Annotated in this window: 107 protein-coding genes, 2 tRNA genes and 2 pseudogenes (1 of these 111 running past the window's edge); 64 read left to right on the top strand and 47 right to left on the bottom strand. The window is 74.2% G+C overall.

What is annotated here, in order from left to right; all coding sequences use genetic code 11:
• Nucleotides 1-71 precede the first annotated feature (71 nt).
• The gene (locus ABZV78_RS03890; RefSeq protein WP_355635265.1) at nt 72-1,913 is read right to left on the bottom strand and encodes a M48 family metallopeptidase; all 1,842 of its coding nucleotides are present in this window, start codon (nt 1,911-1,913) and stop codon (nt 72-74) included.
• 217 nt (nt 1,914-2,130) lie between these two features.
• Between ABZV78_RS03890 and ABZV78_RS03895 the strand changes: the two genes are divergently transcribed.
• From ABZV78_RS03895 to ABZV78_RS03910, 4 genes are all read left to right on the top strand, one after another.
• Nucleotides 2,131-3,036, top strand: a complete 906-nt coding sequence (locus ABZV78_RS03895) for a DUF4034 domain-containing protein (RefSeq protein WP_355635266.1) — start codon at nt 2,131-2,133, stop codon at nt 3,034-3,036.
• Nucleotides 3,037-3,112: 76 nt separating this feature from the next.
• The gene (locus tag ABZV78_RS03900; protein ID WP_355635267.1) at nt 3,113-4,138 is read left to right on the top strand and encodes a prephenate dehydrogenase/arogenate dehydrogenase family protein; all 1,026 of its coding nucleotides are present in this window, start codon (nt 3,113-3,115) and stop codon (nt 4,136-4,138) included.
• Nucleotides 4,139-4,143: 5 nt separating this feature from the next.
• A complete protein-coding gene (locus tag ABZV78_RS03905; RefSeq protein ID WP_355635268.1) occupies nt 4,144-4,785 on the top strand; it encodes an SIMPL domain-containing protein in 642 nt (213 codons plus the stop codon).
• Nucleotides 4,785-5,432: a nucleoside/nucleotide kinase family protein gene (locus tag ABZV78_RS03910; protein ID WP_355635269.1), complete on the top strand. Its 648-nt coding sequence runs from the start codon at nt 4,785-4,787 to the stop codon at nt 5,430-5,432. Before ABZV78_RS03905 ends, ABZV78_RS03910 begins: the two co-directional genes overlap by 1 nt.
• A gap of 70 nt (nt 5,433-5,502) precedes the next feature.
• Here the strand turns inward: ABZV78_RS03910 and ABZV78_RS03915 are convergent, their stop codons facing one another.
• The gene (locus ABZV78_RS03915; protein ID WP_355635270.1) at nt 5,503-6,069 is read right to left on the bottom strand and encodes a sugar O-acetyltransferase; all 567 of its coding nucleotides are present in this window, start codon (nt 6,067-6,069) and stop codon (nt 5,503-5,505) included.
• An 83-nt stretch (nt 6,070-6,152) separates the two neighbouring features.
• Nucleotides 6,153-7,112, bottom strand: coding sequence for a 2,3,4,5-tetrahydropyridine-2,6-dicarboxylate N-succinyltransferase (gene dapD / locus ABZV78_RS03920; protein ID WP_355635271.1), 960 nt, complete (start codon nt 7,110-7,112; stop codon nt 6,153-6,155).
• Between the two features lie 24 nt (nt 7,113-7,136).
• Here dapD and dapE point away from each other — a divergent pair, with 24 nt between their 5' ends.
• Nucleotides 7,137-8,210 (top strand): succinyl-diaminopimelate desuccinylase, encoded by a 1,074-nt coding sequence (dapE, locus tag ABZV78_RS03925; RefSeq protein ID WP_355635272.1) that lies wholly within the window; start codon nt 7,137-7,139, stop codon nt 8,208-8,210.
• Between the two features lie 57 nt (nt 8,211-8,267).
• Here the strand turns inward: dapE and ABZV78_RS03930 are convergent, their stop codons facing one another.
• Nucleotides 8,268-8,429 (bottom strand): hypothetical protein, encoded by a 162-nt coding sequence (locus ABZV78_RS03930; RefSeq protein WP_355635273.1) that lies wholly within the window; start codon nt 8,427-8,429, stop codon nt 8,268-8,270.
• A gap of 155 nt (nt 8,430-8,584) precedes the next feature.
• Between ABZV78_RS03930 and ABZV78_RS03935 the strand changes: the two genes are divergently transcribed.
• The 6 genes from ABZV78_RS03935 to ABZV78_RS03960 all read left to right on the top strand — a co-directional run bounded on the left by ABZV78_RS03935 (nt 8,585) and on the right by ABZV78_RS03960 (nt 19,100).
• On the top strand, nt 8,585-9,451 hold the full coding sequence (locus ABZV78_RS03935) for a TIGR00730 family Rossman fold protein (protein ID WP_355635274.1): 867 nt from the start codon (nt 8,585-8,587) through the stop codon (nt 9,449-9,451).
• Nucleotides 9,451-9,996: a TIGR00730 family Rossman fold protein gene (locus tag ABZV78_RS03940; protein ID WP_355635275.1), complete on the top strand. Its 546-nt coding sequence runs from the start codon at nt 9,451-9,453 to the stop codon at nt 9,994-9,996. The genes ABZV78_RS03935 and ABZV78_RS03940 overlap by 1 nt, the downstream gene beginning before the upstream one ends.
• Before the next feature lie 155 nt (nt 9,997-10,151).
• Entirely contained in the window at nt 10,152-13,775 is a 3,624-nt protein-coding gene (locus tag ABZV78_RS03945; protein ID WP_355635354.1) for an ATP-dependent DNA helicase, read from the top strand.
• The gene (locus tag ABZV78_RS03950) at nt 13,772-17,221 is read left to right on the top strand and encodes a UvrD-helicase domain-containing protein (protein ID WP_355635276.1); all 3,450 of its coding nucleotides are present in this window, start codon (nt 13,772-13,774) and stop codon (nt 17,219-17,221) included. The genes ABZV78_RS03945 and ABZV78_RS03950 overlap by 4 nt, the downstream gene beginning before the upstream one ends.
• 201 nt (nt 17,222-17,422) lie before the next feature.
• The gene (locus tag ABZV78_RS03955) at nt 17,423-17,626 is read left to right on the top strand and encodes a cold-shock protein (protein WP_013288421.1); all 204 of its coding nucleotides are present in this window, start codon (nt 17,423-17,425) and stop codon (nt 17,624-17,626) included.
• Between the two features lie 211 nt (nt 17,627-17,837).
• Nucleotides 17,838-19,100, top strand: a complete 1,263-nt coding sequence (locus ABZV78_RS03960) for a DEAD/DEAH box helicase (RefSeq protein WP_355635277.1) — start codon at nt 17,838-17,840, stop codon at nt 19,098-19,100.
• Between the two features lie 121 nt (nt 19,101-19,221).
• Here ABZV78_RS03960 and ABZV78_RS03965 read toward each other — a convergent pair whose 3' ends face one another.
• The 4 genes from ABZV78_RS03965 to ABZV78_RS03980 are packed head-to-tail and all read right to left on the bottom strand — an operon-like array spanning nt 19,222 to nt 22,384.
• The gene (locus ABZV78_RS03965) at nt 19,222-19,665 is read right to left on the bottom strand and encodes an Rrf2 family transcriptional regulator (RefSeq protein ID WP_355635278.1); all 444 of its coding nucleotides are present in this window, start codon (nt 19,663-19,665) and stop codon (nt 19,222-19,224) included.
• Between the two features lie 4 nt (nt 19,666-19,669).
• Nucleotides 19,670-20,554, bottom strand: a complete 885-nt coding sequence (locus tag ABZV78_RS03970) for an ABC transporter permease subunit (RefSeq protein WP_355635279.1) — start codon at nt 20,552-20,554, stop codon at nt 19,670-19,672.
• On the bottom strand, nt 20,544-21,323 hold the full coding sequence (locus ABZV78_RS03975) for an ABC transporter ATP-binding protein (protein WP_355635280.1): 780 nt from the start codon (nt 21,321-21,323) through the stop codon (nt 20,544-20,546). The genes ABZV78_RS03970 and ABZV78_RS03975 overlap by 11 nt, the downstream gene beginning before the upstream one ends.
• Nucleotides 21,320-22,384 carry an ABC transporter substrate-binding protein gene (locus ABZV78_RS03980; protein ID WP_355635281.1) on the bottom strand — a complete coding sequence of 355 codons (1,065 nt, stop codon included), beginning with the start codon at nt 22,382-22,384 and terminating at the stop codon, nt 21,320-21,322. Before ABZV78_RS03980 ends, ABZV78_RS03975 begins: the two co-directional genes overlap by 4 nt.
• Before the next feature lie 229 nt (nt 22,385-22,613).
• Here ABZV78_RS03980 and ABZV78_RS03985 point away from each other — a divergent pair, with 229 nt between their 5' ends.
• From ABZV78_RS03985 to nudC, 3 genes are read left to right on the top strand one after another with little or no spacing between them, the layout of a single operon-like run.
• The gene (locus tag ABZV78_RS03985; RefSeq protein ID WP_355635282.1) at nt 22,614-23,924 is read left to right on the top strand and encodes a pitrilysin family protein; all 1,311 of its coding nucleotides are present in this window, start codon (nt 22,614-22,616) and stop codon (nt 23,922-23,924) included.
• Complete coding sequence (locus tag ABZV78_RS03990; RefSeq protein ID WP_355635283.1) at nt 23,921-25,258, top strand: pitrilysin family protein; 1,338 nt, start codon at nt 23,921-23,923, stop codon at nt 25,256-25,258. Before ABZV78_RS03985 ends, ABZV78_RS03990 begins: the two co-directional genes overlap by 4 nt.
• Nucleotides 25,255-26,202, top strand: a complete 948-nt coding sequence (gene nudC / locus ABZV78_RS03995; protein ID WP_355635284.1) for an NAD(+) diphosphatase — start codon at nt 25,255-25,257, stop codon at nt 26,200-26,202. The genes ABZV78_RS03990 and nudC overlap by 4 nt, the downstream gene beginning before the upstream one ends.
• Before the next feature lie 238 nt (nt 26,203-26,440).
• On the opposite strand, the gene ABZV78_RS04000 is transcribed toward nudC, so the two are convergent.
• From ABZV78_RS04000 to ABZV78_RS04010, 3 genes are all read right to left on the bottom strand, one after another.
• The gene (locus ABZV78_RS04000) at nt 26,441-26,710 is read right to left on the bottom strand and encodes a hypothetical protein (RefSeq protein ID WP_355635285.1); all 270 of its coding nucleotides are present in this window, start codon (nt 26,708-26,710) and stop codon (nt 26,441-26,443) included.
• A 210-nt stretch (nt 26,711-26,920) separates the two neighbouring features.
• Nucleotides 26,921-27,151 (bottom strand): DUF397 domain-containing protein, encoded by a 231-nt coding sequence (locus ABZV78_RS04005; protein WP_355635286.1) that lies wholly within the window; start codon nt 27,149-27,151, stop codon nt 26,921-26,923.
• Nucleotides 27,152-27,219: 68 nt separating this feature from the next.
• The gene (locus ABZV78_RS04010; RefSeq protein WP_355635287.1) at nt 27,220-28,200 is read right to left on the bottom strand and encodes a helix-turn-helix transcriptional regulator; all 981 of its coding nucleotides are present in this window, start codon (nt 28,198-28,200) and stop codon (nt 27,220-27,222) included.
• Between the two features lie 137 nt (nt 28,201-28,337).
• Between ABZV78_RS04010 and ABZV78_RS04015 the strand changes: the two genes are divergently transcribed.
• Entirely contained in the window at nt 28,338-29,603 is a 1,266-nt protein-coding gene (locus ABZV78_RS04015) for an MFS transporter (protein ID WP_355635288.1), read from the top strand.
• Between the two features lie 56 nt (nt 29,604-29,659).
• Here the strand turns inward: ABZV78_RS04015 and ABZV78_RS04020 are convergent, their stop codons facing one another.
• On the bottom strand, nt 29,660-29,902 hold the full coding sequence (locus ABZV78_RS04020; protein WP_212832488.1) for a mycoredoxin: 243 nt from the start codon (nt 29,900-29,902) through the stop codon (nt 29,660-29,662).
• 92 nt (nt 29,903-29,994) lie between these two features.
• On the opposite strand from ABZV78_RS04020, the gene ABZV78_RS04025 reads away from it, so the two are divergent.
• From ABZV78_RS04025 to ABZV78_RS04035, 3 genes are all read left to right on the top strand, one after another.
• Nucleotides 29,995-32,148, top strand: a complete 2,154-nt coding sequence (locus ABZV78_RS04025) for an ATP-dependent DNA helicase UvrD2 (protein WP_355635289.1) — start codon at nt 29,995-29,997, stop codon at nt 32,146-32,148.
• Nucleotides 32,149-32,279: 131 nt separating this feature from the next.
• Nucleotides 32,280-32,534 (top strand): hypothetical protein, encoded by a 255-nt coding sequence (locus tag ABZV78_RS04030; RefSeq protein ID WP_355635290.1) that lies wholly within the window; start codon nt 32,280-32,282, stop codon nt 32,532-32,534.
• A gap of 125 nt (nt 32,535-32,659) precedes the next feature.
• Complete coding sequence (locus ABZV78_RS04035) at nt 32,660-33,025, top strand: WhiB family transcriptional regulator (protein WP_091262418.1); 366 nt, start codon at nt 32,660-32,662, stop codon at nt 33,023-33,025.
• A 295-nt stretch (nt 33,026-33,320) separates the two neighbouring features.
• Here the strand turns inward: ABZV78_RS04035 and ABZV78_RS04040 are convergent, their stop codons facing one another.
• The 3 genes from ABZV78_RS04040 to ABZV78_RS04050 form a co-directional block, all read right to left on the bottom strand.
• A complete protein-coding gene (locus ABZV78_RS04040; protein ID WP_355635291.1) occupies nt 33,321-34,667 on the bottom strand; it encodes an AarF/ABC1/UbiB kinase family protein in 1,347 nt (448 codons plus the stop codon).
• Nucleotides 34,668-34,677: 10 nt separating this feature from the next.
• Nucleotides 34,678-35,778: a TOMM precursor leader peptide-binding protein gene (locus ABZV78_RS04045; protein ID WP_355635355.1), complete on the bottom strand. Its 1,101-nt coding sequence runs from the start codon at nt 35,776-35,778 to the stop codon at nt 34,678-34,680.
• Between the two features lie 193 nt (nt 35,779-35,971).
• Entirely contained in the window at nt 35,972-36,139 is a 168-nt protein-coding gene (locus tag ABZV78_RS04050) for a DUF5679 domain-containing protein (RefSeq protein ID WP_012014940.1), read from the bottom strand.
• A 479-nt stretch (nt 36,140-36,618) separates the two neighbouring features.
• On the opposite strand from ABZV78_RS04050, the gene ABZV78_RS04055 reads away from it, so the two are divergent.
• Both ABZV78_RS04055 and ABZV78_RS04060 read left to right on the top strand, forming a co-directional pair.
• Nucleotides 36,619-37,149 (top strand): M48 family metallopeptidase, encoded by a 531-nt coding sequence (locus tag ABZV78_RS04055; RefSeq protein ID WP_355635292.1) that lies wholly within the window; start codon nt 36,619-36,621, stop codon nt 37,147-37,149.
• A 194-nt stretch (nt 37,150-37,343) separates the two neighbouring features.
• Nucleotides 37,344-37,946, top strand: a complete 603-nt coding sequence (locus tag ABZV78_RS04060) for a hypothetical protein (protein WP_355635293.1) — start codon at nt 37,344-37,346, stop codon at nt 37,944-37,946.
• 147 nt (nt 37,947-38,093) lie between these two features.
• On the opposite strand, the gene ABZV78_RS04065 is transcribed toward ABZV78_RS04060, so the two are convergent.
• Entirely contained in the window at nt 38,094-39,296 is a 1,203-nt protein-coding gene (locus ABZV78_RS04065; RefSeq protein ID WP_355635356.1) for a zinc-dependent metalloprotease, read from the bottom strand.
• A gap of 184 nt (nt 39,297-39,480) precedes the next feature.
• Here ABZV78_RS04065 and ABZV78_RS04070 point away from each other — a divergent pair, with 184 nt between their 5' ends.
• The 7 genes and pseudogenes from ABZV78_RS04070 to ABZV78_RS04100 all read left to right on the top strand — a co-directional run bounded on the left by ABZV78_RS04070 (nt 39,481) and on the right by ABZV78_RS04100 (nt 45,405).
• Nucleotides 39,481-40,494 (top strand): PDZ domain-containing protein, encoded by a 1,014-nt coding sequence (locus ABZV78_RS04070; RefSeq protein ID WP_355635294.1) that lies wholly within the window; start codon nt 39,481-39,483, stop codon nt 40,492-40,494.
• A 123-nt stretch (nt 40,495-40,617) separates the two neighbouring features.
• Nucleotides 40,618-43,599: a UPF0182 family protein gene (locus ABZV78_RS04075; protein WP_355635295.1), complete on the top strand. Its 2,982-nt coding sequence runs from the start codon at nt 40,618-40,620 to the stop codon at nt 43,597-43,599.
• A 152-nt stretch (nt 43,600-43,751) separates the two neighbouring features.
• Nucleotides 43,752-44,127, top strand: a pseudogene (locus ABZV78_RS04080) (sigma factor-like helix-turn-helix DNA-binding protein); the annotation flags it as partial.
• Between the two features lie 284 nt (nt 44,128-44,411).
• Nucleotides 44,412-44,711 (top strand): hypothetical protein, encoded by a 300-nt coding sequence (locus tag ABZV78_RS04085; protein ID WP_355635296.1) that lies wholly within the window; start codon nt 44,412-44,414, stop codon nt 44,709-44,711.
• Nucleotides 44,712-44,761: 50 nt separating this feature from the next.
• Nucleotides 44,762-44,835: transfer RNA gene (locus ABZV78_RS04090), tRNA-Met, on the top strand.
• A gap of 137 nt (nt 44,836-44,972) precedes the next feature.
• Nucleotides 44,973-45,046 (top strand) — tRNA-Met (locus ABZV78_RS04095).
• Nucleotides 45,047-45,156: 110 nt separating this feature from the next.
• On the top strand, nt 45,157-45,405 hold the full coding sequence (locus ABZV78_RS04100; protein ID WP_151465371.1) for a hypothetical protein: 249 nt from the start codon (nt 45,157-45,159) through the stop codon (nt 45,403-45,405).
• 45 nt (nt 45,406-45,450) lie between these two features.
• On the opposite strand, the gene ABZV78_RS04105 is transcribed toward ABZV78_RS04100, so the two are convergent.
• A complete protein-coding gene (locus ABZV78_RS04105) occupies nt 45,451-46,770 on the bottom strand; it encodes an extracellular solute-binding protein (protein WP_355635297.1) in 1,320 nt (439 codons plus the stop codon).
• Between the two features lie 137 nt (nt 46,771-46,907).
• On the opposite strand from ABZV78_RS04105, the gene ABZV78_RS04110 reads away from it, so the two are divergent.
• Nucleotides 46,908-47,741, top strand: a complete 834-nt coding sequence (locus ABZV78_RS04110) for a phosphoribosylaminoimidazolesuccinocarboxamide synthase (RefSeq protein WP_355635298.1) — start codon at nt 46,908-46,910, stop codon at nt 47,739-47,741.
• 1 nt (nt 47,742) lies between these two features.
• Here the strand turns inward: ABZV78_RS04110 and glpK are convergent, their stop codons facing one another.
• Complete coding sequence (gene glpK, locus ABZV78_RS04115; protein WP_355635299.1) at nt 47,743-49,227, bottom strand: glycerol kinase GlpK; 1,485 nt, start codon at nt 49,225-49,227, stop codon at nt 47,743-47,745.
• A gap of 65 nt (nt 49,228-49,292) precedes the next feature.
• On the opposite strand from glpK, the gene ABZV78_RS04120 reads away from it, so the two are divergent.
• Nucleotides 49,293-50,231: a ribose-phosphate pyrophosphokinase gene (locus ABZV78_RS04120; protein WP_355635300.1), complete on the top strand. Its 939-nt coding sequence runs from the start codon at nt 49,293-49,295 to the stop codon at nt 50,229-50,231.
• Between the two features lie 22 nt (nt 50,232-50,253).
• Here the strand turns inward: ABZV78_RS04120 and ABZV78_RS04125 are convergent, their stop codons facing one another.
• The gene (locus tag ABZV78_RS04125; protein ID WP_355635301.1) at nt 50,254-50,718 is read right to left on the bottom strand and encodes an ATP-binding protein; all 465 of its coding nucleotides are present in this window, start codon (nt 50,716-50,718) and stop codon (nt 50,254-50,256) included.
• A gap of 115 nt (nt 50,719-50,833) precedes the next feature.
• Between ABZV78_RS04125 and ABZV78_RS04130 the strand changes: the two genes are divergently transcribed.
• Both ABZV78_RS04130 and ABZV78_RS04135 read left to right on the top strand, forming a co-directional pair.
• Nucleotides 50,834-51,958, top strand: coding sequence for a DUF5931 domain-containing protein (locus ABZV78_RS04130; RefSeq protein WP_355635302.1), 1,125 nt, complete (start codon nt 50,834-50,836; stop codon nt 51,956-51,958).
• Between the two features lie 11 nt (nt 51,959-51,969).
• Nucleotides 51,970-52,602: a response regulator transcription factor gene (locus ABZV78_RS04135; RefSeq protein WP_355635357.1), complete on the top strand. Its 633-nt coding sequence runs from the start codon at nt 51,970-51,972 to the stop codon at nt 52,600-52,602.
• Nucleotides 52,603-52,606: 4 nt separating this feature from the next.
• Here ABZV78_RS04135 and ABZV78_RS04140 read toward each other — a convergent pair whose 3' ends face one another.
• The 3 genes from ABZV78_RS04140 to ABZV78_RS04150 all read right to left on the bottom strand — a co-directional run bounded on the left by ABZV78_RS04140 (nt 52,607) and on the right by ABZV78_RS04150 (nt 55,047).
• Entirely contained in the window at nt 52,607-53,179 is a 573-nt protein-coding gene (locus ABZV78_RS04140; RefSeq protein ID WP_355635303.1) for a DUF5709 domain-containing protein, read from the bottom strand.
• Between the two features lie 81 nt (nt 53,180-53,260).
• Nucleotides 53,261-53,989 (bottom strand): ATP-binding protein, encoded by a 729-nt coding sequence (locus tag ABZV78_RS04145; protein ID WP_355635304.1) that lies wholly within the window; start codon nt 53,987-53,989, stop codon nt 53,261-53,263.
• A gap of 59 nt (nt 53,990-54,048) precedes the next feature.
• A complete protein-coding gene (locus ABZV78_RS04150) occupies nt 54,049-55,047 on the bottom strand; it encodes an SDR family oxidoreductase (RefSeq protein ID WP_355635305.1) in 999 nt (332 codons plus the stop codon).
• Between the two features lie 238 nt (nt 55,048-55,285).
• Here ABZV78_RS04150 and ABZV78_RS04155 point away from each other — a divergent pair, with 238 nt between their 5' ends.
• A complete protein-coding gene (locus ABZV78_RS04155) occupies nt 55,286-56,536 on the top strand; it encodes a glycosyltransferase (protein WP_355635306.1) in 1,251 nt (416 codons plus the stop codon).
• Nucleotide 56,537: 1 nt separating this feature from the next.
• Here the strand turns inward: ABZV78_RS04155 and ABZV78_RS04160 are convergent, their stop codons facing one another.
• The 4 genes from ABZV78_RS04160 to aroA form a co-directional block, all read right to left on the bottom strand.
• Nucleotides 56,538-57,404 (bottom strand): hypothetical protein, encoded by an 867-nt coding sequence (locus tag ABZV78_RS04160; RefSeq protein ID WP_355635358.1) that lies wholly within the window; start codon nt 57,402-57,404, stop codon nt 56,538-56,540.
• A gap of 60 nt (nt 57,405-57,464) precedes the next feature.
• Entirely contained in the window at nt 57,465-58,283 is an 819-nt protein-coding gene (gene hisN / locus ABZV78_RS04165) for a histidinol-phosphatase (protein ID WP_355635307.1), read from the bottom strand.
• A 60-nt stretch (nt 58,284-58,343) separates the two neighbouring features.
• Complete coding sequence (gene rsgA / locus ABZV78_RS04170) at nt 58,344-59,279, bottom strand: ribosome small subunit-dependent GTPase A (protein ID WP_355635359.1); 936 nt, start codon at nt 59,277-59,279, stop codon at nt 58,344-58,346.
• A 162-nt stretch (nt 59,280-59,441) separates the two neighbouring features.
• Complete coding sequence (gene aroA / locus ABZV78_RS04175; protein ID WP_355635308.1) at nt 59,442-60,743, bottom strand: 3-phosphoshikimate 1-carboxyvinyltransferase; 1,302 nt, start codon at nt 60,741-60,743, stop codon at nt 59,442-59,444.
• Nucleotides 60,744-60,845: 102 nt separating this feature from the next.
• Here aroA and ABZV78_RS04180 point away from each other — a divergent pair, with 102 nt between their 5' ends.
• From ABZV78_RS04180 to ABZV78_RS04210, 7 genes are all read left to right on the top strand, one after another.
• Nucleotides 60,846-61,553, top strand: coding sequence for an SOS response-associated peptidase (locus tag ABZV78_RS04180; protein WP_355635309.1), 708 nt, complete (start codon nt 60,846-60,848; stop codon nt 61,551-61,553).
• Between the two features lie 210 nt (nt 61,554-61,763).
• Nucleotides 61,764-62,156, top strand: a complete 393-nt coding sequence (locus ABZV78_RS04185; protein ID WP_355635310.1) for a WhiB family transcriptional regulator — start codon at nt 61,764-61,766, stop codon at nt 62,154-62,156.
• Nucleotides 62,157-62,258: 102 nt separating this feature from the next.
• Nucleotides 62,259-62,876 carry an alpha/beta family hydrolase gene (locus ABZV78_RS04190; protein ID WP_355635311.1) on the top strand — a complete coding sequence of 206 codons (618 nt, stop codon included), beginning with the start codon at nt 62,259-62,261 and terminating at the stop codon, nt 62,874-62,876.
• Between the two features lie 248 nt (nt 62,877-63,124).
• Entirely contained in the window at nt 63,125-63,931 is an 807-nt protein-coding gene (locus ABZV78_RS04195; protein WP_355635312.1) for a sigma-70 family RNA polymerase sigma factor, read from the top strand.
• Between the two features lie 2 nt (nt 63,932-63,933).
• Entirely contained in the window at nt 63,934-64,221 is a 288-nt protein-coding gene (gene rsrA, locus ABZV78_RS04200) for a mycothiol system anti-sigma-R factor (protein WP_355635313.1), read from the top strand.
• Between the two features lie 397 nt (nt 64,222-64,618).
• Nucleotides 64,619-64,840, top strand: coding sequence for a biotin/lipoyl-binding carrier protein (locus tag ABZV78_RS04205; protein ID WP_355635360.1), 222 nt, complete (start codon nt 64,619-64,621; stop codon nt 64,838-64,840).
• Entirely contained in the window at nt 64,837-65,349 is a 513-nt protein-coding gene (locus tag ABZV78_RS04210) for a GNAT family N-acetyltransferase (protein ID WP_355635314.1), read from the top strand. Before ABZV78_RS04205 ends, ABZV78_RS04210 begins: the two co-directional genes overlap by 4 nt.
• On the opposite strand, the pseudogene ABZV78_RS04215 reads toward ABZV78_RS04210, so the two are convergent.
• Nucleotides 65,247-65,952: pseudogene (locus ABZV78_RS04215) on the bottom strand (TetR/AcrR family transcriptional regulator). The gene ABZV78_RS04210 and the pseudogene ABZV78_RS04215 sit on opposite strands and share 103 nt — an antisense overlap.
• A 113-nt stretch (nt 65,953-66,065) precedes the next feature.
• Between ABZV78_RS04215 and ABZV78_RS04220 the strand changes: the two are divergent.
• Nucleotides 66,066-67,652: an MDR family MFS transporter gene (locus tag ABZV78_RS04220; protein WP_355635315.1), complete on the top strand. Its 1,587-nt coding sequence runs from the start codon at nt 66,066-66,068 to the stop codon at nt 67,650-67,652.
• A 60-nt stretch (nt 67,653-67,712) separates the two neighbouring features.
• On the opposite strand, the gene ABZV78_RS04225 is transcribed toward ABZV78_RS04220, so the two are convergent.
• On the bottom strand, nt 67,713-69,536 hold the full coding sequence (locus ABZV78_RS04225) for a tetratricopeptide repeat protein (protein ID WP_355635316.1): 1,824 nt from the start codon (nt 69,534-69,536) through the stop codon (nt 67,713-67,715).
• Between the two features lie 185 nt (nt 69,537-69,721).
• On the opposite strand from ABZV78_RS04225, the gene ABZV78_RS04230 reads away from it, so the two are divergent.
• Nucleotides 69,722-70,753, top strand: coding sequence for an SIS domain-containing protein (locus ABZV78_RS04230; protein WP_355635361.1), 1,032 nt, complete (start codon nt 69,722-69,724; stop codon nt 70,751-70,753).
• A gap of 25 nt (nt 70,754-70,778) precedes the next feature.
• A complete protein-coding gene (locus tag ABZV78_RS04235) occupies nt 70,779-72,326 on the top strand; it encodes a histidine kinase N-terminal domain-containing protein (protein WP_355635317.1) in 1,548 nt (515 codons plus the stop codon).
• Between the two features lie 29 nt (nt 72,327-72,355).
• Here the strand turns inward: ABZV78_RS04235 and ABZV78_RS04240 are convergent, their stop codons facing one another.
• Nucleotides 72,356-73,852: a glycosyltransferase family 39 protein gene (locus ABZV78_RS04240; RefSeq protein WP_355635318.1), complete on the bottom strand. Its 1,497-nt coding sequence runs from the start codon at nt 73,850-73,852 to the stop codon at nt 72,356-72,358.
• A 70-nt stretch (nt 73,853-73,922) separates the two neighbouring features.
• On the opposite strand from ABZV78_RS04240, the gene ABZV78_RS04245 reads away from it, so the two are divergent.
• From ABZV78_RS04245 to ABZV78_RS04265, 5 genes are all read left to right on the top strand, one after another.
• Nucleotides 73,923-74,111, top strand: a complete 189-nt coding sequence (locus ABZV78_RS04245; protein ID WP_355635319.1) for a hypothetical protein — start codon at nt 73,923-73,925, stop codon at nt 74,109-74,111.
• Nucleotides 74,112-74,241: 130 nt separating this feature from the next.
• Nucleotides 74,242-75,954, top strand: a complete 1,713-nt coding sequence (locus tag ABZV78_RS04250; RefSeq protein WP_355635320.1) for a nitrite/sulfite reductase — start codon at nt 74,242-74,244, stop codon at nt 75,952-75,954.
• A complete protein-coding gene (locus ABZV78_RS04255) occupies nt 75,951-76,109 on the top strand; it encodes an IS1 family transposase (protein WP_146167879.1) in 159 nt (52 codons plus the stop codon). Before ABZV78_RS04250 ends, ABZV78_RS04255 begins: the two co-directional genes overlap by 4 nt.
• On the top strand, nt 76,106-76,870 hold the full coding sequence (locus tag ABZV78_RS04260) for a phosphoadenylyl-sulfate reductase (protein WP_355635321.1): 765 nt from the start codon (nt 76,106-76,108) through the stop codon (nt 76,868-76,870). Before ABZV78_RS04255 ends, ABZV78_RS04260 begins: the two co-directional genes overlap by 4 nt.
• Nucleotides 76,852-77,613, top strand: coding sequence for a CbiX/SirB N-terminal domain-containing protein (locus tag ABZV78_RS04265; protein WP_355635322.1), 762 nt, complete (start codon nt 76,852-76,854; stop codon nt 77,611-77,613). The genes ABZV78_RS04260 and ABZV78_RS04265 overlap by 19 nt, the downstream gene beginning before the upstream one ends.
• A 116-nt stretch (nt 77,614-77,729) precedes the next feature.
• Here the strand turns inward: ABZV78_RS04265 and ABZV78_RS04270 are convergent, their stop codons facing one another.
• Both ABZV78_RS04270 and ABZV78_RS04275 read right to left on the bottom strand, forming a co-directional pair.
• Nucleotides 77,730-77,987: a WhiB family transcriptional regulator gene (locus ABZV78_RS04270; RefSeq protein WP_088975879.1), complete on the bottom strand. Its 258-nt coding sequence runs from the start codon at nt 77,985-77,987 to the stop codon at nt 77,730-77,732.
• Between the two features lie 447 nt (nt 77,988-78,434).
• On the bottom strand, nt 78,435-79,385 hold the full coding sequence (locus ABZV78_RS04275; protein WP_355635323.1) for a diacylglycerol kinase family protein: 951 nt from the start codon (nt 79,383-79,385) through the stop codon (nt 78,435-78,437).
• Between the two features lie 43 nt (nt 79,386-79,428).
• Between ABZV78_RS04275 and ABZV78_RS04280 the strand changes: the two genes are divergently transcribed.
• Nucleotides 79,429-79,818: a hypothetical protein gene (locus tag ABZV78_RS04280; RefSeq protein WP_355635324.1), complete on the top strand. Its 390-nt coding sequence runs from the start codon at nt 79,429-79,431 to the stop codon at nt 79,816-79,818.
• 20 nt (nt 79,819-79,838) lie between these two features.
• Here the strand turns inward: ABZV78_RS04280 and ABZV78_RS04285 are convergent, their stop codons facing one another.
• The 3 genes from ABZV78_RS04285 to sodN form a co-directional block, all read right to left on the bottom strand.
• Entirely contained in the window at nt 79,839-80,246 is a 408-nt protein-coding gene (locus ABZV78_RS04285; protein WP_355635325.1) for an ATP-binding protein, read from the bottom strand.
• A 32-nt stretch (nt 80,247-80,278) separates the two neighbouring features.
• Nucleotides 80,279-80,734 carry a GNAT family N-acetyltransferase gene (locus ABZV78_RS04290; protein WP_355635362.1) on the bottom strand — a complete coding sequence of 152 codons (456 nt, stop codon included), beginning with the start codon at nt 80,732-80,734 and terminating at the stop codon, nt 80,279-80,281.
• 65 nt (nt 80,735-80,799) lie between these two features.
• On the bottom strand, nt 80,800-81,204 hold the full coding sequence (sodN, locus tag ABZV78_RS04295; RefSeq protein WP_355635326.1) for a superoxide dismutase, Ni: 405 nt from the start codon (nt 81,202-81,204) through the stop codon (nt 80,800-80,802).
• 85 nt (nt 81,205-81,289) lie between these two features.
• On the opposite strand from sodN, the gene ABZV78_RS04300 reads away from it, so the two are divergent.
• The 3 genes from ABZV78_RS04300 (at nt 81,290) to ABZV78_RS04310 (ending at nt 84,000) form a co-directional block, all read left to right on the top strand.
• Entirely contained in the window at nt 81,290-81,646 is a 357-nt protein-coding gene (locus ABZV78_RS04300) for a S24/S26 family peptidase (RefSeq protein WP_355635327.1), read from the top strand.
• Nucleotides 81,647-81,786: 140 nt separating this feature from the next.
• Nucleotides 81,787-82,962 (top strand): NADP-dependent malic enzyme, encoded by a 1,176-nt coding sequence (locus tag ABZV78_RS04305; RefSeq protein WP_355635328.1) that lies wholly within the window; start codon nt 81,787-81,789, stop codon nt 82,960-82,962.
• A 75-nt stretch (nt 82,963-83,037) separates the two neighbouring features.
• Entirely contained in the window at nt 83,038-84,000 is a 963-nt protein-coding gene (locus ABZV78_RS04310; RefSeq protein WP_355635329.1) for a zinc-binding dehydrogenase, read from the top strand.
• Between the two features lie 26 nt (nt 84,001-84,026).
• On the opposite strand, the gene ABZV78_RS04315 is transcribed toward ABZV78_RS04310, so the two are convergent.
• The 3 genes from ABZV78_RS04315 to ABZV78_RS04325 all read right to left on the bottom strand — a co-directional run bounded on the left by ABZV78_RS04315 (nt 84,027) and on the right by ABZV78_RS04325 (nt 86,594).
• Nucleotides 84,027-84,989 carry a chlorophyllase gene (locus ABZV78_RS04315; protein ID WP_355635330.1) on the bottom strand — a complete coding sequence of 321 codons (963 nt, stop codon included), beginning with the start codon at nt 84,987-84,989 and terminating at the stop codon, nt 84,027-84,029.
• Between the two features lie 66 nt (nt 84,990-85,055).
• Nucleotides 85,056-85,583, bottom strand: a complete 528-nt coding sequence (locus tag ABZV78_RS04320) for an aminoglycoside adenylyltransferase (protein WP_355635331.1) — start codon at nt 85,581-85,583, stop codon at nt 85,056-85,058.
• 57 nt (nt 85,584-85,640) lie between these two features.
• Nucleotides 85,641-86,594, bottom strand: coding sequence for an alpha/beta hydrolase (locus ABZV78_RS04325; protein WP_355635332.1), 954 nt, complete (start codon nt 86,592-86,594; stop codon nt 85,641-85,643).
• Between the two features lie 137 nt (nt 86,595-86,731).
• On the opposite strand from ABZV78_RS04325, the gene ABZV78_RS04330 reads away from it, so the two are divergent.
• Nucleotides 86,732-86,908, top strand: a complete 177-nt coding sequence (locus ABZV78_RS04330; RefSeq protein ID WP_355635333.1) for a hypothetical protein — start codon at nt 86,732-86,734, stop codon at nt 86,906-86,908.
• A 113-nt stretch (nt 86,909-87,021) separates the two neighbouring features.
• On the opposite strand, the gene ABZV78_RS04335 is transcribed toward ABZV78_RS04330, so the two are convergent.
• From ABZV78_RS04335 to ABZV78_RS04350, 4 genes are read right to left on the bottom strand one after another with little or no spacing between them, the layout of a single operon-like run.
• A complete protein-coding gene (locus ABZV78_RS04335; protein ID WP_355635334.1) occupies nt 87,022-88,134 on the bottom strand; it encodes an acetate kinase in 1,113 nt (370 codons plus the stop codon).
• Entirely contained in the window at nt 88,131-90,197 is a 2,067-nt protein-coding gene (gene pta / locus ABZV78_RS04340) for a phosphate acetyltransferase (protein ID WP_355635335.1), read from the bottom strand. The genes ABZV78_RS04335 and pta overlap by 4 nt, the downstream gene beginning before the upstream one ends.
• A gap of 4 nt (nt 90,198-90,201) precedes the next feature.
• Entirely contained in the window at nt 90,202-90,897 is a 696-nt protein-coding gene (locus ABZV78_RS04345) for a DUF998 domain-containing protein (RefSeq protein WP_355635336.1), read from the bottom strand.
• Between the two features lie 54 nt (nt 90,898-90,951).
• On the bottom strand, nt 90,952-91,455 hold the full coding sequence (locus ABZV78_RS04350) for a GNAT family N-acetyltransferase (protein WP_355635337.1): 504 nt from the start codon (nt 91,453-91,455) through the stop codon (nt 90,952-90,954).
• Between the two features lie 49 nt (nt 91,456-91,504).
• Between ABZV78_RS04350 and ABZV78_RS04355 the strand changes: the two genes are divergently transcribed.
• Nucleotides 91,505-92,077: a TetR family transcriptional regulator gene (locus ABZV78_RS04355; RefSeq protein ID WP_355635338.1), complete on the top strand. Its 573-nt coding sequence runs from the start codon at nt 91,505-91,507 to the stop codon at nt 92,075-92,077.
• 18 nt (nt 92,078-92,095) lie between these two features.
• On the opposite strand, the gene ABZV78_RS04360 is transcribed toward ABZV78_RS04355, so the two are convergent.
• The 5 genes from ABZV78_RS04360 to ABZV78_RS04380 all read right to left on the bottom strand — a co-directional run bounded on the left by ABZV78_RS04360 (nt 92,096) and on the right by ABZV78_RS04380 (nt 98,921).
• The gene (locus ABZV78_RS04360; protein WP_089009804.1) at nt 92,096-92,275 is read right to left on the bottom strand and encodes a DUF6104 family protein; all 180 of its coding nucleotides are present in this window, start codon (nt 92,273-92,275) and stop codon (nt 92,096-92,098) included.
• A 92-nt stretch (nt 92,276-92,367) separates the two neighbouring features.
• Entirely contained in the window at nt 92,368-96,084 is a 3,717-nt protein-coding gene (locus ABZV78_RS04365; RefSeq protein WP_355635339.1) for a multifunctional oxoglutarate decarboxylase/oxoglutarate dehydrogenase thiamine pyrophosphate-binding subunit/dihydrolipoyllysine-residue succinyltransferase subunit, read from the bottom strand.
• A gap of 256 nt (nt 96,085-96,340) precedes the next feature.
• A complete protein-coding gene (locus ABZV78_RS04370) occupies nt 96,341-97,165 on the bottom strand; it encodes an ABC transporter permease (RefSeq protein WP_355635340.1) in 825 nt (274 codons plus the stop codon).
• A complete protein-coding gene (locus tag ABZV78_RS04375) occupies nt 97,162-98,100 on the bottom strand; it encodes an ATP-binding cassette domain-containing protein (protein ID WP_355635341.1) in 939 nt (312 codons plus the stop codon). The genes ABZV78_RS04370 and ABZV78_RS04375 overlap by 4 nt, the downstream gene beginning before the upstream one ends.
• A gap of 164 nt (nt 98,101-98,264) precedes the next feature.
• Nucleotides 98,265-98,921 (bottom strand): hypothetical protein, encoded by a 657-nt coding sequence (locus tag ABZV78_RS04380; protein ID WP_355635342.1) that lies wholly within the window; start codon nt 98,919-98,921, stop codon nt 98,265-98,267.
• A gap of 176 nt (nt 98,922-99,097) precedes the next feature.
• Here ABZV78_RS04380 and ABZV78_RS04385 point away from each other — a divergent pair, with 176 nt between their 5' ends.
• The 9 genes from ABZV78_RS04385 (at nt 99,098) to ABZV78_RS04425 (ending at nt 108,309) form a co-directional block, all read left to right on the top strand.
• A complete protein-coding gene (locus tag ABZV78_RS04385; protein ID WP_355635343.1) occupies nt 99,098-99,874 on the top strand; it encodes a GNAT family N-acyltransferase in 777 nt (258 codons plus the stop codon).
• The gene (locus ABZV78_RS04390; protein WP_355635344.1) at nt 99,871-100,785 is read left to right on the top strand and encodes a lysophospholipid acyltransferase family protein; all 915 of its coding nucleotides are present in this window, start codon (nt 99,871-99,873) and stop codon (nt 100,783-100,785) included. The genes ABZV78_RS04385 and ABZV78_RS04390 overlap by 4 nt, the downstream gene beginning before the upstream one ends.
• 110 nt (nt 100,786-100,895) lie before the next feature.
• Complete coding sequence (locus ABZV78_RS04395) at nt 100,896-101,735, top strand: DUF4097 family beta strand repeat-containing protein (protein WP_355635345.1); 840 nt, start codon at nt 100,896-100,898, stop codon at nt 101,733-101,735.
• A complete protein-coding gene (locus tag ABZV78_RS04400) occupies nt 101,732-102,358 on the top strand; it encodes a PadR family transcriptional regulator (RefSeq protein ID WP_355635346.1) in 627 nt (208 codons plus the stop codon). Before ABZV78_RS04395 ends, ABZV78_RS04400 begins: the two co-directional genes overlap by 4 nt.
• Nucleotides 102,359-102,477: 119 nt before the next feature.
• Nucleotides 102,478-103,179, top strand: a complete 702-nt coding sequence (locus ABZV78_RS04405; RefSeq protein ID WP_046571468.1) for a response regulator transcription factor — start codon at nt 102,478-102,480, stop codon at nt 103,177-103,179.
• Nucleotides 103,176-104,723 carry an ATP-binding protein gene (locus tag ABZV78_RS04410; RefSeq protein WP_355635347.1) on the top strand — a complete coding sequence of 516 codons (1,548 nt, stop codon included), beginning with the start codon at nt 103,176-103,178 and terminating at the stop codon, nt 104,721-104,723. The genes ABZV78_RS04405 and ABZV78_RS04410 overlap by 4 nt, the downstream gene beginning before the upstream one ends.
• Nucleotides 104,724-104,785: 62 nt before the next feature.
• The gene (locus tag ABZV78_RS04415) at nt 104,786-106,312 is read left to right on the top strand and encodes a trypsin-like peptidase domain-containing protein (RefSeq protein ID WP_355635348.1); all 1,527 of its coding nucleotides are present in this window, start codon (nt 104,786-104,788) and stop codon (nt 106,310-106,312) included.
• 134 nt (nt 106,313-106,446) lie between these two features.
• Entirely contained in the window at nt 106,447-107,118 is a 672-nt protein-coding gene (locus ABZV78_RS04420; RefSeq protein WP_355635349.1) for a BON domain-containing protein, read from the top strand.
• Between the two features lie 117 nt (nt 107,119-107,235).
• Entirely contained in the window at nt 107,236-108,309 is a 1,074-nt protein-coding gene (locus ABZV78_RS04425; protein WP_355635363.1) for a glycosyltransferase family 4 protein, read from the top strand.
• 3 nt (nt 108,310-108,312) lie between these two features.
• Here the strand turns inward: ABZV78_RS04425 and ABZV78_RS04430 are convergent, their stop codons facing one another.
• Nucleotides 108,313-109,752, bottom strand: coding sequence for a protein kinase (locus tag ABZV78_RS04430; protein WP_355635350.1), 1,440 nt, complete (start codon nt 109,750-109,752; stop codon nt 108,313-108,315).
• A 176-nt stretch (nt 109,753-109,928) separates the two neighbouring features.
• Here ABZV78_RS04430 and ABZV78_RS04435 point away from each other — a divergent pair, with 176 nt between their 5' ends.
• A complete protein-coding gene (locus tag ABZV78_RS04435) occupies nt 109,929-110,762 on the top strand; it encodes a patatin-like phospholipase family protein (protein ID WP_355635351.1) in 834 nt (277 codons plus the stop codon).
• Nucleotides 110,762-111,716, top strand: the 5' portion of a protein-coding gene (locus ABZV78_RS04440; protein WP_355635352.1) for a 1-acyl-sn-glycerol-3-phosphate acyltransferase. The gene runs 68 nt beyond the window's last position; the window shows 955 of its 1,023 coding nt (coding positions 1-955); its start codon is at nt 110,762-110,764; its stop codon lies off the right edge, out of view. The genes ABZV78_RS04435 and ABZV78_RS04440 overlap by 1 nt, the downstream gene beginning before the upstream one ends.

Here is a 111,716-nt window from a genome sequence, read left to right on the forward strand (position 1 = left end):
CCCTTCTCGGGCCGGCCGACGCGACGGCGGTGGTCAGAGCTGGGCGAGAAGGGCCGGCCGACGCGACCGGGTCAGTCGTTGATCTGCTCGAACACCCGCAGCAGCGTGTCTCGGCTGTGCTTCTCCAGGAACTCGCTGGCCATCAGCTCCTGCACCTGCACGGTCCGGCCGTCGTGAAGGGTGATGGTCGCCTTCAGCGGCACCCGCTTGGTCACCTCGACCGAGCGGATCTCCTCGTAGGGCAGGAACGGGTTCCGGCTGGCCACCTCGGCGACCGGCGTCGCGCTCAGCACCTCCTTGAGCCGCTTCTCACCCTCGTGCGCCTTCCCCGGGTCGGGGACCAGGACCAGGCCGTTGTCCAGCACGTACACGTCGTGCTCCCGGCCGTCGATCTTGATGTTGGCGAGCCCGCCGATCAGGTCGGCGTTCCGCGCCGAGGCCCGGGTCTGGACCACCGTCGACTGCCGCACGTCGACGCCCAGCTCGGCCAGCCGGGCGAGCGCCACGTCCAGGGTCTCCGGGGCGACTGCCAGCTTGGCGATCTCGGCCAGGTCCCACGGCTCGCCGGAGCGACCGACCAGCCGGGCGGGTTCGGACCAGGAGAGCTGCCAGTACGCCCGGCCCGAGCGGACCGCCGCGTTGTCGAGCAGCGTCTCCATCGGGCCGGCGAAGGCGGTCGCCGCCTCCCGGCGCGTGGCGTTGGTGAAGAACTGCTCGGCGAACTCACCGAGCCGGCCGGCGCGGACCAGGTCCAGCACGGTGGGCAGGCCCGGCTCCGGCGTGCCGGTGAACCGGCCGGCCGCGCGGTAGATCCGGTCCGCCCGCTGCTGCACCCCGGCGGCGATCGACTCGGCGATGAACTCCGGCCAGGGCAGCAGGCGGCGGGACCCATGGGCGACGATCAGGCTCTGGAGCGCCCGGCCGGCACCCACCACGTCGGCGAGCATGGTCCAGGCCGGCCGGTCGTCCGGCGTGACGTGCACCGGAGGGATCTGGTCCATCGCGGCGACGCGTGCGCCGATCGGCGGGTGGGTGTCCCAGCGGGACGCCGGCCCCTCCGGGGCGTTCTCCCGCAGCTCGTCGATCTCGCCCCGACGCGCCTGGAGGAGATGGCCGAAGCCGCCGAAGAAGTCGTCCGGCGCCAGCCCGACCGACCAACCCGGGTCGACGTACCGGGTCTCGTAGAAGCGCCAGGCCGCGTCGAGGGCGGGCAGGGTCCGCAGCGCCGAGGCCGCAGCGTGGTGCCCGGCGATCTGCACCGACGCGCGGTCCGCCTCCAACTCCTGGCGACGGGACGCGGCGTTGTCGACCAGCAGGTAGAGCTTCGCGTACTGCTTGAAGACCCAGCCGATCGGGTTGCGCGGGCTGATCCGCTCGATGGTCTCGCCGATGGCCAGCCGGCCCCGGTAGGCGACCCCGCCCAGCCGGGTGTGCTGGCCGGAGTAGTGGCCCAGCTCGTGCGCCAGCACCGACCGGAGCTGGTCGATCCGCATGGCCTGGAGCAGCGGCAGTCCGACGTAGAGGGTGCGCCGGCCGCCGATCAGGCCGAGCAGCCGGCTCTGCTCGCCGACCGCCGCGTTCACCTCGGGCACCAGGCGGATCTCGTCGGGCGCGCGGGTGCCGACCGCGGTGGCCAGCTCCCGCACCGTGGCCCAGAGCCACGGCGCCGCCCGCTCGTCCAGGATGAGGCCGGGCGCCGGCTCGTTCTTCGTGCGGATCGCCTTCCACAGCCCGACCCCGACCGCGCCGAGGGCGACCACCAGCGGGAGCAGCAGCTTGCCGGTGACCAGGCCGCTGGTGTGGCTGAAGAGCCAGACGCCGAGCGCGGCCACGGCGGCGAGCTGGAGCAGCGCGACGACGTAGAAACCGATCAACATGACCACCGAGGCGAGCGCCCGGTATGTCGCGGACATGTGCTTCCTTTCCCCGTGCGAAGGGCCCGTCCCCCGTCGATGCCGGTCGGGCCGCCGGGGGACCCTACGACGTGAGTCCGACTCGGACAACCCCCTTCCGCCCGCATCGTCCGCGCCCCTACGATCTGCGACGACCTGCACGGGGGAGGAGCGAGACATGTGGCCGTTTCGGCGAAGGACGGGACAGAACGACGCGGGCCTTACGGTGGACCCGGCGATGGGTGATCCGGCCGCCCGGGCGCTCTGCGCGGCGCTGCGGGACCGGGACTGGCGGGCCGCCCGGGACGTCCTGGTCACCGTGACCGACCCCGACGACCAGGCCTTCTGCATGTACGCGGCCGGCCGGGTGCCGGACGTCCAGGAGTGGATCGGCGAGTGGGCTGACGCCGAGCCCCGCTCGACCCTGCCCCTGCTGGTCCGGGGCACCCACGCCGTGCACTGGGCGTGGCAGGCGCGGGGCTCCGCCTCCGCCTCGCGGACGCGGGAGGAGCAGTTCCGCGAGTTCCACCGTCGGCTGACGTTCGCCGAGAACCTGCTGGACGAGGTCGCCGGTCGGGACCCGGACGACACCACGGCGCGGGCCTTCCTGGTCACCGCGGCACGGGGCCGCCAGGTGGACCGGGACGAGGCGAACCGGCGCTTCGCCGAGGTGGTCACCCGGCACCCCTGGCACCGGCTGGCCCACGCCCAGATGCTCCAGTACCGCTGTGCGAAGTGGTTCGGCAGCGACGAGGAGATGTTCGACTTCGCGCGGACCGCGGCGGCCAAGGCGCCGGCGGCCAGCGGGTTGGCCCACCTGGTGGCCTCGGCGCACCTGGAGATCTGGCTGAAGCTGCGGTCCGGCGCGGACAACCGCTATCTCCAGCAGGCCGAGGTGCGCGCCGAGGTGCGCGCCGCGGCGGACCACTCGGTGCGGCACCCCCAGCACGGGCGGTACGCCGGCTGGCCGACCCCGCACAACATGTTCGCCATGGCGTTCGCCGTCGGCGGCGACCACGCGGCGGCGGCCGAGCAGTTCCGGACGATCGGCGACCAGGTCACCGAGCTGCCCTGGGCCTACGCCGGCAACCCGGTGCGGGCGTTCCGGAAGTGGCGGGGCAAGGTCACGGACCGCGTCGCCTGAACGCCGGAGGGTATCCTCGGCGGGACTTCCAGCGGGGCCGACCCGGCCCCGGACGACGGGACGCCGAGGTGGTCCGATGGTGGGCGGGGCCGACGGGCAGGCACGCGCGGCGGTGGTCGGCACCGGCCTGATCGGCGGGTCGGTGCTGCTCCGGCTCCGCGCCGCGGGCCTCGACGTGGCCGGCTGGGACCCGGATCCGGCGATCCGGCGGCGCGTCCGGGAGGAGGGCGGCGCCGCGCCGGACACGGTCGAGGAGGCCGTCGCCGGCCGGGACGTGGTCTTCCTCTGCGGCCCGCTGCCCACCCTGCCCGGGATGCTGGCCCGGGTGGCCGCGGCCACCGACGACCGGTGCGTGCTCACCGACGTGGGCAGCACCAAGGCCGACGTGGCAACCGCCGCCGCGACGCAGGGGCTCGGGCACCGGTTCGTGCCCGGCCACCCGATGGCCGGCGCCGACCGGGCCGGCCTCGGGGCGGCCACCCCGGCGCTGCTCGACGGGGCCGCGTGGGTGCTCTGCCCGGGGCCGACCGGGATGGCCGCGTTCCGGCGGCTCGCCGCGCTGCTCATCGACGTCTTCCACGCCCGGGTGGTGCCGATGTCCGCCCCGGAGCACGACAGCGCCGCCGCGCTCGCTTCGCACCTGCCGCACCTCCTCGCCGGCGCGCTGGCCGGGACGGTGCAACGCTCGGCGCTGCGCGACGCGGTGCTCGCGCTCGCCGCCGGCAGCTTCTCCGACGGCACCCGGGTCGCCGGCGGCCCGCCCGAGCGGACCGCGAACATGCTGCTCGGCAACAGGGAGCGGGTGCTCGCCGAGCTGGACGCGGTCCGCGCCTACCTCGACGAGCTGGCCGAGGCGCTGCGGGCCGGCGACCCCGGGAAGCTGGCCGGCCGGCTGGCCGAGGGCCGCACCGCCCGGGCCGCGCTGCGCGGCCGCGCGTTCACCGCCCACCGGCGCGAGTTCCCGGCCGGCGCCGACCACGCCGGGGAGCTGGCCTACCTGCGGGAGCTGGGCGCGGCCGGCGGCCACCTGACCGGCTGCCGGGTGGCGGGCGGCGCCGTCACCTACACGGCGCACCTTCCGGCCACCCCGCCACTAGGCTGAGCGGCATGGCGGACGCACCGGTCGTGGCGGTACGCGGCGAGGCGTACCGGGAGGTCGCCCCCGAGCTGGCCCGGTTCACGGTGACCGCGACCGCGCGGGACCGCGACCGGGAGACCACGCTGACCCGGCTGGCCGAGCGGACGGCCGCAGTGCGGGTGCTGCTCGACGCGGCCGAGCCGGCCGTGGAGCGGCGGGAGACCGGCCAGCTCCGGGTCTGGCCGGAGACGAGGCGCTCGGGTGAGCGGGTGGTGGCCTATCACGGCAGCGTCGCCACCACGGTCACCGTGGTCGACTTCACCGCGCTCGGCGAGCTGATGCTCCGCCTGGCCGACCAGGAGCAGGTCGAGGTGGCCGGCCCGTGGTGGTCGCTGCGGCCGGACAGCCCGGCGTACCGGGAGGCCCGGCACGCCGCCATCGCCGACGCCCTGGCCCGCGCCCGGGAATACGCCGAGGCGCTCGGCGCCCGGGTGACCGCCCTGCTGGAGCTGGCCGACACCGGCCTGACCGCCGCGCCGCCGATGATGGCGAAGGCGGGCTTCGCGCGGGCCGGTGAGGCCCCGCCCGAGCTGGAGCTGGATCCGCAGCCGCAACCGGTGCAGGCGGCGGTCGAGGCCCGGTTCACCATCAGCGAGCCGGTGCTCGGCTGATGCCGCCCTCCCAGATGCTCCCGCTCGGTGAGCTGGTGGCCCGGGCCCGGGCCCTCGCCGCGGACGGCCCGCGGCAGCTGCTCGGCATCGCCGGCGCGCCCGGGGCGGGCAAGTCCACGCTGGCCGAGCGGATCGTCGCCGAGGTCGGTCCGGCCGCCCGGCTGGTGCCGATGGACGGTTTCCACCTGGCCCAGTCCGAGCTGGTCCGGCTGGGCCGGGACGCGCGCAAGGGCGCGCCGGACACGTTCGACGTCAACGGCTTCGTCTCCACCCTGCGCCGGCTGCGCCGGCTGGAGCCGACCTCGGTGTGGGCGCCGGCGTTCCGCCGCGACCTGGAGGAGCCGGTCGCCGGGGCGATCGAGGTGCCGCCCGAGGTGCGGCTGGTGGTGACCGAGGGCAACTACCTGCTGCTACGGGACGATCCGTGGGAGGAGGTGCGCACGCTGCTGCACCAGGTGTGGTTCCTCGACCTCGACGCCGAGCTGCGGGTGCGCCGGCTCACCGCCCGGCACGAGGCGTACGGGAAGACGCCGGAGCAGGCCCGCGCCTGGGCGCTCGGCAGCGACGAGGCGAACGCCCGGCTGGTCGCCGGCACGGCCGGCCACGCCGACCTGGTGGTCCGGCTAGCCGACCCGCTGCCGGGGTGACGGCCCGGCGCAGATGACGGTGCCCTGGCTGTGCCCGGAGAGGATCACCCCGTCCACCCGGTCGAGCAGCTCAAGGGGTCTCTTCCAGGTCCCGCACCGGCCGAGCGGGGTTACCCAGGGCCACCACGTTGGGGGGTAGGTCCCGGGTCACCACGGTGCCCGCGCCGACCACGGTGTTCTCCCCGATGGTCACGCCGGCCAGCACGATCACCCCGCCGCCGAGCCAGACGTTGTCGCCGATGGTGATCGGCTCGGCCGCCTCCCACTTGTCCCGCCGGGCCGCCGGCTCCACCGGGTGGGTGGCGGTGAGCAGTTGCACGTTCGGTCCGATCTGGACGTCGGCGCCGATGGTGATCCGGGCGACGTCGAGGAAGACCGCGTTGAAGTTGACGAAGCAGCGGGGCCCGAGGTGGGTCTGGTAGCCGTAGTCGCAGTGGAACGGCGGCCGGACCCAGGTGTCCTCGCCGAGGGAGCCGAGCAGCTCACGGAGGGCGGCGAGGCGCCCCTCGGGGTCGTCCGCGGAGCTGCGGTTGAACCGCTCGCTGAGCTGGGCGGCCCGGTCCAGGTCGGCGATGATCTCGGGGTCGTCGGCGATGTACGGCTCGCCGGCGAGCATGCGGTCCCTCATGGCGGTCACCGGGGGATCATGCCCGGCCCGGCGGCGGGTGCGGTGCCGGTTCCGTCGGATTGACGACTTTCCGGCCCGCTCCGCGCCGTCGTTCAGTCGTTGGCGTGCAGCGCCGCGTTCAGCTCGATGCCCCGGCCGGTGCGCGGCTTCGCCTCCAGCGCGCCGGTCACCGAGTTGCGCCAGAACAGCAGGCCGTCCACCCCGGAGAGCTCCCGGGCCTTGACCACCCGGCCGTCCGGCAGGGTGATCTTCGAGCCCGCGGTGACGTAGCAGCCGGCCTCGACCACGCAGTCGTCGCCGAGCGAGATGCCGATGCCGGCGTTCGCGCCGACCAGGCTCCGCTCGCCGATGCGGACCTTCTCGGTGCCGCCGCCGGAGAGGGTGCCCATGATCGACGCGCCGGCGCCGATGTCCGAGCCGTCGCCGACCACCACGCCCTGCACGATCCGCCCCTCGACCATCGAGGTGCCCAGCGTGCCGGCGTTGAAGTTGCAGAAGCCCTCGTGCATCACCGTGGTGCCAGCGGCCAGGTGCGCGCCGAGCCGGACCCGGTCGGCGTCGGCGATCCGCACGCCGGCGGGCACCACGTAGTCGGTCATCCGGGGGAACTTGTCCACGCCGTAGACGGCCAGGTGGCGGCCGGCGGCCCGCTCGATGACCCGCAGCTCGTCGACCCGCTCCGGCGGGCACGGCCCGGCCGAGGTCCAGGCCACGTTGGCCAGCTTGCCGAAGATGCCGTCGAGGTTCAGTTCGTTGGGCCGCACCAGGCGGTGGGAGAGCAGGTGCAACCGGAGGTACGCGTCGGCGGCGTCCTTGATCGGGTCGTCCAGCGAGCCGATCACGGTGACCACCTGGACCGTACGCAGGCCGGGCAGCGCCCGTTCGCCGATCGCGCCGGGCGGCAGGTCGAGCACGTCGGCCTGGTCCTCGCCGGGGACCAGCGGCAGCTCGCCGAGCCCCAGCTTGCCGGTCGGGTACCAGGTGTCCAGCACCTGATCTTCAGCGGTGATCGTGGCCAGGCCGATGCCCCAGGCAGACTGTGCGGTCGTCACGAAAATGACGGTACCGTGCCACACATGCAGAACCCGTTGACCCCCGAGGTCTTGGCCGATCCGGTGGCGCTGACCCGCGCGCTGGTCGACATCGAGTCCGTCTCCCTCAACGAGAAGGCGATCGCCGACTGCGTCGAGGAGGTGCTGCGCGGCGTGCCGCACCTCACCACCTACCGGCACTCCAACACGGTGATGGCGCGTACCGACCTGGGCCGGGCGCAGCGGGTGGTGCTCGCCGGCCACCTCGACACCGTCCCGCTGAACGACAACTTCCCGTCGACCATGCGCGGCGACCTGATGTACGGCTGCGGCACCTCCGACATGAAGTCCGGTGTGGCCTTCGCGCTGCACCTGGCGGTGACCCTGCCCGCTCCGCGCTACGACGTCACCTACTTCTTCTACGAGGCCGAGGAGATCGAGTCCCGGTACAACGGCCTCACCCTCGTCTCCCAGGCGCACCCGGAGTGGCTGGAGGCCGACTTCGCGGTGCTGCTGGAGCCGACGTACGGGATCGTCGAGGCGGGCTGCCAGGGCACCATGCGGGCGGTCGTCACCACGCACGGCGAGCGGGCCCACGCGGCCCGGTCCTGGCACGGGGTGAACGCCATTCACGGCGCCGGCGAGGTGCTGCGCCGGCTGACCGCGTACGAGGCGCGCCGGGTGACCATCGAGGGTTGCGACTACCGCGAGGGCCTGAACGCGGTGCGGATCGCCGGCGGGGTGGCAGGCAACGTCATCCCGGACCGCTGCGAGATCGAAATCAACTACCGGTACGCCCCGGACCGGGATCCGGCCGCGGCCGAGGCGCACCTGCGCGAGGTCTTCGCCGGCTTCGACCTGACGGTCACCGACGCGGCGGCGGGGGCGGCCCCGGGCCTGGACAATCCGCCGGCCCAGGAGTTCCTGGCCGCGGTCGGCGCGGCCCCGATCGGCAAGTTGGGCTGGACGGACGTGGCCCGGTTCGCGGCGATGGGCATCCCGGCGCTGAACTTCGGTCCCGGCGACCCCAACCTGGCCCACCACAAGGACGAGCACGTCGAGCTGACCAAGATCCGCGACGGCGCGGCCACCCTGCACCGCTGGCTCGCCTCGTCCTGAACACGCGACCGGGGCCCGCGTCGGTGACGCGGATCCCCGGATCGGCCAGCCGGACCCTCAGACGGTGGTGGTCAGCGGGGTGTCCGTCTCGGTGCTCTCGCCGGTGAGGTCGGTGTGGTGGGCTTCCATCATCCGGGTGCGGCGGCGCTCGGCCACCACGTCACGGATCCGCCGCTGCATCTGCCGGCGGATCCGGATCATCTCGCTGTTGCTGATCAACGCTGGCTCCTCCCCCGAAGGCGCGCGCCCGGGCATACCCGGTATGTGAATAGTAAGACGTACGAGCGAGCCATTTAGTTGCCCATGATCGCGAAGAATTTCTCCGGGTCGCCCGCCTGCGCGCCGCGCCGCCCCGGCTCCACTACGGTGACCCCATGAGCCAGAGCATCGGGCGGCCGCCCGGCCGCGGGCCGGGCGGGGTGCGGCACCGGGGCGCCGTCACGCTGCGCAACCAGGCCATCCCGAACAGCACCGCCGACCAGCGGCTGCTCGACTCCCGGGGCCGGGGCGACTGGAAGACCAAGGACGCCTGGCGGGCGCTGCGCATCCTGTCCGAGTTCGTCGAGGGCTTCGACACCCTCGCCGACCTGCCGCCCGCGGTCAGCGTCTTCGGCTCGGCCCGGAGCAAGCCGGAGAGCCCCGAGTGCCGGCTGGCCGAGGAACTGGGCGGCGCGCTGGCGCGGGCCGGCTACGCGGTGATCACCGGTGGCGGGCCGGGCGTGATGGAGGCGGCCAACCGGGGCACCGGCGAGGCGGGCGGGCTCTCCGTCGGGCTCGGCATCGAGCTGCCGTTCGAGCAGGGCCTCAACGACTGGGTCGACCTCGCCATCGACTTCCGCTACTTCTTCGCCCGTAAGACCATGTTCGTCAAGTACGCCCAGGCGTTCGTGGTGCTGCCCGGCGGCTTCGGCACCATGGACGAGCTCTTCGAGGCGCTCACCCTGGTGCAGACCGGCAAGGTGACCCGCTTCCCGGTGGTGCTGATGGGCGTCTCCTACTGGCAGGGCCTGCTCGACTGGCTGCGCGACACGATGGCCGCCGAGGGCAAGATCGGCCCGAGCGACCTGGACCTGATCTGCCTCACCGACGACGTCGACGAGGCGGTCCGGCACATCGTGGAGGCCGAGGCGGTGCTCTCCGCCGAGAAGGAGGCGATCCGCGAGGAGGCGGTCGCCCGGCTCGCCGCCGACCAGCAGGCCGCCGCGGAGGCCGCCCCCGAAGGGCCGGCGGAGCAGGGCTGATGGCCAACGTCTGCGTGTTCTGCGCGTCCTCCCGCACCCTCGACGCCCGCTGGCTGGACCTGGCCACCGAGACCGGCGCGGAGCTGGCCCGGCGCGGGCACACCCTGGTCAGCGGCGGCGGGTGCGTGGGGATGATGGGCGCGGTGGCCGACGGGGCGCGGACCGCCGGCGGCCGGACCCTGGGCGTCATCCCGCAGGCCCTGGTCGACCTGGAGGTCGCCGACCTGGCCTCCGACGAGCTGCTGGTCACCGACGGGATGGCCAGCCGCAAGACCTTGATGATCGACAAGTCGGACGCGTTCCTCGCGCTGCCCGGCGGGCTCGGCACCCTGGACGAGCTGTTCGAGGTCTGGACCACCGCCACGCTGGCCATGCACGCCAAGCCGATGGTGCTGGTCGACGCCGACGGCTTCTACCGCCCCCTGCTCGACTGGCTGCGCACCCTGGCCGACCAGCACTTCCTCAAACCCGCCGGCCTCGACCTCCTGCTGGTGGCGCCCACCGTCCAAGAAGCCCTCGACCTCCTGGACACCCACCTCACCTGACTCCCCCACCCGCCCTCGCCGGCCTCGGACGATCATGAGGTTGACGGCGAAGTCGATCTCCCTGGGTGCCGCCAACCTCATGATCGACGTGAGCTGGGGTGCGGGGGAGGGCGGCAGGTTTTCGCGTGTCGTACCGGCGTGGTGGGATGTCGGGGATGCAGGCGTACCGGTTGGTGCGCCGGCCCGGTGGGGTGGGGACGGGGGTCTCCCGCGCCGCCGGGGCGGGGCAGGGGGGTGGTCGGTCCGGCGGGCCGGCCGAGACGGAGCCGCGATCCGGGGGGTCCGCGGGCGATGCCGCACACCCGCCGCCGCGCCGGCCGGATCCGGTGCAGGCCGAGGTTGTCGCCCACACCGACGGGCCGATGCTGGTCGTCGGCGGCCCCGGCACCGGCAAGACCGGCACCCTGGTCGAGGCGGTCGCCGCCCGGGTGGCCGAAGGCGTCGACCCGGAACACGTCCTGGTGCTCACCTTCGGCCGGCGGGGCGCCACCGAGCTGCGCCACCGGATCGAGGCGCGGATCGCCGGCGACGGTCACCGGGTGGTCCGCGAGCCGCTGGTCCGCACCTTCGCGGCGTACGCCTTCGGCCTGCTCCGCCGGGCCGCCGCCGAGCGTGGCGAACCCTCGCCCCGGCTGCTCACCGGCCCCGAACAGGACCTGATCATCCGCGAGCTGCTCGACGCGGTGGGCGAGGAGCCGGCGGACGACCCGGTCGGCTGGCCGGAGGACCTGCTCCCGGCGCTGCGCACCCGGGCCTTCGCCCAGCAGCTCCGCGACCTGCTGATGCGCGCCGCCGAGCGGGGCGTCGGCCCGGTCGAGCTGGCCCGGCTGGGGGAGAAGCTGGGCCGCGCCGACTGGCCGGCCGCCGCCCGCTTCCTCCGCGAGTACGTGGCCGTCCTCGCCCTGCGCGACGTGAGCAACCGGGGCTCCATCGCGTACGACCCGGCCGAGCTGGTCCGCGCCGCCACCGGCATGCTGCTCGACGACCCGGAGCTGCTGGCGGCCGAGCGCCGCCGGCTGGCCCACGTCTACGTCGACGAGCTGGCCGACACCGACCCCGCCCAGCTCGACCTGCTCGCCGTCGTGGCCGGCGGCGGCAAGTCCCTGGTCGCCTTCGCCGACCCGGACGCCTCCACCTACGCCTTCCGCGGCGCCGACCCGGCCGGCGTGACCACCTTCCCGCACCGGTTCCGCACGGCCTCCGGGGCGCCGGCCGCCCAGGTGACGCTGACCACCTCCTACCGGGCCGGGCCGGAGCTGCTGGCGGCGACCGCCCGGCTGGCCCGCCGGCTGCGCGGCCCGGCGGCGCACCGGCGGCTGCGCCCGCTCCCCGACGCCCCGCCCGGCGCCCTGGAGGTGCGCACCTTCCGCTCGGCCACCAGCGAGTCCGCCTGGTTGGCCCACGCGCTGCGCGAGGCGCACCTGCTCGACGGGGTGCCGTGGTCCCGGATGGCGGTGCTGGTCCGTTCCACCGGTCGGCAGCTGCCCTCGCTGCGCCGCGCCCTGCACACCGCCGGGGTGCCGACCGTGGTGCACGGCGAGGACCTGCCGCTTCACCTCCAGCCCGGGGTGACCCCGCTGCTGCTCCTGCTGCGCTGCGCGCTCGACCCCGACCGGCTCGACGAGGAGTCCGCGGTCGCCCTGCTGCACTCGCCGCTGGGCGGCGCGGACCCGCTCGCCGAGCGGCGGCTCCGTCAGGGGCTGCGCGCGCTCGCGCTGGCCGGCGGCGACCGCCGCCCCTCCGGTGAGCTGATCGTCGAGGCGCTGCGCGACCCGGCCGAGCTGGCCACCGTCGAGCGGCGCTGGGCGGCACCGGCGCAGGCGGTGGCGCACCTGTTGGAGACCGCCCGGCAGGCCGCCGCCACCCCCGGCGCGACCGCCGAGGACGTGCTCTGGGCGGTGTGGCGGGAGAGCGGCCTCGCCGAGCGCTGGGCCGGCGCGATCACCCGGGGCCGGGCGGCCACCGGCGAGCACGAGACCGCGCAGCGCTGGCGGGCCGAGGCCGCCGACCGCGACCTGGACGCGGTCATGGTGCTCTTCGACGCGGCGGCCCGGTTCACCGACCGGCTGCCCGGCGCGCGCACCGACGTCTTCCTCGACCACGTGCTCGGCCAGGAGCTGCCGGCCGACACCCTCGCCGCCAGCGCCGACCGGGGCGAGGCGGTACGCCTGCTCACCGCGCACGCCGCCAAGGGCCTGGAGTGGGACCTGGTCGCCGTCGCCGGGGTGCAGGAGGGCGTCTGGCCGGACCTTCGGCTGCGCGGCAGCCTGCTCGGCTCGGAGCGGCTGGTCGACGTGCTCGCCGGCCGGGCCGACGGCGCGGGGCTGCGGGCCAGCCTGGTCGGGCAGACCTCGGCGCTGCTGGACGAGGAGCGCCGGCTGTTCCACGTTGCCGTCAGCCGGGCCCGGCGCCGGCTGCTGGTCACCGCGGTCGCCTCGGCGGCGGTCGGCGGCGACGACCACGAGGAGCAGCCCAGCCGCTTCCTGCACGAGTTGGCCGCCACGGATCCGCCCGCCGTCGGCGGGGGCGGCACGACGCCGCCCGGCCCCGACCCGGGCCCGCGCCCGAGCGGCCCGACCGACGGCGGCCCGGGCGATGGCGGCCCGACCCACGGCGGCCCGGGCGATGGCGGCCCGACCGGCGGTGCCGCCGGGACCCCGGCGAACCTGGCCGGTCGCCGGCCCGGCGACGGTGCCGCGCTCACCGTGCCGCCGGCGTCGGACGGGCCGGTGCCGGCGGGGGACGAGGATCCCCAGGACGGGGCGCCCGGCGCGCTGCCGGTCACCCTGCCGCCGCGCGGGCTCACCCTGTCGGCGCTGGTGGCGGAGCTGCGTACCGCGGTCACCGACCCGGCGGCGCCGGTCACCCGGCGGCGCGCGGCGGCGGCCGAGCTGGCCCGGCTGGCCGCCGCCGGGGTGCCCGGCGCGCATCCGGACGACTGGTGGGGGCTGCGCGGGCTCTCCGACGACCGGCCGCTGGTCGACGAGGGCGAGCCGGTGAAGGTCACCCCGTCGGCGATGGAGAGCGCGCTGCGGTGCAGCCTGCGCTGGCTGCTGGAACGGCACGGCGGCAGCGCCCCGGCCAGCGCCGCGCAGGGCGTCGGCAACCTGGTGCACGCCGCCGCCATGCTCGCCGAGGACGCCAGCGTCGACCGGACCGCCCTGCTGGAGTACGTGGCCGCCCGGTTCGACGCCATCGAGCTGGCCGCCCGCTGGATGGTCGGCCCGGAACGGGCCCGCGCCGAGGCCATGGTGGACAAGCTGCTGCGGTGGCTGGCCGGCAACCCGCGGCGGCTGCTCGCCATCGAGCACGAGTTCGCGGTCCGCCTCGACGACCCGCGTCGGCCGGTCGAGCTGACCGGCCGGGTCGACCGGCTGGAGATCGACGCCGAGGGGCGGCTCGTGGTGATCGACCTGAAGACCGGCAAGTCCACCGCGGTCACCGAGCGGGAGGTGGCCGAGCACCCGCAGCTCGGGGCCTACCAGGCGGCCGTGGAGGCGGGGGCGTTCGCCGAGTTCGGCGAGGAGTCCGGTGGCGCTGCGCTGGTGCAGCTCGGCACCGGGGCCAAGGACGCCAAGGAGCAGTCCCAGGCGGCCGCCGGGGAGGGGCCCGAGGCCGGCTGGGCCACCGCGCTGGTCCGGCGCACCGCCGACACGATGGCCGCCGCCACCTTCGCCGCCGTCGCCAACTCGAAGTGCCGGGTCTGCCCGGTGCGGACGAGCTGCCCGGTCTCCGGGCAGGGACGCCAGGTCGTCGAGCCGCCCACGGAGCACCCATGACGACCCAGCCGACGCTGTTCAGCACCACCGCCACCCCGGTGCCCCGGACGGCCGACGCCGGCCCCCGCTACACCCCGGTCGAGCTGGCCAAGCTGCTCCGGCTGCCGGCGCCCACCCGGGAACAGGCGGCGATCATCGCCGCGCCGGTGGAGCCGCTGCTGGTGGTCGCGGGCGCCGGCTCCGGCAAGACCGAGACGATGGCCGCCCGGGTGGTCTGGCTCGTCGCCAACTCCTACGTCCGCCCCGAGCAGATCCTCGGCCTCACCTTCACCCGCAAGGCGGCCGGCGAGCTGGCGCACCGGGTACGCACCCGGCTCGACCAGCTCATCCGGCGGCTCGGTCGGCAGGGCCGGGACCCGCACGCCGACCCCCTGGCGGGCGAGCCGACCGTCTCCACCTACCACTCGTACGCGGGCCGGATCGTCACCGAGCACGGGCTGCGCGCCGGCTACGAGCCGACCACCCGGCTGCTCACCGAGGCGTCCCGCTGGCAGCTCGTCGACCTGCTCGTGCGCAACTACGACGGCGACATGTCCGAGGTGGACCGGATGCCGTCGACCATCACCGACGCCGTCCTCGCCCTGGCCGGTGAGCTGGACGAGCATCTGGTGGACCCGGACGAGCTGGCCGCCTGGACCGGCCGGTTCTTCGCCGAGGTGCAGTCCCGCCCGGGCCGGGTCTACGCCGACGTGCGCAAGGCCCTCCAGCTCCAGCAGACCCGGCTGAAGCTGCTTCCGCTGGTCCGCGCCTACGGCCGGCGCAAGGACGACTTCGAGGCGATGGACTTCGCCGACCAGCTGGCCCGGGCGGCCCGGGTGGCCCGCGACCACCCCGGCGTCGGGGTGATCGAGCGGGACCGGTTCCGGGTGGTGCTGCTCGACGAGTACCAGGACACCAGCCACGCCCAGGTGGTGCTGCTCAACGCGCTCTTCGGCGGCGGCCATCCGGTCACCGCCGTGGGTGATCCCTGCCAGTCCATCTACGGCTGGCGCGGGGCCAGCGCCGGCACGCTGGACCGGTTCCCCGCCGAGTTCGCCCGCACCGACGGCGCTCCCGCCGAGGTGCTCAGCCTCACCACGAGCTGGCGCAACCGGCCGGAGATCCTCGGCGTCGCCAACGCGCTGTCGGTGCCGCTGCGGGCGGCCGGCGCCCGGGTGCCCGAGCTGCACGCCGCGCTCAGCGTCCGCGACCCGATCCCGCACCGCAGCCCCGGCGGGCGGGCCGCCGGCACCGTGCACTGCGCGCTGCTGGAGACGTACGCCGACGAGGCCGACTGGATCGCGGACAGCGTGCTGGCCGCCTGGCGCGGCGCGGCCGGGATGCCGGACGCGCTGCCCGAGCACATCCCGGCGCACCGGCGCCCCACCACCGCCGTGCTGGTCCGGCTGCGCAGCCAGATCCCGGCGATCGAGGCGGCGCTGCGCGCCCGCGGGCTGCCGGTCGACGTGGTCGGCCTGGGCGGCCTGCTGGACACCCCCGAGGTCCGGGACGTGGTCTGCACGCTGCGGGTGCTCGCCGACCCGACCGACGGGGCGGCGCTGCTGCGGCTGCTCACCGGCGCGCGTTGGCGGATCGGGCCGCGCGACCTGGTCGCCCTGCACCGGCGGGCCCGGGCCGTCGCGCGCGCCCGCCGGGAGGTGACCGGCGACGACGGGCCGGAGATCACCGTGGACGCACTGGACGAGGCCACCCTGGTCGAGGCGCTCGCCGACCTGGGGCCGGCGCAGGCGTACTCGGCGGAGGGGTACGCGCGGCTGCGGTCGTACGGGATGGAGCTGGCGCTGCTGCGCTACCGGCTGGACCAGTCCCTGCCGGAGCTGATCGCGGACATCGAGCGGACCATCGGCCTGGACGTGGAGGTGGCGGTCCGGGCCGGCCGGGACGGCGCCGGCGACGCCGGCCTGGCCCGCGCCCACCTGGACGCGCTCGGCGACGTCGCGGCCCGGTTCAGCGGCGAGACCCCGGGCGCCACGCTGGCCGGGTTCCTCGCCTACCTGGCCGCCGCCGAGGACGAGGAGCGCGGCCTCACCCCGGGCGAGGTCGAGGTGGTGGAGGGCGCGGTGCAGATACTCACCGCGCACGCCGCCAAGGGCCTGGAGTGGGACGTGGTGTCGGTCGCCGGGCTGACCCGGGGCGTCTGGCCGGGGCCGGTGCGCAACTCCGACCACTGGCTGGGCGGGCTCGGCGTGCTGCCGTTCCCGCTGCGCGGCGACGCGGACGGGCTGCCCGAGCTGGGCCTCGACGGGGCGGAGGACCAGCGCGGGGTGGCCCGGGCCGTGGAGGACTTCACCGACGCCTGGCGGGCGCACGACGAGCGGGAGGAGCGCCGGCTGGCGTACGTGGCGGTGACCCGGCCCCGCCGGCTGCTGCTCTGCTCCGGCTACTGGTGGGGGGAGGGGACGAAGCGGTTCCGCGGCCCGTCGGTCTTCCTCCGCGAGGTGCATGACGCCTGCCTGGCCGGCGCGGACGGCCACCTGGTCGACGCCTGGGCGCCCGAGCCCGCCGGGGACGCGGTCAACCCGACCACCGAGACGGTGCTGCGGGCCGAGTGGCCGGCCGACCCGCTCGGCGCCCGCCGGCCGGCGCTGGCCGAGGCGGCCGCCCTGGTCCGCCGCTGCCTGGCCGACCCCGAGGCGGCCCGCCGCGAGGAGGCCCTGCTGGCCGCCGCCGCGGCGACCGCGCCGGCACCGGCCGAGGATGCCGACACTCAGGCGCCCGCCGAGGACACCGAGGTGGCCCGCTGGCGGCGGGAGGCGGACCTGCTCCTCGCCGAGCGGGCCGAGCTGGCCCGGCGGGCCGAGGCGGTCGAGGTGGAGCTGCCCGGGCACCTGTCGGTGACCCAGCTGGTGGCGCTGCGCCGCGACCCGGAGGCGCTGGCCCGCACGCTGCGCCGGCCGATGCCCGCCGAACCCAACCCGTACGCCCGGCGGGGCACCGCCTTCCACGCCTGGCTGGAGCAGCGGTTCGGCGCCGACCGGCTGCTCGATGTGGACGAGCTGCCCGGCGCGGCCGACGACGACGCCGCCCCGGACGACGCGCTCACCGAACTCCAGGAGCGCTTCCTGGCCAGCGAGTGGGCCGACCGGGTGCCGGTGGAGGTGGAGGTGCCGTTCGCCACGGTGATCGCCGGGGTGGTGGTCCGGGGCCGGATGGACGCGGTCTTCGCCCGCCCCGGCGGCCGCTACGACGTGGTCGACTGGAAGACCGGCCGGCAGCCTGCCGGGCGGGAGGCCGACGCGGCGGCCGTGCAGCTCGCCGTCTACCGGCTGGCCTGGGCCGAGCTGGCCGGGGTGCCGGTCGAGCGGGTCGGTGCCGCCTTCCACTACGTCCGGGACGGCGTGACCGTCCGCCCGGCCGACCTCCTCGACGCCGCGGGGCTGACCGCGCTGGTCGCGGCGGTGCCGGAATTTCCGACAGAGGGCGCGGTGTTGCAGAGATCGTGGTAGGTTAGGCGCGTTGCAGTTTTGGTTTCCAGAGACTCTGTGTGCGCCTGGCGGATTGTGGCCCCAGGCGCTCTTTGTTGTGTCCGGAGTTCTCCGGGCGGGGCGACCAGCAGCGACAGGTACGCCGCGCACTCGCGCGCGGTGTGCTCCTCTTCGGCCCGCAACAGGTGCGGGTCCGAACGTTCCGTCAAGGAGACGAAACAAATGGCAATTGGCACCGTCAAGTGGTTCAACGCTGACAAGGGCTTCGGCTTCATCACCCCGGACGACGGCGGCGCCGACGTCTTCGCCCACTTCTCGGCGATCCAGACCTCCGGCTACCGGAGCCTGGACGAGAACCAGCGGGTCGAGTTCGAGGTGACCCAGGGCCAGAAGGGCCCGCAGGCGGAGAACATCCGTCCGCTCTGATCTTCGGATCATCCGGTAACACCCATCGCGCCCCCCGGGCGCGGTGACGGGCCGGTCCGCTGCGCCGCCCACCCGCTCCGCGGGACGTGGCGTGCTGCGGCGGGCCGGCCCGTACCTTTTCGGTTCGTGCTTGTGACCACCGGCGACGCCGGTGACGCGCCGCTCCCGGCGCCCTTCCTCGACACGTGCCGCGTCGAGGAAGGCTTTTCGCATGACCATGACCATTTCCACCTTCGCCGCCGCCGGCCTGGCCCCGGCACTGGTCACCGAGCTGACCGCGCAGGGCATCACCGAGCCGTTCCCGATCCAGGCGGCGACCCTGCCGGACTCGCTGGCCGGCCGCGACGTGCTCGGCCGTGGCCGCACCGGCTCGGGCAAGACGCTCGCCTTCGGGCTGCCGCTGCTGCACCGCACGGCCGGTCGCCGGGCCGGTTCCCGCCGCCCGCTGGCGCTGGTGCTGGTGCCCACCCGCGAGCTGGCCCAGCAGGTCACCGCGGCCCTCACCCCGTACGCCCGGGCGCTCGGGCTGCGCTGCGCCACCGTGGTCGGCGGGCTCTCCCTCCAGCGGCAGGCGGACGCGCTGCGCGCCGGTGCCGAGGTGCTCGTGGCCACCCCCGGCCGGCTGCACGACCTGATCGACCGTGGCGACGCCCGCCTCGACCAGGTGGCCGTCACCGTGCTCGACGAGGCCGACCAGATGGCCGACATGGGCTTCCTGCCGCAGGTGACGAAGCTGCTGGAGCAGGTCGCCCCGAACGGCCAGCGGATGCTCTTCTCGGCCACCCTGGACGGCGGTGTGGACAAGCTGGTCCGCCGCTTCCTGAGCAACCCGGTGTCGCACTCCGTCGACCCGGGCACCGCCACGGTGACCGCGATGACCCACCACGTGCTGCACGTCGAGGCGGAGGACAAGCCGGCCGCGCTGGCCCACATCGCCGCCCGCGAGGGCCGCACCATCCTGTTCATGGCGACCAAGCACCGCGCCGACCGGGTCGCCCGCCAACTGCTCGCCAAGGGCGTACGCGCCGCCGCGCTGCACGGCGGCAAGACCCAGCCGCAGCGCACCCGGATCCTGGAGCAGTTCCGCACCGGCCACGTGACCGCCCTGGTGGCCACCGACGTGGCGGCCCGGGGCATCCACGTCGACGGGCTGGATCTGGTGGTCAACGCCGACCCGCCGACCGAGGCCAAGGACTACCTGCACCGCGGCGGGCGGACCGCCCGGGCGGGGGAGTCCGGCACCGTGGTCACGCTGGTCCTGCCGGAGCAGCGTCGGGACGTCTCCCGGCTGATGACCGTCGCCGGCATCACCCCGCACACCGCCCGGGTGCGCCCCGGCGACGAGGAACTGGCCCGCGTGACCGGCGCCCGCCAGCCCACCGGTGTGCCGGTCAGCCTCACCCCGCCGCCCGCGCCGCACCCCGCGCCGGCCTCCCGGCCGGCCCGGTCCCGCCGCCCGCGCCGCCGGGGCTGATCCTCCACTCCGGCCCGGCGGGCGGCGGGGTCCGGCGTGCCGGGACAACGCCGGCTCGCCGAGCCGGAGTCGATCGGGTCCGGGCCGCGTCGCACCCGCGGCCCGATCCGGCCGGGGGCGGTCAGGATGCCGCGGCGCGGTCCGCCAACAGGTCGGCGAGGGTGGTCCGGTCGACCACCAGGGCGATCGCGCCGTCCACCGCCAGCCAGACGTCCCGCAGCCCGGCGGCCACCCCGTGGTAGCCGGCCCGGTCGGCGGGCATCCCCCGGACGCTGGTCAGCGCCCCGCCCACCGCCCGCAGCACGTCACCCACGCTGATCTCGGCGGCCGGGCGGGTCAGCGCGTACCCGCCCTCGGTGCCGCGGTGGCTGTGCAGCAGCCCGGCCCGGCGCAGGTCGAGCAGGATGCTCTGGAGGAAGCTGAGCGGAATGTCCTGGCGTTCGGCCAGGCTCGCCGCCTTGACCAGCTCGCCGCCCCCGTACCCCCCGTCGCCGGTGGACCCGGCGGCGTCGGCGACGGCGAGCATGGCCCGGAGCGCGTAGTCGGCGCGCGCGGAGACGTACACGGCCTCAGTTGCCGGCCTGGTCCAGCACGCCCCAGCGGCGGCGGATCGCCTTGTCGGCCGCGCCGAACGCGGCGTCCACCACGATGCCCACCACCAGAATGACGATCATGATGGCCATCAGCCGGACGGGGTCGCTCAGCTCCCGGGCGTAGGTGAGCTGCGCGCCGATCGACGTCCGGCTGGCGATGACCACCAGCAGTTCGCCGGCCATGAGGCTGCGCCAGGCGAACGCCCAGCCCTGCTTGAGTCCGGCCACGATGGCCGGCAGCGCGGCGGGCGCGACCACGTACCGGTAGAGGTTGAGCCCCCGGGCGCCGAGGTTGCGGCCGGCCCGGACCAGCAGCGGCGGCACGTAGTCCACGCCGTGGATGACGCCGTTGGCGACGGACGGCGCCGCGCCGAGCACCACCACGAAGAAGATCGCCTGCTCGCTGAGTTCGAAGAGCAGGATCGCAAGCGGGAACCAGGCGATCGACGGCATGGTCTGCAACGCGGTGATCATCGAGCCGATCGCGGCGCGGAGCACCTTCACCCGGGCCACCGCGAGGCCGAGCAGCAAACCGACGGCGACCGCGGCGGCGAAGCCCACGGCGGCCCGGCGTGCGGTGGTGGCCAGGCCCTCCCAGAGCGCCGAGCTGAGCGCGTAATGACCGAGGTCCGCGAAGACCGGCACCGGCCCGGGCAGCGCCCACGGGTCCTTCCAGCCGCTCCAGACCACGGCCTGCCACAGGGCGATGGCCAGGGCCAGCGCGGCCAGCTTTGGCCAGGTGGCCGACCAGACCCGGCGCACCCGGGACGGCACCTTCTCCCGGCCGGCGATCTCCAGGGCGTCCAGGCCGGAGATCTCCGCGTCCGAACGCGGTGCTCCGGCGAGGGTGTCACTGGCCATGGCGGCCCACCTCCGTACGCAGCCGGTCGGTGACCTCGGCGGCGATGGCCGCGATCTCCGGCGAGTCGATCCGCCGGGGTCGCGGCACGTCGACCTCGGTGGAGTAGATGATCCGGCCGGGCCGGCTGGAGAGCAGGATGATCCGGTCGGCGAGCCGGGCCGCCTCGCGGACGTTGTGGGTCACGAAGATCACGGTGAGCTTCCGCTCGGACCAGATCCGCTCCAGCTCGTCGTGGAGGATGTCCCGGGTCATGGCGTCGAGCGCGCCGAACGGCTCGTCCATGAGCAGCACCGGCGTGTCCAGGGCGAGCGTGCGGGCCAGCGCGACGCGCTGCCGCATGCCGCCGGAGAGCTGGTGCGGGCGCTTGCGGCCGAACTCCGACAGGTGGACGGTGCGCAGCAGTTCCGCGACCCGCGCCCTGCGCTCCGCCCGGGGCAGCCCGCGCAGCTTGAGCGGCACCTCGACGTTGCCCTCGACCGTGAGCCACGGGAACAGCGCCGACTCCTGGAACATCAGCCCGGGGTTGACCCCCTCGCCCAGGTCGATCCGGCCGCCGCTGACCCGGTCCAGCCCGGCGACCAGGTTGAGCAGCGTGCTCTTGCCGCAGCCGGACGCGCCCACCAGGCAGACGAACTCGCCGGGGGCGACGTCCAGCGAGACCCTGTCCAGCGCCAGGACGGCCTGATCGCCCTGGCCGTACACCTTGGTCACGCCGCGCAGCGCGACCGAGCCGGTCGCGCTGCGCGGGGTCGTCGTGGTCGACGTCACGGCTGGACGACCTCGGCCTTGCCCTGGGCCTTGAGCACCTCGTTCAGGTACTTCAGGTCGTAGAGGCCGTTCAGGTCGACCGGCTGGGTGAGCCCGACGGCGACCGCGTGGTCCAGGCCGGTCTTCAGCGAGGCCGGGATCGGGTCGTTGGTGAACTCCAGCGTCGGCCAGGCCTGCTTGATCAGCTTGAGGTCCAGCGGCTTGCCGGTGATCTTGCCGATGTGGTCGGAGATGGCCTGCTGGGCCTCGTCCGGCTTGCTGTTGACGAACTCGTTGGCCGCGACCTGCCCCTCGACCAGCTTCTTCACCACGTCCGGGTGCGCCTTGAGGAACTTGGTGCTGACCAGCAGGTTGGTGATGACGAACTTCTTGTCCGGCCAGAGGTCGCGCTCGTCGACGAGCACCTTGCCGCCCGCGTTGACCAGCCGGGAGACGAAGGGCTCGGGCACCCACGCGCCGTCGATGGCGCCGCTGCTGAAGGTCTCCACCGTCTGCGCGTTCTCCTGGGGGACCACCTTGACGTCGCCGCCGCCCTCCTTGGTGGTCTGCAGGCCCTTCTCCTTGAGCCAGTAGCGCAGCGCGACGTCCTGGGTGTTGCCGAGCTGCGGGGTGGCGATCTTCTTGCCGCGCAGCTGCTCCACCGAGGTGATCTCCGGCTTCACGACCAGCGCGACGCCGCCGGACGCGGCGCCGGAGACGACCCGGACCGCCTCACCCTTGGACTTCGAGAAGGCGTTCACGGTCGGGTTCGGACCGATGTACGTGGCGTCGAGCGCGCCGGAGAAGACCGCCTCGATGGCCGCCGGTCCGGCGTTGAAGGTCTTGGTCTCCAGCGTGACGTCGCCGCCCAGCTTCTCCTTGAAGATGCCCTTCTCCACGCCGACGACGGCCGGCGCGTGGGTGATGTTCGGGAAGTAGCCGAGGCGCAGCGTCACCGGACCGGAGCCGCCGGCCGCGTCGTCGCTGTCGTCGCCGCAGGCCGCGGTGGCGCCCAGGGTGGCCGCGCCGACCACGGCGAGGGTGGCCAGGGTGACCAGGCGGCGGAAGGGGAGCCGTCTCATCGTGTATCCAATCCGCAGTATTCCTACTTAGTTGGTAGGAAGACTGGGGCAGGCGATGGGCGGCGTCAAGACCCGTTCACGATCCGGGACGCGCGACCTGGAGATTCTCTGCAATTCCCACCTGTTCGGTGGAGATGGCGACGCCGGTCGGCCCCCGCCCGACACCGCCGTCCGGTGGGCCCGCGCACACCGCCGGTGCGGGCGCTGCCGACGCGTTAGGGTCGATCTCGTGCCGACGCGGAGAGCCAAAATTCCAGCGACGAAATACCCGGCCGAGCGGTTCACGCTCGGCAACGGCCTGCGGGTGGTGCTCACCCCCGACCGCAGCGCCCCGGTCATCGGGGTGGCGGTGGTCTACGACGTCGGCATCCGCTCCGAGCCGGAGGGGCGCACCGGCTTCGCCCACCTCTTCGAGCACCTGATGTTCCAGGGCTCGGAGAACCTGGAGAAGCTGGCCCACTTCCGGCACGTCCAGGGCGCCGGCGGCACCTTCAACGGCTCCACCCACCTGGACTACACCGACTACTACGAGACTCTGCCCAGCAACGCCCTGGAACGGGCGCTCTTCCTGGAGGCCGACCGGATGCGCGGCCCCCGGCTGACCGAGGAGAACCTGCGCAACCAGGTCGACGTGGTCAAGGAGGAGATCCGGGTCAACGTGCTCAACCGGCCGTACGGCGGGTTCCCCTGGCTCACCCTGCCGCCGGTCATGTTCGACACCTTCCCCAACGCGCACGACGGCTACGGCTCCTTCGACGACCTGGAGTCGGCCACCGTCGGCGACGCGGCCGACTTCTTCCGCCGCTACTACGCCAGCGGCAACGCCGTCCTCGCCGTGAGCGGGGACATCGACGTGGCCGAGGCGACCGCCCTGATCGAGCGGCACTTCGGCGACGTTCCGGCCCGGCCCGCCCCGGAGCGCCCCGACTTCACCGAGCCCGACCTCAGCGCCGAGCGGCGCACCTCGTACACCGACCAGCTGGCCCCGCTGCCGGCGGTGGCCGGGGCCTGGCGGGTGCCCGACCCGGTGACCGACTTCGCCGGCTACCTGCCGTACGTGGTGCTGGCCGAGGTGCTCACCGACGGCGACGCCTCCCGGCTGGTCGAACGGCTGGTCCAGCGAGACCGCTCGGTCACCAGCCTCGGCGGCTACCTCGGCTTCATGGGCGACCCGTTCGACGTGCGTGACCCCACCGCGCTGCTGCTCCAGGCCCACCTGCCGCCCGGCGGCGACGTGGACAAGGTGCTGCGCACCGTCGACGAGGAACTGGACCGCCTGGCCACCGACGGGCTGACCGAGGGGGAGCTGGCCCGGACCCAGGCCCGCATGGCCACCCACCTGCTGCGGGACACCGACGCGGTGCTCGGCCGGGCGCTGCGGATGGCCGTCCTGGAACAGCAGCGCGGCGAGCCGGGCCTGCTCAACGAGCTGCCCCGGCTGGTCGGCGAGGTGACCGACGAGCAGGTCCGCGCCGCCGCCGCCACCCTGCGGCCGGAGCGCCGCGCGTCCATCGAGGTCATCGCCGGAGGCGCCCGATGAGTGCAACCGTGGAGACCGGTACGCGGCCGCTGCCGGCGCTCGGTCCCAACCGCAGGCTCAAGCTGCCCAAGCAGGCCGAGCGCACGCTCGGCAACGGGCTCACCGTGATCGCGGTACGCCGTAGCGCGATCCCGCTGGTCGAGCTGCGGCTCTGGATGCCGTTCGGGCGTACCCACCTGGCCCGCAGCGGGATGCTCGCGCAGACCCTGCTCTCCGGCACGGAGACGCACACCGCGACCCAGCTCGCCGCGGAGTTGCAGAAGGTCGGCGGCGGGCTCTCCGCCGGCGTCGACCCGGACCGGCTGATGCTCTCCGGGGCGGGCCTGGTCACCGGCCTGGAGCGGATGCTGGAGCTGCTCGCCGACGTGCTGACCGGGGCCGTCTACCCGGCCGACTGGGTCGAGACCGAGCGGGATCGGCTGGTCGACCGGATCCAGGTGGCCCAGAGTCAGCCCGCCCACCTGGCCCGGACCGCGCTGCTCAAGCGGATCTACGGCCGCCACCCGTACGCGGTGCAGACCCCCGAGCCCGACCAGGTGCGCGCGGTGAAGCCGCCGGTGCTGCGCCGGTTGCACGCCGAGCGGGTGCACCCGGCCGGCGCGGTGCTGGTGCTGGTCGGCGACGTGCAGCCGGAGCGGGCGCTGGACGCCGCCGAGCGGGCGCTCTCCGGCTGGAAGGGCGACGGGCAGCCGGCCGAGCTGCCGCCCGCGCCGCCGCTGGAGCCCGGCCCCCTGCTGCTGGTCGACCGGCCCGGGTCGGTGCAGTCCTCGCTGCGGATCGCGCTGCCCGCCGTGCCGCGTACCCACCCCGACCACGCCGCGCTGCAACTGGCCAACCTGGTCTTCGGCGGCTACTTCTCCTCCCGCTGGGTGGAGAACATCCGCGAGGACAAGGGCTACACCTACGGCCCGCACTCGCTGGTCGAGCACTCGGTGGCCGGGTCGGTGCTGGTCGCCGCGGCCGAGGTGGCCACCGAGGTGACCGCGCCCGCCCTGCTGGAGACCATGTACGAGCTGGGCCGGCTGGCCGCCCTGCCACCGAAGCCGGACGAGCTGGAGCAGGCCCGCCAGTACGCCCTCGGCACGCTCCAGCTCGGCATGTCCACCCAGGCCGGGCTGGCCTCGCTGACCAGCGCGTACGCCGGCAACGGGCTGCGCCTGGACTTCCTCGCCGAGCACGCCGCCCGGCTGGCCGCGGCGACCGTGGACGACGTGGCCGCGGCGGCGGCCCGCTACCTCGCCCCGGCGCAGGCGGTCACCGTGGTGCTCGGCGACGCCGAGCGGGTGGCCGACTCCCTCGCCACGCTCACCCCGGTCCGCACGGAGTCCACATGACGGGCGAGACCGCCCCACCGCTGGCCCGGTCCACGCTCGACCGGGCGGCGCACCGGCGGACCGACCCGGGTTGGCTCGCCGAGGCGTGGGAGCAGGCCCGGGTGCTGGTGCTGGACTCGGCCGACGAGGGACGCGCCCTGGTCCGCGGCGAAGGGGCCCCGCCGGAACTGGTGCTGGTCGCTCCCGGCGAGCTGCCCGAGGTGCCCCGGTCGGTGCCGATGTTCCTCGGCGTCGAGCCGGACGGCGTGCCGGTCTTCGCGGTGGACGGGCCGCTGCCCGAGCTGGCCGGCACCCGCCGGGTCAACCTGCGCGAGGTCGGCCACCTGCTGGCCGACCGCGACGCCGGGATCTTCACCACGGCGCTCGCCCTGCTGAACTGGCACGTCCGGCACGGCTACTCGTCGTCGACCGGGCATCCGACCCAGGTGGACGAGGCCGGCTGGTCCCGCGTCGACCCGGGCGGCGGCCGGATCTGGCCGCGTACCGACCCGGCGATGATCGTGCTGGTGCACGACGGCGTGGACGGCCCCGACGGGCGCTGCCTGCTCGGCAACAACGCCACCTGGCCGAGCACCCCGGGGCAGCGCCGCTACTCCTGCCTGGCCGGTTACGTCGAGCCGGGCGAGTCGGCCGAGGCCGCCGTGCTGCGCGAGGTCCGCGAGGAGGTCGGCGTCGCGGTCGAGGAGATCGGGTACGCGGGCAGCCAGTCCTGGCCGTTCCCCGGCTCGCTGATGCTCGGCTTCCTGGCCCGCGCCGACGCCGACGCGCCGATCCGGGTCGACCCGGCGGAGATCGCCCACGCCCGGTGGTTCACCCGGCGGGAGATCGGCGCGGCGCTGGCCGGCCAGCCGATCCGGGTGGAGGGCGGCGACCGCCTGCTCCTCCCGCCACCCTCGTCGATCGCCCTCTTCCTGGTCCACCGCTGGCTCGACGGCCACTGCTGACCGCTCGCACCATGGCCGCGCCGTCGCTGCCACGGGAACACGGGCCTGGGCGCGGTCCCGGCCCGGACCGTCGTTGCCGCGGCGGTCTGCAGACCGGCGGGAACACGGGCCCGGGCGTGGTCCCGGCCCGGACCGTCGTTGCCGCGGCGGTCTCGGGCCGGGAACACGGGCCGTCGCGGCCGGGTGAGGCGTGGAACGCGGCGGGGGAGCCGGTCCGGCCACGACGGACGTCAGTGGGTCAACTGCCGCCCCAGTGGTAGGGGTGAGTCGGATCCAGGTCCTCGATCGGCAGCACCTTGACCCGGTGCCGGCCGGCCCGGACGGCCCCCACGGTGGACAGCGCCCGGGCGAGCAGCAGGGCGGCGTCCCGGTCCTCGGCGTGGACGACCTGGCGGCGCGGTTCCGGCGCGCTGGTCTCGTCCCGCAGCCGACCTCCGCCGGCCCAGGCGGCGGCGATGTCGGTGTCGGCGGCGGCACGGATCTCGGTGCGGACGATCAGGAACCGCATGGTGTCCCCCGGTGCGGACGGACGGATGCAGGCTGCAACTTCCACGTCACTCTTGCGTCATGTTACGCCCACGCGCGGTCACAGCAAGTGAAACTCGCCTATCGTCCGGGGCGTCGACCGATCGGGTGAACCCAGCTCAGCACGGTCGTCGGGGGTGGACGCGAAAGGGGCCGCCGGCAGCCTGCCGACGGCCCCCGGGAGCTCGCCGGATCAGTTCAGGTCGAACTGGCCGTTCTTCGCGCCGGCGATGAAGCCGAGCCAGCCGGCCCGGTTGAAGAGCAGCACCGGCCCGCGCGGGTCCTTGCTGTCCCGCAGCGCCACCTCCGCGGGCCCGTTACGCAGCGGCGCGACCTCCACGCAGTTGGAGGTCTGGCTGCGGGTGCTCTTGCGCCAGGCGGCGCCGGCGAACTGCTCGGACGAGCTGTTGCGGATCTCGTTCATGGTTCTGCTCCTGATCTGGAGTGCTCCGATGGGGACGAGTGACGCCGCAGGCCGGACGGCCCCGTGGATCACCGATCCGTCGTCAGGCGCCCCGAGTCGCGGCGGCGCTGGGTCGGCGCCGTTGCCGGCCCGAACGCCACTGTGGACTCGACTGCCGCGCCGGTCAGCCGTCCCGTCGCCTCGATCAGCCAGGAGAGGGTGTCCGATGCGGAGAGCGCCGCCGAGCTTAGCCACTCGAAAACCACTTTATAGCGATTTAGGGTGTTTGCCTCGGTCGACATGACGTCGGTGAAGCCACCTTCGATGGCCAGCGTCTCCGGATCGAGCGGATCGGCGAACCGGTAGACCGAGAAGGCGGTCGGCGGGAGGTACCAGTCGGCCACCCGGGTGTCCCGCAGCAGCAGGCGCAGCGTGACGTTCGGCAGCATGGCCAGCTCGCAGAGGTGGACGATCTGCTCGTGCAGCACCCCGGGCGGGCCGGCCCGACGGCCGAGCGCCGCCTCCTCCAGCACCGCGGTGTAGCGCGGCGCGTCGGGGGAGCGGGTCAGCAGCGACTGGCGGGCCTGCCGGGCGCGTACCTCGGTCTCCGGGTCCTCGGTCTCCTGGTCGCCCGCCTCCTCGGCCACCTGGGCCGCGGACATGATCCGGTGCCGGGCGTATCCGGGGGTCTGCAGCAGCCCCGGCACCAGCACCGGGTTGTACTCGGAGATCTCCGCGCAGCCCGCCTCCAGCTCGGCGAAGCCGCGCTGCTGCTGGGTCATCACCGGGAAGTTGCGCAGCCAGCCGCGCATGTCGCCGGCCTCCTGGGTGATCCCCAGCAGCTCCTCGCGCAGCTCGTCCTCGGCACCGTAGAGGGTCAGCAGGACGCCGACGTCGTCCGGGTCGGGGCGGCTGCGGCCGTTCTCCAGCCGGGACAGCTTGGACGCGGAGGCCCAGCCGATCCGCTCGATGACCTGGTCGCCGGTGAGGCCGGCCTGCTCGCGCAGGCGGCGCAGCTCGGTGCCGAGCCTGCGACGGCGCAGGATCGGACCTGGTGCGGCAGGAGGCACGGTGTCCTCTTTTCCGTCGACCGTCGCGGGACGCGACGGTAACTGTATGAAATTCGCCCCCCACGGTCAGTATGGACGGCGGGGCCGGTGTCGGAGGTTCCGGCGGGGGCGTGTCACGCGACAAAGGGGAGGGACCGATGCGCACCGTCCTGCGCCGCCCCGACTTCCGCCTGCTCTTCGTCGCGCTGCTGGCGAGCATGGCGGCCGAGTCGATCCTGCTGCTGGCCCTCGCCGTCTGGGTCAAGGACCTGACCGGGTCGGACGGCATGGCCGGAGCGACCATCTTCGCCGTCATCGCGCCCATGGCGCTGGCCCCGCTGGTCGGCTGGGTGGTCGACCGGTGCCGCCGGCGGCCCTTCTTCGTGGCCGCCAACCTCGGCACGGCCGTGCTCCTCTGCCCGCTCCTCGCGGTCCACGACCGCGCCGACGTCTGGGTGATCTACGTGGTGGCGGCGCTCTACGGGCTGTCGTACATCACGTTGAGCGCGGTGCTCAGCGGGCTGATCCGGCACCTGGTGCCGGGCGCGCTGCTGGCCGACGCCAACGGGGTGCTGCAGACCGTCCGGCAGGGGTTGCGGCTGGTCGGCCCGCTGGCCGGGGCCGGGCTCTACGCGGCGGTCGGCGGCTGGCTGCTGGTCGCCCTGGCCATGACCGGCTTCCTCACCGCCGCGGCGGTGGTCGGCCTGCTCCGGGTCACCGAGAGCACGCCGGCCCGGTCCGCGCGCCGCTGGCCGGACGGACTGGGCGCCGGGCTGCGGCACCTGGCCGGCGACCCCGCGCTGCGCCGGGCCCTGCTCGGGTACGGGCTGGGCTCGCTCCTGATGGGCCTCACCGAGTCACTGATCTTCGCGTACGTCGACCTGGGGCTGGGCCGGGACGCCGCGTTCGTCGGCGTGCTGGTCACCGTGCAGGGCGTCGGCGGGCTGGTCGGCGGGCTCTTCTCGGCCGCCGTGGTGCGCCGGGCCGGCGAGGTGGGCGCGCTCGCCGCCGGGGTGACCTTCTTCGGGCCGGCCGCGCTGGCGCTCGCGTACCCCCGGCTCTGGCTCGGTGTGGTGGCACTGCTGCTGGCCGGGGTCTCCCTGCCGCTGACCATGGTGGGGCTGAACACGCTGATCCAGCGGCGGACCCCGCCGGGGCTGCTGGGCCGGGTCGCCGCCGCCGCGAAGGCGCTGGTCAGCGGCCCGCAGGCGGTCTCCATCGGGGCCGGCGCGCTGCTCGTCGGCATCTTCGACTACCGCCTGCTCTTCGCCGTGGTCGGGGCGACCACCACCGGCGCCGGCCTCTACCTCTGGCGCGGCCGCCGGCTCACCGCGCCCCGGCCCGTCCTGGTCCACGTCCCGTCCCCCCGCCGCCCGCTCGACCAGGAGGTGCTCGCCGCGACCCGCCCGGGCGCGGCGCCGTGAGACGCGACGAGCGACCGCCCCGTGGGGGCGGCCGCTCGTGGCAGGGTGTGGTCGGGTCAGCCGGGGAGGCTGGCCAGGTGCTGCTTGACCTGGGTGATCGAGGGGTTGGTCAGGGCGCTGCCGTCGTCGAACCGCAGCGTCGGGACGGTCTGGTTACCGCCGTTGACGCCCATCACGAACTCCGCGGCCTTCGTGTCCTGCTCGATGTCGACCACCTCGTACGCGATGCCCTCCCGGTCGAGCTGCGACTTCAGCCGGTGGCAGTAGCCGCACCACGAGGTGGAATACATCGTCAACATGGTCAGGTCCTCCAACGGTGTGCCTCGCGCCCGGCCCGATCAGGCCAGGCTAATCGCTGCAACATCGCCGGCGGCTGGAATGATTCCTGGCTGTGGTGGTTCACTCAGCGGCGGAACGGGTGCTGGCCGGCCTCGACCCGGAGCAGCGGTCCGCGGTGACCGCCCCGGCCGGCCCGGTCTGCATCCTGGCCGGCGCCGGGACCGGCAAGACCCGGGCGGTGACCTCCCGGATCGCCCACCGCGCCCTCACCGGCGACATCTCCGCCCGCCACGTGCTGGCGGTCACCTTCACGGCCCGCGCCGCCGCCGAGATGCGGGCCCGGCTCACCGCGCTGGGCGTGGGCGGCGTCCAGGCCCGCACCTTCCACGCGGCGGCGCTGCGCCAGGTCCGCTACTTCGCGCCCCGGCTGCTGGAGGGGCGGGCCATGCCGGAGCTGCTGGACAGCAAGGTGCGGGTGGTCACCCTGGCCGCCGCCAAGGTGGGCCTGCGGGCCGACCGGGCCGCCGCCCGCGACCTGGCCGGGGAGATCGAGTGGGCCAAGTCGTCGCTGGTCGAGCCGGGTGAATACGTGGTGGCCGCGGCCAAGGCGCTGCGCGAGACCCCGTACGAGCCGACGAAGGTGGCCGAGGTCTTCGCCGCGTACGAGCGGCTCAAGCGCGGCAACGGGGTGATCGACTTCGAGGACATGCTGCGCGCCGCGGTCTGGGGGATCGAGGAGCACGCCGACGTCGCCGAGCAGGTCCGCGGCCAGTACCGGCACTTCGTGGTCGACGAGTACCAGGACGTCAACCCGCTCCAGCAGCGGCTCCTGGACGCCTGGCTCGGCGGCCGGGACGACCTCACCGTGGTCGGCGACGCCAGCCAGACGATCTACTCGTTCACCGGGGCGAGCTCCTCCTACCTGGTCGACTTCCCGCGCCGCCACCGGGGCGCCACGGTGGTCCGGCTGGTCCGCGACTACCGCTCCACCCCCCAGGTGGTCGGGCTGGCCAACGCGGTGATCTCCCAGGCCCGGGGCGCCGAGGCCCGGCTCCGGCTGGAGCTGCACGGCCAGCGCCCGCCCGGCCCGGAACCCGAGCTGCGGATCTTCACCGACGAGCCGGCCGAGGCCAACGCGGTCGCCGCCCGCTGCCGGGCGTTGATCGACGGCGGCACCCCGGCCCGGGAGATCGCGGTGCTGTTCCGCACCAACGCGCAGTCCGAGGCGTACGAGAAGGCGCTCACCGAGGCCGAGGTGCCGTATGTCGTGCAGGGGGCGGAGCGCTTCTTCGAGCGGCCCGAGGTCCGCCAGGCCATGGTGGCGTTGCGGGCCGCCACCCGGTCCATCCCGGGGGAGACCCCGCTGCCGGCCGCCGTGGTGGAAGGGCTCGGCGCGGTGGGCTGGGCCCCGGACGCGCCCCCGGCGGGCGGTGCCGCGCGCGAGCGGTGGGAGGCGCTCGCCGCCCTGGTCCAGCTCGCCGAGGAGTACGCGGCCACGCCCGAGGTGGTGCCGATCGGCGAGGCCGTGGCGATCGAGCGCCTCGTCACCCTGAGCGCCTTCAACGAGGAACTGGCCCGCCGGGCCGCACAGCAGCACGTGCCCACCGTGGAGGGGGTGACGCTCGCCTCGCTGCACTCCGCCAAGGGCCTGGAGTGGGACGCCGTCTTCCTGGTCGGGCTGGCCGAGGGCACCCTGCCCACCACGTACGCGAAGACGCCGGAGCAGGTCGAGGAGGAGCGGCGGCTGCTCTACGTCGGGATCACCCGGGCGCGGGAGTGGCTCTGGCTGTCGTACGCGGCGGCCCGCTCGCCCGGTGGCCGGGCCCGGCGGCCGTCCCGGTTCCTGCCCCAGCTCGACCGCTCCGGCGGCGGCGAGCGGGCCGGCGCGGGCACGGCCCGGCGCACCGAGCGGCGGCGCGCCCAGGTGGTCTCCTGCCGGATCTGCGGCGCCACCCTGCTCGCCGGGGCGGACCGGAAGCTGGGCCGCTGTCCGACCTGTCCGTCCGATCTGGACGAGGAGCTGTACGAGCGGCTGCGCGAGTGGCGGCAGCGGGTGGCCGGGGCGCAGAAGGTGCCGGCGTACGTGGTCTTCACCGACGCCACGCTCACCGCGCTGGCCGAGCGGCGGCCCGGCCGCACCGAGGAGCTGATCGCGATCGCCGGAATCGGCCCCCGCAAACTAGGACTTTACGGGGATACGGTGCTGGCCCTCGTGGCCGGTGCGGGGGTGGACGAGGTCTGCCCGCAGAAAAGTTTCGAAATCTAGCCGTAAATCGTTTGCCCTCGCCCCGAGGCGAGGAATAGCCTCAGGACACACCTCGCGAGCGGCGCCATTCTGGCTGCTCACGGGGGACGAGTCCATGGTCGGCACGAGGAACGTTGAGGGAGGTGGCACCCGTGGAGATCTTCACCTATGAGCGTCCGGCGGCGATGCCAGCTGCCTGCGCTCCGCTGTCGTCCGTCCGGGTGGCCCTTGCCGCTCGACCGTCGACTCCGCAGGTGCACCAGGTCCAGGTTCAGGCCGAGCTGAACCTGACCGTCGCGCCGCTGGCGGAGATCGAGGGGACCAGTGGCTTCACGGGCATGGGCATCGGTGACGTCAAGAAGCGCACGGATGTCCGCGGCGTTCCACCTCGAGGTAGACCGGTCTGATCCAGACCACCGGCTCACCTCGAGGCCGCGGAACCCGCATACCGGGATCCGCGGCCTCAGTTTTTTGCCGAAGTACGTCGGAAATGCGATCCACGAGATCGAAGTGAGAGAGAGGTGACCGGAGGATGAGTCTGGCGTTGGCCCCGCTCGACGTGAGCGTCGAGGTGGAGGCGAACCTGCCCTGCCGGAAGTTCGACCCCGACCTGTGGTTCTCCGACTCGCCTGCCGAGCTCGAGCTGGCCAAGTCGCTCTGCGGGGACTGCCCGCTGCGCGTCGAGTGCCTCGCCGGCGCGGTGGAGCGGGCCGAGCCCTGGGGCGTCTGGGGCGGCGAGATCTTCGAGCGTGGCGCGGTCGTCCCGCGCAAGCGGCCCCGTGGCCGTCCGCGCAAGGAGGACCTCGCCCGTGACGCCCAGCTTCGGGTCGAGGCGGAGGCGCGACTGGCGGCCAGTGGGCTGTCCGAGTCGCGTAGCTCCGTCCGGCTGGCAGCCTGACACAACCCCGTTCCAACGTCCCCGCCGGTGACCTCACCGGCCGCGAGAAAGCCGAAACCGATGCTGCACCTGCCGAATGGAACCGAGATGCAACTACTCCACGAAGCGTTGTCCCGGGCTCGAATGCGCCGGCCTCAGGCCGGCACCACCACGAGCACTGAGGCAACCCGTTCCGCCCGTACCGTCGCCATGCGTAGCCGCAGCCAGTCGGCTCGCGACCTGGGCGTTCTCTAGATCCAAACACCACGGAAGGGGCGGTGACCGGATGGTCGCCGCCCCTTCGGCGTGCGTGCGGTCAGGCCACCGGGGCGAAGCCGGGCAGCCAGCGCTCCAGGATCGCCCGGTAGGGCGCCTTCGCCTCCAACTGGCAGAGCACCCCGATCGAGCCCAGCGTCACCCGATGGATCATCAGGTACGACGGCGGCAGGTTGAGCTGCCGGCTGAGCTGGTACGTCGGGGAGCGCGGGCTGGCCAGCCGGGCCGCCTCGCCGCGCAGCCAGGCCCGGGTGAACCGGAACTCGTCCGCGGCGATCGGCTCCAGCATCGGCCGGAGGAAGTCCAGCACCCCCTCGGCGTCGATCGGCTCGGTGGGGCTGACGAAACCCTCGTCGCGCAGCCCGGCCACCACCGCGTCCGCGTCGCCGCGCAGCGCCAGCGCGGCGATCCGGCCGATCGGCTCGGGGGTGCCCTCCGGCATCCGGGCCACCGCGCCGAAGTCGATCACGCCGAGCCGGCCGTCCGGGAGCAGCCGGAAGTTGCCCGGGTGCGGGTCGGCGTGCAGCAGCCCGGCCCGCATCGGCGCGGAGAGGTGCAGTTCGGCCATCAGCCGCCCGGCCTCGTCGCGCTGCTCCTCGGTGCCCTCCCGGATGATCTGGGACAGCGGGGTGCCCTCGACCCACTCGGTGATCAGCACCCGGGGCGCGGCGTCGAGCACCTCGGGGATGTAGATGTCCGGGTCGTCGGCGTACGCGGCGGCGAAGGCGCGCTGCGACTCGGCCTCCAGCTCGTAGTCCAGCTCCTCGGTGATCCGCTCGCGCAGCTCGACCAGGAGCGGCTTGACGTCCAGCCCGGGCTGGATCGCGCGGAACATGCCGCCCAGCCGGGAGAGCTGCTTCAGGTCGGCGAGCAGCGCGTCCCCGGCGCCCGGATACTGGATCTTCACGGCCACGTCCCGGTGGCGCGGACCGCCGTTCGGCCCGTATCCCGGGTCGCGCCAGACCGCGCGGTGCACCTGGCCGATGCTGGCCGCGGCGGCCGGGGTGTCGTTGAACTCCACGAACCGGTCCCGCCAGTCCGGCCCGAGCTGCTCGGCGAGCACCTTGTGCACGGTCGCCGCGGGCAGCGGCGGGGCGGCCTCCTGGAGCTTGGTGAGCGCCTGCCGGTAGGGGGCGGCGATCTCCTCCGGCAGCGCCGCCTCGAAGACCGACAGGGCCTGACCGAACTTCATCGCCCCGCCCTTGAGCTGCCCGAGCACGCTGAACAGCTGCTCGGCGGTGCGCTGCTGGATCTCGGCGGAGATGACGTCGGACGCGAGCCCGGTGACCCGCTTGCCCATGCCGAGGACGGTCCGACCGGCGAAACCGAGCGGCAGAGCGGCGAGCTTGGCGGTCCGGGACACGGCCCGGCGCGGGATGTCGGTCACCCGGTCATTGTTACCGACTCGACGGGCCCGTTGCTGCTGTGCGGCCGGGAGCGGGTGCGGCCGACCGGATCGGGCGATGCCCGGAGCACCCGCAGGAGGGGTGCGGCGGCCAACGGCGGTGCCGGAACCGGCCGGGCGCCGGAATGTCGACCGCGCAACCGAGCGTCTCGGGCGTGCCTCCGTCGAGTTGGGTCAACGCCTCGGCCGCCGCGTAGGCCGCCGCGGCGAGCCGGGTGGTGGCCGCGCAGGCCCGGTCGCCGTCGTCGGCCGCGAGCTGGGCGGCGAGCGCCGGCCAGTCCGGGTCGCGGTCGGTCCGGTGCAGGTCGAGGCAGTGCAGGCAGGGGCCCACCGGCGGGCGGACCAGCGGGCCGACCACCGGCACGCCGCCGCGCAGGTCGACCAGGAGATGCGGCTGGCGGCGCCGCGCGTAGCCGGCGGCGAGCAGGGCCGCCGGGCGGTCCGCGCCGAGCTGGACCACCAGGTCGGCCCGACTCGGCCGGAGCGGCCCGGTCGCCGTGCCCGGCGCGCACCGGGCCAGCGCCGCGCGGACCGCCGGCGCCAGCGGCCGGCCGAGCTCCGCGCCGGTGAGGCCGGTCCCGACCAGGTCACCCGGACGGACCGGGCCGGCCAGCTCGGGTACGACGTGCCCGACGCCGGCCTGCGCCAGCGCGACGGCGACCGCCGCGCCGAGCCGCCCGGCCCCGGTGACCAGCACCCGCGCCGCCCGACGGCGGCGCAGCAGCCGGGCGGGTGTGCCGGGCAGGTCGGCCGCCGCCAGGGCCAGGGCGTCGGCCTCCCCGGTGAGCCGGGCCCGGACCGGCCCGGTGAGGTCGCGGGGGAGCAGGCTCTGCGCGGGTACGACGAGATCGGCGGCCCGGAGCGTGTCGAGCAGCGCCCGGGCCTCGTCGGGTGGGACCCGCGCGGCGGTGGCGGCGGCCAGCACGGCCCGCTCGCTCCGGGTGCCGTCCAGCAGGTCGAGCAGGCGGGCGGCGCCCGGGCTGGCCACCTCGAGCAGCACGGCCCGGCCGGGTTCCAGCCCGAGCTGGAGGGTGTGCCGGTCCCGCCAGAGCCGGGTGAGACCGGGTAGCAGCGTGGGGCGGGCGAGGGGCATCGGGTCGGTCACGCCACGAATCGTGACCGTGTCCGCGCTCTCCGTCGATCGTTGTCCACAGGTGCGCCGGGCTGTGGCCAGCGTTGTCCACAGGAAAACCGGGGTTGTCCACAACCCGTCGGTAGCCGGTGTCAGCTATGCGACGGGGGAGGGGTGGCCGTCGGCCACCCCTCCCCCGTGCGACCCGGACGGGTCAGACCTTGGCCTTGCCCAGGATGCGGTTCACTGTTGTGCCGCACACCGGGCACTTGCCCTTGGCCATGTTCATGCCGGTCTTCGAGACCTCCACGCGCCCCTCGAAGTCCCGCTTCTCCTTGCACTTCACGCAGTAACCGTTGTAGGTCTGGGCCTGGTCGGCCACGGTAGCCCTCCTCGTCTCGTCCGCCGGACGCCTCCGGCGGGTTTCCCTGCGGCGGGCCACAGGTGGCGCCGGCGCCGGGGGTTCTCCGCGATCACTCGCGTGACCGCTGGTTGGCGGACCCTACCCAGGTCTGGGCAGTTCCATGTCAGCTGTGCGTCGACTCTGTGAGGAAGTCGTCGGCAAGAGTGTGCATGCCGAGTTACATCGGATAAGTCAGTTTCGCGGGGACACGCCGGGTGAATGCCCTCAGATCCCCCTTCGGGGGAGGCCCCCAGCGCTACAGCCCGTCCGTAGATCACTTAACGTTGACAGGGGCTGACAGGTGATGGTCAACTGCCGCCGCAAAGAATTTTTTCAGGACTCCTGACGACCAACCGCCATTTTCCGGGCGCGTGTCGTCGTGTTGACTCTTGCGGACCCCTGGTCAGTACGCATTAGCTTTCCCTCGTGACAGTCATCCGAGGCTGCGCGGACCAGTGATGGCCGGGACGCGGAAGCCCGTCGTCGAAGTACGGCGCAGCCAGCGCCGGCGGCGCACGGTGTCCGCGTACCGCGACGGGGAGCGCGTCGTGGTGCTCATCCCCGACCAGTTCTCCCGGGCCGAGGAGAGCGAGTGGGTCGACCGGATGCTGGCCCGGCTCGCCGCCCGCGAGGGCCGGCTCGCCCGCTCCGACGCCGAGCTGCTGGCCCGGGCCACCCGACTGATCAACCTCTACCTGCCCGAGCACGGGCTGGCCGCCGCACCGGCCAGCGTCCGCTGGGTGACCAACCAGAACGGCCGCTGGGGTTCCTGCACCCCCGCCGACCGCACCATCCGGATCTCCCACCGGATCCAGGACATGCCCGACTGGGTGATCGACTACGTGCTGCTGCACGAGCTGGCGCACCTCATCGTGCCCAGCCACAACGCCGCGTTCTGGGCCCTGGTCGGCCGCTACCCGAAGACCGAACGGGCCCGCGGCTACCTGGAAGGCGTAGCCGCCACCTCCGGCATCCCCCTGACGGACTGACCGACCCCCGCGCGTCCCCCGCCCGCCTGCCCTGCGCCGACTCCCGTTGATCATGAGGTTAGCGGTGCGGTTCGCCCGCTTTGTCGCTGCCAACTTCATGATCGACCACTGCGGTCGGGGGTCGGGGGTCGTGGCGAGTTGCCGTTCGGTGCGCGGTGGCTGGGCGGCGGTGGGCGGGGAGTTAGGGTCGTCGGGTGGCTCGACGTGTGGTGGTGGCGTTGCTCGGTCGGGTGGGTTGGACGCCGCCGGGGATCGACCCCGGGCGGTGGCGTAGCGCGCTCGCCGAGGACGTGGTGGACCTGCTGGCCACACTCAACGAGGTCGAGACCGCCGTGGCGGTGACGCCGGAGGACCGTTGGCTGGCCGACGCAGTGGTCTGGCCCGGCACGGCCGTCTACGAGGTGCCGGAGCCCACCGTCGGCGCGGTGTTCGCCACGCTGACCGGATACGACCAGGCGGCCGTGGTCGCCGCCGACGCCCCCGACGTGCCGGGGCTCACCCTCGGCAAGCTGCTCCGGCCGCTGTCCAGCCGCCCGGTGGCGGTCGCCCCGGTGGAGGGGAGTGGGGCGGGACTGCTCGGGGTGGCCGCCCGGCTGCCCGTACCGGCGTGGCTGCCGGCGCTGGACCTGGACACCGCCGCGCCGGCCGAGGTGCGTGCCGCCGCCCCGCGCCCCGGGGACGTGGCGGTCACCGCCGGCTGGCGCCGGCTGCGCGGCCCGGCCGACCTGGCCACCCTCGACCCGGCCTTCGAGGGCTGGGAGGCCACCCGGGCGCTGCTCTCCGGCCAGCCCGGCTGACACGCGCGATCCCGCGAGCCTCGACCGTCCGGATGACCCACGCCGAGCACGGCGGGCGCCGGCCGATGCGCCGGGGGCAGCGGGCAGGCTGGTCGAATGCGCCGGGGCCCGCACGAGTGCTCGTGCGGGCCCCGGCGGCGTGCCGCGTCAGGACTTGTCGTCGTCCTCGCCCGGGGCCTGCTCCTCCGGCGCGCCGGGCGCGGTGAAGTCGAAGTTCGCCAGCTCCTCGTCCAGGTCGCTGGTGGTCGCGGCGAACGCCTCCGGGTTGGCGAAGTCGTCGTCCGAGGGGAGCAGGTCGGGGTGGCCCCAGACCGCGTCCCGGCCGGCGATCCCGCGGTGCTCGGTGAGCGCCGACCAGAGCACGGCCGCCTCGCGCAGCCGGCGCGGCCGCAGCTCCAGGCCGACCAGGGCGGCGAAGGTCTGCTCGGCCGGACCACCGGCGGCCCGGCGGCGGCGGAACGCCTCGCCCAGACGCACCACGTTGGGCAGCCGGTCGCCCGCGGCGCTGTCGACCACGTGGCACACCCAGCCCTCGACCAGGGCGAGCACGGTCTCCAGCCGGGCCAGCGACGCCTTCTGCGCCGGGGTGTCCTCGGGCGTGAAGATGCCCTCCAGGGCGATCGCCTGCATCGACTCCGGGTCGGTCGGGTCGACCCGGCCCATCGCCTCCTCGATCGCCTCCCGGTTGACCCGGATGCCGGCGGCGTAGTTCTCCACCGCGGCGAGCACGTGCCCGCGCAGCCACGGGACGTGCTGGAAGAGCCGCTGGTGGGCGGCCTCACGCAGGGCCACGTAGAGGCGTACCTCGTCCTCGGGCAGCTCCAGGCCCTCGCCGTACGCCCGGATGTTGGCCGGGATGAGCGCCGCGGTGCCGGCGGGGCCGAGTGGCAGGCCGATGTCGCCGGCGGAGAGCACCTCGGCGGCGAGCGAGCCCAGCGCCTGGCCGAGCTGGCCGCCGAAGAGCGCGCCGCCCAGCGTGGCGACCATCGACTGCATCGGGCCGAGCTGGGCGCGCGCCTCCGGCGGCACCAGGTCGCCCATGGCGCCGACCATCCGGCTGGCCACCGGGTCGCAGAGCTTGCGCCACACGTCGAGGGTCTTGTAGATCCACTCGTTGCGGTTCCAGGCCACCGAGGTCCGGATGCCGGAGGGCCACGAGGTGGCCGGCTCCAGCCAGAGGTCGGCGATGCGCAGCGCCTCCTCCACCGCGTTGCGTTCGAACGGCGAGACCGCCGGGTCGCCGGCGGCGGCGAGCTGGCTCGCGGCCACCTGCCGGGCGAGGTCCCAGTTGACCGGTCCGCTGCCCGGCGCGGAGAGCAGGTGCTGCAACTGCGACATGAACTGCTGCATCTGCGCGGGATCGTTGGGGTCTGGTGGTTGCCCACCCGGGAGCGCGAAGCCGAACGGAATATCAGGCACGACGTCTACGGTACGCGCGCCCCGCCGCAGGTCGTGCGCGTCGGCGTTGCGCTGAGGGCGAAGTCCGGCGGTCACCGCGCCGGACGTTCCGGGCCGGATCGGTACGCTCTGGCGCATGAGACGTCGCGGCGTGACCGTACTCCTGGGCGCACTGCTCACCGCCCTGCTCAGCGTCGGCGTGCTGAGCGTGCCGATCCCGTACGTGGTGCTCGGTCCCGGCCCGACCGTCAACACCCTCGGCAGCGCGGACGGCAAGGAGATCATCCAGGTCACCGGCCGCTCGACGTCCACCTCCGCGGGGCAGCTCCGGCTGACCACGGTGGGCGTGCAGCCCACCGTCCGGCTGCGTTCGGCGCTGGCCGGCTGGTTCTCCAAGGACGAGGCGGTGGTGCCGCGCGAGCTGGTCTACCCGCCGGGGGAGTCGCAGGAGGAGGTCGAGCAGCGCAACGCCGAGGACTTCCAGAACTCGCAGACCAGCGCCGAGACGGCGGCCCTGCGCGAGCTGGGCTATCCGATCCGGGTGCTGGTCAAGGCGGTCACCGCGGGCGGCCCGTCGGTCGACGTGCTCAAGCCCAACGACGTGATCACCTCGGTTGACGGCCAGTCGGTGACCAGCGCGGCGCGGCTCACCGAGCTGGTCCGGGCCAAGCCGGCCGGCACCGAGCTGAAGATCGGCTACACCCGGGCCGGTGCGCCGGCCACCGCCACGGTGACCAGTCGCGAGCAGGACGGCCGGCCGCGCATCGGCATCGAGATCGACCAGCAGCAGCCGCACCCGTTCACCCTCAAGATCGATCTCGGTGACATCGGCGGCCCCAGCGCCGGGCTGATGTTCGCCCTGGGCATCGTCGACAAGCTGGAGCCGGCCGACCTGACCGGCGGGAAGGTCATCGCCGGCACCGGCACCATCGACGACGAGGGCCGGGTCGGCCCGATCGGCGGCATCGCGCAGAAGCTGGTCGGCGCCAAGGAGGCCGGGGCGAAGGTCTTCCTGGTGCCCGCCGACAACTGCGCCGAGGCGGTCCGCAACCCGCAGCCCGACCTGCCGTTGCTCCGGGTGGCGACGCTGGACGACGCGTTGACGGCACTCGAGAAGCTGCGCGCCGGAGGGCAGCCGACCCGCTGCTGAGCCGGCCCGCGGGGCCGCCGGGCGATCGTGACGTGACCTTGACCCGACGCATTCAGGAAGACCCCGTACTCTGGGTGCCTGGTCGGAGCCGATCACATCGAGCGTGCGGAGCCAACAGTGGTCATGCGTAGCAGCCCCCTGCCGAGGATGAGCCGGCGCGGACGCGTCACCATCGGGGTCCTGATCGGGGTGTTCGTGCTCTTCACCCTGCTCGGGTGGGGGGTCAACGCGTGGACCGACTGGCTCTGGTTCGACGAGGTCCGCTACACGCAGGTCTTCACCGGCGTGCTCGCCACCCGCCTGCTGCTGTTCCTGGTGATCGGGCTCGGCATGGCGGTGATCATCGCCGGCAACCTGTGGCTGGCCTACCGGCTGCGGCCGCAGCTGCGGCCGCACTCCGCCGAGCAGGCCACCCTGGAGCGCTACCGGATGCTGCTGAGCCCCCGGCTCGGCACCTGGATCGCCCTGGCCTCCGCGGTCATCGGGCTCTTCGCCGGCCTCTCCGCGCAGAGCCGGTGGAGCCAGTGGCTGCTGTTCCGCAACGGCGGCAGCTTCGGCGTGAAGGATCCGGAGTTCGGCGTCGACGTCGGCTTCTACGTCTTCCAGCTGCCGTTCTGGCGCTACCTGCTCGGCGTCGGCTTCACCGCGGTGGTGCTCGCCCTGCTCGGCGCGCTGGCCGTGCACTACATCTTCGGCGGCGTGCGGCTGCAGGGCGTCGGGGACCGGATGACCAACGCGGCGCGGGCCCACCTGAGCTCGCTGGTCGCCGTCTTCGTGCTGCTCAAGTCCATCGCCTACGTGCTGGACCAGCGAGCCATGCTGCTGGAGTACAACGAGGGCGCCAAGCTCTACGGCGCCGGCTACGCCGACATCAACGCGCTGCTCCCGGCGAAGGAGATCCTCGCCTGGATCGCCGTGGTGGTGGCCATCGCGATCATCGTGTTCTCCAACGCGTGGATGCGGAACCTCGTCTGGCCCGGCATCGCGCTCGCCCTGCTCGGCGTCTCGGCGGTGGCGATCGGCGGCATCTACCCGTGGGCCGTGCAGACCTTCGAGGTCAAGCCGAGCGCCCGGGACAAGGAGGCGCCGTACATCGAGCGGAGCATCGAGGCGACCAGGGCCGCCTTCGGGCTGACCGACACCAAGAACACCGGGTACGCGGCGAACAACCTCATCCCGCCGGCCAGCCTGGCCACCGACACCTCGGTGGTGCAGAACGTCCGGCTCCTCGACCCGCAGCTCGTCTCCGAGACGTACACGCAGCTCCAGCAGGTCCGCGGCTTCTACGACTTCGGCCCGAAGCTGGACATCGACCGGTACGCCGTCGGCGGCAAGACCTCCGACTACGTGGTCGGCGTCCGCGAGATCAACTACGGCGAGCTGACCCAGAACAACTGGATCAACCGGCACACCGTCTTCACCCACGGATACGGGCTGGTCGGCGCGCCGGCCAACCAGGTGGTCTGCGGCGGCCAGCCGTACTTCGTCTCCGGCTTCCTCGGCGAGAAGACCCAGGAGGCGTGCTCCTCGCAGACCGAGCAGATCCCGGCCCAGCAGCCGCGGATCTACTACGGCGAGCGGATGGAGCCCGACGACTACGCGATCGTCGGGCAGACCGGCGAGCGCAACGTCGAGTTCGACCGGCCGACCTCCACGGGCGGCGAGCAGTACTACACCTACACCGGCGAGGGCGGCGTCGAGATCGGCTCGTTCGGCCGGCGGCTGCTCTACTCGATCAAGGAGCAGGAGTCGAACTTCCTCCTCTCCGAGGCGGTCAACGACGACTCGAAGCTGCTCTACGTGCGCAACCCGCGGGACCGGGTGGAGAAGGTCGCGCCGTTCCTCACCCTGGACGGCGACCCGTACCCGGCGGTGGTGAACGGTCGCGTCCTCTGGATCATCGACGGCTACACCACGGCGGCGACCTATCCCTACGCCGAGCGGGTCAACCTGCAGGCCGAGACGGCCGACGAGCTGACCGGGCGGGGTACCTTCCAGCTCGCCCGGGAGAACGTCAACTACATCCGCAACTCGGTGAAGGCGACCGTCGACGCGTACGACGGCACGGTCAAGCTCTACAACTTCGACGACACCGACCCGGTGCTCAAGGCGTGGAACAAGGCGTTCGGCGGCGAACTGGTGCTGCCCAAGGGCGACATCCCGCCGGAGCTGGCCGAGCACTTCCGCTACCCGGCCGACCTGTTCAAGGTGCAGCGCAACCTGCTCACCAAGTTCCACGTCACCGACCCGGGCGACTTCTACTCCGGCCAGGACTTCTGGCAGGTGCCGAACGTGCCGGACGCGCCGGACAGCGGGCAGAAGCAGCCGCCCTACTACCTGTTCACCCAGTTCCCGGGGCAGGAGTCGCCGCGCTTCCAGCTCACCGCGGCGGTCACCCCGAACGGGCGGCAGAACCTGGCCGCGCTGGTCTCCGGGTCGTACGTCGACGGCCGGCCCCGGCTGGAGGTGCTGGAGCTGCCGGACCAGACCCGGATCTCCGGTCCGGCCCAGGTGCACCAGCAGATGACCAACAACGGCGACATCCGGCAGCAGCTCAACCTGCTCTCCTCCAACCAGGCACAGGTGCAGTACGGCAACCTGCTCTCGCTGCCCTTCGCCGACGGCATGCTCTACGTCGAGCCGGTCTACGTGAAGAGCAGCAACCAGGACGCCTATCCGCTGCTGCAGAAGGTGCTGCTCTCCTACGGGGACGGCGGCTCGTACGTGGTGCTGGCCAACAACCTGAGCGACGGCATCAAGCAGCTCGTCGAGCAGGGCAAACGGGGAGCTTCGGGCAACCCGCCGCCGAGCACCGGCGACAACCCGCCGACCACCGGCGGCACCACCCCGCCGGTGCTCACCGGTGAGCTGGCCGAGGCGGCCGGCAAGGTGCAGAGCGCCATCGCCGAGGTCAAGGCCGCCCAGGCGTCCGGAGACTTCGAGCGGTACGGGCGGGCGCTCAAGGCGCTGGACGAGGCCATGGCCGCGTTCCAGCAGGCGCAGGCGGCGGCCAACCCGTCGCCCGGCCCGGGCGCCAGCGGCAGCCCCTCGGCGTCGCCGCCGGCCTCCCCGCCCGCCTCGGCCTCACCGACACCGAACGGCTGACGCCCAGCCGACCACCACGCGAGCCCGTGGTCCGCGACCCGTAGCGGTCGCCGACCACGGGCTCGCGGCGCAAACCGGTCGGAACACCCGCAACCCCGTGCCCGCTTCCACCGTCATCAGAGCAGGTGGGCGTGCGGGAGGCGGGAGTCCAGATGCGCGACGTGAACAGCTTCGACGACTTCTACGGCAGCACGTCGGGGCGGGCGCTCCGGTACGGCCGCGCGGTGGCGGACGACGCCGGTGAGGCCCAGGACCTCGTCCAGGAGGCGTACCGGCTGGCCACCGACCGCTGGCGGCGGCTGCGCGGCTGGCGGCTCGCGGCCAGCCGCACCGGCCCGCCCCGCGAGGTCGGGCCGCCCGGCGAGGACACCGTGCTGCTGGTCGGGGCGCTGCGGCAGTTGCCGGCCCGGCACCGGCAGGCCCTCGCCCTGCACTACCTGTTCGACCTGTCGGTGGAGGAGATCGCCCCGGGAGGCCCGCGTCCCGGCCGGCACCGTGAAGTCCTGGCTGTCCCGGAGCCGGGCCCGGCCGACCGCCACCACCCCGACCGCCATCCCGGACCGGCCTTCTTCGCCCTGCCCGCCGCCAACGACGCGGGCACCGGCAACCAGTTCGGCCCCGGGCCGGTGCTGCCGGTCCTCTGTGGCGCCGCGCCGGGCGAGGCCCAGGTCGTCGCGCGCCGAGCCCGGACGCTGCCGTTCCGGCGGGCGGGTGCGCCGGCCGAGGAGGTGCCGGCGGGCAGCTACCGGCACAGCGTCGCGGTCTACCGGGCCGGCCTCGCCGACGACGCGCTGCGCGAGCTGCGGCAGGCCGTGACGGACTGCCCCGCGCAGGCGGCCCCGGACGCGCCCGGGGTGACGCTGCGCCAGCGGCTGCTGCCCGACACCGGCTACGGCGACGAGTCGGTGCTGTTCGAGCTCCGGGCGCCGTACCGGGATGCGAACGGCGACCCGACCGGCGGCGACGAGGTCCACCTGGTCCGCGCGATCCGCTCGGGCGACGTGGTCACCGTCTTGTGGGAACAGGGCTGGGAGAGCACCTCCACGGAGCGGGTCCAGTTCGACGCGGACAGCCGCCGGGCGATCGAGGCGGTCCGGCGGTGGCTGGCCTGACGGCCCGTTTTGCGCCCCCTGGGGTCGGTGCGCTACGGTGGACGAACCGACGCGGGGTGGAGCAGCTCGGTAGCTCGCTGGGCTCATAACCCAGAGGTCGCAGGTTCAAATCCTGTCCCCGCTACTCGTCACGAAGGGCCCCGGAGTTCCAACTCCGGGGCCCTTCGTCGTGCCGGCGGCGCGCGTGACGCCCGCCACCCCAGCGGTTCGGGGAACCCGGCTGATCTCCACGGCGGACATGAGATAGGCTGTACGAGCCGACGCGGGGTGGAGCAGCTCGGTAGCTCGCTGGGCTCATAACCCAGAGGTCGCAGGTTCAAATCCTGTCCCCGCTACTGTCACGAAAGGCCCCGGAGGGAACTCCGGGGCCTTTCGCCGTCTCCGGGCGAGGGTGATCCCGCCTGTCCGTCCTGCCCCGGTTGCGCTTCTCGGCGAGGATGGGGGCATGTCTGGTTGGAACAGATGGTGGGGCCGCCTCAGCGCGGTCCTCGGTGCGGTCGTGCTCTCGGTGTTCGTGCCGGTCGCGGCCTGGGCCTCCACGGGTACGGGCGAGCTGGTGGTGGAGGCCGCCCGGCGGCGGTCCCGGGGCGGCTTCGGCTTCCTCGGGTTGCTCTGCTGCCTGGTGGTGGTCGTGGTGATCGTGCTGCTGGTGCTGCGCCTCATGCGCGGCCGGCGCGGCGGCCCGCCGCGCTGACGGGAACCGGTCCGCCCGCCGCGCCCGGAGCGCGGCGGGCGGCGGTCACTCGGCCAGGGCTGCGGCCGCCTGGGCCATGAACCGCGAGGTCGCCGTCCGGGCGCCGGAGCGCTTGGCGCGGATGCTCTCGGCCGCGTCGATGAGCAGGGTACGCACCTTGGCGTGCCCCTTCGGCGGCGGCGCGGGCGCGGGCCCGGAAAGCTCGTCCAGTTCGGTGCCGAGGGCCACCACCCGCTTCTCGCTGCGGTCGGTGACGCCGTCGACGACGAACGTGCGGACCGGGACGGCGGCGTTCAGGCCGCGCTCGATGCCGAGGATCCGGCCGGCCGCCACGTTGGTGGTCAGGAAGTTGATCACGTCCACCACCACGTCCGGGTGACGGCTGCCGCGGAAGCCGGCCCAGTACATCGACGCCCGGGGCCACTGCGCCGCGGGGGTGCCCGGGAAGGCGGTCAGGCCCAGCTCGTCGTCGGTCAGCCGTTGCAGCTCCGGCAACTGGTGCGACCAGGCGAACGACGCCGCCGCGTGGCCGGTGACCACGAGCTGCCGGGCCAGTTCGCCGCTGTCGGCCTGCTCCACCAGGGCGGCGCTCGGGGTGGCCCGGTCGTACCGGGCGACCTCCCAGAACTCGAACCAGTCGAGCAGCTCACCGGAGCTGAAGCCGAGCTGCCGCCCCTGGTACAGCTCGCTGCCCTGGCCGCGCAGCCAGAGCCACAGCACCCGGTAGTCGCCGGACGGGTCCATGGTGCCGGCCACCCGGTTGCCGGAGACGCGGGTGACCCGGGCGGCCCACCGCGCGTAGTCCCGCCAGGACATGCCGGTGTGCGGCTCGGGCAGCCGGAGCCGGCGCAGCAGGTCGCGGTTGTAGACCAGCGCGGCGCTGGTCTGCGCGGCGGGCACGGCCATGGTCCGCTCGTCCACCTGCCCGTACCGGGCCAGATGCTCGGGCAGGCCGCGCAGGTCGAGCCGGTTGTCGGCGACGTGGGTGCTGAGGTCGAGGACGATCTGTCGGCGGGCGTACTCGGTGAGCAGGGTGTCGTCGATCTGGAACAGGTCGGGCACGTTGCCACCGGTGGCCTGGGTGGCCAGCCGGTCGTAGTAGCCGGTCAGCCCCTGCCAGGTCACCCGGAAGCTGACCCGGGGATTCTGCTGGGAGTAGAGGCGCAGCGCCTTCTCGGTGGCCTCGGCCCGGCGGGTCCCGCCCCACCAGAACACCGACAGCTCGATCGGGCCGTCGTCGACCGGGGTCTCCTCCTCCGGGCTGCAGCCGGCCAGCCCGCCGGCGAGCAGCGGCAGCCCGGTCAGCGCGCCGAGCAGCCGCCGCCGGTCGAGACCGGGGCGGGGGACGGACTGCGGTGCGCGCACGAATTTCTCCCCGGGTGCGGGCGGCTGCTGCGGATGGACCATTTACACAGGCCCCGGGCGGGGGTGTCAACGCCGGTGCGGACGGGAGGGCCGGTGGCCGCCCCGGGTGCCCACCCCACCCATGGTGTACTAGCGCCGTGGAACTTCTGCACTCGGGCAAGGTCCGCGACGTCTACGCCGACGGCGCGGATCTCATCCTGGTCGCCTCCGACCGCATCTCGATCTACGACGTGGCGCTGCCGACCCCCATCCCGGACAAGGGCCGCCTGCTCACCGCCCTGTCGCTGTGGTGGTTCGAGCAGCTGGCCGACCTGGTGCCGAACCACGTGATCTCGGCCACCGACGTGCCGGCGGAGTTCGCCGGCCGGGCGATCCGCTGCCGCCGGCTGGACATGGTCCCGGTCGAGTGCGTGGCCCGCGGCTACCTGACCGGCGGGGGCTTCGAGGAGTACCGGCGCACCGGTGCGGTCTCCGGCGTGGAGCTGCCCCGCGGCCTGGTGGAGGCGTCGATCCTGCCCGAGCCGATCTTCACGCCGTCGACCAAGGCGCCCAAGGGCGAGCACGACGAGCCGATCACGTACGGCGAGGTGGTCGACAAGGTGGGCGCGGAGACCGCCGAGCGGCTGCGGCAGATCACCATCGACGTCTACCGGCGGGGCGCGGAGATCGCCGCCGACCGGGGCATCCTGATCGCCGACACCAAGATCGAGCTGGGCTGGGCGCCGGACGGCACCCTCGTCCTCGCCGACGAGCTGCTCACCTCCGACTCGTCCCGGTTCTGGCCGGCCGAGTCCTACCAGCCGGGCCGCGCCCAGTTCTCCTTCGACAAGCAGTACGTGCGCGACTGGGCCACCGGCAGCGGCTGGGACAAGCAGCCGCCCGCCCCCGAGGTGCCGGCCGAGGTGGTCGAGGCGACCCGGGCCCGCTACGTCGAGGTCTACGAAAAGCTCACCGGCAACCGCTGGGAGTGACTCACTCCACCCAGTCGAGGGTGCGCTGCACCGCCTTGCGCCAGTTGCGCAGCTCCCGCTCCCGGTGCGCCGGATCCAGCTCCGGCGTCCACTGCGCGTCCGACCGCCACTGCGCGCGCAGCGTGTCCAGGTCGGGCCAGAAGCCGACCGCCAGGCCGGCCGCGTAGGCGGCGCCGAGGCAGGTGGTCTCGGTGATCCGGGAGCGGACCACCGGCACGTCGAGGACGTCGGCGAGGAACTGCATGAGCAGGGCGTTGCCGGTCATCCCGCCGTCCACCCGCAGCCGGCGCAGCGCCACGTCCGAGTCGGCGTTCATGGCGTCGACCACCTCGCGGGTCTGCCAGGCCGACGCCTCCAGCACCGCCCGGGCCAGGTGCCCCTTGGTGATGTAGGCGGTCAGGCCGGCGATCACACCGCGGGCGTCGCTGCGCCAGTGCGGGGCGAAGAGGCCGGAGAAGGCCGGCACCACGTAGCAGCCGCCGTTGTCGTCGACCGTGCGGGCCAACTCCTCGACCTCGGGGGCGGTGGAGATCAGGCCGAGGTTGTCGCGCAGCCACTGCACCAGCGAGCCGGTGACCGCGATGGCGCCCTCCAGGGCGTACACGGCGGGGTGGCCGTCGATCCGGTAGGCCACGGTGGTGAGCAGGCCGTGCCGGGAGGGGACCGGGCTGGCCCCGGTGTTGAGCAGCAGGAAGCTGCCGGTGCCGTAGGTGCACTTGGCCTCGCCGGGCTGGAAGCAGGTCTGCCCGAACAGGGCGGCCTGCTGGTCGCCGAGCGCGCTGGCCACCGGCACCCCGGCGAGGATGCCGTCGGCGGTGCCGTAGACCTCGGCCGAGCAGCGGATCTCGGGCAGCATGGCGGCCGGGATCCGCAGCGCGTCGAGCAGTTCCGGATCCCAGTCCAGGGTCTCCAGGTCCATGAGCATGGTGCGGCTGGCATTGGTCACGTCGGTGACGTGCCGCCCGGTGAGCTTCCAGATCAGCCAGCTGTCCATGGTGCCGAAGAGCACCTCGCCGCGCTCGGCCCGGCCGCGCAGCCCGTCGACGTGGTCGAGCAGCCAGCGCAGCTTCGGGCCGGCGAAGTAGGTGGCCAGGGTCAGGCCGGTGCGGGCGCGCAGCCGCTCCTCGTCGTACGCCTCGGCCAGCTCGCGCAGCAGCGGCCCGGTGCGGGTGTCCTGCCAGACGATCGCGTTGGCCACCGGCCGGCCGGTGGCCCGGTCCCAGACCAGGGTGGTCTCCCGCTGGTTGGTGATGCCCACGGCGGCCAGCCCGTCCGGCCCGGTGCCGGCGGCGGCGAGCGCCTCCAGCACCACCTGCTGGACGTTGGCCCAGATCTCCTCGGCGTCGTGCTCCACCCAGCCCGGCTGCGGGAAGATCTGCCGGTGTTCGCGTTGTGCCGCGGAGACGATCTCCCCGGTCCGGTCGAAGACGATGCACCGCGAGGAGGTGGTGCCCTGATCGATGGCGGCGACGAGCTCTCCGGTCACCGCAGCACCGTACCCGCCGGGAGCGTCCACCGTCTCTACCCGATCCGCCCGTACGATCAGCAGACGTGCGTGACATTGCCGTGTTCAGCGGGACCGCCCACCCGGACCTCGCCGCCGAGATCTGTGCCCACCTCGACGTTCCCCTGCACCCGGTACGGGTGTCCCGGTTCGCCAACGACTGCCTCGAGGTGCAGTTGCAGGCCAACTGCCGGGAGCGGGACGTCTTCCTCATCCAGCCGCTGGTGCCCCCGGTGCAGGAGCACCTGGTCGAGCTGCTGCTCATGATCGACGCGGCCCGCGGCGCGTCGGCCGGCCGGATCACCGTGGTGCTGCCGCACTACGCGTACGCCCGGTCGGACAAGAAGGACGCCCCGCGGATCTCGATCGGCGGACGGCTGGTCGCCGACCTGCTCACCTCGGCCGGCGCGCACCGGGTGCTCGCCATGACCCTGCACTCGCCGCAGGTGCACGGCTTCTTCAGCGTGCCGGTGGACCACCTGCACGCGCTGCGCGAGCTGGCCGCCCACTTCCGGGGCCGGGACCTGAGCAACACCGTGGTGGTGTCGCCGGACCTGGGCAACGCCAAGGAGGCGGCGGCGTTCGCGCGGATGCTCGGCACCCCGGTCGCGGCGGGCGCGAAGCAGCGGTTCAGCGACGACCGGGTGCAGATCAGCACGATCATCGGCGACGTGGCGGACCGGGACGTCATCGTGCTGGACGACGAGATCGCCAAGGGCAGCACGGTGATCGAGCTGATGAGCCACCTGCGCGAGCGGAAGGTCCGCTCGATCCGGCTGGCCTGCACGCACGGCCTCTTCTCCAGCGGCGCGCTGAAGCGGCTGAGCGAGCAGGACGGGGTGCTGGAGATCGTCTGCACCAACACGGTGCCGATCCCGGAGGAGAAGCGGGTGCCGAAGCTGGAGGTGCTCTCGGTGGCGCCGGCCCTGGCCGAGGCGATGCGGCGGATCCACAACGGCGAGTCGGTGAGCGCCCTTTTCGCCTGAGGGCCACCCGCGGCCCGTCCGGTCAGTCGTCGACCGGGCGGGTGACGGGCTGGGCGGCCACCACCGCGGTGATCCGGACCACGGTGCCGGCCTCGCCGGTCTCCACCGCCATGGAGTCGCTCAGCTCCCGGGCCAGCCAGAGCCCCCAGCCGCCGGCGGTGTGCGGGGCGGGCCGGGCGCGGTCGCTGAGCCGTTGCACGCTGATCCCTTCGCCGTGGTCGGCGACCTCGCAGACCAGCTCGCCGGGGCCGCGCCACAGCCGCAGCCGGCCCCGGCCGCCGCCGTGCCGGACCGCGTTGGTGATCAGCTCGTTGACCGCCAGCACGAAGTCGTCCAGCCGCTGCCCGGTGAGCCCCGCCGCATGCGCGCACGAGGTGACCGAGTGTCGAAGCTCGGTCACCTGGGCCTGGTTGAAGGCCTCGGCGATGAGGAGGGAAGGTTCGATGGGCACAACCGTACGCGGTGCGGGGGGTTCTGCGTTCGTCATGGCCCCGTCCCGGCGATGGATCTCGGTGACTTTCGCGGCATTTCCACCGTACGTCAGGGTTTCTCGCACCGCACCTTTCGGCTCCTCGGTGCGCGGTTGTGGCAGGGTGTCCGGCATGCCGTCGTCCCCCGGGGGCCTGGAGGTCCCGCTCTGGCGGTCGATCGCGGTGTTCCGCTTCGCCTCGCTGGCGTACGTGGGGGTGCTGGTCCTCCGCGACGCGGACCGCTACGCGCACCCGGTCGCCGCCGGCGGCGTACTCCTGGGGATGCTGGCCTGGACCGGGGTGACCGCGGCCGGCTACGGGCGCCCGGCCGGCCGGCGCTGGCCGCTGCTCCTGGCCGACCTCGGCGTGGTGCTGGCGATCCTGCTGGCAACGCCGTGGGTGGTCGGCCGCGCGGCGCTCGCCGCCGGCGTGCCCACCCTGACCGTCGCGTGGCTGGCGGGGCCGGTGCTGGCCTGGGCGGTGTCCGGCGGCCGGCGGCGCGGGGCCGTGGCCGCGCTGGTGCTCGGCGGGGCCGACCTGGCCACCCGGGAACGGATCAGCCAGTCCTCGCTCACCGGGGTGATCCTCATGCTGCTGGCCGGCGTGGTGGTGGGGCACGTGGCTCGGCTCGCCGTGGAGGCCGAGGCGCGGCTGCAACGGGCCGTGGAGCTGGAGGCGGCCACCCGGGAGCGGGAGCGGCTGGCCCGGGACATCCACGACTCCGTGCTCCAGGTGCTGGCGCTGGTCCGGCGGCGCGGGGCCGACCTGGACGGCGAGGCCGCCGAGCTGGCCCGGCTGGCCGGCGAGCAGGAGGCCGCGCTCCGCGCGCTGATCGGCCGGGCGGGCGCCGCGCCGGACGGCGCGGGCGACACCCGGGACCTGCGTGACCTGCTCGACCGGTACGCCTCGACGACGGTGCAGGTGGCCGCGCCGGCCACCCCGGTGCCGCTGCCCGCACGGGTGGCCGGCGAACTGGCCGCCGCGGTCGGTGCGGCCCTGGACAACGTGGCCCGGCACGGCGGCGGGCGGGCCTGGGTGCTGATCGAGGACGAGGGGGAGACGGTGACCGTCTCGGTACGCGACGAGGGGCCGGGGATCCCGGACGGGCGGTTGGCCGAGGCCGCCGCGCAGGGCCGGCTCGGGGTGGCCCAGTCCATCCGCGGCCGGGTGGCCGATCTGGGCGGCGAGGCGCGCATCGTCTCCGCCCCGGGCGCCGGCGCCGAGATCGAGCTGACCGTGCCGCGGAGCGGCCGGTGAGCATCCGGGTGATGGTGGTCGACGACCACCCGATGTGGCGGGAGGGCGTGGCCCGCGACCTCACCGAGGCCGGGCACGTGGTGGTGGCGACCAGTGGGGAGGGGCGCCAGGCGGTCCGGGTGGCCGCCGCGGCCCGCCCCGAGGTGGTCGTGCTCGACCTGCAACTGCCGGACGTCTCCGGCGTCGAGGTGATCCGGGGGTTGCGCGCCGCGCTGCCCGAGGTGCGGGTGCTGATGCTGTCGGCCAGCGGCGAACCGCAGAGCGTGCTGGACGCGATCAAGGCCGGTGCCACCGGCTACCTGCTGAAGTCGGCCGCTCCGGCCGAGTTCCTGGACGCGGTGCGCCGCACGGCGGCCGGCGAGCCGGTCTTCACCCCGGGCCTGGCCGGGCTGGTGCTCGGGGAGTACCGCCGGCTGGCCGCCGCTCCGGCGGCTCCGCACGACGACGCACCCCGGCTCACCGAGCGGGAGACCGAGGTGCTGCGTCTGGTGGCGAAGGGCCTGTCGTACAAGCAGATCGCCGAGCGGCTCGGGCTCTCCCACCGGACGGTGCAGAACCACGTGCAGAACACGCTCGGCAAGCTCCAGCTGCACAACCGGGTCGAGCTGACCCGGTACGCGATCGAGCGGGGCCTGGACGGCTAGCGGCTCAGGTCGCCTCGGGCGGCCGGGTCTCGTGGACGGCCAGTTCCTCCGCGGTCGCCCCGCCCCCGGCCGCGCCGGCGTCGTAGGCGACGTTGTCGGTCTCCTGGTCGGTGTGCGCGCCCTCGTCCGGCTCGACGAGCCGCCCCACCTGGTGGTCGGCGACCGTGCCGAGCTGGCCGTGGTCGTAGATGGAGACCGGGGAGTGCGGGTCGGAGGTGGGGCCCGGGTCGATCACGTCGGCGTCGAGCTGGGCCTGCGCGGCGGCCTCCTCGCTGTCCGCCTCGGCCGCGATGTCCGGGTCGACCGGGCCGGCCAGCGGGTCGTCGGCGGGGCGCTCGTACTGCTCGCGCTGGAGCTTGTAGTCCAGCGACTCGCCGTCGAGCTGCTCCTCGGCGGTGGTGCCGAAGCGGTCCACGGCCACCGGGGTGCGGTCGGCGGGCAGCTGGGCCGGCTCCGGCCCGTCCGCCTCGCGTCCGGTCAGGACGTCGTCGTTGGCGCTCGAGTCGTCGTCGGCGGTGTCGGGCAGACCCTCCGCCTCGGGGTCGGACACGGGGGTGGGGTACTCGTCGTCGCGCATGACCGGGAACTACCCACTGCGCTCGGCGGATTAACCGCAACCGGCGGCCTGGATCGGGAGAAACGGGGCGAAAAGGTGCCCTCAGCCCCGGAGCCGGGCCTCGTCGTCGGCGTGCAGCACGCACCAGACGACCTTGCCGTCCGGCAATGGAGTGCTGCCCCAGCGCCGGGACACCGTGTCGATGAGCAGCAGGCCGCGGCCGCCGGTGGAGGTGAGCGGGGCCAGCCCGGCGTACGCCGGCCGCCGGCCGGAGTGGTCCCGGACCGCCAGGTGCAGGGTGCTGTCCCGGGGCGCCACCCGGACGGTCATCGGCGTCCCGGCGTGCGCGACCACGTTGTTGACCATCTCGGTGATCGCGATGGAGGCCGGCTCGGCCAACTCCGGCACGCCCCACCGGGCGCAGCCGTCGCTGACCAGCGCCCGCGCCTCCCGGGCCGCCGCCACCACCGGGGGCAGGTCGGCGTTGAGCACCGCGGCCAGCGGCGCGTCGCGCAGCGCGGCCTGCGCCGTGTCGAGCGAGCGGTGGACCGGCGCGGCGCCGTTCGACCGGCCGGCCGGGTCGAGCAGCAGCACGCCGGCGGCGGGCCAGTCGGCGGCCACGCCGTGCACCTGGTCGAGGACGCCCCGGGCCGCCGGGTCGGCGATCCGCACCCGGGACAGGTCGACGATCACCGCGCCCGGCCGCTGCCAGAGCCGGGCGAGCAGCGCGTTTCGGACGGCGTCGAGCCCGGCCAGGTCCAGCACCCCGGTCAGCCGGACGACCGCGGAGGACTCGTCCGTCTCGACCAGGCAGCGCACGTCCGTCGGCATGATCGTCCCATTGTGCATGCCCGGCCTCCGGCGCGCATCAGTCCGGTCGGTGGGACCCATCAGCGGTCCGTCCGCGAACGGCGGCTCATCGCCGCCACCGTGCCGACGGCGGTGCCGGCCGCCGCGAGCCCGAAGGCCGCCGTCAGCCGGATCAGCTGCGCCCGCCGGCCCTGCCATCCGTCGGTCCGCTCGGCCGCCGCGTCGCCGTGGAAGACGTTGCCGGTGGCGTCCAGGCGTACGCCCGGGCCGAACTGGGTGCGCGCGGTGTACCAGCCGAGCGCCCGCTCGGCCAGCGCCGGGGCGAGCCGCCACTGGATCCCCATGAGCCGGGCCGCGCCCCCGGCGTACGCCTCGCGGCGCGGCCGGCGCAGCAGCCGGACGATCGTCTCGGCCACCAGGTCCGGCGGGTAGACCGGTGGGGGCGGGGTCAGCTCCCGCCCGGTGTGGTTGGCGGCGTGCCGGAAGAACGGGGTGTCGATGCTGGCCGGCAGCACCGTGCAGAGCGAGATGTGACCCCGGCCGGTGACCCGCAGCTCCTGCCGCACCGTGTCGGCCAACCCGCGGATGGCGTGCTTCGTGGCGTTGTACGCCGACTGGTACGGCATGGCCACCTCGGCCAGCACCGAGGCGTTGTTGACCAGCACCCCGCCGCCGGCCGCGTCGAGCCAGGGCAGCGCCGCCCGGGTCCCGTGGACGGTACCGAGCAGGTTCACCTCGACCACCCGGCGGAACTCGGTCACCGGGATCTCGTCGAAGAGCCCCACCGTGCCCACCGCCGCGTTGTTGACCCAGCCGTCGATCCGGCCGAACTCGGCCGCCGCGCGCGAGGCGAGCCGCTCCACCGCCTCCGGGTCGGTCACGTCGGTCGGCACCACGAGGGCCCGCCCGCCCAGCTCCTGGCAGCGGTCGGCGACCCGGCTCAGCGCCTCCTCGGTCCGGGCGGCCAGCACCACGTCGGCGCCCCGGCGGGCCAGCGCGTACGCGGTGGCCGCGCCGATCCCGCTGGAGGCGCCGGTGATCACGACCGTGGCGTCGTCGAGGCTGCGGGTGAGAGGCATTCTCCGCCCGTACCCCCGGTCCGGCCGGGTCATGCCGCCGGAGTCGCCCGGATCACGGTTGCCGCACCGCCGGGCGGGGCAGATTGTCACGAACCCGACCGGGCCGCGCGCTGTCCCGTCCACGCGACGGTCCATCGGTGCGGCTCCCGATCTGCCAGGTTTCGGCGCACCGGGGCCGGGTTAATGGGACCCTCTGACCGGAGGACCCACCGCTCGCGAGAACGCATGGAGGTGCACCATGCGCGTCGGCCTTGTGTGCGCGCACGCCGGCCCGTCCGTCGACGGTCCCACCGTCGGGACGCACCAGCACATCGCGCGGGTTGCGGCCGAGCTCGCCGCACGGGGCCACGACGTCCGGGTGTACGAGCGCCGCGACGAGCCGGGCCAGGAGTCCGGCGGGGTGGACGGTTACCTCCTGGAGCGCGTCCCGGTCGGCCCGCCCGCCCCGCTGCCGACCGCCGAGCTGGTGCCGTACGTGACCGAGTTCGGCCGCTGGCTGGCGCAGCGGTGGGCCGGCGACTGGGCCCCCGAGGTGGTGCACGGGCACTACTGGGTCGGCGGGCTGGCCGCGGCCCACGCCGTCCGGGAGACCGACATTCCGGTGGTGCAGACCTTCCACTCCCTCGGCGTCGAGCAGCTGCGCCACCTCGGTCGGGGGTACGTCGGGCCGGGGGAGCGGATCCCGCTGGAACGGGCGCTGACCCGGGCCGTGGACATCGCCGTGGCCCAGTGCAACGACGAGGTCGACGAGCTGACCCGGATGGGACTCCAGCGCACCTCGGTGGCGATGGTGCCGACCGGGGTGGACACCACGCAGTTCCACCCGGACGGCGAGGCGGCCCCCCGCGACCAGCGGGCGCGGATCCTCTCCGTCGGCGGGCTCGCGCCCGGGCACGGCCAGGACGACCTGATCCGGGCCATGCGGCTGGTCGGCGACGCCGAGCTGGTGATCGCCGGTGGGCCGCCGGCCGAGCAGCTCGCCGGCCACGCCGAGGCGCGCCGGCTGCGCGAGCTGGCCGAGCGCACCGGGGTGGCCGAGCAGGTGAAGCTGGTCGGCGCGGTCCCGCACGACCAGATGGCCACCTGGTACCGCTCCGCCGACGTGGTCGCCTGCACCCCGCACTACTCGTCGGCCGGCCGGGTGTCGCTGGAGGCGATGGCCTGCGGCGTCCCGGTGGTCGGCTACGCCATGGGCGGCATCGCCGACGCGGTGGTCGACGAGGTGACCGGCAAGCTGGTGCCCCCCGGCGACGTGCGCACCCTCGGGGTCACCCTGCGCCGGATCCTCGCCGACAACGCCGGGCGGTTCGCGTACGGGCACGCCGCGGTGGACCGGGTGCGGTGCAGCTACACCTGGGAACGGACGGCCGGCGCGCTGGAGCGGCTCTACGAGCGGGTGATCGGGCGCCGGAAGCCGGCCGAGCCCGCCGAGGCCACGCCCCCCGTCGAGGTGGTCGCCGAGCAGCGCGGACCCGTCGAGGCGGCCTGACTCAACGCCGGGCGCGGACGGCCGAGCCGGCGCGGATCATCGAGGGCTCCCGCTCGCGGGCCACCGCGTGGTGGTGCTGCGGCTCGGCGTACCGGGTCAGGCCGACGACGGCGGCCAGCGTGGCCAGGAAGCCCACCCCGGCCAGCCACTCCCGGCCCGGCCAGATCCGGTCGTTGAGCAGCAGCAGGCCGATGATCGCCGCGGGCACCGCCCCGGCGGCGTCCATGGCGGCCACCGCGGCCGTGGTCGAGCCCCGCTGCATGGCCAGGCCGAGCAGGAGCTGGCCGACCACCGAGTGGGCGATCAGCAGGTAGAGCAGCGGGTCGCGGACGAACGCCTCCGCCGAGTCGGCCGAGGCGAGCGGCCGGGCCGCCACCGCGGCGGCGGAGAACGCCATCCCGGCCAGGGAGCCCAGCGCCACCGAGCCGGGCGCGCCGTGCAGCCGGGCGGCGAAGAACCCGAGCACCGCGATCACCCCGAGCGCCGCCACCAGGCCGACCAGCCCGGCGGTGCCGAGCTGCCGGGACGGCGCCGGCTGGGCGGCCAGCACCAGCGCGGTGATCCCGCCGAACAGGAGCACCAGGAGCCCCACCTCGGCGGCCGGCAGGCGCCACTTGAGCACGAGCACGCCGAGCACGGCGGTCACCCCCAGGCCGGCCGCCACGCTGGCCTGGACCAGGAACAGCGGCAGGTCGCGGCGGGCCAGGAAGGCCAGCACGAAGCCGACCACCTGGCAGGAGAGACCGACCAGGTAGGTCCGGTGGCTGGCCAGCCGGAGCAGCAGCCCGGGGTCGAAGGTGTGGTGCACGGTGGTCCGCGCCGCGGCCACCGACTGGAGGAGGTTGGCGAAGCCGTACGCGACGATCATCGCCGCCAGGAAGCACCAACCGGAGGACACCACCTGGCGAGGATAGAGGTTACCGGCGGGTCAGCGCGCGGCCGGCCGGCCGAGCCGGGCCAGGATGTCGTCGTGCAGCGGTCCGTTGGTGGCGATGGCGCTGAACTCGCCCGAGCCGTCGCCGGCCGGGGCCGGCCGCCCGGCCAGGTCGGTCACCGTGCCGCCGGCCTCGGTGACGATCGGGACCAGCGCGGCGATGTCCCAGAGCGACAGTTCCGGCTCCACCATCACGTCCAGTGCCCCCTCGGCCAGCAGCATGTAGCCGTAGAAGTCGCCGTACGCCCGGCTGCGCCAGGCGTCCCGCATGATCTGGAGCACCGCGTCCAGCCGGCCGGCCTCCTCCCAGCCGGTCAGCGAGGAGTAGCAGAAGCTGGCGTCGGCCAGGGCGGTCACCCCGGAGACCCGGATCGGCGCGGCGGAGGCCGGGTCGGGGCCGGCGAAGGCGCCCGCGCCGCGGGCCGCCCACCAGCGCCGGCCGAGCGCCGGGGCGGACACCAGGCCGAGCACCGGCCGGTCGCCCTCCAGCAGCGCGATCAGGGTGGCCCAGACGGGCACGCCCCGGACGAAGTTCTTGGTGCCGTCGATCGGGTCGACGACCCAGCGCCGCCCGTCCGGGCCGGTGGCGGGCTGCTCGCCGTACTCCTCGCCGAGCAGGCCGTCGCCGGGGCGGTGGGTGGCCAGCAGGGCGCGGATCTCCCGCTCCACGGCGGTGTCCGCGTCGGAGACCGGGGTCAGGTCGGGCTTCGACTCGACCCGCAGGTCGAGGGCGCGGAAGCGGGCCGTGGCGAGGGCGTCGGCGGCGTCCGCGAGCCGGTGGGCGAGGGCGAGGTCGTCGGCGTACCCGGTCATGCCGGACACGCTAGCGACGCCCGCGCCGCCGTGACCGGCGGGTGGGCGGCGTTCCGCCGGTCAGGAACCGGCGAGCGGGTCGCCGGGGTTCCGCTCGGGCTCGCGCGGATCGCCCTCGCCGCTGCGGGAGGCCAGCAGCCGGCGGTACGAGGCCAGCCGGCGCGGGTCCGCCTTTCCGGCGGCCACCCAGGCGTCCAGCGCGCAGTCCGCCTCCTCGGCCGTGTGCTGGCAGTTGGCCGGGCAGTCGACCGTCCCCTCCACCAGGTCCGGGAAGCCGTGCAGCAGGCTGTCGGCGGAGACGTGCGCCAGCCCGAAGCTGCGGACGCCCGGGGTGTCGATGATCCAGCCCGGATCCCCGTCCGCGTCTGGTTGCGGGGGCAGCCGGAGCGCCACGGCGCTGGTCGAGGTGTGCCGGCCCCGGCCGATCGCGCTGACCGTGCCGACCGCCCGGCCGGCCTCCGGGACGAGGCGGTTGACCAGCGTCGACTTGCCCACCCCGGAGTGCCCCACCATGACCGACACCCGGCCGGCGAGCAGCGCGCGGAGCGCGGCCAGGTCCGAGTCCGGCCGGATCAGCACGTACGGCAGCTCCAGCTCGGTGTAGTAGCCGAGCACCGCCTCCGGGCCGGCCAGGTCGGCCTTGGTCAGGCAGAGCAGCGGCTCGATGTCGGCGTCGTACGCGGCCACCAGGCAGCGGTCGATGAATCCGGTGCGCGGCGGCGGGTCGGCCAGAGCGCTGACGATCACGAGCTGGTCGGCGTTCGCCACGACCACCCGCTCCAGCCGCCCCTCGGCGGTGGTGGCGTCGTCCTCTGCGGTCCGCCGCAGCACCGAGCGGCGCTCGGCGATCCGGACGATCCGGGCCAGCGCGCCGGGGGCGCCCGAGGTGTCGCCGACCAGGCCGACCCGGTCGCCCACCACCACCGACTTGCGGCCCAGCTCGCGGGCCCGCATGGCGGTGACGGTCGGGTCGTCCGGCCGGGCGTCGGGGAACACGCAGGTGTAGCGCCCCCGGTCGACGGCGATCACGAACCCGTCGACGGCGTTCTCGTGCCGGGGTCGGGTGCGCGTACGCGGGCGCGACGACTTGCCGGGTCGGACCCGGACGTCGTCCTCGTCGTACTCCCGCCGCTTCGTCGCCAGGACGTCCCCCCGTCGTCAGCTCTTGCCGGTCACCATCCCCGACCATAGTGCCGGGAACTCCGGCATGGTCTTGGAGGTGCAGGAGACGTCGTCCACCTCGATGCCGGGGACGGCCAGCCCGGCGACCGCCGCGGCGTGCGCCATCCGGTGGTCGTCGTACGTCCGGAACGTCCCGCCGCTCAGCGGGCGGGGCCGGATCTCCAGCCCGTCGGCGGTCTCGGTGAGGTCGGCGCCCAGCGCGGTGAACTCCTTCGCCAGGGCGGCGACCCGGTCGGTCTCGTGCCCGCGGATGTGCCCGACGCCGGTCAGCCGGGACGGGGAGTCGGCGAGCATGGCCAGCGCGGTCAGCACCGGGGTCAGCTCGCCGACGTCGGAGAGGTCGGCGTCCAGCCCGCGCACGGTGCCGGTGCCCCGCACGGTCAGCCCGGCGGTGCCCAGCGTCACCTCGCCGCCCATCCGGTGGAGCAGCCCGCGCAGCTGCTCGACCGGCTGGAGGCTGCTGCGCGGCCAGCCCTGGAGGGTCACCTCACCGCCGGTGACCAGGGCGGCGGCGAAGAACGGGGCCGCGCCGGAGAGGTCCGGCTCGATCTCCCAGCCGCGCCCGGTCAGCGGGCCGGGCTCGACCGTCCAGACGTCGGGGGTGGTGTCGTCGACCGCGGCCCCGGCGGCGCGCAGCATCTGCACGGTCATCCGCAGGTGCGGCGCGGACGGCACGGGCGGCCCCTCGTGGCGGACCACCACGCCCCGGTCGAAGCGGGGCCCGGCCAGCAGCAGCCCGGAGACGAGCTGGCTGGAGGCGGAGGCGTCGATGACCACCTCGCCGCCGGTGACCCGGTCGGCGCCGAGGACGACCAGCGGCAGGCTGCCGGCCGGCGGGGCGTCGATGCGGACGCCCAGGGAGCGCAGCGCGCCGATCAGCGGGCCGAGCGGGCGGGTCCGGGCGTGCGGGTCGCCGTCGAAGGTGACCCGGCCCTCGGCCAGGCCGGCCACCGGCGGCAGGAACCGCATCACCGTGCCGGCCAGGCCGACGTCGACGTGCGCCGGGCCGACCAGCGGATGCGGCCGGACGAGCCAGCGGTCGTCGTCGGAGGTCGACATGTGCGCGCCCAGCTCGCGCAGGCCGCCGGCCATCAGCTCGGTGTCCCGGGCACGCAGCGGCCGGTCGAGCGTCGACGGGCCGCTGGCCAGCGCGCCGAGCACCAGCGCCCGGGCGGTCATCGACTTGGAGCCGGGCAGGCGCAGCGTCGCGGCGACCGGGTCGCTCGCGGTCGGCGCGGTCCACGGCTGCGGCGGCCGGGTCGCGGTCAGATTCCCCACGCTCACATTCTGCCAACTCCGCGGGCCGGTGGAACCGCCCGTCGTGCCTGCTCCCGGTTGGCGGGACAGCCGGAACGCCGGCGGCGGGTTAGCGTTGGCGCCATGTGCGGGAGGTACGCGACGACCCGGAGCGCGGGCGACCTGAGCGCGCTGTTCGAGTCGTCCGACGAGACCGGCGGGGTCGGCCCGGACTTCAACGTCGCCCCGACCGATCCCGTGCCGCTGGTCCGGCTGGCCCCGGAGGGGCACCGGCTGCTCTCCGTCGGCCGCTGGGGGCTGGTCCCGCACTGGTCCCGCACCGCCGGGGGCGCCGCCCGCATGATCAACGCGCGGGTGGAGACCGTGGCCACCAGCCGGGCGTACGCCCCGTCGTTCGCCCGCCGGCGCTGCCTGGTCCCGGCCGACGGCTGGTACGAGTGGGTCCGGCAGGCCGACGGCCGGCGGCAGCCCTACTTCATGACCCCGCGCGACGGCTCGGTGCTGGCCCTGGCCGGCATCTGGTCGGTCTGGGACCCGGACGGTGCGGCCCGGCTCACCTTCAGCGTGCTGACCACCGCCGCGGTCGGCGAGCTGGCCGAGGTGCACGACCGGATGCCGCTGCTGCTGCCCCGCGAGCGCTGGGCGTCCTGGCTCGGCCCGACCGCCGAGCCCGACGCGCTGCTCGCGCCGCCCGCCCCGGCCTGGCTCGCCGGGCTGGAGATCCGCCCGGTCTCACCGGCGGTCGGCGACGTCCGCAACGGCGGCCCGGAGCTGACCGCCCGGGTCCCCCTGGCGCGTGCGGAGGCCGACACGGAAATGACGCTGTTCTGATCACGCTCAGCACATTGTCGTGTGCTGATTTGCCGGGGTTGCGCCTGAATCGTCGCCCGGCCGTTTAGCCATGTTTACCGAAGACCCTTGTCCCCGCCTGCGCAAGTGCGATAGAACACAGCGCCGGTGTTGGGCGCCTGTTCGCACGGGGCGGATGGCACCCATCGATCATTCGTGATCATTGCCGGTCCCACGGGGGAGGTGGGTGTATTGACACGGGCACGTATGCCCCGCCCGCACGAGGTGGCCGCCGCGCGGCGAGATCCACGACTGCTGCGGGCTCTGCACGAGCGACGCCAGGACGAGGCGTGGCGGACCAGAGGAACCTGCCAGAGCGTGGACCCGGAGACGTTCTTTCCGGCGCCCAACGAGCCGGCCGACGCGGCCGTGGCGCTCTGCCGCAGTTGCGACGTCCAGGGGTCCTGCCTCGCGTGGGCGCTGGAGGTGGGCGACTGCCACGGCGTCTGGGGCGGCACCACACCCCGCGAGCGGCGGGCCATGCTGGTCGCCTGGCGCAGCGAGGTGCAGCCGGACCCGGACGCGGTCGACGAGGCCGGCCCGCCGGTCCGTGACCGCCTGCTCACGTTGGTGCCGTCGCGCTGAGACCGGTTTCGCCGTCGCCCGCGCTTCCCGACCGGAAACGCGGGCGACGGCATTTCCGCACCTGACGGTCGGCGTGCCCGGTCTCGCCAGCAGAATGGGCCGGTGCGGCACAGCGACGAGATCGGGACACCCCGCGGGCCGGCCCGCGTCCACACCGACCAGCCGGCGGCCGGCGGCGCCACCGTGCTGGTGCTGGGTCACGGGGCGGGCGGCGACGTGGACGCCCCGGACCTGGTGGCCGTCCGGGACGCGCTGGTCGCCGCCGGGGCGGGCGTGGCGCGGGTGACCCAGCCCTACCGGGTCGCCGGCCGGCGCGCCCCCGCCCCGGCCGGACACCTCGACGAGGCGTGGACGGCCGTGCTGGCCGAACTCCGGACCCGCCACCCGGCGGTGGCCCGGTGGGTGGTCGGCGGCCGGTCCAGCGGCGCCCGGGTCGCCTGTCGCACGGCGCGCACGGTCGGCGCGGCCGGGATCGTCGCGCTGGCGTTCCCGCTGCACCCGCCCGGACGGCCGGAGCGCTCCCGGGCCGAGGAACTGCTCACCGGCCTGCCCACGCTGGTGGTGAACGGCGACCGGGACCCGTTCGGGGTGCCCGAGCCCGGCCCCGGCGTGGCGGTGGTGACCCGGCCGGGGGAGCGGCACGACCTGCGCGGCGACCCGGCGGCCACGGCAGCGGTCGTCCGCGACTGGCTCGGCGCCCGCGGCTGGCTCCCCACCTGACCTCGGTGGTTGCGACACGCGGGGTGGCGCGGCGGCGGCGTGACCGTCCGTGGCGGCGGGTCGTTGCTACGGATGGTGTCGGGCGTACCGGTTCGGGCGTCCGGGGCCACCTCCCAGGCCCTTCCTGGTCCCAGCGTCGGTCGCGGCCGTGGCCGGGACCAGGAACGGGTGGGGCGGTGACGGAATGTCCCGCCCCGCGGCGCGCGTTACTACCTCCGGATGACATTTCCAGCCGAGGGGGGTGACCGGTGCCGACCGAGACGCGGAGCCGGGAGCGGGACGAACGGGACGCGCGGCAGCTCAAGCGGCTGCTCGACGCGCCGGAGTGGCCCGCGACGGCGTCGGCCGTGAGCACCAGCACACAGTCCGGAAGTGAATCTGCCGACAGGCGGGTACGCGTATCCTCGGCGAAGAAGCATCCGACGCGAGGGGACGTGCGGTTGACGACCGAGAAGACGGACGAGCGCAGGGCCCGCTTCGAGCGGGACGCGATGCCCTTCGTCGACCAGCTCTACGCTGCCGGGCTGCGGATGACCCGCAACCCGGCGGATGCCGAGGATCTGGTCCAGGAGACGTATCTGAAGGCGTATGCCGCCTTCCACCAGTTCGAGCAGGGCACCAACCTGAAGGCCTGGTTGTACCGGATCCTGACCAACACCTACATCAACTCCTACCGCAAGCGGCAGCGCCAGCCCGTGCAGGCGCCCACGGACGAGATCACCGACTGGCAGCTGGCCGAGGCGGAGTCGCACACGTCCAGCGGGCTGCGCTCGGCGGAGACCGAGGCGCTGGACCGGCTGCCGGACAGCGACGTCAAGGAGGCCCTCCAGCAGTTGCCGGAGGAGTTCCGCCTGGCGGTCTACCTGACCGATGTCGAGGGCTTCTCCTACAAGGAGGTCGCCGACATCATGGGCACGCCGATCGGCACCGTGATGTCCCGGCTGCACCGCGGCCGTCGTAATCTGCGCAAGCTGCTCGAGCAGTACGCGGCGGAGCGGGGCTTCAGCGCCGCGCCGTCGAAGGGTTCGACCGCCGCTGCCGGCCGGGAGGTGTGACCGTGAGCTGTGGGAAGCCGCACGAGACGGACTGCCGCGAGGTGCTCGCCGAGGTCTACCTCTACCTGGACCTGGAGTGTGGCGAGGAGCGCCGCGTCCTCATCCGGGAGCACCTGGAGGAGTGCGGGCCCTGCCTGCGCGAGTACGGCCTCGAGCAGGAGGTGAAGGCGCTGGTCGCCCGCTGCTGCGGCAACGAGATCGCGCCGGAGCAGTTGCGCGAGCGGCTGCGGGTCCGCCTGACCGAGCTGGTGGTCTTCGAGACCACCGAGTCCCGCGAGCTGGCCGACTGACGGCAGCGGGCACGAGCTGAAGACACCGGTGGCCCGGGTCCGTGTGGACCCGGGCCACCGGTGTGTCCGGCCTCGGAGGCCGGCGCCGCTCCGATCCGGGGATCAGGAGTTGGGGCGCTTGCCGTGGTTGGCGCCGCTCTTCTTCCGGGCCTTCTTCTTGCGGGCCTTCTTCGCCATGCTCTGCCTCCTTGTGCTGGTCACGGTCCGGCCGCGGCGAGCGCGGCGGAGGTCGCGTACCGGTTCCCGGGCGCCGGGAACCGACGCGCTGATGCTAGTGCCGACGGCGGCGCCCGGGGACCGGTGGGGCCGGAACCCGGCGTGCCGGCGCGCGGTGCCCGGGCGTGACCGGCGTCATGATTGGATACCGTTCGCAGGAACGCCGGTGGAGAGGGAGGGCCTGGAGATGGCCGAGGAGATCCGCGCCGAGATGGTGGCGAACGTCTGGAAGGTCGTCGCGTCGGCCGGGGACACCGTGTCCGAGGGCGACACCCTGGTGATCCTGGAGTCGATGAAGATGGAGATCCCGGTGATCGCCGAGTCCGACGGCGTGGTGCAGCGGATCGCGGTCAACGAGGGCGACGTCGTGCAGGACGGCGACCTGATCGCGGTGATCGGTTGAGCGGGCTGCTGGTCCGTCGCGCGGAGCCGGCCGACTTCCCGGCGGTGGCCCGCCTGACGGTCGCCGCGTACGAGGCCGACGGGCAGCTCAAGGGCGAGACCGGCTACGGTGCGGTGCTCGCCGACGTGGCAACCCGGGCGGGGACCGGCGAGGTGCTGGTCGCCGCCGACGAGTCCACCGGCGAGGTGCTGGGCGCCGTGACGTTCGTGCTGCCCGGCACCCCCTACGCCGAGCTGGCCGGCCCGGGCGAGGCCGAGTTCCGGATGCTCGCCGTCGACCCGGGCGCGCAGGGCCGGGGCGCCGGGGCGGCCCTGGTCGGGGCGTGCCTGGCGCGCGCCACCGAGCTGGGCTGCTCGGCCGTGGTGATCTGCGTACGCAGCGGGATGGCCGCCGTGGCGCAGCGGCTCTACGGGCGGCTGGGCTTCGTGCGGGCGCCGGAGAAGGACTGGACCCCGGTGCCCGGCGTGGAGCTGCTCGGCCTGCGCCTGGACCTGACGCCCTCCGCCTGACCCCGGCCCGCCGGCCGCCGCGCGGCCCCCGGGTCAGCCGGCGTCGGCGATCCTGGCCAGCAGTTCGTCGGCCACCTCGAGGGCGATCTTCTTGCGCTCGTCGTCGCTGATGCCCGGGGTGCGGACCGCGAACCAACTGGTGTGCACGGCGAACAGGGTCAGCGCGGCGCGCAGCTGGGCGGCGGGGGAGTCGTCGCCCCGGCACAGCTCGTACGCCAGCCGCATCATCCGGTCGCGCATCTGCTGCCCGGCGGCGAGGCTCTTGAGCACCGTCTGGTTCTGCTCGAAGAACCGCATGACCGCGGGCAGCTCACCGGCGAACATCGCGTCCGCGTAGCGGCCGATGAGCGCGCGCCGGGTCGCCAGCGTGGCCGGCTGGCTGCCGGCCCACTCGATCAGCTCGTCCATCCGGCGCAGCCGGTCGTCGACGAAGCTGCTGACGATCTCGTCCTTGCTCTTGAAGTGGTAGTAGAGGGCGGCCTTGGTCACGCCGAGGCGCTCGGCGATCTCCCGGAGCGAGGTCTTCTCGTACCCCTGCTCGGTGAAGAGCTCCAGCGCGACGGCCTGAATGCGTTGCCGCGTGCCGCCTGTGCTCTCCCTCACCCGTGTTCCCCAATTCGCTTGACGGTATCTACTGACCAACTTACCGTCCGGCTAGTAGGGTAACTAGCCGGACGGCAAGTAAGTTGGTCACAGATCTTCGGGGGAGCTTACCCATGAGTCAACCAGCCCAGGTGGCGGCGAGGCCGAACGTCCGCGTCGTCCTCTTCGGCCTGATGATCGCGATGATGCTCGCGATGCTCGACAACATGATCGTCAGCACCGCGCTGCCGCGGATCGTCTTCGAGTTCGGCGGGGCCGACCACTTCACCTGGGTGGTCACCGCGTACGTGCTGGGCACCACGGTCTCCACCCCGATCTGGGGCAAGCTCGGTGACCTCTACGGCCGCAAGGCGGTCTTCCTGACCTCGGTGGTCGTGTTCCTGGTCGGCTCCGCGCTCTGCGGCATGTCCGGGTCCGGCTTCTTCGGCGGGGTCGACACCGGGATGATCGAGCTGATCGCCTTCCGGGCCGTCCAGGGCCTCGGCGCCGGCGGCCTGATGGTCGGCGTCATGGCGATCATCGGCGACCTGGTGCCGCCCCGCGAGCGGGGTCGCTACCAGGGCATGATCGCCGGCATCATGGCCATCGCCATGGTGGCCGGCCCGCTGGTCGGCGGCTTCATCACCGACCACCTCTCCTGGCGCTGGGCGTTCTACGTCAACCTGCCGCTCGGCGGCGTGGCCCTGCTGGTCCTCGCCACCACCATGCACCTGCCGAAGTACCGCACCGAGCACAAGATCGACTGGCTGGGCGCCGCGCTGCTCTCCGTCGGCATCACCGCGATCGTGCTAGTCACCACCTGGGGCGGCAACGAGTACGACTGGGCCTCGCCGCAGATCCTCGGCCTCGCCGCGCTCGCGCTGGTCACCCTGGTGGCCTTCGGTCTCGTCGAGCGGCGCGCCCCCGAGCCGATCCTGCCGCTGGCCCTGTTCGCCAACCGGAACTTCGCCCTCATCTCGGTGATCGGCTTCCTGCTCGGCTTCGCCATGTTCGGCGCCATGAACTTCCTGCCGCTCTATCAGCAGACCGTCCAGGGCGCCTCGGCCACCAACAGCGGCCTGCTGCTGCTCCCGCTGATGTTCGGCATGCTGGTGGTCTCGCTGGTGGTCGGCCGGGCCATCACGAAGACCGGGCGCTACCGGGCCTTCCCGATCGCCGGCGGCGTGGTGATGACCGCCGGCATGGCTCTGCTGACCCGGCTCGACCTGGACACCAGCAAGGTCGTCTCCTCGCTCTACATGGTGGTGCTCGGCGTCGGCATGGGCTTCCTCATGCAGACCTCGATGCTGATCGCGCAGAACAGCGTGGAGCAGAAGGATCTGGGCGCGGCGAGCGGCGCGGCCACCTTCTTCCGGTCCATCGGCGGCTCGTTCGGCGTCTCGCTCTTCGGCGCGATCTTCGCCAACCGGCTCGCCGACTCCGCCGCCGGTCCGGCCTTCGCGGGCGGTGGCGAGGGTGGCGCCATGAACCTGGAGAAGCTCAAGGAGCTCACCGGCCCGGTGCGGGAGGTCGTGCTCGGGGCGCTCTCCGACGCCATCTCGCACGTCTTCTTCTGGGCGGTCTTCTTCACGGTGGCGGTCCCGGTGCTCGCCTGGTTCATCAAGGAGGTCCCGCTGCGCTCGGCGAACGACGCACCGCCGGCCGACGCCAGCCCGGAGGACCAGGCCGAGGCCGCCCTCGGCAAGGCCCCCGTCGCCTGACCCACCCGTCGCGGCCACGCCGACCCGTCCTCGGGTACGGCGTGGCCGCGCCGTTTTGCGTCAGCGGCGGCGGAAGAGGGCCGTGAGGCGGCGCCAGAGGCGGCGCACGGGGCCGGCCGGAGCGTCCGGTGCCGGGCCGGCGATCAGGGTGTCGGCCAGGGCGCGGGTGGCCGGGTCGAGTTCCGGGGTGGCCAGCGCCAGGTGGGCCAGGGACACCGCGATCGGCACCCGGCGCTCGCGGGCCACGGCCGCCACGTCGGCGAGCCGCTCGGCCACCACGCGGGCCACGTCGGGCCGCACCGACGGGTCCACCCAGGCGGCGGTGACCAGGGCGAACAGCGCCGCCTCGGTGGTCCAGTCCTCCACGCCCCAGATCAGTTCCACCAGCATCCGGCGCCGGGTGGACTCCGCCCAGGGCTCGTCGGTGCGGTGGTGCAGCAGGCCGAGGCAGGCCCAGACCTGCACGCAGCGCACCCAGAGCGACGGGTCCTGGCCGGCGAGCACCCGCCCCAGCGCGGTGGCCGGCGCGGCCGGCGGGTGCACCAGCAGGGCGAGCAGATCGGCGAGGTCCAGGGTGGCCAGCCCCACCGCGGCGTCGTACGCGGCGGGCGGGTGCGGCCAGGCCGGGTGGGCGAGTTGCCGGATCCGTTCCGCCGCCTCGGTCGAGGGAGTGGGCAGGGTGGGTGCGGCCACCGTGCCGTCGTACCGCCAGAGCTGGCAGGTGGTGGCCCGGCGGGGTTCGCGCGGGTCCGGGTCGGCCACCGCGGACACCTCGACGGCCAGCCCCGGCGCGGCCGCCGCCGCGGTCCGCATGGCGCTCGGCGGTTCCAGCCCGTCGAGGCGTACGGCGACCGGTGCGCCGGCCTCGGCGGCGAGTGCCTGGCGCAGCGCGTCCAGCACCGGCCCGCCGGCCGGGGTCACCTGTCCGAGCCAGGGGCGGCCGCGGCAGCACTCGGCCAGGTCGCCGTGCTCGTGGGTGTCGTCGGGGTGGTCCCGGACGAAGTCGGCGAGGGCCACCAGGTGGGCCACGTCCCCGTCGCGCTGGAAGCGCAGCCGGTGCGCGGTGTGCACGGCGCAGTCGAAGGTCGGGTCCTTGGCCAGGGCCCGGTCGATCCAGCCCAGCGCCTCGTCGAGCCGGCCGTGGTCGGCCAGCGTGCCGGCGATGTCGGCGTAGACCGCCAGGTCGTCGGGCTCGAGCGCGACGGCCCGTTCCAGCGCGGCGAGCGCGTCCCGGGTTCGGCCGGCGCTGCGGTAGGCGTAACCGAGCCACACCTCGCCGAGTTTGGTGGGCTGTGCGCGTACCCCGCGGGAGGCCCAGGTGACGGCGAGGGCGACCTCGCCGAGGCGCCGGGCCAGCGCGGACCCGGCGCCCAGCAGCAGCGGGTGGGCGGGGTGCACGGCGACCGCGTTGCGGGCCAGCGCGAGGTACGGGCGCAGCGGGTCGCGCAGCCGGCGGGGGACCGGGTCGGGCGCGGCCGCGCAGACCTGCATGAGGATCCGGGCGGTGCGCTCGGGGTCGAGCCGTTCGGGCAGGTCGGGGGCGGTCACCCAGGGCACGGCGGCCCAGTCGGCGGCGGGGGCGTAGCCGGTGGCCGCGGCCAGCAGGTCGAGCCCCTCGGCGGGGTGGCCGGCGGCGGCGAGCAGGTGGGCGCGGGCCACCACCGCGCCCACGAAGGCGTGGTGGCCGAGCGGGAAGAGGTCCAGGTCGCCGCCGCTGGCCGCGGCGAGCCGGGCGAGCGTCTCGTGCACCTCGGGCAGCGTTGGGGCCTGGACGAGGGCGGCGGCGACGTGGTCGGCGGCGTGCCGGAGGTCCCCCTCGGCCAGCGCCAGCCGGGCCAGCGCGAGCTCCTCCTCCGCGGAGAGCGCGGGGTCGTCCTCGGGCACGTCGTCCTCTCGGGTGGTGCGGTCCGCCAGCCGGGCAAGCCTAGGGGATCATGCCCCCGGATGGTGATCCACTGCGCACTACTGTTCGTTCCGTTGCTCGTGACCGCCGAAAGGTGCAAGACTGAGCACCGAACGCGCGGCAATCGCGCAGGAAGGGGTCTTCCGTGACGCGTCCAGGGGCCGGGATGGCCGCCGACATCGACGAGCAGCCGGCCGGCTACGACCGCCTGCTCTCCGCCGAGCACGCCGGGGCGATCGCCCGGGTCGCGGCGGTGATCGCCGAGCGCCGCCCCCGCCACGTGGTCTTCACCGCCCGGGGCACCTCCGACCACGCGGCGCTCTATGCCGCCTACCTCACCGAGATCCGGCTCGGCCTGCCCGCCGGGCTCGCCTCACCCAGCACCGTCACCGTCTTCGGCGCCCGGCCCGACCTCTCCGACGCCCTGGTGGTCGGGGTCAGCCAGAGCGGCGGCTCGCCCGACCTGGCCGAGGTGCTGCGGGTGGCCCGGGAGTCCGGCGCGCTCACCCTGGCCGTGACCAACAACCCCGACTCGCCGCTGGTGGGCACCGCCGAGCTGAGCGTCGACGTCGCCGCCGGGCACGAGCGGGCCGTCGCCGCCACCAAGACCTACACCGCCGAGCTGCTTGCGCTGCTCATGCTCGTCGAGGGGGTACGCGCCGGCGACGGCGTGCTTCCCGCCGAGGAGCGGGCCGCCCTCGCCCGCCTCCCCGAGCTGGCCGAACGCACCCTCTCCGACGACACCCCGGCCCGGCTCGCACCCCGCTACCGGTTCGCCGGCCAGCTCGTCACCACCGGCCGGGGCTACGCCTACCCGACGGCCCGCGAGGCGGCGCTGAAGCTGATGGAGACCTCCTACCTGCCGGCGCTCGCCTTCTCGGGCGCCGACCTGCTGCACGGCCCGCTCGCCATGACCGACCCCGACGTGCCGGTCCTCGCCGTGGTCGGCTCCGGCCCCGGCGGGCAGTCGATGCGCGAGGTGCTGCCCCGGCTCGGCGAGCGCCGCGCCGACGTCGTGGTGGTCGGCTCCGCCGACGTCGAGGCGACCGCCCGGATGGCCGTGCCCGAGGTCGACGAGCGGTACGCCCCGCTGCTCGACATCCTGCCGCTCCAGCGGCTCGCCCTGGCCCTGGCCCTGGCCCGCGGCGAGGACCCGGACGCCCCGCGCGGGTTGAAGAAGGTCACGGCGACGATGTGAGGCGCGGCGTGGCACGCTGTTCAGCGTGTCCACCCTCCGTGACCTCGCCGAGGAGCACACCTCGCTCCGGCCGGCCGACATCGACCACCTGCACCGGATCGCCGGCGACTGGCAGCTCCTCTCCGACCTGTCCTTCGCCGACCTGCTGCTCTGGGTGCCGGTCGACGGTGACGGCACGTTCCTCTGCGTGGCCCAGGTCCGCCCGACGACCGCGCCGACCGCGTACCTCGACGACCAGGTCGGCCGGATCGTCGGCGGGCCCGAGGTGGCGCACCTGGAGGTCGCCCACCGGCAGGGCCGGATCTGGCGGGAGGGTGACCCGGTCTGGTACGGCGACGTGCCCGCCCGGCACGAGGCCATCCCGGTGCGGCTGCGCACCGCCGACGGGGAGTCCGGCGAGGTCGTGGCGGTGGTCGGCCGGGACACCAACCTCTCCACCGCGCGCACGCCCAGCCAGCTCGAACTCAACTACCTGACCACCGCCGACGACCTCGCCCAGATGATCGCCGACGGCACCTTCCCGCCGCCCCGGCACCCGGGCGAGACCACCTCGGCGCCCCGGGTCGGCGACGGCCTGGTCCGGCTCGACGCCAACGGGAAGGTCACCTACGCCAGCCCCAACGCCCAGTCCGCGTACCGCCGGCTGGGCTACGCCTCCCACCTCGTGGGGGAGGACCTGGCCAAGCTGCACCGCCGGCTCGCCACCGACCCGCTGGAGGGCACCGACGCCGGCAACGCCGTGCTCGCCGCGCTGCGCGGCGAGGCCCCGCCCCGGCGGGAGATCGACGCCCGGGGCGCCACCATGCTCACCCGGGCGCTGCCGCTGATGCCCGCGGGCGTGCCGATCGGCGCGCTGGTGCTGGTCCGCGACATCACCGAGGTACGCCGTCGCGACCGCGCCCTGATCACCAAGGACGCCACCATCCGGGAGATCCACCACCGGGTGAAGAACAACCTGCAGACGGTCGCCGCGCTGCTCCGCCTCCAGGCCCGCCGGGTCGCCATGCCCGAGGCCCGGGTCGCCCTGGAGGAGTCGGTACGCCGGGTCGCCTCCATCGCGCTGGTCCACGAGACGCTCTCCATGTCCAGCGACGAGGCGGTCGAGTTCGACGGCATCGTCGACCGGGTGGCCAGCGCGGCCACCGAGGTGGCGGCCACCGAGGTGTCCGTCGGCATGCGCCGCCAGGGCAGCTTCGGCGTGCTCCCCGCCGAGATCGCCACCTCGCTGGTGATGGTCCTCAACGAGCTGCTGCTCAACGCCGTCGAGCACGGCTTCCCGCCGGCCGGCGAGGAGTGCGCGCCCGGCCCCGAGGGTGCGCCGGAGCCGGCGGTCGTGGTGACCGCGCACCGGTTCCGCAAGCAACTGCACGTCTCGGTCGCCGACAACGGCCGGGGCCTGCCCGCGCAGTTCGACGCCGAGAAGGGCGGCAACCTCGGCCTCCAGATCGTCCGGGCGCTGGTCACCGGCGAGCTGCGCGGCACCATCGAGCTGCGCAACGGCGCCGAGGGCGGCACCGAGGCCATGCTGGTCGTTCCCCTGGCCCGCGGCACCGCCGACCGCCTCGCGGGCTGATCGCGCCCGCACCCGGGGCGGGAGGCGGGTCACCGGGTGAGGAGGGCGACCGTGAGGCCGGGGCGGGGCCAGACCTGGCGGACCGTGAAGGCGTCGCGCAGGGCGTCGCCCTTGGCGCCGGGCACCGCCGCCAGCGGGTCGGCGCGCCGGCCGGTGACCACCAGCCAGACCCGATCCACGCCGGCCAGGCACTCCGCCGGGCGTTCGCACTCCGCGGCCCAGAGGTCCGCGCGCTGCCGCTGGTCGCGCACCACCAGCACGTCGCGCGGCCGCCGCGCTCCCAGGTGGTACGCGAGGCCGAGGTCCGGGAAGAGCCAGCTGTCCCGGGGCGAGTAGACGATCGCGTCGCCCGGCTGCCCGTGCTCGGCGACCACCCGGGCCACGCCCGCGTAGTCCACCGGGGCGCTCCGCGGCCACTCGTGGGTGCGCCGCAGCGCCGCCTGGTCGGGCAGCCCGAGCAGGCCGGCCAGGGCCACCACGGCCAGCGCGGGCGCCAGGCGTACACCGGCCAGCGCCGCACCGGCCAGCAGGCAGGCGAACGGCACCGTGAAGATCAGGTAGCGGGTCACCCAGAGCGGCACCGCTGTGCCGGCGGCGAAGAGCAGCAGCACCGGCAGCAGGACCGCGGCCCCCGGCAGCAGCGCCCGGCGGCCGAGCCGGGCCGCGCCGAGCGCGGCGAGCCCGAGCAGCAGGCCGCCCACCACCCCGCTCTGCGCCAGCGCGCCGGGCAGCGCGGCCAGGTCGTCGACGCGGACCAGGCGCACCCAGTCGAGTTGGCGGCCGCGCTGGCCCCGAGCCAGCAGCACCAGCGGCGCGACCAGCACGACCGCCGGGAGCAGCGCCACCAGCCACCGCCACAGCACGCCGCGCCGGCCGCCCGGCCCCGTCGGATCGGGGGGCGGGTCGAGCCCGGCCGTCGCGGGAGCGCGCACGGTGGCCAGCAGCACCACGAGGGCGTGCGCGGCGAGCAGGGTGAGGGCGATCAGGTGGAGCAGCCCGAGCGCGGCGACGGCCACGGCGTACCCGGTCCAGCGCCGCCACGTCGGCCGGCGCAGCGCCCCGACCAGCAGCAGGGTGGCGAGCACGGCGAGCAGGGTGGCCAGGGCGTAGGGGCGGGCCTCCTGACCGTAGCGGGAGGTGGCCGGCAGCACGGCGAGGAGCAGCCCGGCGAGCAGCCCGGCCCGGGGACCGACCAGCCGGGCGCCGAGCCGGGCGGTGAGGGCGGCGGCCCCGGTCATGGCGAGCGCGGACGGCAGCCGCAGCGCGGTCGGCGAGGTCCCGGCGAGCGCGGTCCAGCCGTGCATGAGCAGGTAGTACGGCCCGGTCGCGGCGTCGATGGTGCCGGCCAGCCGGACCAGGTCGGGGACCGGGCGGGTGGCGGCGCTCCAGGTCGCCAGCTCGTCCCGCCACGGCTGCGCGTGGCCGATCCCGGCGAGGGTGACCACCAGGGTGAGCAGGCCGGGGGCCGCCCAGACGAGCCAACCCCGACGGTCGCGGGACCGTTCGGACTCGGCGGGCGGGTTCACATTCCGCAGCGTCACACGGCGGCGGCGTCCGCCGTGCCGGTCCGCCGATTTGTCTCCTCCCCTGGGCGCGGTGGATTCGATCAACGGGGTCGATGGCCCGCCGCTGCCCGTGATGTGGGATCACACACTCGGTCATTGGCCGGTCATCGGCGGCTGTGGGAGCATGAGGCCTATGACCGCCGCTGTCATCCGCCGCTTCGTGGCCCGCCGCCACGTCGATTACGGCCGCGTCCGCAGCGCGATCTGTCCGGCCAACTGACGACGCCCGACCCATCCGTCTCGGGCGCGTTCCGCGCCGGCCGTCATCGACATCGCCGTCCTCGGCCCTCATCCAGGGCCGGCCGCCGCGTCCGCGCTTCCAGGCACAGCAGACAACGGAGGACGCCTCGATGGCGGTCAGCAGCACCACCACGACCCGGCCCGACACCCCGGCGCCGGCCGCACGCGCCCCCCGCCGGCCCCGTGGTGAGGGGCAGTGGGCGCTCGGTCACCGCGAGCCGCTCAACCCCAACGAGCGGATCAAGAAGGACGACGACCCGCTGAACGTGCGGGCCCGGATCGAGAACATCTACGCGCACCGGGGCTTCGCCTCGATCGACCCGCAGGACCTGCGCGGCCGGTTCCGCTGGTGGGGCCTCTACACCCAGCGCAGGGCGGGCATCGACGGCGGGCGCACGGCCGTGCTGGAGCCGCACGAGCTGGAGGACGAGTTCTTCATGCTCCGGGTGCGGGTGGACGGCGGTGAGCTGAGCCTGGCCCAGCTCCGGGTGGTCGCGGACATCTCCCGCGAGTTCGCCCGGGACACCGCCGACATCACCGACCGGCAGAACATCCAGTACCACTGGATCCGGGTCGAGGACATGCCGGAGATCTGGCGCCGGCTGGAGTCGGTCGGCCTGCAGACCACCGAGGCGTGCGGCGACTGCCCCCGGGTCGTGCTGGGCAGCCCGGTCGCCGGGGTGGCCCGGGACGAGGTGCTCGACCCCTCGCCGGCGATCGACGAGATCGTCCGCCGGTACGTCGGCGACAAGGCGTACTCCAACCTGCCCCGCAAGTTCAAGACCTCGATCTCCTGGCTGGTCGACACCCCCTACGAGGCGAACGACATCGCCTTCCTCGGCGTCGAGCACCCGGACCACGGTCCCGGCTTCGACGTCTGGGTGGGCGGCGGGCTGTCCACCAACCCGATGCTGGCCAAGCGCCTCGGCGTCTGGGTGCCGCTGGCCGAGGTGCCGGACGTCTGGGCCGGGGTGGTCGGCATCTTCCGCGACTACGGCTACCGCCGGCTGCGCAACCGGGCGCGGCTGAAGTTCCTGGTCGCCGACTGGGGCGTGGCGAAGTTCCGCGAGGTGCTGGAGAAGGAATACCTGGGCCGGGCGCTGCTCGACGGCCCGACCGCGACCCTGCCGGAGAAGCCGGTCGACCACATCGGCGTGCACCCGCAGCGCGACGGCGGCAACTACGTCGGCGCCGCCCCGGTGGTGGGCCGGGTCTCGGGCACCCAGCTCGCCCGGCTGGCCGACGTGGTCGAGGCGCACGGCAGCGGCCGGGTGCGGCTCACCCCGTACCAGAAGCTGCTGGTGCTCGACGTGGCGCCGGAACGGACCGACTCGCTGGTGGCGGAGCTGCGCGGGATCGGGCTGGAGGCGCGGCCCTCGGCCTGGCGGCGGGGCACCATGGCCTGCACCGGCATCGAGTTCTGCAAGCTCGCCATCGTCGAGACCAAGCGGCGCGGCGAGGAGCTGGTGGCCCGGCTGGAGGAGCGGCTGCGCGACTTCGACGCGGACATCTCCATCCACCTCAACGGCTGCCCGAACGCCTGCGCCCGCACCCAGGTGGCCGACATCGGCCTCAAGGGCCAGCTCGTGGTCGGGCCGGACGGCCGGCAGGTGGAGGGCTTCCAGGTGCACCTCGGCGGCGGCCTGGGCATGGCCGCCGGGCAGACCGCCGGCTTCGGCCGCAAGCTGCGCGGCCTGAAGACCACCGCCGAGGAGCTTCCGGAGTACGTGGAACGGCTGGCCCGCCGCTACCTGGCCGGCCGGAGCGAGGGCGAGAGCTTCGCCAACTGGGTGATCAGGGTCGACGAGGAGGAATTGCGATGAGCGATGCCCGATCTGCGCCTCTCTACTGCCCGTACTGCGGGGAGGAGGACCTGCGGCCGCACGAGGCCGGGCACGGCGCCTGGGAGTGCCACGCCTGCGCCCGGGTCTTCACCGTCAGGTTCACCGGCCTGCTGAGCCGGGCGGTGACCCGATGAGCGCGCTGCGTTCCGCCGCCGGCCTGGGCCTGGTCGGGATCGGCGGGCCGGCCCCGGCCGACCCGGCCCGGCGCGACCCGGAGGAGCTGCGCGCGCTGGCCGAACAGGCCGGCCGCGAGCTGGAGGGCGCGCCGGCGCTGGAGATCGCCCGCTGGGCCGCCGAGACCTTCGGCGACCGGTTCTGCGTGACCAGCTCGATGGCCGACGGGGTGCTGGCCCACCTGGTCTCCCGGGTGGCCCCCGGGGTCGATGTGGTCTTCCTCGACACCGGCCTGCACTTCCCCGAGACGCTCAAGGTCCGCGACGAGGTGGCCCGGCGGCTGCCGGTGACCGTGCGCTCGATCCGACCCCGGATGACCGTCGGACAGCAGGACGGCCAGTACGGCCCCCGGCTGTTCAGCAAGTCCCCGGACGACTGCTGCCAGCTGCGCAAGGTGGAGCCCCTGGAGCGGGCGCTGACCGGCTACGACGCCTGGGCCGCCGGGCTGCGCCGGGACGAGTCGCCGACCCGGGCCAACACTCCGGTGGTGGCCTTCGACGCGCGGCGCGGCAAGGTCAAGGTCAACCCGATCGCGGCCTGGAGCCAGCGGGACGTGGACGCCTACGTCGCCCGCTACGACATTCCGGTCAACGAGCTGTTCGCCCGGGGCTACGGCTCGATCGGCTGCTGGCCCTGCACCCGCCGCACCAGGGCGGGGGAGGACCCGCGGGCGGGCCGCTGGGCCATGTTCGAGAAGACCGAGTGCGGCCTGCACACCTGACCGGCGAGCCGCCGGTGGTGCTGGTCGCGCACGGCAGTCGGGATCCGAGGGCGGCCGCGGCGATCCGGGCGCTGGCCCGGGCCGTGGCGGCCGCCCGTCCCGGCGTCCCGGTGCTGCCGAGCTGGCTGGACCACACCGAGCCCGGTCCCGCCGCGGTGCTGCGGGACCTGGCCGCCGCCGGTCACCCCCGGGCGGTGCTGGTGCCGTTGCTGCTGACCGCCGCGTACCACCGGAAGGTCGACGTCCCGGCGGCAGTGGCGGCGGCCCGCGCGGGTGGCGCGGCGATCGACGTACGGGTGACCGACGTGCTGGGGCCCGCGGACGGGGTGGTGGACGGCCGGCTGCTGGCCGGGCTGCGCCGCCGGCTGGCCGAGGCGCAGCCGGGCGGCTTCGACGCCGTGGTGCTGGCCGCGGCGGGCACCCGGGATCCCCGGGCACGGGGTTCGGTGGGGCGGGTGGCCGCGGCGCTCGGCGCCGAGTTGGGCGTGCCCTGCCGCGTGTCGTACGCCTCGGCGGCGCCCCCGGGGGCCGGTGTCGCGGTGTCCCGGCTGCGGGCGGCGGGCGCCCGCCGGGTGGCGGTGGCCGCCTACTTCCTGGCCCCGGGGCTGTTCCACGACGCGGTCCGCGCGACGGCGGAGCGGGCCGGCGCGGTGGCGGTCGCCGACCCGTTGACCGACCTGCCCGAACTCGCCGACCTGGTGCTGCGGCGGGTCGACGCGGTGCCGGTCGGCAGCGCGGTGTGACGCCGGTCGCGTTCATGATCAATCAGGGTGGGCGCCGGGGTAGTCGGAAGCCATGTGCTCCGGACAGCAGAACGCCCCGGCCGGTGTCCGGCCGGGGCGTGCAGCGTGCGTGCGAATCAGGCGGAGTGAGCGCGCAGCACCCGGAGACCGCCGCGGCGCTTCACCGCGCGGCGCTCCTCTTCGCTCATCCCGCCCCAGACGCCGGCGTCCTGACCGGACTCCAGCGCCCACTGGAGGCAGTGGTCGGTCACCGGGCAGCGCCGGCAGACGGCCTTGGCCTGCTCCACCTGCAGGAGGGCCGGGCCGGACGTCCCGATCGGGAAGAACAGCTCCGGGTCCTCGTCGCGGCAGACGGCATCGTGGCGCCAGTCCATGGCGGCAACACTCCTCATTCTTAAGTGGGTGGCCAAATACGCTTCGTTGCTATTCCTATATGCGTCCGCATTGCCGATCGGTGACGGTCAGCATCCATCAATTCGGCGCTGCGTGAGCAGGCTTGCGGGCCCGTGGACCTGCTGGAACAGCTCAACCTGCCGAGCATATCCAGGCAATGTCCCGGTAACACGACTTCGCTTGTGAATACTTTCACGAACTGTCGCGATGTCAAGGGTGACGCTCGGAAAAACTCCGAACAGTGAGCGGGCTCACCACCCTTTTGTCCGGGTTTCAGAGCGCTCTGGTTACCCGGCGTGCCACAGTCGAGGATCAATATAGTACGGTCTGCGTGACGTTGCTGACATTTCCGGCAACCTTCCCTCGGTGTGGCGGCCACCGCCGGATGCGGTGAAGGGCCCGCGTCAACCGACGGGAGTACCCGAGACCTAGCAGATTACTCTCAGTGCGGCGGGCACGGATGCGAATCTGACTTTTTCCCGCTCGCCGAGGTAGTCGCCGTCCAGTTGAAAGGCCAGCGGACGGGCCGAGAGCAGGGTGAACTCCGCTACGTCGTGCAGCCGGAGCACCTGTCGGCCGTGCGGATCGGGCTGCCGGGCGAAGAACTGGGTCACCGTGCGTGCCGTGCTGGCCACCTTGAGCTGACGCATCGCGAGCACGTCGAGGCCCAGGTCGAACGACGCCTCCGGGTTCGGGTTGATCTCCCGGTCGCCCAGGTAGGTCCACGGTGCGGTGTTCTGGATGATGACCGTGCCCAGGTCGGCCTCGGCCGCCTCCCCGGGGCGCTCCAGCGTGATGGCCGGGTGCCGCCGGTCCGAGGCGAGGAAGTACTGGCTCACCGTGGAGCGGAAGTAGAGCGCCGGGGTGGAGACCCGGCCCCGCTTGCGGGCCCGCTCGACCCGCTGGATGACGGCCGCGTCGATGCCGAAGCCCGCGCAGAAGGTGAAGTAGCGGTCGTCCGCCCGGCCCAGCCCGATGGTCCGGGACCGGCCCAGCCGGAGCCCCTCCAGGATCATGCTGGTCCCGTCCGGCCATTCCCGCGGCAGGCCGAGGGCCCGGGCGAAGACGTTGGTCGAGCCGCCCGGGACGGTGGCCAGCGCCGGCAGCCGCTCCGCCGGGGTCGGCCCGGTGCGGAAGGTCGGCGGCTCGGCGGCCATCAGGCCGTTCACCACCTCGTTGACCGTGCCGTCGCCGCCGAGCGTGACCACGAGGTCGACGCCCTCCTGGGCGGCCTCGCGCGCCAGGTCCATGGCGTGGCCCCGTCGGCGGGTGTACCGCACCGACAGGTCGACTTCGCTGCGCAGCGCCCGGACCAGCACGTCCCGGCTGCGCTCGCTGGTGGTGGTGGCCTTCGGATTGACCACCAGGACGGCCCGCATGGGCGGCACTGTACCGCGCCTACCCACGGGTATCGTGTCGCGCGTGACGATCGACTCCGGCCCGGTCCCCGGCACGCTCCGCTGGGCGGTGCTCCTGCTGCGCGCCGAGGCGGTGGCGCTCGGCCTGGTCGCGGCGTGGCTCATCTGGTCCGACCTGACGGCGCGCACCAACGACCTGACCTCGGCGCTGCTGGTGACCGCGTTCGCGGTCGGTGGGGCGGCCGCGCTCTGGGCGCTCGGCGGTGCGCTGGCCCGTCGCCGGTCCGGGGCCCGGGCACCGGCCATCGTGCTCCAGCTCATGCTGCTGCCGGTCGGCTGGTACATGATCCAGGGCGGCCTGGGCTGGCTGGGCGTGCCGCTGATGGTGCTCGGCCTCGGCGTCACCGGCCTGCTGGTCAGCACCCCGACCAACCGGGCGCTCGGCTTCGACTGAGCCGCGCCGGCGCGGGACGGTCAGTAGCCGGAGGCGCGGCGGGTGAGCAGGGAGATGGTGGCCCGGCCGTCGGCGGCCCGGGCGGCCGCCGCGGTGGTCAGCGCCGTGAGCACCTTCCAGGCGAAGGACGACTCCGAGGGGAGCGTGGCGCCCCGCACGGTCGGCACGGTCACCTCGACGGTGAGCGCGTCCTCGGTGACCGCGAAGCGGCACTCCAGCTCGGCGTCGCGGGTGGCGATGGCGAGCAGCATGGCGCACGCCTCGTCGACCGCGATGCGCAGGTCCTCGATCTCGTCGAGGGCGAACTGGAGCCGGGCCGCGAGACCGGCGGTGGCGGTGCGCAGCACGCCCAGGTAGCCGCCGTCGGCGGGCACCGTGAGGTGCACGACGTCGTCGTTCGTCGTCGGCTGGCCGGTCAGTTGAGTCACGCCTCATCCCCCCGGTGCGGGACTCTACCCGGTCAGGCGTCCGGCTGCGTGGGGGCGGCCGTCACCTGCGCGGCGAGCTCCTGCAGCGCCTTCCCGGCCAGCCGGTACGGCACCCACTCGTCCATCGGCGCGGCCCCGATGGCGGCGTAGAAGCGGCCGGCCGGGTTCCAGTTGATCATCCACCACTCCAGCCGCCGGTAGCCGCGCTCGACGCAGATCGCGGCGAGGGTGGCGAGCAGCAGCCGGCCTGCGCCGGTGCCGCGGGCGGCCGGCCGGACGTAGAGGTCCTCCAGGTAGACGCCGTGCACGCCCTCCCAGGTGGAGAAGTTGAGGAACCAGAGGGCGAAGCCGATCGGCTGGTCGGCGGGATCGACCGCGACGTGCCCGAACAGCGCCGGCGCGGGGCCGAAAAGAGCTGCGGTGAGCTGCTCCTCGGTGAGGTGGCACTGCTCGGGGGCGCGCTCGTAGTCGGCGAGTTCGTGCACCATCGCGACGACGGCCGGCACGTCCTCGGGACGCGCCGGCCGGATCGTCGGTGCCTGGGCGGGCAGGCTCACGCCTGCTTGGTCTCCCAGAAGATCTTCGAGATCTCGTCGATCTTCTGCAGGAGCTGGTCGGCGATGGCCGGGTCCGTCGCGCCCTTGGCGCCCGCGGAGCCCGCGAGCTTGGTGGTCTCGTTGAAGAGCTGGTGCAGGTGCGGGTACTTCTCGAAGTGCTGCGGCTTGAAGTAGTCGGTCCAGAGCACCCAGAGGTGGTGCTTGACCAGCTCGGCGCGCTGCTCCTTGATGATGATCGCCCGGGTGCGGTACTCGGGGTCGGTGTTCGACTGGTACTTCTCGCAGATCATTTTGACCGACTCGGCCTCGATCCGGGCCTGCGCCGGGTCGTAGACGCCGCACGGCAGGTCGCAGTGGGCGCTAGCGGTCACCCGGGGCGTGAGGATGCGGGGAAGGCGCATCAGGGTCCTCCATGGGATGTTTGCGATGATCCAAGACGACACTACTCCTGGAGATGCTCCCCGGCGGGCGGGAGGTGAAACCCCGATGCGTGCCGCGAACGATCCCGCCGCGCCCGGGCTGCGCGGTCCGCTGTCGCCCGTCCTGGTCACCGGGCCGTCCATGGTCCCGACCCTGCGACACGGCGACGCCGTGCTGGTCCGGACCGGGGGCCGCCCGGTCCGCCCCGGCGACGTGGTGGTGGCGGTCTTCCGCAGCCGCCCCGACCTGCTCGTGGTCAAGCGCGCGGTCCGACCGCAGGACGGCGGCTGGTGGCTGCACGGCGACAACGACCTGGTCGCCGACGACTCCCGGGCGTACGGAGTGGCCGACGTGCGGGGCCGGGTGGTGGCCCGGTACTGGCCGCGTCCCGGGCGGGTCACCGGGCGGCCGCAGCCGATATGACCCCGATCACATCGTGGTGCGGCTTGCCTGACTATGCTCGGAAAGTGCCCGGGTGACCCCCCGCACCGCCGCCCCGCTGGCCGCTGACCACGCGCGCCGAGCCGGCCGGTCCGTCTGCTCGACAGATCCTGGAGTCACCGATGCCTACGTCCACCCCGGACCCCGCTGATCCCGTCTTCCGGCTGCACCTCGGCGGCAAGATGGCCGTCGCCTCGACCGTGCCGCTCACCAGCCGGGAGGACCTCTCCCTCGCGTACACCCCGGGTGTGGCCCGGGTCTGCGAGGCGATCGCCGCCGACCCCGACCTCGCCGACGACTACACCTGGGTGTCGCACACCGTCGCCGTGGTCACCGACGGCTCCGCCGTGCTCGGCCTGGGCAACATCGGCCCGCGCGCGGCGCTGCCGGTGATGGAGGGCAAGGCGGTGCTGTTCAAGCAGTTCGCGGGCGTGGACGCGGTACCGGTCTGCCTGGACACCCAGGACGTCGACGAGATCGTGGCGACGGTGCGGGCGCTCGCCCCCTCGTTCGGCGGGATCAACCTGGAGGACATCAGCGCCCCGCGCTGCTTCGAGGTGGAGCGGCGGCTCGACGAGGCGCTGTCCATCCCGGTCTTCCACGACGACCAGCACGGCACCGCGATCGTGGTGCTGGCCGCCCTGCGCAACGCCGCCACCCTGCTCAACCGCAAGCTCGGCGACCTGCGGGTGGCGGTCAGCGGGGCCGGCGCGGCCGGCGTGGCGGTGACGAAGATGCTGGTCGCCGGGGGCGTCAACCCGGACCAGGTGGTGGTCTGCGACTCCAAGGGCATCATCGGCCGGCACCGCGAGCTGACCGGGACCAAGGCCGAGCTGGCCGAGACCACCAATGCCGACGGCCGGCAGGGCGACATCACCGAGGCGCTGCGCGGCGCGGACGTCCTGGTCGGCGTCTCCGGCGGGCAGATCCCCGAGGCGGCGGTGGCCGGCATGGCCCCGGGCGGCATCGTCTTCGCGCTGGCCAACCCCACCCCGGAGGTGCACCCCGAGGTGGCCGCCCGGCACGTGGCCGTGGTCGCCACCGGGCGCAGCGACTACCCCAACCAGATCAACAACGTGCTCGCCTTCCCCGGCGTGTTCCGCGGCGCGCTGGACGCCCGGGCCACCCGGATCACCGACGGGATGAAGGTGGCCGCGGCCGACGCCATCGCCAACGTGGTGGCCGAGTCGCTGACGCCGGAGGCGATCGTGCCCTCCCCGCTGGACCCGCGGGTCGCCCCCGCCGTCGCCGAGGCGGTCGCCGAGGCCGCCCGCCGGGACGGGGTCGCCCGCCGCTGAACGTCAGGGAAGGGGGCCCTCCGCACGGCTTTTGTGGGGAAGGTCCCCTTCTTAACGAGACCTCAGCTTGTTACGGTGCCGATCATGCGTGCCGCCTTCGCCTCGGCCTTCGACGCCGACAACCCGCTCGCCGCGCTCACCGTCGGCGACCGCCCCGAGCCGACCCACCCCGAGGACGACTGGGTCACCGTGCAGGTCCGGGCCAGTTCGCTCAACCACCACGACCTCTGGTCGTTGCGCGGGGTGGGTCTCGGCGCCGACCAACTCCCGATGATCCTCGGCTGCGACGCGGTCGGCACCGACCCGGACGGCAACAAGGTGGTCATCTACCCCGTGGTGCCCACCCGGGGCGATCCGCGCGGGGTCTCCATCCTCTCCGAGCACTTCCCCGGCACCTTCGCCGAGCGGGTGGCCGTACCCCGGATGAACCTGCTGCCCCTGCCCGACGGCCTCTCCGTGATCGACGCGGCCTGCCTGCCCACGGCCTGGCTCACCGCGTGGCGGATGCTCACCACCAAGGGCCGGGTCGGCGACGGCGAGTCGGTGCTGGTCCAGGGGGCCGGCGGGGGCGTGGCCACCGCGGCCGTCGCGCTCGGCGTCGCGCTCGGCAAGCGGGTCTACGCGACGAGCCGAGACGCCGCCAAGCGGGAGCGGATCACCGAGCTGGGCGCGACCGCGGTCGAGCCCGGCGCCCGGCTGCCCGAGCGGGTCGACGTGGTGATCGAGACGGTCGGCGCAGCCACCTTCGACCACTCGCTGAAGTCCGCCGCCCCGATGGCCCGGATCGTGGTCTCCGGCGCCACCGCCGGCCACGAGCCCAAGGTCAATCTGCGCCGGGTCTTCGCCATGCAGCTGGAGATCCTCGGCACCTCGATGGGCACCCCCGACGAGCTGACCCAGCTCCTGGCGTTCTGCGCCGAGCACGAGGTGCGCCCAGTGGTGGACCGCGTGGTGCCGTTCAGCCGGATCGAGGAGGCGTTCGCCCGCCTGCACTCGGGCGACGTCTTCGGCAAGGTGGTCGTCGACCACACCGCCTGACCGGCGTCGCCGCCCTGGGCGACCGGTCAGAGGTGGTCGTCCAGGGTGGCCAGGCCGCCGCGGGCGGCGTCGGCGGGGAGCCGCTTCTTCGCCGCCGCGTCGCCGTAGAGCGTCCAGCGGAGGAACTCGACGGTGGTGTCGGCGACCACCCGCAGCGCCGGGGTGTCGCCGAGCAGGGCCCGGCCGTGGTCGCCGTCGGGCAGGCTGAGCATCGCCTTCGGCCAGGGCACCGCGTCGTAGACCGCCTTGCCGGCGGCGTAGCCCACCACCTCGTCGGCCTCGCCGTGCACGAAGAGCTGTGGCGCGGCCGCCCCGGCGAACGCGGTGCCGACGCCGAGCGCCGTGCCGGCGAAGACGATGCCGGCGTCCAGGCGCTCGTCCCGGCCCGCGGTGAACAGCCCGATCGTGGTCACCCCGCCGGCGCTGTGCCCGGTCGCGGCCACCCGCTCCGGGTCCAGCCGGCCGCGCAGCGGGTCGCCCGCCCGGCCGTCGAGGGCGAGCACCTGGGTCAGCACGTACGACACGTCGGCCGGCTGGTTGAGCACGTCGAGCGGGTTGCCGTCGCCGCCGGCGCCGGTGTGCGGGAACTTCGGCGCGGCCACCACGAACCCGGCGGCCGCCCAGCGGGTCAGCAGCACCTGGTAGTCCTCCGGCCGGGCGCCCAGCCCGTGGCTGAACAGCACCACCGGGAACCGCCCGGCCGCCACCGGCGCGGACCGCTCCGGCGCGCCACCGGCCGCACCCTTCGCCGGATACCAGAGGGTCACCGGCAGCGGGCGGTCGCCGTCGCGGTTCAGCTTCAACTGGCGTACGCCGACCGCGAAGCTCTCGGTGGGGGCGTGCCCGGCGGGTACCCGCGGCGCGGGAGTGGTGGCCTTCGGTGGGGCGTCGGGTGCGGGTCGCCCGGCCGGGGCGGTCCCGCCCGAGCAGCCGGCCAGAGCCGCGCTGAGCAGGGCGGCGGTGATCAGAGCGGCAGGGCGACGGCGCATGAACACGATTGTGCCTCGCACGCCGGGGTGACCGGCCGGCATCGCACGGAGCGTGACGCGTTCGCCTCAACCGGTCGGCGGCCGGCCCCCGCGCAGCCGCACCAGGTCGGCGGCGTCCTTGGCGCGGCGGGGTCGCCCGGGCATCCAGACCGGGTACATCTCCTTGAACTCGATCTGGGCGGCGACGCTGATCACCGGCGCGGTGTGCGGGCCGATCCGGCCCGGCGGGGCGTCCAGCATCCCCTCCGGCAGCGGGGTGCCGGTCCATGGCCCGGCCCCGACCACCACCCGGCCCGCCGGGTCCCGGTCCAGGTACGCGAAGCTCAGCTCGACGTCGCCCCGCACCAGGTCGAGCTGCAGTTCGACCGGAATCCGGGGATCGGGGCGCCAGCCCTGCCCGTCGAGCCGGGCCGCCAGCGGGCCGGCGTCACGCCGCCAGCAGTACCAGTCGACATCCACGTGCGGCCGGCTCACCGCGCCGAGGTGGAAGTCCATGGCCCAGCCGCCACGCAGCCACACCGCGATCCCGGCCGCGCCGGCGAGTTCGACCACCTCGCGGATCGCATCGAGTTGCCGCCCGGCCAGCCCGTCCACCCGGGCGACGCTACCGCCCCGGCCCCCGACCCCGCCGCCCCGTCGCGGGGCCGGCGCTCACCGGGAGAGAGCGCGGGTGGTGAGGATGGTGACGCCGGGAAGGAAGGCGTCGGCGGGCAGGCGGTCCCGGGCGCGACGGTCGTCGTAGAGGGTCCACCGGAGGAAGTCGGTGGTGGTGGCGAGGACCTGGGCGAAGCCGGGGCGGCCCGGGGTCAGGTACTCGCCGTGGCCCTGGCCGGGGAGGCTCAGGAAAGCAGCCGGTCCCAGGCTGCGGGCGTACGCGGCCCGGCCGACCGACTCCGGCACGATCGGGTCCGCGCCGCCGTGCACGAACAGCAGGGGTGCGACCGGGCCGGCGAAGCTGCCGGCCAGCCCACCGCCGGCGATGACGATGCCGGCGCGCAGCCGGGGCGAGTGCCCCGAGGTGAACATGCCGGCCGTGGTGAAGCCGCCCGCCGAGTGCCCGGCGGCGGCGAACCGGTCCACCGCGAGGTGCCCGGCGAGCGGGTTGCCGGGCCGGGCGTCGAGGCGGACCAGGTGACGGATCAGCCGCCAGCCGTCGGCAGGCTGGTTCCGCACGTCGGCACGGGTGAAGTCGCGTGCCCGCAGGTTGGTCCGCGGGTAGGCCGGCGCGGCCACCACGAACCCGGCCGCCGCCCAGCGGGTGGTCAACGGGGCGTGCAGCGCGGGGAGACTGTGCAGGCCGTGGCTGTACACGACCACCGGGAACCGCCCGCCGGCGACCGGCGCGTCGGGCCGCGGCACCGGTCCGGCCGACACCGCACCGCTCGTCGCGGCGGGCGGGGTGGTGGGCTCCGCCGGGTACCAGACGGTGACGGGCAGCGGCCGGGAGCCGTCGGGGTCGACGACGAACTGGCGCACGCCCACGGCGTACGGGCGCGGCGGCGCCGGGCGGAAGGACGGGACGTGGTCGTCGGTGGCGGCGACGGCCGGGCCGCAACCGGCCACCAGCGCCACCAGCAGCGCGGCGACCAGCCGCTGCACCCTCACCCCCTCACGGTAGGCGGCCGGGCGGCCGGTCCGGCCCAGACGACCGGGCCGACGCGCCTCCACCGGCCGGACCGGGCTGCGCCGCCACCGGCCCGGCGGGACGCTGCGGCTCGACCGGCTTCGCTAGGGTCACGCGCATGGCTGAGAACTACACCGACCCGAGTGGCAACACCGCGCAGTTCCGCGCCTTCGTCGACTCGCCCGACGGCGCGGCGACGGCGGCGGAGACCCCGTCCCGCCTGCCGCTGATCGTCGGCGCCGGCGTCGCCGCCGTCGTCGTGGTCGCCCTGATCGCCTGGCTCGCCCTGAGCTGACCCCAACCCACCCACCCCACCACTGACCCCCGGGTTGATCATGAGGTTAGCGGCGAGATCCGCCCGGTTTGTCGCCGCCAACCTCATGATCACCGAGTTCGGGGGGGCGGGGGTCAGGGGGTTAGGACTTCGCGGGTCTGGCGGGCTATTTCGCGTTCCTCGTCGGTGGTGACCACGCAGACCGTGACCTCGGTGCCGTCGGGGGAGATGATCCGGTCGCCGGTGCCGGCGTTGCGCGCCGGGTCCACGGCGATGCCGAGCCGGTCCAGGCCGGCCAGTGCGGCTGCCCGGACCGGGGCGGCGTGCTCGCCGACCCCGGCGGTGAAGGTGACCGCGTCGACCCGCCCGAGCAGGGCGTAGTACGCGCCCACGTACCCGGTGAGCCGGCGGCGGTAGACGTCGAAGGCGAGCGCGGCGGCGGGGTCGCCGGCGTCGCGGCGGGCCAGCACCTCCCGCATGTCGTTGACCCCGGTCAGCCCGAGCAGGCCGCTGCGGTGGTTGAGCAGGTCGTCGATGTCGTCGACGCCCATCCCGGCCTCGCGGCGCAGGTGGAAGATGATCGTCGGGTCGAGGTCGCCGCTGCGGGTGCCCATGACCAGGCCTTCCAGCGGCGACATGCCCATCGAGGTGGCCACGCTCCGCCCGCCCTGCACCGCGCAGGCGCTCGCCCCGTTCCCCAGGTGCAGGGTGATGGTGTTCAGCTCGCCGTACGGCCGGTCGAGCAGTTCCGCCGTGCGCCGCGAGACGTACGCGTGCGAGGTGCCGTGGAAGCCGTACCGGCGCACGCCGTACCGCTCGGCGGTCTCCCGGTCGACGGCGTACGTGGCGGCGGCCTCGGGCAGCGTGTGGTGGAACGCGGTGTCGAAGACGGCGACCTGCGGGGTGTCCGGCAGCGCCTCCCGGGCCACCCGGATGCCGGCCAGGTTCGCCGGGTTGTGCAGCGGGGCGAGCGGGACGAGGTCCTCGATGGCGGCGAGGACCTTGTCGTCGATCCGCACCGGGGCGCTGAACTTCCGCCCACCGTGCACCACCCGGTGGCCCACTCCGGCCAGCCCCGCCAGGTCGAGTCCCTCGATGATCTGCCGCACCGTGCTCTCGTGGTCGGCCGGCCCGCCGCCGGGCTCGCCGACCCGCTCGACGGTGCCCTTGTCGCGGACCTCGTCGCCGTCGTACAGCCGGTACTTGACCGACGAGGACCCGCAGTTGAGGACCAGGATCCGGCTCATTCCGACTCCCCGGTGGCGGCCTGGATGGCGGTGATCGCCACCGTGTTGACGATGTCCGGCACGGTGGCGCCCCGGGACAGGTCGTTGACCGGCCGACGCAGGCCCTGCATGACCGGGCCGACCGCTACCGCGCCGGCCGAGCGCTGCACCGCCTTGTACGTGTTGTTGCCGGTGTTCAGGTCCGGGAAGATGAACACCGTGGCCCGCCCCGCCACCGGGCTGTCCGGCAGCTTGGTGGCCGCGACCTGCGGGTCGATCGCCGCGTCGTACTGGATCGGGCCCTCGACCAGCAGCTCCGGCCGGCGCTCCCGGACCAGCTTGGTGGCCGCCGCGACCTTCTCCACGTCGGCGCCGAAGCCGGAGTCGCCGGTCGAGTAGGAGAGCATGGCCACCCGTGGCTCGATGCCGAACCGGGCGGCCGTGTCGGCCGAGGAGGTGGCGATGTCGGCGAGCTGGGCGGCGTCCGGGTCGGGGTTGACCGCGCAGTCGCCGTAGACGAGCACCCGGTCGGCGAGCAGCATGAAGAACACGCTGGAGGCGACGGAGACGCCCGGCACGGTGCGGATGATCTCGAAGGCCGGCCGGATGGTGGCCGCCGTCGTGTGGGTGGCCCCGGAGACCATGCCGTCGGCGCGGCCGGTCTGCACCATCATGCTGCCGAAGTAGTTGGGCTGGGCCACGATGTCGTGCGCCAGCTCGACGGTGACGCCCCGGTGGGCGCGCAGCTTCGCGTACTCGGCGGCGAACTCGTCCCGCCACTCGCTGGTGACCGGGTCGACCACCTGCGCGTCGCTGACGTCGATGCCCAGCTCGCGGGTGCGCCGGGCCACCTCGTCGGGGCGCCCGAGCAGGGTCAGGTCGGCGACGCCCCGGCGCAGCAGCACCTCCGCGGCGCGCAGGATCCGCTCCTCGGTGCCCTCCGGCAGCACCAGCCGCCGGCGCTGCGCCCGGGCACGGTCGATCAGGTCGTTCTCGAACATGAGCGGGGTGACCCGCTCCGACCGGCTGACCCGCAGCCGGCGGGCCAGGTCGACGGTGTCCACGCAGCGCTCGAAGGCGCCCAGTGCGGCCTCCACCTTGCGCGGATTGGCCACGCTGGGCCGGCCCTCGATCCGGCTGGACGCCGCGACGGTGTCGTAGCTGTCGCTGCTCACGGAGAGCACGGCCAGCCCCGTGTTCAGCGCTTCGAACAGCCGCATCGCCCGCGGGTCGGGCTGTTCGCCGAGGGTGAGCACGAGGCCGGCCAGGGAGACCTGCCCGGCCACGTGCGCCGCGCCGGCCGCCACGAGCAGGTCGTCCCGGTCGCCGGGAGTGATCACCAGCGCCCCGTCGGTGAAGTGGTCCAGCAGGGTGGGCACGTGCGCCGCGCCGACCACGTAGTCGAGCACGTCCCGCTCCAGCGCGGCCTGGTCGCCGGCGAGCAGGGTGGCGCCGAGCGCCGCCGCCACCTCCGCCACCGTCGGCGCCGACACGGTCGGCACCTCCGGAATGGCGTACGCGGGGACGGGCAGCTCGGGCAGCGTCATTGGCTGGGGCACCCGGTTGGCGATGACCGCCACGACGGTCGCGCCCAGGTCCTCCAGGTCGTGGTACGCCCCGCGCAGCGCCGCCGTGATCGTCTCGGGCGGCTGCCCGAACCCGTCCACCACGGGCACCACCACGCTGCTGAACTCGGTCGCCAGCCGGGCGTTGAAGGCCAGTTCGCGGGGGCCGGCGCCGTCCCCGTCAGCGAAGTCGCTGCCCACCACGACCACCGCCGGGCAGTGCCGCTCGACCGCCCGGTAGCGGGCCACGATGCGGGCGATCAGCTCCTCCCGGCGGCCGTCCGCGACCAGGGCGGCGGCCTCGGCGTACGTCGCGCCGTGCAACTCGTCGAGCGGCAGCCGCACCCGGTAGCGCTCGGTGAGCAGGGCGAGGATCGGGTCGGGCCCCTGACCGGCGACCAGCGGCCGGAACGCGCCGATCCGCTCGACCTGCCGGGACAGCAGTTCGGCCAGCCCGAGCGCGATCGTCGACTTGCCCCCGCCCGACCCCACGCTGGTCAGGTACACGCTGCGCGCCACGACCTCACGCTACAAGATCGCGGGACGCCTCGCCCGGGTCCTTGGACCCGTCACCGGCGGCCCGGAAGAGCGCGTCGCTCTTCGCCACCCAGGCCGCCCCGAAGGCGAAGACGGCGAGCGTCTCGCTCCACAGCACCGGCTTGAGCGTGTGCCGTACGTCGGCGGGGAGCTGCGTGCTCGCCAGGGCGACGGCGATGGCCACCAGGATGACGCCGCCGCAGGCGCGGTAGAACCGCACGGCGGACGGGGACGGCGGCACCCCGACCCGGTCCGGGCGCGTGAACAGGGCGAGGCAGAAGACCGCGAGCAGCGCGAAGAGCGCCGCGGCGGCCACCTGGTGCACCACGCCGACCCACCGGTCGCTCTGGCTGGTGGTGCCGGCCGCCGCGCCCACCGTGGTGGGGAAGAGAGCCACCGCGATCGCCAGCACCCCGGCGACGGTGCCCAGCGCGTCGTCCGGCCAGCGGTACCGGTACGCGATCAAGAACACCCCGACGGCGCAGAGCGCGCCGACGAAGACGTCCCGCAGCTCGGTGTGGTAGTAGCCGCTGAGTGAGTCGAGCAGGGTGAGCCGGCGGGTCGCGACCAGGTGCCCGACGACCAGCACCACCGGCAGCGCGATGCCGACGGATCCGATGCCGAGGCGCAGGTGGCGGACCGTCACGGCGTCCTGCGGCGGCTTGCGGGGTTCGGGGTTCATCTGCGCCTCCCTCTCCAGTGGACGCGACGGGCGCCGTCCGCGTCAACGGTCGGCTCACCCGGCGGCCGGCGCCAGCTCCCGTTCGTACACCTGGCCCGTCAGGTCGGTGCCGAAGCTGTGGTGTGGTTCCTCCTGGACCAGGCGGAAACCGCGGGAGAGGTAGATTCCGCGGGCGGCGACCAGCGGGTGGTTGGTCCAGAGCCGGATGCGGGCGTATCCCGCCCGCCGGGCGAAGGCCAGGCACTCGTCGACCAGCCGGCCGCCGAGCCGCCGTCCCCGGGCCGCGGGGTCGACCAGCAGGATCCGCAGCTGGGCCGTCCGCTCGTCGGCCGCGACGCAGAAGACACAGCCGACCCGCTCCCCGTCCAGTTCGGCGATCCAGGCGGCCTCCCGGGCCGGGTCGTGGCCGGCGGCGTAGTCGGCGACGATCCGCGCCACGAGCGCCTCGAAGCTGCTGTCCCAACCGAACTCGGCGGCGTAGGTCTCGCCGTGGGCCAGCACCACCCAGCCGAGGTCGCCGGGACGGCCCAGCGGACGAATGAGGATCTCCGCGCTCATCGACACCCCTCCACTACTGAAACAGTCGTTTCAGTGGCAGAGTAGCGCTGTGAGCCAGCACGAGCGACCCGGGAGCGCCCGCCGCGACGAACTCCTGGAGCGGGCGTACCGGTACGCCCTGGCGCACGGGCTGGCCGAGCTGTCGCTGCGCCCGCTCGCCGCCGCCATCGGGTCCAGCCCCCGGGTCCTGCTCTTCCTCTTCGGCTCCAAGGACCAGCTGGTCCGTGCCCTGCTCGGCCGGGCCAGGGCCGACGAGCTGGCGGCGCTCCGGCGGGCCCGGGAGGCGGGCGGCGCCGACGACTTCGCGGCGGCGGTGCGGACGACCTGGGGCTGGCTCGTGGACCCGGCGCACCGGCCGATGCTGGTCCTCTGGGTGCAGGCGTACGCCCGCTCGCTAGGCGAGCCGGACGGGCCGTGGACGGGGTTCGCCCGGCAGACGGTGGAGGACTGGCTCGGGCTGCTGGCCGAGGTCGGCGGCGACGACACCGGCGACGGGGATCCGGCCCTCGGCCTGGCCGTGCTGCGCGGCGCCCTGCTCGACCTGCTGGCCACCGGCGACGCCGAGCGGACGACGGCGGTCGTCGAGCGGTACCTGCGCCTGGTCGGGGCGGCGGCCCGCTGAACCCGGGCCGACGCCGGCCTACTCGTCGTCCTCGTCGTCCAGCCGGGCCAGCCAGGTGGCGAACCGCTCGATCGGGGTCTCGAACTCCGGGTTCAGGTCGACGAAGTCGCGCAGGCGCTCGCCCAGCCACTCCAGGCTGACCTGCTCGTCACCCCGGCGCTCGACCAGTTCCTCGATGCCACGGTCGGTGAAGTACATGTGCGTCCTCTCGGCGGGAAGGTGGCCGCCACGCCAGGAGGGGCAGCGGCCGTCGTACGGTCGCTGCCCCTCCTGCTGGCGGTGCGGTCAGGTCACGGGCGGGGGAGGGCCGCCTCGATCAGGGCGTTCTGCTCGACCTCGTGCATCTTCGCCGAGCCGACCGCGGGGGCGGCGGCGGCCGGGCGGGAGATGCGGCGCAGCCGGACCTCGGGCAGGTGCTCCAGCAGGTTGAGCGCCACGAACGACCAGGCGCCCTGGTTGGCCGGCTCCTCCTGGACCCAGGCGAAGTCCTCGGCGTTCGGGTACTGCGCCAGGGCGGCCCGGACCTCCTCGACGGGCAGCGGGTAGAGCTGCTCCATCCGCAGGATCACCGTGTCGGTGACGCCCCGCTCCTGCCGGGCCTGGAACAGGTCGTAGTAGACCTTGCCCGAGCAGAGCAGCACCCGCTTCACCTGCTCCGGCGCCGGGGCGGCGGTGTCGGCCAGCACCGGCTGGAAAGTGCCCGTGGTGAAGTCCTCCACCTGCGAGATGCAGAGCTTGTGCCGCAGCAGCGACTTCGGGGTGAACACCACCAGCGGCTTGCGCTTCGGCGACAGGGCCTGGCGGCGCAGCAGGTGGAAGTAGCTCGCCGGGGTGGTCGGGATGGCCACCCGCATGTTGTCCTCGGCGCAGAGCTGGAGGAACCGCTCCGGGCGACCGGAGGTGTGGTCCGGGCCCTGGCCCTCGTGGCCGTGCGGCAGCAGCAGGGTGACCGCGGAGCGCTGGCCCCACTTCACCTCGCCCGAGGAGATGAACTCGTCGATCACCGACTGGGCGCCGTTGACGAAGTCACCGAACTGGGCCTCCCAGGCAACCAGCGCGTTGATGTTCTCCACCGAGTAGCCGTACTCGAAGCCCATGGCCGCGTATTCCGAGAGCAGCGAGTCGTGCACGAAGAAGCGGGACCGCTCGCCGTCGCCGGTGAGCGACTTCAGCGGCAGGTAGTCGTCGCCGGTCTTCGCGTCGACCACCGACGCGTGCCGCTGGACGAAGGTGCCGCGGCGGGAGTCCTGCCCGGCGAGCCGGACGGTGACCCCGTCGTGCAGCAGCGCGCCCATCGCGATGATCTCGCCGAAGCCCCAGTCGATGCCGCCCTCGACGGACATCTTGCGCCGCCGCTCCAGCAGCTGCTGGATCCGCTTGTGCGGGGTGAAGCCCTCCGGCAGGTTGACGTGCGCCTCGCCGATCGCCTTGACCACGGCGGCGTCGGTGGCGGTGTCGACCTGCGGCTCCGGCTCGTCCTCGCGGCGCGGCCGGCTGAGCTGGCGCGGCGTGGTGGCGGCGTCCCGGGTGGCCTTGAAGACCCGCTCCAGCTGCGACTGGTAGTCGCGCAGCAGCTCCTCCGCGTCCTCCACGGTGATGTCACCCCGCCCGATGAGCTCCTCGGTGTAGAGCTTCCGGACCGACCGCTTCGAGTCGATGATCTGGTACATCTGCGGGTTGGACATCGACGGGTCGTCGCCCTCGTTGTGCCCGCGCCGGCGGTAGCAGACCATGTCGATCACGACGTCCTTGTTGAACGCCTGCCGGTACTCGAAGGCGAGCCGGGCCACCCGGACGACGGCCTCGGGGTCGTCGCCGTTGACGTGGAAGATCGGCGCCTGGATCATCCGGGCCACGTCGGTGCTGTAGAGGCTGGACCGGCTGTATTCCGGGGCGGTGGTGAAGCCGACCTGGTTGTTGACCACCACGTGCACGGTGCCGCCGGTGCGGTAGCCGCGCAGCTGGGACAGGTTGAGCGTCTCGGCGACCACGCCCTGGCCGGCGAAGGCGGCGTCACCGTGCACCGCCAGCGGCAGCACGGTGTAGCCCTCCAGCTTGAGGTCGATCCGGTCCTGCTTGGCCCGGACGATGCCCTCCAGCACCGGGTCCACGGCCTCCAGGTGCGACGGGTTCGCCACCACCGACACCTTGACCGCGTGCTCGCCGTCCGGGGTGGTGAACTTGCCGTTCTGGCCGAGGTGGTACTTCACGTCGCCCGAGCCCTGGGTGGAGCGCGGGTCGAGGTGCCCCTCGAACTCCGAGAAGATCTTCTCGTACGGCTTGCCGACGATGTTGGCCAGCACGTTGAGCCGGCCCCGGTGGGCCATGCCGATGACGACCTCGTCCAGGCCGCCCTCGGCGGAGCACTCCAGGACCTCGCCGAGCAGCGGGATCAGCGACTCGCCGCCCTCGAGCGAGAAGCGCTTCTGGCCGACGTACTTGGTCTGCAGGAAGGTCTCGAACGCCTCGGCGGCGTTGAGCCGGTTGAGCACGTGCTTCTGCTCGTCCGCGCTGGGCTTCTCGTACTTGCGCTCGATCCGCTCCTGGATCCAGCGCCGCTCCTCCGGGTCCTGGATGTGCATGTACTCGATGCCGACGCGGCGGCAGTAGGAGTCGCGCAGCACACCGAGGATCTCGCGCAGCTTCATCCGCTGGCGGCCGGCGAAGCCGTTGACCGGGAAGACCCGGTCCAGGTCCCACAGGGTCAACCCGTGCTGGAGGACGTCCAGGTCCGGGTGCTTGCGGATCTTGAACTCCAGCGGGTCGGTGTCGGCCATCAGGTGGCCGCGCACCCGGTACGCGTGGATCAGCTCGTGCACCCGGGCGGTCTTGTTGATCTGACCCTCGGAGTCGACCGCCACGTCCCGCACCCAGCGCACCGGCTCGTAGGGGATGCGCAGCGAGGTGAAGATCTGGTCGTAGAAGCCGCGCTCGCCGAGCAGCAGCTCGTGCATCACCTTGAGGAACTCGCCGGACTGGGCGCCCTGGATGATCCGGTGGTCGTAGGTGCTGGTCAGCGTGATGATCTTGCTGACCGCCAGCTCGGCCAGGGTGGCCTCACTCATGCCCTGGTAGGGGGCCGGGTATTCCATGGCGCCGACGCCGATGATGGCGCTCTGGCCCTGCATGAGGCGCGGGATCGAGTGCACCGTGCCGATGCCGCCCGGGTTGGTCAGCGAGATCGTGGTGCCGGAGTAGTCCTCCATGGTCAGCTCGTTGCGGCGGGCGCGCCGGACCACGTCCTCGTACGCCTGCCAGAACTGCCGGAAGTCCATCTGCTCGCAGCCCTTGATGGAGGGCACCACCAGGTTGCGGGAGCCGTCGGGCTTGGCCAGGTCGATGGCGATGCCCAAGTTGACGTGCTCGGGGCGGACCATCGCCGGCTTGCCGTCGACCTCGGCGAAGGAGTTGTTCATCTCCGGGTGCTCGACCAGCGCCCGGACCATCGCGTAGCCGATCAGGTGGGTGAAGCTCACCTTGCCGCCGCGACCGCGGGCCAGGTGGTTGTTGATCACGATGCGGTTGTCCACCAGCAGCTTCGCCGGCACCGCGCGGACGCTGGTCGCGGTCGGCACGGCGAGCGAGGCGTCCATGTTCTGCACGATCTTGGCGGCGACCCCGCGCAGCGGGGTGGTGCCGGCGGCGCTCACGGCCGGCGCCTTGGCGGCCGGCTTGGCCGGGGCGGCCTTCTTCGCCGGGGCCGGCTCCGGAGCCTTGGCGGCCGGCTTCGCCGGGGCAGGCGCGGGCTTGGCGGCGGGCTGCTGGCTGACCGTGGCGACGGCCTCCTGCTGCTCGGCCGGCTCAGGACGGGTGGCCGGGGCGGCCTTGGCCTCGGGGCGCGGGGTGGCGGCGCCCGGTGCCGGCCGGTAGTCGGCGAAGAAATCGTGCCAGGCCGAGTCGACGCTCGAGGGGTCGGCGAGATAGCGCTGGTACATCTCCTCGACGATCCACTCGTTCGGGCCGAAACCCGCCAGTGGGTTCTCCTGCGAAGTCTGCTGGGTCGACACGGCCGCTAATCGCCTCTTTCACGCGGTTGTGAATGTCACGCGGTTGGCTCCCGTGCCCGTTTCGGTACGCACGGGAGACGGGTCCCAGGCTACGCCGTGCGATTGCCGCAGGCATTCTCGCCTCCGGCTGGTGGTCCGTTTCACAGAAGATGCCAGAAGTTCGGCAAACGCTGCGTGTCCCGTCCACTCCTGCTAGGCAGGACGGCCCCGGTCGGTGACGGACGGTCACCGGCCGGGGCCGTGTCGGGTAGCCGACTCAGGAGATGTCGCGGCGCCGGATGGTCAGCACACCGATCACCCCGGCCACCGCGGCGTAGCCGATCAGCACCGCGGCTCCGGCCCAGCGCGGCGGGTTGCCCGGGATCTCGGCGCCGCTCACCATCAGCGACGACGCCAGCGACGGCACGAGCAGCTGGAGCTGGTTGATCCAGTCGCCGAACCGCGCCGCCAGCAGCCCGATCGCGATGGCCGCGCCGATGGCGCCGCCCAGGTAGAGCAGGATGCCGGTCACCGTGGCGCCGATCTGGCTGCGGATCAGCACGCCGAGGCCGACGCCCAGCACCGACCAGAGCAGGTAGGCCAGCCCGTTGAGAGCCACGGCCCGCCAGACCGCCCCGCTGCCCAACTGGGCGCCGACGTCCGTCGCGCTCAGGATCAGCGGCGCGAAGATCAGGTTCAGCAGCGTGGTGCCCACCCAGAAGAGCAGTGCCAGCGTGCCGGCGGCCACCAGCTTGGCCACCATCACCGCGGTGCGGTGCGGCGCGGTGAGGAACGTGGTGGTCACCGTCTGGTGGAAGAACTCGCTGGTCACCACCACGATGCCGAGCAGCATCACGATGAGCAGCCCGAAGAACTGGCCGTTCGTGTAGAGGTTGGCGGCCAGGCTGTCGGCGCTGGAGACGGCCTGCACCTGGTCGGCCTGGTCGGCCGGCACCTCGCCGATGTTCCCGCTGGTCAGGGCCTCGGTCTGCAACCAGTTGAAGAGCAGCGCGAGGGCCCAGAGCGGCACGGTGATCAGCGCGAAGACCCACCAGGTGTTGGTGGTGCGGATCTTGAGCAGCTCGGAACGGACCAGGTTCATCGGATCTCCGCCTTTCCGGCCGTCAGCTCCAGGAATACCCCTTCCAGGTCGGGGCGCTCGGTGGTCAGCTCGTGCAGCTCCACCTTGGCGGCCAGCGCCACCCGGCCGACCGTCGGCGCGTCGACCCCCGTCACCAGCAGCGCGCCCTGCCCGTCGGCGTCCACCGTGGCCGACTGCTCGCGCAGCGCGGCAACCAGCTCGTCGGCCTGCGGGGTGCGCACCCGGACCCGGGCGCCGTGCGTCATCGAGCCGATCACCTGCTCGACCGGCCCCTGCCGAACCAGCTTGCCGGCCGCGATGATCACCACGTCGTCGGCCAGCAACTGCATCTCGGAGAGCAGGTGGCTGGAGACCAGCACGGTACGCCCCTCGCTGGCCAGGCCCTTGAGGAAGCCGCGCATCCAGCGGATCCCCTCCGGGTCCAGGCCGTTGGCCGGCTCGTCGAGGATCAGCACCCGCGGGTCGCCGAGCATGGCGGCGGCGATACCGAGCCGCTGCTTCATGCCGAGCGAGTAGCCCTTGAACTTGCGCTTCGCGGCCGGGGTCAGCCCGACCAGGGCGAGCGCCTCGTCGGCCCGCTGGCGGGGCAGGCCGGCGGCCGCGCAGATCACCCGCAGGTGGTTGATCCCGGTGCGGCCCTTGTGCGCGCTGGACGCCTCCAGCACCGCGCCGACCGTGCGCAGCGGGTCGGCCAGGTCGGCGTACCGGTGGCCGCCGATGGTGGCCTCGCCGGCGGTCGGCGTGACCAGGTTGAGCAGCATGCGCAGCGTGGTCGTCTTACCGGCGCCGTTCGGGCCGAGGAAGCCGGTGACCCGCCCCGGCTGGACGGTGAAGGACAGGTTGTCCACCGCCCGGACGTTCTTGTATTCCTTCGTCAGTCCGGACACCACGATCTGGCCGGTCCCGGCGTTGGGGCTCCACTGCCCGTCGGACATCGTTCTCCTCTCCTGCCACGGCGGGCTTCGGAGCACGCCGGTGGGGACGCCGTTGCGGGGCGCCGAGCACAGCCTTCCAACCCCGCGCAAGGGGGTCAATCAGGCGGGATGCGTACGCCCTCCTCCCTCCGGGGCAGGAGCGGATCATCCCCAGGGAGGAGAGGTCACGCCGGCGGCAGCGCGATCCAGGTGGCCCGCGCCTGGCCGAGCAGCGCGCCGTCCGGGCCGTAGAGGGTGGAGTGCACCTCGGCCTTGCGCCCCGAGCCGCCGACCATCGCCCCGGTCACCACGCACTCGTCGCCGGGGCGCGGCAGCGCGGTGACCTGCGCGGCGATCCGGCCCAGGACGTAGGGGCGGCCGGGCGCGATCACGGCCCAGCCGCCGGGGCAGTCCAGCGCCGCCCAGACGGTCGCCGGCACCACCTCGGCCGGGGCGCGGAACGGGGCGGCGGTCCGCCCGTCCGGCAGCCGGCCCGGGAAGATCCGCAGCCCCGCCGGGTTCGCCGGCCCGCAGACGTAGCAGCCGGGGAAGGGGTGGTCCACCAACCCCGGGTACGCCTTCGCGGCGGCCTCGGCCGTCGGCCGGTCGACCGGCGGGACCACGGCGCTGACCGGCTCGACCCGGCGTACCTGGGCGATCACCTGGCCGTCCGGGTCGCGGACCTCGCCGTCGACCGCGGTCAGCGGGGTCTCCAGCGGGGGCGGCTTGCGCAGGGTGACCTCCACCGGGCCCCGGTCGTCCACCGCGGCGGCGAAGATCCCGGCGCTCCAGCCGCCGTTGCCCGAGCCGTGCGGTCCGTGGAAGCGGGACTCGATGATCACGTGACACCTCCGGGGGTCGGCCGCCGGCCTCGTCGCCGGGGTCCGCCCCGGCAGCCTCGCACGCCGGCGCCGGCCCGCCGCAGGTGAGGGGGTTGTGCCGGAGCGCCGACCGGCGTTCACCGGATCGACACCCCTCAGCCCCGGGGCCGGCACCCGGGGCCCTTACACAGATACCCATGGCCGTTCTGCACGCCGCTGGCGCACCCCTCACGACCAGCGGATACACCCTGCTGATCGCCGACGACCCGACCCTGGTCGCGGCCGCGCAACGCCTGCGCCACGAGGTGTTCGCCAGCGAGCTCGGCGCCACCCTGTATCCGGGGGCCGCCGGGCTCGACACCGACGAGTTCGACGCCCACTGCGACCACCTGGTCGTGCTGCGCGAGGGCACCGACGAGGTGGTCGGCACCTACCGGCTGCTGCCGCCCGGACGCACCGACCGCCGGTACGCCGACGGCGAGTTCGACCTGACCGCGCTGGCCCCGCTCCGCGACACGCTGGTCGAGGCGGGCCGGTCCTGCGTGCATCCGGACCACCGCTCCGGCGCCGTGATCAACCTGATGTGGGCCGGCATCACCCGGTACCTGCACCTGCGCGGCTCCCGCTGGCTGGGCGGCTGCGCCTCGGTGCCGGTGGCCGACGGCGGGATCGCCGCCGCCGAGGTCTGGTCCCAGGTCACCGCCCGGCACCTGGCTCCGCCGCCGCTGCGGGTGGCGCCCCGCCGCCCCTGGTTCGCCGAGGCCCCGGCCACCGCCGACGCTGGCCTTTCCACGGCCGAGCGCCGCGCGCTGGTCCCGCCGCTGCTCCGCGGCTACCTGCGGCTCGGCGCCTGGGTCTGCGGCGAGCCGGCGTACGACCCGGACTTCGCCTGCGCCGACTTCTACGTGCTGTTCTCCCTGGACCGGATGAACCCCCGCTACCTGCGGCACTTCCTGGGCGAGGCGACGGCGTGACCGGCGACGGGCTGTGGCGCCCCGCCTCGGGCTGCGGGCCGGGCTGCCTGCCGGCGGCCACCGCGCCGGACGTGTCGCTGCCGCGCCGGGTGGGGCGGCTGCTCGGCGTACTCGGGATGCTGCTGGCCGGGGTCGCCCTGGCCGCGCTGTTGCCGCTGCTGCCGGCCCGCGACCGGCGGGCCGCGCTGCGTGGCTGGGCCCGGGGGATGCTGCGCGCCCTCGGCGTGCGGCTGGTGGTCCGGGGCCGGCTGCCGCGCCCGCGGGCTCTGCTGGTCGCCAACCACGTCTCCTGGCTGGACATCCTCGCGGTGCTCGCGGTCTCCCCGGCCCGGATGCTGGCCAAGCGGGAGGTCCGCGACTGGCCGGTGGTCGGCTCCCTGGCCGCCGCGGCCGGCACGGTCTTCGTGGACCGGTCGCGGCCGCGTGACCTGCCGGCCACCGTCGGCCGGGTGGCCGGCGCGCTGCGCGCGGGGCACTCCGTGGCGGTGTTCCCGGAGGGCACGACCTGGTGTGGCGCGGCGGCCGGCTGCCGGCCCGGACGGGGCTTCCGGCCGGCCATGTTCCAGGCCGCGGTGGACGCCGGCGCGCCGGTCGTCCCGCTCCGGCTCGGCTACCGGTACGCCGGTGACCCGAGCACCCTGCCCGCCTTCCTCGGCGAGGAGACGCTCTGGGAGTCGGTCCGCCGGGTGCTGGCCGCCCGGGACCTGACCGTGGCGGTCACGGTGGCCGCCGCGCTGCACCCGGCCACCGGGGCGGACCGGCGGATGCTGGCCCGGGCGGCCGAGTCGGCGATCCACCTGACCCCGGTCCGCGCGCCCGTCCGGCGGACGGCGGTGACCGGCGTGCGGATCGTCCGGCCGGTGGCGCCGCTGCCCGTCGGGGCGGAGGCGGGGTTGGACCTGGTGGCCTGACGCGATCGCGACACAGTCGCGACAGTCTTGTTCAGTCGCGATGTATCGCGTTATGCTTCTCCCGTCACTTGACGCGCCGCCGACCGGCGCGTCACCGAGGGGAGGACGCCATGACCAGCTGGACGGTCGACAGGCCGCAACAGCTCACCCTGGACGAGCCGGTCACCCGGCTGGACGTCCGACTCATCAGCGGCCGGCTCAACGTGGTCGCCACCGACGGTCCGACCCGGGTGGACGTCACCCGGATCAGCCGCCGGCCGGTCCTCGTCGAGCTGCGCGACGGCCGGCTCAGCGTCGGCCACGAGCGACCGCCCCGCTGGCCCGGCGTGCTCTGGTGGCTCGGCCAACTCGGCCGGCGGTTCCGGGCCGAGGTCTCCATCGCCGTCCCCGCCCACGTGCTGGCCGACCTGCAACTGGTGGACGGCTCGCTGGTCGCCTCCGGCCTGCGCCGGGACACCCGGGTCGACGTCACCTCCGGCCAGGTCACCCTCATGGGGCTGCGCGGTCGCACCTCCGCGAAGGTCACCTCGGGCCCGGTCGAGGCGCTCGGCGTCGGCGGCGACCTCAACCTGGAGACGGTCTCCGGCGAGCTGATCCTCGCCGACAGCGCGCCCGAGCGGGTGCGCGCCCACGCCGTCTCCGGGTCGATCACCTGCGACCTGGACAACCCGCGGGGCAGCGAGATCCGGCTCAGCGCCATCTCCGGCAGCATCACGGTCCGGGTCCGCGAGGACAGCGACCTCACCGTCCACCTGCACACCACCTCCGGCCGGATCACCAGCGGCTTCCCCCAGGTCTGCGGCGGCCAGCACGGGTTCGGCGCGGTGAAGGACAGCCACGGGGTGCTCGGTGGGGGTGCCGGTAAGCTCTGGGCGTCCGCGACCTCCGGCAGCATCGCGCTGCTCGCCCGTCCCGTCGAGGACGCCGACGACGTGGAGGAGCTGCCGTGACCGCCGTGTTCAGTCACGGGCGGCTCCGGCTCTACCTGCTCAAGCTGCTCGACGACGGGCCGAAGCACGGCTACGAGCTGATCCGCCTGCTGGAGGACCGCTTCCTCGGCCTCTACGCGCCCAGCGCCGGCACGATCTATCCCCGCCTGCAACGGCTGGAGGTGGAGGGGCTGGTCAGCCACACCGCCGCCGGCGGCCGCAAGGTCTACGAGATCACCGACGCGGGCCGGGCCGAGCTGCGGCAGCGCGCCGACGAGCTGGCGACCCTGGAATCGGACATCACGGCCTCCGTCGAGGACCTCTCCGCCCTGGCCGGCGAGATCCGCACCGAGGTACGCGGCTCGGTGCGCGACCTGAAGCGGGAGCTGCGCGAGGCGGCCCGGCAGACCCGCCAGGCCCGCTGGGCGCCGCCCCCACCGCCGACCACCCGCCCGCCGCGCGTCGGCGTCCCCGGCCCGGCCGCCGAGTCGCCCCTGCTCGCCGAGTTCGACCAGCGGCTGGCCGCGTTCACCGTGGAGGTCGGCGCGCTGGTGCGGGCCGGCCGGCTCACCGACACCCAGCTCCGTACGGCCATCCGCCTGCTCGACGGGGCGCTGGACGGGCTGCGCCGACTGCTCCGCTAGGCGCGACGCCGGGGGTGTCTCCGACGCGTGGAGACATCCACGGCGGGGCGCGGCGGCTCACAGGTTGTTTCCAGGATCCACCCAGCGCGGCCGCAGCCGGAGCGCGGATGATGGGTGCCATGGTGGCTACCCAGACCGAGGCCCGACTGCTCGTCGTCGAGGACGATCCCAACATCCTCGAACTGCTCTCCGCGAGCCTGCGCTTCGCCGGCTTCGACGTCGCCACCGCGACCAGCGGCAGCGCGGCGCTCAACGCCGCCAAGGACCACCGGCCCGATCTGGTCGTGCTCGACGTGATGCTGCCCGACCTGGACGGCTTCGAGGTCATCCGGATGCTCCGCGAGGGCGGCACGCGCACCCCGGTGGTCTTCCTGACCGCCCGGGACGCCACCGACGACAAGATCCGCGGGCTCACCCTGGGCGGTGACGACTACGTCACGAAGCCGTTCAGCCTGGAGGAGCTGACCGCCCGGATCCGGGCCGTGCTGCGGCGCACCGCCACCGGCGAGCACGCCCCCTCCCGGCTCACCTTCGCCGACCTGGAGCTCGACGAGGAGACCCACGAGGTGCACCGGGCCGGCCAGCGGGTGCAGCTCTCGCCCACCGAGTTCAAGCTGCTGCGCTATCTGATGTTGAACGCCAACCGGGTGCTCTCCAAGGCGCAGATCCTCGACCACGTCTGGAACTACGACTTCCGCGGCGACGACAACATCGTCGAGTCCTACATCTCCTACCTGCGGCGCAAGGTCGACAACACCCAGCCCCGGCTGATCCACACCCTGCGCGGGGTCGGGTACGTGCTGCGCAAGCCGGCGGCGTGAACGCCGTCCACGACGCGAAGGGCTGGCTGCGCAGCGTCCCGCTGCGGGTGAAACTGGTCGCCTCGGTGCTCGCCCTGGTCGCTGCGGCCCTGGTGGTGATCAGCTCGCTCACCGCGTTCTTCCTGCACAGCTACCTGGTCGGCCGGGTCGACGACGAGCTGAACTCCTACCTGGCCCGGGTCGAACAGACCTCGCCGAGCGACACCAGCGCGGGCAACACCCTGCCCAGCGACTACATGGCGGTCATCGCGACCTCCAGCGGGGGCAAGCTCTACTACGACAAGTCGCTGGCCGAGGACGACCTGCCGGGCTCGCTGAACCAGCTCACCTGGTACCAGCAGCACGCCGACCAGGGCGCCTTCACCACCGACGCGGCCGACAAGCACCTGCGCTGGCGAGTGGTGATCAAGCAGGTCGGGGACGGTCAGTTCATCGCCGTCGGGCAGAACATGACCGACATCGACGTGGCCGTCCGGCAGCTCGTCTGGATCGACCTGCTGGTGGGCGGGGCGGTGCTGATCATCCTGGCCTCGGTCGGGGCCGGCATCGTGCGGACCAGCCTCAAGCCCCTCGTGGAGATCGAGCGGACCGCGGCGGCCATCGCCGGCGGTGACCTGACCCAGCGGGTGCCGGACCCCGAGGAGGGCCGGGCCTGCCCGACCTCCGAGCTGGGCCGGCTCTCCCGGGCGCTGAACGCCATGCTCGCCCAGATCGAGGCGGCCTTCACGGCGCGGGCCGCCTCCGAGGCGGCGGCGCGCAGCGCCGAGGTGAGCGCCCGGGACGCCGCGGCGGCCGCCCAGGCGTCCGAGGCGCGGGCCCGCCGCTCCGAGGAGCGGATGCGGCAGTTCATCGCGGACGCCTCGCACGAGCTGCGCACCCCGCTGACCACCATTCGGGGCTTTGCCGAGCTGTACCGGCAGGGCGCGGCCCGGGCGCCGGAGCAGACCGCCGGCCTGCTGCGCCGGATCGAGGACGAGGCGGCCCGGATGGGGCTGTTGGTGGAGGACCTGCTGCTGCTGGCTCGGATGGACCGGGAGCGGCCGATCGCGCTGGCCCCGGTCGAGCTGCCGGTGCTCGCCTCGGACGCGGTCCAGGCCGCGCGGGCCGTGGAGCCGGACCGTGCCATCACGCTGGAGCTCGAGCCGGGCGCCGGCCCGCTGGTGGTGCTCGGCGACGACGCCCGGCTGCGCCAGGTGATCGGCAACCTGATGACCAACGCGCTCACCCACACCCCGGCGGACGCCGCGGTGACCCTGCGGCTCCGGGCGGAGCCGGGGAACCTGGCCGTGGTGGAGGTGGCGGACACCGGTCCCGGCCTCACCCCGGAGCAGGCCGAGCGGGTCTTCGAGCGCTTCTACCGGGTGGACGCGGCGCGTACCCGGCGGGCGGGCGGGCCGACCAGCACCGGGCTCGGGCTGGCCATCGTCGCCGCTCTGGTGGCCGCGCACCACGGCACCGTCGAGGTGGCCGAGACGCCGGGCGGAGGTGCCACCTTCCGGGTGAAGCTGCCGCTGCTGCCCGAGGCGCCCGAACCCGGCGAGTGACTTTCAGAAAACATTCAGGCGGGTTCCAGGCTGGTCGCAGTGCCAGGGGAGAAGGTGGTGTCATGACCGACCACGAGACCGATCCGCAGCGGTCGTCGGCTCCCGCCGACGCCGAGCCGTCGCACCCGACCGCCGAGCTGCCCCGCGCCGAGAGCGGGCAGTCGGAGCCCACTGTCACCCCGGCCGCCGCGCCGGTTCCGGCCGACTCCCCGGCCGCCGGAACCACCGCCCCGGCCGCTCACACCGAGTCCTCGCCCACCGACCCGTACGGCCCGGCCGCGGAGTCGCCCGCGCCCGCCGGCCCGTACGCGCCGCCGGCGGCCACGCCGTACCCGGTCTCCGGGCAGCCGCAGCAGCCGAACCCCTGGTACGGGGGGCAGCCGAGCGGCTGGGCGCACCAGGGTGGCGCCGGCTACCCGCAGGCTGGCGGCCCGGTCCCGCCGTACCAGGGGCACCAGCCGTACCCGCAGCACCAGCCGCACCAGGTCCACCAGGCCGGGCAGCCGGTCCCGCCGTGGGGTCCGCAGCAGCCGGCGCGGCCCAGCCGGGCCGGCAAGTTCATCGGCGCCGGGGCGCTGGCCCTGGCGCTGATGCTCGGCTCCGGTGTGGCCGGCGGCGCGCTCGCCCTCGCCCTCGACGGCGACGGGACCGTCACCCGCACCTACTCGGCCGCTCCCGTGCTCAACAGCGCCGACCTGCCGAAGATCGCGGCCGCCGTCCAGGACAGCATCGTCACCATCATGACGGACAGCGGTGAGGGCTCCGGGGTGATCCTCAGCGCCGACGGGTACGTGCTGACCAACAACCACGTGGTCGCCTCCGCCGGCGGCGACACGGTGAAGGTCGTCTTCGCCGACGGCAAGACCGCCCAGGCGAAGATCGTCGGCACCGACCCGAAGACCGACCTGGGCGTGGTCAAGGCCAGCGGGGTGAGCAACCTCAAGGCGGCCAAGTTCGGCGACAGCGACGCCATGCAGGTGGGCGACCAGGTGCTCGCCCTGGGCAGCCCGCTCGGCCTGCAGGGCTCCGTCACGGCCGGCATCCTGAGCGCCCGCGACCGCACCATCCAGGCCGGCGAGGGCGGCCAGCAGCAGAACCCGCAGCAGGGCGCCAGCTCGATCTCCGGGCTGCTGCAGACCGACGCCCCGATCAACCCGGGCAACTCCGGCGGCGCGCTGGTCAACACCCGCGGCGAGGTGATCGGCATCAACACCGCCATCGCCACCGCCGGGCAGGGCAGCAACGGCAACATCGGGGTCGGCTTCGCCATCCCGAGCAACAAGGCCAAGGACGTGGCCGAGAAGCTCCAGCGCGGCGAGAAGGTCAGCCATCCGTCCCTCGGGGTCAGCGTGGCCGGCGCGGAGGACGGTGGCGCGCTGGTCTCCGACGTGGTCGCGGGCAGCGCCGCCGAGAAGGCCGGGCTCCAGCGGGGCGACGTGATCACCAAGTTCGGCGACAAGGTGATCAACGACTCCAACGACCTGGTCGGCGCCGTGCAGGCCGGCAAGGTCGGGGACCGGGTGGAGGTCCAGTTCAAGCGGAACGGTTCGACCGAGTCGGCAACCGTGACGCTCGCCGAGACGTCCTAACACCAGACCTGCCTCCTCCACGGGCGGCGGGTGACGGAGCCAAGGGGGTTGGTTCCGTCGCCCGCCGCCCCTTTTTCCGCTCTCACCCGATCCGGGTGAGCCGGGCTCACCCCGTCCGGCGGCACCCTCGGGGCATGACGACCACCGCCGCCGTCCGTACCGACCAGGACATCCAGCGGGACGTGCTCGCCGAGCTGGACTGGGACGCCCAGACCCGGCCGACCGAGATCGGGGTGACCGTCGCCGACGGTGTGGTCACGCTGACCGGCCAGGTGGACAGCTACGCCCGGCGCTGGGCCGCCGAGCGTTGCGCGCACCGGGTCCGCGGCGTCCGCGCGGTCGCCAGCGACCTGGAGGTGCAGCTGCCGGCCGCCGAGGTGCGCACCGACGCCGACATCGCGATCGCGGCCAGCCGGGCGCTGGAGTGGGACAGCTTCGTCCCGGCCGAGCGGCTGGACGTCACCGTCGCCGACGGCTGGGTCATGCTCCGCGGCGAGGTGGAGTACGGCTTCCAGCGCCGTACCGCCGAGCGGGAACTGCGCCGGCTGCGCGGCGTACGGGGGGTGACCAACCTCGTCGAGGTGCGCCCGGCCACCCCGCCCAGCGACGAGCAGAACCGCCGTGACCTGCAACGGGTGCTGCTCCGGCGGACCGGCACCGAACGCCTCGAGGTGCGGGTCGACGGGGACACCGTGGTGCTCGACGGGGTGGTCCGCTCGTGGTGGCAGCGGGAGGAGGCGGAACGGGCGGCCTGGGCCACGCCGGGCGTGCGCGAGGTGCACGACCGGATCGTGGTGGCCGGCTGAGCCGCCGTTTACCGCCCGGTGTGTCGGGGAACCGCCGGTGACGCACGCCGGGAGATCCATCGGGGAGGACTCGTGGCCGTGAACCAGCCGCTGTCGGACCGCTCGCGGGCCGGGCACATGCGGATCGCCATGGTGGTGCCGCCCTGGCTGTCCGTGCCACCGGCCGGCTACGGCGGCCTGGAGCACCTGGTGGCCGGGCTGGTCGACGCCCTGGTCGACCGCGGGCACGGGGTGACTCTGTTCGGCGCCGGCCGGGAGAACGGCACGGCCGGGGACTTCGTCTCCACCTGCGCGGACCTCCAGTACGACCGGCTCGGCGAGTCGCTGCCCGAGCTGGCCCACCTGGCCCACGTCAACCGGTTGGTCGACCCGGCCGACTTCGACCTGGTGCACGATCACAGCACGATCGGCCCGCTGATCGCCGGCCGCCGCCGGGTGCCGACCCTGGCCACGGTGCACGGCAATCCGGTGGGCGAGTACGGCACCGTGCTCAGCAACACCGATGAGGGGGTCGGCCTGGTGGCGATCTCGCACGCCCAGCGCCGGGCCAACCCCGGCCTGCCGTGGGTGGGCACGGTGCACAACGCGATGGCGCTGCGGGAGGTCTCGCGCAAGCGCGTACCCGGTCGGGGGCCGGTGCTGTGGCTGGCCCGGTTCAGCCCGGACAAGGGCCCCGACGTCGCGATCCGCGCCTGCCGGTCGGCCGGCCTGCCGCTCACCCTGGCCGGCAAGTGCAACGAGCCGGCCGAGCGGCGCTACTTCGAGCAGGTGGTCGAGCCGCTGCTGGGCGAGGACGTCACGGTGGTGCTCAACGCCGACCGGGAGGCCACCCAGCGGCTGCTGTACGACGCCCGCTGCCTGATCATGCCCATCCAGTGGGAGGAGCCGTTCGGCATGGTGATGGTGGAGGCGATGGCGACCGGCACGCCGGTGGTGGCGCTGCGCCGGGGCGCCGTGCCCGAGCTGGTCCGGGACGGGGTGACCGGGCTGATCCGCGACCGCGCGGAGGAGCTGCCGGCCGCGCTGCGCGACGTGTCCGGCCTCGACCCGGCCGACTGCATCATGCACGTCGCGGAGCACTTCTCGATCGAGCGGATGGCCGTCGCCTACGAGGCGGTCTACCGGAGCTTCCTCGCCGACCGGGCCGGGCTCACCGGACGGCCCGAGGCCGCGCCGGTCGTCGCCCGCTGACCGTCAGGTGCGTCCCGTCGCGAGGTCCGCGGCGGCGGCGTCGAGCTGGCTGGCGTACGCGGGGCTGATGCTGCCCTCGCGCTGCCGATCGGCGATCTTCCCGCGGAGCCGGTCCACGGCGGCGGTCAGCGCGCCGTCGCCGGTCGCGGCGGTGGCGTTGTGCAGCAGGTTGCGCAGGTCCACGCCGACGTCGTCGCGGATCTGGCCGGCCGTCAGCCCGGCCTCGATCAGTCCCTCCACCCGGTGGGCCGCCTCGACCAGGTCGCCGACGGCCGGCGGGGTCGGCGCGCCGCCGGTCGCCGCAGGCCGGCGGGTCGGGCCGGGCGGCGTGGTGGCCGGCGTGCCGCGGGTCGGCGGCGCGGTGGACGGGACCACCACGGGTCCGGCGGTCGGCGACACCCGCGGGGGCGCCTGCTCGTCCGGCACCAGGGCGGGCACCAGCAGCGCGGCCCCGGCGACCACCACCAGGCCGACCGCCACCAGGGGCAGCGCCCGGCGCCGGGACGCCCCGGCCGGGACGGGCGCGGGCTCGGCCGGCGGCCGCTGCGGGGTGGGCAGGGCCGGGAGGGTCACGGTCGGGGCCAGCATGGTGGCGGCCTGCGGGTCGGCGGGCAGCAGTTGGTCGCGGAGCACGGCCGCCACCTGGTGCGCGGTGGGCCGCCGCCGCGGGTCGCGGGCCAGGCAGCGCAGGCAGATCTCGGCGACCGGCGCGGGCAGCCCGGGTACGCCGTCCAGAGTGGGCGGGGCGCCCTCGGCCAGCGCGCCGCTGAGCTGTTCCCAGGTGTCCGCCGGATACGGCGGCTGCCCGGTCAGCGTCTCGAAGAGCAGCACGCCCAACGAGTAGACGTCGGTGGCCGGCTGGGCCGGCGCGCCGTCCAGCCGCTCCGGCGCCACGTACGCCGGGGTGCCGAAGGTGCCGCCGTCCTCGTCCTCGTCGGGGGCGCCGACCCGGGTGGCGATGCCGAAGTCGAGCACCTTGGCGCCGACCCGGGTCATCATCACGTTCGACGGGGTGATGTCCCGGTGCACGATGCCCAGCCGGTGTGCGGCGGCCAGCGCCTCGGCCACCTGCGCGCCCGTCTCCACCGCCGCCGGCCAGGGCAGTGGCCCCTCGGTGAGCCGGTGTTCCAGCTCCTCGCCGCTGAGCAGTTCCATCACCACGAACGAGGTGATCGAGCCGTCCGGCGCCACCGTCTCGCCGTAGTCGTGCACGGCGGTGACGTGCGGGTGGACGAGCTGGGCGGCGGAGCGGGCCTCCTCGCGGACCATGTCGCGGAACCGCGCGTCGGCGGCGAGCGAGGGGGCGAGCACCTTCACCGCCACCACCCGGTCGAGCACCTCGTCGCGGGCCCGCCAGATCACGGACATGCCGCCGGCCCCGATCTGGTCGATGAGCCGGTACCTGCGGGCCAGCAGCCGGCCGGCGTGCAGTGTCGCCTTCACATCGCACCTGCCTGGGCTTGGGAGCGCTATCAGGTTGCGGGAATGTGTCCGGCGTGTCAACGGGTGTCCGTTCCCCCGTCGCGTCCCGCACCGCGCCGGCCGCGCCCGGTGACGGGGTGGCCGGGCCCGACCGGCTCAGCGGGGCGGGTTGCGCGGCGCGTGCCAGGATGAACGGCATGGCAGGCGGTCCGGTGGCGTTCGTGCTCGGCGGCGGGGGAGTGCTCGGCGCGGTCGAGGTGGGCATGCTCCGTGCCCTGTTCCGCGCGCGGATCCGGCCCGACATGGTGCTCGGCACCTCGATCGGCGCGGTCAACGGCGCCCTGGTCGCCGCCGACCCGAGCGAGGCGGTAACCGACCGGCTGGTCCGGCTCTGGGCCTCACCCGAGGCGAGCGAGGTGTACGGCGACTCGGTGGCCCGGCAGTTGCGCCGCTTCGCCGCGCGTACCCACCTGCACTCGCCCCGCCCGCTGCGCCGGCTGCTGGAGAGCGAACTGGGCGAGGAGACCACTTTCGCCGACCTGAAGGTGCCCTTCCGCTGCTGCGCCGCGAACATCGAGCGCGCCGCCGAGCACTGGTTCCACAGCGGACCGGTGGTGCCGGCGGTGCTCGCCTCCGCCTCGGTGCCCGGGCTGCTGCCGCCGACCCAGATCGACGGCCAGCACTACATCGACGGCGGGGTGGTCAACTCGATCCCGGTCGGTGAGGCCGTCGCGGCCGGCGCGACGCAGATCTTCGTGCTCCAGGTGGGCCGGATCGAACGCGAACTGAGCCCGCCCCGCCGGCCCTGGGAGATCGCGCAGGTGGCGTTCGAGATCGCCCGCCGGCACCGGTTCGCCCGGGAGATGGCGGCGCTGCCGGAGGGGGTGGAGGTGCACGTGCTGCCCACCGGCGGCCTGGAGCCGCGCGACGACAGCCCGTGGGCGTACCGGGACATCGCGGCGGTGGGGCGGCGGATCAGCCGGGCGTACACGGCCTCCCGCCGCTACCTGGACACCGCGCTGGAGCGCTGATGCCGCTGCCGCCGCGGTGGTTACGCCGGATGCTGCTCGCGCCCGGCGTGGTGCTGCTCGCCGTCACCGTGGTGACCACCCTGCCGGTCTGGGCGGTGCTGGCCCTGGCCGCGTCGCCGCTGGTGCCGGGGCGGCTGCGCCCCCTGCGCCTGCTCTGGATCGGCACGGTCTACCTGGTCTGGGACGCGGCCGCGCTGCTCGCCCTCTTCGTGCTCTGGCTGGCCTCGGGCTTCGGCGCGCGCAAGCGGTCGCCGGGCTTCCAGCGGGCGCACTACCTGCTCGCCGGCCACTTCCTGCGGGTGCTGTTCTGGCAGGCCCGCTGGACGTTGCGGCTGCGCATCGACGTGGTCGGCACCGACCCGGACACCGCCCTGCCCGGCCGTCCCGAGCTGGTGCTCTGCCGGCACGCCGGGCCCGGCGACTCGTTCATCCTGATCCACGCGCTGGTGAACTGGTTCCACCGGGAGCCCCGGATCGTGCTCAAGGAGACCCTCCAGTGGGACCCGGCGATCGACGTGCTGCTCAACCGGCTGCCCAACCGGTTCATCGCGCCGGGGCCGGACGGGCGGGAGTCGGCGATCCGGCAGATCGGCCACCTCGCCACCGGCCTGGACGACGACGACGCGTTCGTGATCTTCCCGGAGGGCGGCAACTTCACCCCGAAGCGCCGGCTGCGGGCCATCGCCCGGCTGCGCGCCCTCGGCCTGGAGCGGATGGCGCGGCGCGCCGAGCGGATGCAGCACGTGCTGGCTCCGCAGCCGGGCGGGCTGCTCGCCGCCCTCGACGCCGCCCCGGACGCCGGGGTGGTCTTCGTGGCGCACACCGGGCTGGACCAGATGCTCACCGTCGCCGACGTGTGGCGCGAGCTGCCGATGGACAAGCGGATCGTGATGCGGTTCTGGTCGGTGCCGCCCGAGGAGGTGCCGGTCGGGAAGCAGGAGCGCATCGACTGGC

The organism is Micromonospora sp. NPDC004540 (assembly GCF_040610095.1).
GTDB lineage: Bacteria > Actinomycetota > Actinomycetes > Mycobacteriales > Micromonosporaceae > Micromonospora.

Bases quoted from the DNA above. Each gene is read 5' to 3' on its own strand.
- ABZV78_RS04345 (WP_355635336.1), bottom strand. From the start codon at position 90,897: ATGAACCCCGAACCCCGCAAGCCGCCGCAGGACGCCGTGACGGTCCGC.
- ABZV78_RS04000 (WP_355635285.1), bottom strand. From the start codon at position 26,710: ATGCGGTTCCTGATCGTCCGCACCGAGATCCGTGCCGCCGCCGACACC.
- ABZV78_RS04300 (WP_355635327.1), top strand. From the start codon at position 81,290: ATGCGTGCCGCGAACGATCCCGCCGCGCCCGGGCTGCGCGGTCCGCTG.
- ABZV78_RS04415 (WP_355635348.1), top strand. From the start codon at position 104,786: ATGACCGACCACGAGACCGATCCGCAGCGGTCGTCGGCTCCCGCCGAC.
- ABZV78_RS04370 (WP_355635340.1), bottom strand. From the start codon at position 97,165: ATGAACCTGGTCCGTTCCGAGCTGCTCAAGATCCGCACCACCAACACC.
- sodN (WP_355635326.1), bottom strand. From the start codon at position 81,204: ATGCGCCTTCCCCGCATCCTCACGCCCCGGGTGACCGCTAGCGCCCAC.
- ABZV78_RS04075 (WP_355635295.1), top strand. From the start codon at position 40,618: ATGCGTAGCAGCCCCCTGCCGAGGATGAGCCGGCGCGGACGCGTCACC.
- ABZV78_RS04005 (WP_355635286.1), bottom strand. From the start codon at position 27,151: ATGAACGAGATCCGCAACAGCTCGTCCGAGCAGTTCGCCGGCGCCGCC.
- ABZV78_RS03890 (WP_355635265.1), bottom strand. From the start codon at position 1,913: ATGTCCGCGACATACCGGGCGCTCGCCTCGGTGGTCATGTTGATCGGT.
- ABZV78_RS04435 (WP_355635351.1), top strand. From the start codon at position 109,929: ATGGCAGGCGGTCCGGTGGCGTTCGTGCTCGGCGGCGGGGGAGTGCTC.
- ABZV78_RS04035 (WP_091262418.1), top strand. From the start codon at position 32,660: ATGAGTCTGGCGTTGGCCCCGCTCGACGTGAGCGTCGAGGTGGAGGCG.
- ABZV78_RS04220 (WP_355635315.1), top strand. From the start codon at position 66,066: ATGAGTCAACCAGCCCAGGTGGCGGCGAGGCCGAACGTCCGCGTCGTC.
- ABZV78_RS04420 (WP_355635349.1), top strand. From the start codon at position 106,447: ATGACGACCACCGCCGCCGTCCGTACCGACCAGGACATCCAGCGGGAC.
- ABZV78_RS04015 (WP_355635288.1), top strand. From the start codon at position 28,338: ATGCGCACCGTCCTGCGCCGCCCCGACTTCCGCCTGCTCTTCGTCGCG.
- ABZV78_RS04270 (WP_088975879.1), bottom strand. From the start codon at position 77,987: ATGGACTGGCGCCACGATGCCGTCTGCCGCGACGAGGACCCGGAGCTG.
- ABZV78_RS03960 (WP_355635277.1), top strand. From the start codon at position 17,838: ATGACCATGACCATTTCCACCTTCGCCGCCGCCGGCCTGGCCCCGGCA.
- ABZV78_RS03955 (WP_013288421.1), top strand. From the start codon at position 17,423: ATGGCAATTGGCACCGTCAAGTGGTTCAACGCTGACAAGGGCTTCGGC.
- ABZV78_RS03940 (WP_355635275.1), top strand. From the start codon at position 9,451: ATGGCCAACGTCTGCGTGTTCTGCGCGTCCTCCCGCACCCTCGACGCC.
- ABZV78_RS04135 (WP_355635357.1), top strand. From the start codon at position 51,970: ATGGTGGTCGACGACCACCCGATGTGGCGGGAGGGCGTGGCCCGCGAC.
- ABZV78_RS04065 (WP_355635356.1), bottom strand. From the start codon at position 39,296: ATGCAGCAGTTCATGTCGCAGTTGCAGCACCTGCTCTCCGCGCCGGGC.
- ABZV78_RS04250 (WP_355635320.1), top strand. From the start codon at position 74,242: ATGGCGGTCAGCAGCACCACCACGACCCGGCCCGACACCCCGGCGCCG.
- ABZV78_RS04255 (WP_146167879.1), top strand. From the start codon at position 75,951: ATGAGCGATGCCCGATCTGCGCCTCTCTACTGCCCGTACTGCGGGGAG.
- ABZV78_RS04260 (WP_355635321.1), top strand. From the start codon at position 76,106: ATGAGCGCGCTGCGTTCCGCCGCCGGCCTGGGCCTGGTCGGGATCGGC.
- ABZV78_RS04290 (WP_355635362.1), bottom strand. From the start codon at position 80,734: ATGGTGCACGAACTCGCCGACTACGAGCGCGCCCCCGAGCAGTGCCAC.
- ABZV78_RS04375 (WP_355635341.1), bottom strand. From the start codon at position 98,100: ATGTCCGACGGGCAGTGGAGCCCCAACGCCGGGACCGGCCAGATCGTG.
- ABZV78_RS04160 (WP_355635358.1), bottom strand. From the start codon at position 57,404: ATGATCGTCGCGTACGGCTTCGCCAACCTCCTCCAGTCGGTGGCCGCG.
- ABZV78_RS04145 (WP_355635304.1), bottom strand. From the start codon at position 53,989: ATGCCGACGGACGTGCGCTGCCTGGTCGAGACGGACGAGTCCTCCGCG.
- ABZV78_RS04140 (WP_355635303.1), bottom strand. From the start codon at position 53,179: ATGCGCGACGACGAGTACCCCACCCCCGTGTCCGACCCCGAGGCGGAG.
- ABZV78_RS04055 (WP_355635292.1), top strand. From the start codon at position 36,619: ATGGCCGGGACGCGGAAGCCCGTCGTCGAAGTACGGCGCAGCCAGCGC.
- ABZV78_RS04330 (WP_355635333.1), top strand. From the start codon at position 86,732: ATGGCTGAGAACTACACCGACCCGAGTGGCAACACCGCGCAGTTCCGC.
- ABZV78_RS04335 (WP_355635334.1), bottom strand. From the start codon at position 88,134: ATGAGCCGGATCCTGGTCCTCAACTGCGGGTCCTCGTCGGTCAAGTAC.
- ABZV78_RS03935 (WP_355635274.1), top strand. From the start codon at position 8,585: ATGAGCCAGAGCATCGGGCGGCCGCCCGGCCGCGGGCCGGGCGGGGTG.
- ABZV78_RS04425 (WP_355635363.1), top strand. From the start codon at position 107,236: ATGCGGATCGCCATGGTGGTGCCGCCCTGGCTGTCCGTGCCACCGGCC.
- ABZV78_RS04180 (WP_355635309.1), top strand. From the start codon at position 60,846: ATGTGCGGGAGGTACGCGACGACCCGGAGCGCGGGCGACCTGAGCGCG.
- ABZV78_RS04315 (WP_355635330.1), bottom strand. From the start codon at position 84,989: ATGCGCCGTCGCCCTGCCGCTCTGATCACCGCCGCCCTGCTCAGCGCG.
- ABZV78_RS03945 (WP_355635354.1), top strand. From the start codon at position 10,152: ATGCAGGCGTACCGGTTGGTGCGCCGGCCCGGTGGGGTGGGGACGGGG.
- ABZV78_RS04360 (WP_089009804.1), bottom strand. From the start codon at position 92,275: ATGTACTTCACCGACCGTGGCATCGAGGAACTGGTCGAGCGCCGGGGT.
- ABZV78_RS03970 (WP_355635279.1), bottom strand. From the start codon at position 20,554: ATGGCCAGTGACACCCTCGCCGGAGCACCGCGTTCGGACGCGGAGATC.
- ABZV78_RS04100 (WP_151465371.1), top strand. From the start codon at position 45,157: ATGTCTGGTTGGAACAGATGGTGGGGCCGCCTCAGCGCGGTCCTCGGT.
- ABZV78_RS04405 (WP_046571468.1), top strand. From the start codon at position 102,478: ATGGTGGCTACCCAGACCGAGGCCCGACTGCTCGTCGTCGAGGACGAT.
- ABZV78_RS04070 (WP_355635294.1), top strand. From the start codon at position 39,481: ATGAGACGTCGCGGCGTGACCGTACTCCTGGGCGCACTGCTCACCGCC.
- ABZV78_RS03990 (WP_355635283.1), top strand. From the start codon at position 23,921: ATGAGTGCAACCGTGGAGACCGGTACGCGGCCGCTGCCGGCGCTCGGT.
- ABZV78_RS04125 (WP_355635301.1), bottom strand. From the start codon at position 50,718: ATGACGAACGCAGAACCCCCCGCACCGCGTACGGTTGTGCCCATCGAA.
- nudC (WP_355635284.1), top strand. From the start codon at position 25,255: ATGACGGGCGAGACCGCCCCACCGCTGGCCCGGTCCACGCTCGACCGG.
- ABZV78_RS03910 (WP_355635269.1), top strand. From the start codon at position 4,785: ATGCCGCCCTCCCAGATGCTCCCGCTCGGTGAGCTGGTGGCCCGGGCC.
- ABZV78_RS03900 (WP_355635267.1), top strand. From the start codon at position 3,113: ATGGTGGGCGGGGCCGACGGGCAGGCACGCGCGGCGGTGGTCGGCACC.
- ABZV78_RS04275 (WP_355635323.1), bottom strand. From the start codon at position 79,385: ATGCGGGCCGTCCTGGTGGTCAATCCGAAGGCCACCACCACCAGCGAG.
- ABZV78_RS04395 (WP_355635345.1), top strand. From the start codon at position 100,896: ATGACCAGCTGGACGGTCGACAGGCCGCAACAGCTCACCCTGGACGAG.
- ABZV78_RS04305 (WP_355635328.1), top strand. From the start codon at position 81,787: ATGCCTACGTCCACCCCGGACCCCGCTGATCCCGTCTTCCGGCTGCAC.
- ABZV78_RS04385 (WP_355635343.1), top strand. From the start codon at position 99,098: ATGGCCGTTCTGCACGCCGCTGGCGCACCCCTCACGACCAGCGGATAC.
- ABZV78_RS03950 (WP_355635276.1), top strand. From the start codon at position 13,772: ATGACGACCCAGCCGACGCTGTTCAGCACCACCGCCACCCCGGTGCCC.
- ABZV78_RS04020 (WP_212832488.1), bottom strand. From the start codon at position 29,902: ATGTTGACGATGTATTCCACCTCGTGGTGCGGCTACTGCCACCGGCTG.
- ABZV78_RS04230 (WP_355635361.1), top strand. From the start codon at position 69,722: ATGGCCGCCGACATCGACGAGCAGCCGGCCGGCTACGACCGCCTGCTC.
- ABZV78_RS04130 (WP_355635302.1), top strand. From the start codon at position 50,834: ATGCCGTCGTCCCCCGGGGGCCTGGAGGTCCCGCTCTGGCGGTCGATC.
- dapE (WP_355635272.1), top strand. From the start codon at position 7,137: ATGCAGAACCCGTTGACCCCCGAGGTCTTGGCCGATCCGGTGGCGCTG.
- ABZV78_RS04155 (WP_355635306.1), top strand. From the start codon at position 55,286: ATGCGCGTCGGCCTTGTGTGCGCGCACGCCGGCCCGTCCGTCGACGGT.
- ABZV78_RS04150 (WP_355635305.1), bottom strand. From the start codon at position 55,047: ATGCCTCTCACCCGCAGCCTCGACGACGCCACGGTCGTGATCACCGGC.
- ABZV78_RS04350 (WP_355635337.1), bottom strand. From the start codon at position 91,455: ATGAGCGCGGAGATCCTCATTCGTCCGCTGGGCCGTCCCGGCGACCTC.
- ABZV78_RS03905 (WP_355635268.1), top strand. From the start codon at position 4,144: ATGGCGGACGCACCGGTCGTGGCGGTACGCGGCGAGGCGTACCGGGAG.
- hisN (WP_355635307.1), bottom strand. From the start codon at position 58,283: ATGACCGGGTACGCCGACGACCTCGCCCTCGCCCACCGGCTCGCGGAC.
- ABZV78_RS03980 (WP_355635281.1), bottom strand. From the start codon at position 22,384: ATGAGACGGCTCCCCTTCCGCCGCCTGGTCACCCTGGCCACCCTCGCC.
- ABZV78_RS04045 (WP_355635355.1), bottom strand. From the start codon at position 35,778: ATGCCCCTCGCCCGCCCCACGCTGCTACCCGGTCTCACCCGGCTCTGG.
- ABZV78_RS03895 (WP_355635266.1), top strand. From the start codon at position 2,131: ATGGGTGATCCGGCCGCCCGGGCGCTCTGCGCGGCGCTGCGGGACCGG.